We start from the raw sequence: 115,343 nt of genomic DNA, 5'->3' as shown, positions 1-115,343 counted from the left end.
GGTCCGGTGGGGGGACATCGGGGGATATCGTCAACCCCTTCTTCGTCTACTCCGAGGGTTATCCCGTCTTCACCGGCCTCTGTTCCCTCATCGCTGGGGGGTTGCTGGCCTTTCTCGGGCTGCTCACGCTACTGGCCAGGAGCAAGGCGCTGGGGGGCGTCGCCCTGCTCTTCGCCATCTTCGCCCTGGGCATGGCGGTCACCAACCTCACCACCATCCTGCGCACCGAGGGCATCACCCTGGGAGTCGGCATGTACCTCTTCCTGGTCTTCTCTTTCATGGGCCTGGTGGGGGGAGGGATGTCGCTCTCCGGCTGACCTCCCGTCAACCGGCCCACACCGGGACGTAAGAGGCGGAAGGGACGGCGGGAAGAGCGTCCCTGCATCGCGATGGCCGTTCACGCGTCGACAGATTCAGGATGCACGCAGCGACCCGTGCCGCAGCTTCTGTCGGTCCGGGAACGCGGGCCATGCTTTCTCGCTTCGCCCGGGCAGTGGGTTACCGCTATTCATGGCGGCACCTTCCAGGCAGCTCGCCATATCGCTCCGGCTCACTTCAAGGACATGCGGCGCGAGGCACAGAGGGGGAACGGCAACGTAGGGTGACGGCGCGGCGATGATGGGCGTCTGTGATGGCGGCACGTCGCGTGAGCACGTGCCTCCTTGCCGGGATCTACCTGCCCCTCATCATCTTCCTATTGTAATGTAAAGGGAACCGTCCTAAAATATTTACCGCTTGGGAAAGAAGCATGGGCGGCGAGAAGCCGCCGCGTGAAGAGCGGTTTCGACGTAGCATAGATTGTGGCCACGAAGGCTACGGCCTTCGTGGCCTTGTTTTTACCGGGTCACAGCCGCCCGAAGGGGGCGGCCTTGGGTGGAGGAGACGAGGGAGCGCGGACCATGATGACGGCGGTAAGCGACTTCTTCAACCAGAGGGCGGATACCTGGGACGACGAGAACGCCGTGGAGAGGAAGGCGGTGAGCGAACGCATCATCCGCGGCCTCGGGATCAGGCCGGGAAGCAGGGTGCTGGACGCGGGATGCGGCACCGGCCTCATCATACCCTGGTTGCTGGAGGCGGTTGGGGAGGCCGGGCACGTCACCGCCCTGGACATCGCGGAGCGCATGTTGGCCCTGGCGCGCGAGAAACACGCGGGCCCCAACCTGGAGTTCATACACGCCGACCTCGCGGACACCCCGTTCCTCGACTGTTCCTTCGACGAGGTGGTGTGCCACAACTGTTTTCCGCACGTGGCCGACAAGCGGGGTGCCGCCCAGGAGATGTTCCGCATCCTCAGGCCGGGGGGAAGGGCGACGGTATGCCACAACGAGAGCCGGGAGGAGGTCAATGCCCTGCACCGCTTCATCGGGGGCGAGGTGGGCCTGGACATGCTTCCCGGCATGGACGAGATGGAGGAGATGTTCTCTTGCGCCGGGTTCGTGGAGGTCCGCGTGCACGACGGCGAGGACATGTTCGTTCTGGTGGCGCGCAAACCCGGACCGAAAGGGCTTGACGGGGCCGGGGATAAGGCTTGAGGCCTTTACCGCGCCTCAGGGAAGCCGTTGCGCGGAGGTCCGCGGTCGGACCCCGAACGGGAGGAAAGGAAAGCGTACCGGTAACGGAGGTGAAACGAATGCCTAAGGTCTTGGTTTGTGGCCGCGGTGGAAGCGGTAAGAGCACCCTGGTGGCCCTCCTCGCGAGGGAGCTGGGCGAACGGGGGAAGGTGCTGGTGGTGGACGCGGACGAGTCCAACCTCGGCCTGGCCGGGATGCTGGGGGTGGAGCCGCCGGCGAACACCGTCATGGGCTACCTGGGCGGCAAGCGGGCGGTGGGCGAGAAGCTCATGGCCCGCCTGAGGGGGGAGGGTGACGAGGAACTGCGGCTCTTCGAGGAGAGCCTGGACCCGGCGGGCCTGCCCGCGGACGTCGCCGGCGGTAACGGCGTTCTGTCCATGGTGAGGATCGGTAAGATCGAGCACAGCATGGAGGGCTGCGCCTGTCCCATGGGCGTTGTGGCGCGCTCGTTCCTGAAGAGCATAGCCGCCGGGGACGGGGAATGGGTGCTGGTGGACACCGAGGCGGGCATCGAGCACTTCGGACGCGGCGTCCTGGAGGGAGCGGATTACGTCCTGGCGGTGGTCGATCCCTCGCGGGAGGCGGTTTCCCTCGCGGAGAAGGCATGCCGCCTCGCGGAGGAGGCAGGGAAACCGTGCGGGGTGGTACTCAGCAAGGTGGATGAAAGGGTAAGGCAGGTTCTGGTGGATAAGCTGGCCCAGGCGGGGCTGGCCGCCATCGCCGAGGTCCCCTATTCGGAGACAGTGGCGCGGGCGAACCTCGAGGGCGGACCCGTGGCGGATGAAAGGCTGGGCGAAGCCGTGCGCGGCGTCCTGGCGGCGGTGGAAGCCGGCCTCAGGCCCTGAACGCCGGGGGGAGCGGCGCGCGTGCGGGGGATGGAAACGGCGCCCGAGGCGTGGCCCACGCTTGCCGGCCCGCGAGGGCATGCCGCGCAAAACCCCCGTGTGGGCAGGTAAACGCGGCGCCCGTGGCGGAAAAACGCAAGCAAGGCAATGGAAGATGACGCGAAAGGAGAGGGCGGCATGAAGGGAGAGGCAAGGAAGTTGCTGAGAGGCACCATCACCCTGATCCTGCTTTCGGCGGTCCTTCTGGCGGCGCTGTCGCTCGCCGGCTGCGGCGGCAAGGGCGGGGGCGAGGCCTCCGGGCCGGGGAGCAGGATCATCACCGACCTCGCGGGGCGCGAGGTGGAGGTCACCGTGCCCGCGGAGAGGGTCACGGCCATCGGGCCCGGCGCTCTGCGGCTGGTCTGCTACGCGGGTGGCGCGGACAAGGTGGTGGGGATCGAGAACGTGGAGAAACAGTGGTCCACGGGGAGGCCGTACATCATGGCCCACCCCGAGCTGCTCAACCTGCCGGTGATCGGGCAGGGAGGCCCCGACTCCACCCCCGATCCGGAGATGCTGCTCAGCGTGGACCCGGACGTGATCTTCGTGGCCTACCTGGTGGATGCGGCCAAGGCCGACGAGCTGCAGTCGAAGACGGGCATCCCCGTGGTGGTGCTGAGCTACGGCCAGCTCGGCACCTTCGACCGGGAGATATACGATTCCATCTCCCTCATCGGGGAGATCATCGGCGAAGAAGAGAGGGCGGAGGAGGTCATCGCCTACATCAAGGGATGCCGGGACGACCTCGCAGGGCGCACCGCGGATATCCCGGCTGGCGAGAAGCCGAGGGTCTACGTGGGGGCCATAGGCATGAAGGGCACCCACGGCATCGAGAGCACCCAGGGCAACTTCCCGCCCCTGGCCTCCATCGGAGCCGTCAACGTGGTGGACGAGACGGGCAGCAAGGGAAGCGTGATGATCGACAAGGAAAAGCTCATAGCCTGGAACCCCGACATCATCTTCATAGACGAGTCGGGGCTGCAGATGGTGAGGGACGACTACGCGGGCAACCCGGGATTCTACAACTCCCTAAAGGCGGTGAAGGAAGGGAAGGTCTATGGTTACCTGCCCTATAACTACTACACCACCAACATCGACACCGCCATCGCCGACGCCTATTTCATGGGCAAGGCCGTGTTCCCGGAGGCCTTCGAGGATGTCGACCCGGAGGCGAAGGCCGACGAGATCTACGGGTTCCTGCTGGGCGAGGCCCTGTACCGGCGCATGGCGGCCGACTTCGGAGGCTTCAAGAAGATCGACCTGGGTTCGCTGTAGGCACGGGGTCGCGGGCGAAGCTCGCCCGGCAGGCATAGGGCATGCACGGGTAAGGTGAGGACAGGTGGACACGGCGGCCACGGGTTCCGCGGGGAGCGCGTACCGCGCCTACACGCGGCGCAGGGCGCTCTTCATCGCCGGCGTCGCATGCGCCACCCTTATACTGGGAATAATTTCCATGACCATCGGTTCCGCGGGCGTCACTCCCCTCGAGGTGCTGAAGGCGCTTTTCGGGCAGGCGGACCAGCGCACCACGCAGATCGTCATCCACATCAGGCTGGTGCGCGTCCTTGCGGCCGTGGTGGCCGGGATCGGTCTGGCGGTGGCGGGATGCGTCATGCAGGGGGTGCTCCTCAACCCCCTCGCCTCCGACTACACCCTGGGGGTCTCGCAGGGGGCGGCCTTCGGCGCCGCCCTGGCCATCGTGGCCATGGGGGCGGGAAGCGTGCAGAGCACGGGCGCCGACGCGGTTCTCATCAAGAACCCTTACCTGGTCACCGTGGCCGCCTTTGCCGGCGCCATCTCCGCCACCCTGGCCGTCCTCTTCCTGGCCAGGTACAAGGGGATCTCGCCCGAGGCCATGATCCTGGCGGGCATAGCCTTCGGCTCGCTCTTCTCCGCGGGGACGGTCATCACGCAGTACTTCGCCAACGACGTGCAGGTGGCGTCCATCGTCTTCTGGACCTTCGGCGACGTGGGAAGGGCCTCCTGGCAGGAACTGGCGATCATGACCGCGGTCACCCTTCCCGTCGCCGCCTTTTTCATCCTCAACCGCTGGAATTACAATACGCTCGAGAGCGGCGACGACACCGCCAGGAGCCTGGGGGTGAACGTGGGGCGCACGCGCATGGTGGGAATGTTCCTGGCCTCCCTGGTGACCGCGGTGGCGGTCTCCTTCCTGGGCATCATCGCCTTCGTGGGGCTGGTGAGCCCCCACCTCGTCCGGCGCGTGATCGGGGGCGATTACCGTTACCTGATCCCCGGCGCGTGCGCCATGGGGGCCTTCCTCCTTCTCGCCTCGGATACCCTGAGCAGGACCATCATCGCCCCGGTGGTGCTCCCGGTGGGAGCGATAACCTCCTTCATGGGCGCTCCCCTCTTCCTCTACCTGCTGGCCAAGGGATACAGGAGGGCGTGATGCTGACGGTCGACGGCATCGCTTTCAGTTACGGCACCAGGCCGGTGCTGGAGTCGGTCTCCATCGATGTCAAGAGGGGGGAGATCTGCTCCATCCTGGGGAACAACGGGGCAGGGAAAACCACCCTGCTCAAGTGCATCCTGGGCATCCTGCGGCCGCGCTCGGGCGTGGTGCTCCTGGCGGGGGAGGATACCTCCCGCCTGGCACGCATGGAGGTGGCGCGACGCATGGGCTACGTGGCCCAGAGGGACGGCGGCGGCCGCCGGCTCACCGTCTTCGACGCCGTGCTCATGGGCCGCAGGCCGCACATCGGCTGGGGCACGGGCGCCGGGGACCTGAAGGTGGTGGAGGAGGTGCTGGGCGCCCTCAACCTCGAGGACCTGGCCCTCCGCTACCTGGACGAGCTGAGCGGGGGGGAGCAACAGAAGGTGATGCTCGCCAGGGCCCTGGCACAGGAGCCCGGGATCCTGCTGCTGGACGAGCCCACGAGCAACCTGGACCTCAGGAACCAGTTCGAGGTGATGGAGACGCTGGGGAGGGTGGTGGCGGAGAGGGGCATCGCGGCCCTCATGGCCATCCACGACGTCAACCTCGCCCTGCGTTTCTCGCACAAGTTCATCCTTTTGAGAGGGGGTTCCGTCTTCGCCTGCGGTGGCCCGGAGATCATCGACGAGGAGAGCATGGAGAAGGTCTACGGCGTGAAGGTGGAGGTGGAGACACGGGGAGACACGAGGATGGTGGTACCGGTGAGCGCGTGCCGCCATGCCGGGGGAGACGTCGGAGGGAGAGGTGCAGGCGATGGAAAAAGGTGATAACGGTCCCGGTGAGCGCGGCGGGATGGAGCTCGTGGCCATAGGGGTGATAAGGTCGCCCTACCGCACCATGGACGAGGCGCCCTTCCAGGGACGCTTCTCCCGCGAGGAGGCGGAGCTGGAGATATACGAGGACTACGCGGACGGCCTCAAGGACGTGGAGGCTTCGCGTTACCTCATCCTGCTCTACTGGGGCCACCTCGCTGACCGCGGCGTTCTGCAGACGGTCACGCCCTGGGGGCCCGAGGTGCGCGGGGTGTTCGCCTGCCGTTCCCCCTCGCGTCCCAACCCGGTGGAGTTCTGCGTGGTGGAGCTGCTGCGGCGCGAGGGGAACCGCCTGGTGGTGCGGGGGCTGGACGCCGTGGACGGGAGCGCCATCGTCGACATCAAGCCCTACAGCGCGAAGATAGACTCCATCCCCGACGCAACCATCGGCTGGTTCGAGGAAGGGCGGGGGTAGCAGTCCCCGCGGTGCGAGGATAGAGCTCCCGATGCCGGGGCGAGAGCGTCCCGGGGAATGGGCGCGGGCTCGCCGCCTTTGCGGCCGGTGCGCGCGGGTCGCGTGCACGGAGCGTGATACAGAGGTGGAAGGAAATGGAATTGCAGCCCGATCAATTCAAGCTCATGCTCCCCTTGCCGGGGACGGTGATCACCACCGTGGACGGGCGGGGAGTGGCGAACGCCGAGCTCTACAGGTGCGTCATGCCCATCCCGAGGCTCCTGGACCTGGTGGCTGTGCACTCTTAGAGTGGCTCTAACGGGCGGTTTTATGCAATGGTCTTATATGCGCGCGCTCTTCATTCCTCGATGACCACGCGGATGTCGCCCTCCTTCTCGGTGACGCTGAAGACGGTGAGGCCGGCCTCGTAGCGGAAGAGCAGGCCCAGGCGCGCGTCCCCCACCCGCAGGTTCCGCAGGTGCACCCTCTCCAGCCAGCCCGGCAGGCATGGCTTGTTGACGTATACCGCCCCGCGGCGCGCGTCGGGGGAGATGCCCAGCATGGACTGGAGGATGAGGAAGACGCTCCCGGACGCCCAGGCCTGCGGGCTGCAGGCCACCGGGTAGGGCACCGGCTCGTCGAAGAGGGTGCGCCGGAAGCCGCAGAAGAGCTCCGGGAGGCGGAGGTTCTCCATGCGCATGCAGGCCCTGGAAAGCCCTTCCACCAGCTTCATGCAGGCCTCCTCCCCGCCGTAGCGCTTCATCCCCCGCAGGATGATGGCGTTGTCGTGGGGCCAGATGCTGCCGTTGTGGTAGCTCATGGGGTTGTAGTAATGCTCCTTCTCGCTCAGGGTGCGTATGCCCCATCCCGAGAACATGTCGCTCTCCATCAGCCGCCGTATCACCCTGCGCGCCCTCTCCAGGGAGGGCAGACCGGTGAAGAGGAGCTGGCCGGCGTTGGAGGACACCACGCGCACCGGCTGCTTCTCGCCGTCCAGGGCGAGGACGTAGATGCCGAGCTCCTCATCCCAGAAGAGCTCCTCCACCTTGCGCCTCACCTCCTCGGCCTCCGCCTGGAGGCGCTTCCCCTTTTCCTCCTCGCCGAGGTCGAGGTAGAGCTCCCCCATGCGCCGCTTGGCGTAGTAAACGTACCCCTGCGTCTCCACGGTGGCCACGGGCATGCAGGGCAGGCGCCCTCCCGGGAGGAGTATGGAATCCCCCGAGTCCTTCCAGTACTGGTTGGAAAGCCCCATGGAGCTGCGGCTGCTGTACTCCACCAGCCCGTCGCCGTCCTGGTCGCCGTACTCGTCGATCCAGCGCAGGGCGAGTTCCACGTTCTCCTCCAGGCGGCGGAAGGTCTCCAGGTCGCCGGTCCACTTCAGGTACTCGCTCACCAGGATGAGGAAGAGCGGGGTGGAATCCACCGACCCGTAGTAGGGGGTGTGGGGTATCTCGTTCATGCGGGCCATCTCCCCCTGGCGTATCTCGTGGATGATCTTCCCCGGCTCCTCGTCCCGCCAGTCGTTGACTTCCCTTCCCTGGAAGGCGGCCAGGAAGAAGAGGCTGTCCCGCGCCAGCTCCGGCTTGAGCATGAGGGTCTGGTAGCAGGCGATGAGGGCATCCCTCCCGAAGGGAGCGGAATACCAGGGCACGCCCCCCACCACGATGTCCCCGTAGCGCGTGCGGGTATGCAATGCGCGCAGGTCGCGCATGCTGCGCTGCACGATGAGGTTGAAGACGTTGTTGTCCGTCTCGATGCGGGCGGTGCCCTCCACCCATTCCTCGTAGGAGCGGCGCAGGGCCATCCTCGCCGCGAGGAACTTGGCGGGCGCCTTTTCTTCCCCCTCCTCCAGGGGGATGACGTGCATATCTATGAAATCCACCTCGCCCGCGGCTAGGAGGAAGGCGAAGACCACCTCCACCCCGGCCCTGCCCCCGCGCACCTCCGCGGGCTCGCGGGAGAAGAGGATGCGCGTGAGGCGGCGCAGGCGGTCGGTCCCCGTGTAGGAGAGGAGCACCTCCTTCTCCTGCACGCGGGGGCGGTGCACCCTCCCCCGCCGCGGGCGGCGCATGCCGCGCACCTCGAAGATGTCCGCGAAGTCGTTGGCCAGGCTGAGGCCCAGGTGCACGTGCACCGGCGCGGTGTGGTAGTTGCGCACGTATATCCTCTCCACGAGGCCGTCCTGGATGAGGCGGCTGCGCCGTATGCTGATGGCGTCCTGGGGGATGGAGAGTTCCTCGCCCGTCACGATGTCCGGGTTGGAGAGGTGGATGTTGGCCATGTATCCCCGTTCCACGGAGGAGGAGAGGAAGAGCGGCTGCATGCCCTCGATGCGCGTCTCCAGGGTGGAGAGGAAGCGGGTATCGCGGTAATAGAGGCCGAGCCCGGCGCGGTTGCCGTGGGCCATGTCCCCGTTCTCGTAGGTGAAGAGGAAGTACTCCCCCTCCTTGATGATCAGCGACTGGCGGGGGACCTCGCTCACGATGAAGGGGAGACCCCCGCCGCCCTCCAGGCAGAGCGCCTCCGTTCCTTTCGCCATATCGCACCCGACCTCGTCCCTCGGAACCGATGCCGCACCACGGTCGATGCCGTTTTACTTGTTTATACCCATAATACGGTCTCGATTGCACCTTTTCCGCCGCAAGACCCCTTTTCCGGGAACCGGCGAGGCACCTGCAGCGTCATGGTTTATACGAGCTCGAAAAGGGAAAACATTAAAGGATAGGACGGTCGCTTAATAACCGCGAAATCGACGCCGCCGCAGCGCCACGGGTGGGAGCCGCGCTCTTGCGGCAGCCGCGGCGGGGAAAAGCCGCTTGTCCCGCGGCACTTGATTTTCCCGTCAGAGGACGAACAACCCCCTTGGGGGTTAACGAATACGTTCAGAGGAGGTCTTGTTACATGCGCATAGCCATGATCGCGCCGGTGTGGATCCCGGTCCCGCCCGAGGGATACGGGGGGATAGAAAGGGTGCTCAAGCTCCTGGTGGACGAACTGGCGGAAAGGGGCGAGGAGGTGACCCTCTTCGCCGCCGGCCCTTCCAAGACCCGCGCCAGGCAGGTCATCTACCTGGACCCGGCGCCCACGGAGCACATGGGCGAGACCCTTTTCGACGCCTACCACGTGGGACAGGCCTACCGCTCCGTCGCCAAGGGCCCCTACGACCTGGTGCACGACCATTCCGGCTTCCTCGGCCCGGCCTTCGCGGGACTCATACCCCAGCCGGTGGTGCACACCCTGCACGGCCCCTTTACGCGGGACGTCCGCATGTTCTATACCGCCTTCCGCAACGACTGCTACTACGTGGCCATAAGCAGGCGGCAGCGGGAGGGGTGCCCCGACCTCAACTACCTGGGCGTGGTGCCCAACGCCGTGGACGTGGAGGAGCACCGTCCCTCGCCGGAAAAGGAGGACTACCTGGTCTGCGTGAGCCGCATCTGCGAGGCGAAGGGGACGGAGAACGCGGTACTCCTGGCCAGGCGCGCGGGTTGCCGCATAGTGCTCGCGGGCAAGATCGATCCGGGAACGGATCGCGCCTACTTCGAGCAGCGGGTACGCCCCCACCTCGACGGGGAGAGGGCGATCTACCTGGGAGAGGTGTCCCAGGAGGAGAAAGTGCGCCTGATCGCCCGCGCCCGCGCCTTCCTCTTCCCCATCCAGTGGGAGGAGCCCTTCGGGCTGGTGATGGCGGAGGCCCTGGCCTGCGGGACCCCGGTGCTCGCCACGCGCTGGGGGGCGGCGCCGGAGGTGGTGGAGCACGGCGTGACCGGCTTCCTGGCGGACACCCCCGAGGGACTGCAGGAGTACCTGGAACGCATCGACGAGATAGACCCCCGCGCCTGCCGCCGCGCGGCGGAGGAGCGCTTCAGCCCGCGGGCGATGGCCGAGAGTTATCTGGAAATCTATACCAGGGCGCTCGAGGCGCACCGCTCGCGCCTGCGGCCCACCCACGTGCGCCCCGCCTGAGCGGCGACCACGACGCGTGGGAACCGCCGGGGCCGGGAAATCCCCGAGCCCGCGGCGGCGGTCGTCGAGCCGCCTCGGGAGGCACGGCGGCGCTGCCGTTCTCTTCCCCGCCCTCAAACGGACTTGCGTTCCCACCCCCGGTGGAAAGAACGTGCGGCGCGGCGCGCACCGTCATTGCCTCGCGGGCGCCGACACCTGTACATTGACGGAAGGACGGGACACCGGGAAAGGCGGGCGGCATGCATTACGACGTCATTGTCATCGGGGCAGGCCCCGGGGGATGCATGGCAGCGCGGGAGCTCTCGGAGCGCGGCTTCAAGGTCCTCCTGGTGGAAAGGGAGGCCCTGCCCCGCGACAAGGCCTGCGGTGGTTTCCTCTCCGCGGAGGCCGCGCGCCTCATCGAGGATTCCTTCGGGCCCCTTCCCCGTGACTGCCTGGAGGGTCCCGCGCAGGTGCGGGGCGTGCGCCTTCTCTGCGAGGGCGGCGGCACTTACGACCTTCCCTTTTCCGGCGAAGCTCCTCCTCCGGGTGGGGGTCCTTTCCCGGGCGAAGGTCCTTCCCCGGGCGAGAACGCCACCAGCGGTGGGAACGCCTCCCCGGGCAAGGGTCGTTTCCCCGGCGAGGGGCTCGCTGTGAAGCGCTCTATCCTGGATGCTTTCCTCGCCGGGAAATGCGGGGCCGACGTCGCCGACGGTTGCGAGGTGGTCGACTTCGACCTGGGGCGCTTCCGCGTGGAGATGCTCCTCCGCAGGGGAGGGTCGGAGGAGAGGTTGGAAGCCACCTACCTTGTGGGGGCGGACGGCGCGGACAGCCTCTCACTGCGCCTGCTGAGGCCGGAGTTCCACCGCCTCTACGCGGCGCCGCACCTGGAGAGAGGGATGCTGGTGACGGGCGAGGGCGAGGCGGACTGGGACGAGGGCTGGATGGGCCTGGCGCTGACCAGGGAGGGCTCCGCGCCGGCCTCCTTTTTCGTCCGCGGCGGGCGCGTAGGGATGGCGGTGCATCTCCGCGGCGGACGGGGTTGGCGGGAGGAGCTCGAGGACCTGCAGGCTTTCCTCTCCCGCAGGGTCGGACTCGTCCTGCGCGGCGGTGTCGTGCGCTCCGCCGCCCTGCGCAACCGCATGGCCGCGGCGGGCCACTACAGCCTGGGTGCCGGATGCGCCCTGCTGGTCGGGGAGGCGGCTGGCCTCGTCGACCCCTGGGGCTTCGGCATCCGCCTGGCCCTGGAAAGCGGCCGCACGGCGGCGGCGGCCATCGCCGACAGCGCGGGCGAGAACATCACCCCCCACCTCAGGTACCGGTACCTCATGCAGCCGCTCCTGGAAAGGGAGATCGCGCAGCGCCGCCGCTTCGCGGGGAAGGTGGGGGAGCTCGACGTCTCCGCGCTGGCCTCGCCGCGCGGCCGCCGCGAAAGGAGAGACCGTCGCGCCCTGCGCCGCCGCCTGGCGTGAAGGGGGCACCCCGCGCGGACCTCCCGGTATGACCTCGCGCACATCACCGTCGCGTGCCCCGGTCGTCGCGTGCACGGGTGCGGGCGGGACGCAAGGGTGCGGGGCCGCCGGCGGCCGCCGTGCGCCTGCGCGGGGAACCGTCGTTCAGAGGAGGGGCCGGTTGACGTCGATCTCGATCACCTCGCCGGTCGTCGTCTTCACGGCGAAGACGATGCCCGTGGAATTATATTCCATGATGGTGGTCTGCTCGCCCTGGTGCATGGCGGTGCTCTGCCTCTGGGGAGTTCCGAACTCCTTGAGGACGTCGGCCTGGAGAGCCCCGATCCTCGCTCCCTTGGGCGTCTTCCCGGCGTAGGGATGGCGCAGGCATATGGATACCACGACGTCGAAATCGCCCAGCCCGTCGTCGCCGTCCGTATCCTCCAGGTAGAGGGTGAGCTTCCAGGGCCCGTAACCGCCGGTGTAGGCGGCATAGACCAGGCCCTCCGTGGTCGATCCCGAGGCGTCGGGGGGACCGTATATCCTCCTGGCGACGTGGAAGTCGTCCCCTATGTCGATGCCGGCCGCCGACCTTCCCGGAACGATGGGGTCTCCCTGGTGCGCGCCGAAAAGCCCTCCCTGCCCCTCGTCTTCCCCCTCCCCCTCCCGCACGGGCCGCAGGCCGCCGTAGGCGGTGACCATCACCGTCACCACCCCTTCCGAGGGCGAGACCAGGAACTCCACCCCCCTTTCCGCGTAGGAGTAGAGCAGGAGCTCCCCGCCGCCGGGCGCCGACGAGGAGGAGATGCTCCGGCACGCGCCGAATTCCCCTTCTATATCCTGCGCGGTGCTGCCGATGCCGACGCCGCCCGATGTCCTCCCGCGGTAGGGGCCGGATACCTCCACCGCGCCCACCTCGTCCTCGGGATCGAGGTACCCGTTCCCCTGGTCGTACAGGGTCACCACGAGGAGCCACGAGGCGGGGGCGTCGATGCCCCCTTCCTCGCCCGTGCGTCCGTAGTATGCATAGAGGTAGCCCCCGTCCCTGCGGTGCTCGTCCGGGTCGCCGTGGACCTCCTGCACGGCCGAGAAGGGGTCTCCTATGTCGATGTACGCCATGGAATAGCCGGGGACTATGGGGTCGCTCTGCCATGTGCGCCCGGGAGCGCCGTCCCCGCACGCGGCGCACGAAACGGCCACGAGGAATGCGAGGGCGGCCGCGGCGGCGAGAAGGCCCCGGCGGCCGCAGCCTGCACCCGTCGCTCCCCTGTACCGGCGCCGCGAGAGCCCCGACCCTGGTGACAATTCAGGTAACCCCCTCCGCGCCCCCGCCGCCCTTTGCATGGTAAAATATGGGAAGTGACAGAGCCTGCGCCAGCGCCTCCACGATGAGGAAGGCGGCGGCGCGGTTGTCCTGGGGGGACCCCGTGGTCCCCGAACGGAAAACCCTGCGCCTCCTGCCGTCGGAGAGTCTCAGGTAGACCCGCACGAAGTAGGAAAGGTCACGCCGCGGCCCGGGGTCCTCACCCGCCTCCCCCATGCGCCTCGCCTCCACCACCTCGACGCCCGCCACGTCCCCGCGCGTCATCTCCCGGCGCATGGGGATGAAATAACGGTAGGTTTCCCAGGTCAACGTCTTCCTCTCGGGGTCGATGACCAGGTAGGTGGGCGATGAGAACACGGCGAAGATGCTGTAGAAGAGCAGGGTGACCGCGCTTATCCCCGTGGCCAGCCTGGCCACGCCCGCGGTGGAGAGAACCGCGCAGGCCACGGCCGCGTAGAATATGAGGGCGTGGAGCGCCTCCCAGGCGCCTCCCCGCACCTCGAACTCGCGTTTTTCCGTCTGGTCAGTCATGACCGGGGCATCTCTCCGCGTCTCGTTCCCGCTCCTCGCGGCCGACCCGCGGGGGTCGCGTCCATGGAAGCGCTTACCGCGGGGCGTTGACCGCACGACCACAGAAGCATCATAGAAGCATTATAAAGCATGCGTCGGTCCGTCCCCGCCAGCACCCGCCCGAGCGGCGCGGCATCCGTGCGCGGAGCCTCGCCCTTCGGCCTATGCCGCACATGGCCGCGGGAACCGCCTGCCCCGCCTTGTGCTCACGCGGGCGCGCCGCCCCGGCTAGTCTTCCACCACCTTGTAGACCACGTCGTGCTCGCGGGCGTGCTCGCTCACCTTTATGCCGATGACGTCTCCCGCCTTCGCCTCCTGGACCTGCTGGTGCTCGATCTGCATGGAATCGACTTTCTGCGTCCAGTCCGAGGTGTGTCCCTTGATGTGAATGGTATCGCCGACCCTCAGCTCGTCCTCGAGCTCTATGGCGGCCACGCCCACCTTGCCGAAGTAGTGGGTGACCCTGCCGACCTGCTTTTCCATCTTTCACCTCCTCGCGCCCGTCGCCGTCTCTCCGCGGACCGCCGCCCCATAAGGCTTTCGCTGGGCCGCTCCGCCGTTCCTGCAACCCCTCGCGATCTGCTTGTTCCACGCCCCGGTCTCCCGCGCGCCTTTTCCCCCGGTCGCACCGCGCGATGCGCCGTCACGGTCGCAGCACGCGTGCCGCCGGGACATACGGACCAGGGCACGTCGCGAAACGGGGCATATAGATGAATACCCCTTTCACGCGCGGGACAAACAGGCGGTGGAGAGAGGCGGCCGGGGCGCGGGGAGTCTCTGGCGCGGCGTGGAACTGCTCGCAATAAGCGCGGAACGGCGGCCGGCGCGGAGCGCGGAGTAAGCGCGGAGCAGTGGATGCAAACGTGCGAAGGCCGTTATATAATATCCCTGGTTTTCGCGAGGAGGGCAGATGTCAGAGGACAGGGACTCCAAGAAAGCGGTCCTGCACCGACTTCATCGCATCGAAGGCCAGGTACGCGGTATCATCCGCATGGTGGAGGAAGGGAAAGACTGCGAAGAGGTCCTCAACCAGATCGCGGCCGTGCGCTCCGCCATGGAAAGCGTGGGAGTGCACATCATCACCCGCCGCATGAAGGAATGCCTACAGGGCGATGTAGCTTCTCCCTGTGACGAGGCGGTGGGAGAGGCCATCGACTCGTTCCTCCGCTTCACCCACTCCATGAGGACTTGAGCCGCGCCGCCCGCAAGCGCGGCGACGCCGCATGACGCCATTCAGGCCACACGAGGAAAGCGTCTCTCCATCCGCATGTGCCCTCAAAGGGCGCTTCCCACGAGGATTCCCGTGATGCCGGAACGACCGTGCGGGTACCATGATTCCCAGGATCCTTGGCGGCACGTGCATCTTCAGCGAAGGGACGCCCGCACGCCCTGCAGACCGCAACCTGCGACCCCTTTAGTACAGGGGGCCATCGCTCACCGTGGGGTCCCCGTCGTGAACGGCCCCTCGGGACGCAGCCCGCGACCCCGGAAGGCCGCAGGCGCATGGCGTTTCCCGCTACCTGGACTTCTTTGCGAGCTTGCGGCCCAGTTCCTCGAGGCGCGCCACGTCCTCGGGCGAGGCCTGCGGTCCCCTCCAGAGGCTGAGGGGGGCTCCCGCCTTCACCGCGACGCCGCGCAGCACGACTTTCGCCTTCTTCCTCCTCAAGAGGCGCCGCATGCGGCGCAGGGTGGTACGGCCTCGAAGCGCCGCGTAGGCCGTGAAGACGGTGGCCGACTTGCCCTTGAGGGCTTTCTTGTCCAGGCCCTTGATGAACTTCTTCACCACGCGCGCCGGCCGCGCGCCGCGCGTGGGGCTCCCCACCGCCAGAATGGAATATTCTGACATATCTTCCCCGCTGACCTCGGAAACGGCCTTCACGTCCGCGGTGACCCCCGCGGATCGCAGCCCCCTGGCCACGGCTTCCGCGGCCTCCGCGGTATGCCCGGTCTTGCTGTGATAGACGACCAGCGCTTTCCTCCTGCGTCTGAACATGATACCTCCTTATCCAGGCCCGGGCGGCTGATCTTGAGCCCGCCTTTCCTCGATCCATGCCGACATACGCAATATACCCACGGGGAAGGACGGAAAAACGCCGCCTTCGCATGAAGGCCGGCTTACCCCGACATATCGGGCGGACCCGCGCGCGTGGAACCGACCGAGCGCGTCATCGAGGTCGACCCGAGAGGTGCATGACCTCAAGCGTTTCCCCGCACGTGGCGGCGGGATCCGCCGCAACGCTCCCGGCACCCCTTGTCCCGGTAAGGTCACTGCTCCCGCAGGGGGAGGGAAAAGGCGAGCACGGCTCCCATCCCCTCCTCGTCCTCCACCCAGACCTTTCCGCCGTGCGCTTCAACGAAGGTGCGCACGATGTAGAGCCCCAGGCCCAACCCGCGCTCCATCCCCTCCGGCTTGTTCTGGGTGAACTTCTCGAAGAGGTGCTCGCGTCCCTCGCGCGGGATGCCGGGGCCCTGGTCCTTCACGCGCACCACCGCCATGGCGTCCTGCACGTCCCCGGTGACGACCACCCTGCCCCAGGGAGGGCTGTAGCGGAAGGCGTTGTCCAGCAGGTTGATGAGCACCTGCTTGATCTTGTCCCAGTCTGCCTCCAGCTCTATGCTGCGCTGCGAGGTGACCAGGTGCATGGGCCGGGAGCCCGGGGTCATGGCCATCTCCCTGGTGACGTCGTCCAGGAAGAGCACCAGGTCACCCCGGCGCCGGTCGAGGAAAACCTGCTCCGACTCGATGCGGCTCATGTCCAGGACGTTCTCCACCATGCGGTTGAGGCGTCCGCACTCGCGCAGCACGTGGTCGATGCAGGCGAGCTTGCGCTCCTCGCCCATCTTATCCCAGTGGTCCTTGAGGGCCGCGGCGTAGCTGTTGATCACCGTGAGCGGCGAGCGCAGCTCGTGACCGACGATGCCGACGAGCTCCGTCTTGAGCTGGTCCAGCTCGCGCAGCCTCCTGTTCGCCTCCTGCAGCAACAGGTTCCTCTCCCGCAGCTCCTTCTCCATCTCGCGCGACCCGGTGACGTCACGGGCGATGACCAGGGCCGCCTCTTTCTCGCTGTAGAGGCGGGTGCCGGTGAGGGATAGGATCACCGGCCTGCCGTCCGGCCTCTGAAGGGTGATGTCGTAGAACCTTATCTTCTCGCCCTGCAGGCCGCGGGCGAGTGCGTCGAAGGCCCTGGCGCGTTCCTCCTCGTCCAGGAAATCGAGGTATCCCTTCCCCAGCATCCGCTCCACCGGGAATCCGAGCACCTCCTTGGCCTCGGTGTTGATGGCCAGGATGTTTCCCTCGCGGTCCATGGTGAAGATGACGTCGTAGCTGTTGTCCATCATCTTGCGGAAGCGCGCTTCCGCCATCTCCAGCCGCCTCTCGCGCAGGCCGAGCTCCTCCAGGGCCTGCAGGCGCTCCTTCCGCTCGCGCAACAGGCCCGCCACCAGGATGTCGTAGGCGAAGCAGGCCTCGAAGGCCAACATGCCGTAGGTCTGGGGACGGAGCTCCCACAGGTCCCAGATGATGTCCACCACCTGGAGACATACCCCCAGGGTGATGAATATCGCCCCCAGCAGCATCAGCAGCAGGCGCCGGTCCTTCTCGCGGTTGAACTTCCAGGCCGTCAACCCCACGATGAGCCCACTGGAGAGAAAGAGGAACGCCGCAAAGGCGCCCTTCCAGGGATCCGACTTCCCCAGTACGTCCGTGAGCGCGGCGACCACGAAGACAAGCGAGGCGAGAAAAGCGCCGCGGTATATGAAGTCGTGCCTGCCCTTTTCCTCAAAGGCATACGCCACGAAGAAGTGTACCGCCAGGTAGATGGCAAGGGAGCCGGTGGCCCAGGAAAGCGAGTCAACCCAGGTCTCCTGCGTGAGCAGGGGATGGGCGAAGTCGAAGCCTTTCCAGACGGCAAGAAGGAGGCACAGCAGGCCGAAAAGGCGGCCGCGCCTGTCGCGCCAGTGGCCGGCGAGAACCAGGAACCCCAGCATGCCGGAGCCCACGATGGCCACGATCTCCGTGACGTTTACGGGGTTCAACTGCACCTGCACGGCGCCCGACGTCCTTTCCCGCGTGATCTCCGGCGGCCAGCGATCACGTGGATATAATCCCCATCATTACCATATTATTCTACCCGATAGGGCTCCTGCGGCGCAGCCCCTGCAGATTCTCCGGAGCGTGGGCGGCCCTGCACCTCTTTACCCGAGCGGCCCGCGGCGACGCAATCCCGTCCGGCCCCTTTCGGCCGGAATGCCGCCACGTGGAAACGTACGACGCCTTTCATTCCGGGCGCCGGTGAAACCATGGGCGTGTTCGCCGGCCGCCTCCCGCCCCTGCCGGCACCGGAGAAAACGGCGGCGTGAGCGGCTGCAAGAACGCCGTTCATAACTGGTTCGTGGAGGTGCCGTTCCCTTGGCACCCCACTTCAAGTAAAATATTTCCAGGCAAGGATTTCGCGTCCGGGCAAGCGACCAAGGAGGACGCCCATGCTCAGAAAATGCGCTTCCCTTTTCACGGCCGCGCTCCTGATCACCCTGCTCGCCCTCCCGGCGTCGGGCTGCGGCCGCCGGGAGTCCGCGAGGCCACCCTCGACCCTGGAGGTCCCCCAGCTGGACAGCGGGCCCATAAGCGGCATCCAGGAGGACGGCGTCTGGGTTTACAAGGGCATACCCTACGCCGCCCCGCCCGTGGGAGAGCTGCGCTGGAAGGAGCCGCAGCCGGTGCCGCCCTGGAAAGAGGTGCGCGCCTGCACGGAGTACGGACCGGCATGCCCGCAGGCGGAATGGCCCTACCAGGTCCAGAGCGACATCTTCCGCATAACGGACCAGGACGAGGACTGCCTCTACCTCAACGTGTGGACGCCGGCCGCGAGCCCGGACGACAGGCTGCCGGTGATGGTGTGGATCCACGGGGGAGGCTTCACCATAGGCTCGGGCTCGCAGGTCCTCTACGAGGGAAAGTACCTGGCCCGCAAGGGGGTGGTGGTGGTCACCATGAACTACCGCCTGGGGCCCTTCGGTTTCATGGCCCATCCCAGGCTGAGCGAGGAATCCCCCCACGGGGTCTCCGGCAACTACGGCCTGCTTGACCAGGTGCAGGCCCTGCGTTGGGTGCGGAACAACATCGCGGCCTTCGGGGGCGATCCCGGCAACGTGACCATATTCGGCGAGTCAGCCGGCGGCGCCAGCGTCTGCGCCCTCCTGGCCAGCCCGCTGGCCGAGGGGCTCTTCCACCGCGCCATCGCGGAAAGCGGCGCCTTCCTCTCCATGAGCACCGCCGCCGACCGCCGCGGCGAGACCCTCGAGGAAGCGGAGGAGTTGGGCGAGAAGGTCTCCCGCGAGCTGGGATGCGACCGCGAGGAGGACGAGCTGGCCGCGCTGCGTTCCAGGTCACCGGAGGAGCTCCTCGCGGCCTTCGACAAGGTGGCGCCTTACGCGCCGGGGAGACCCTCCATCGGGCCCGTGGCGGACGGATACGCGCTACCCGAGAGGCCGCAGGACATATTCGCGGCCGGAAAGCAGCACAAGATCCCCCTCCTCATCGGGACCAACGCCGACGAGGCCATGCTCTTCCTCGCCTCGCAGGACTTGAACGCCGGGCAATACGAGGGCCTTGTCAGGTACGCGTACGGGACGTACGCCGACGAGGTGACCGCGCTCTTCCCCGTGGATGGGGGCACGCCGAAAGAGGCTTTCAGCCGCCTCTTCACCGCCATGGGGTTCGCCGCTCCCTCGCGCTTCGCCGCCGAGAAGATGGCCGAGGCGGGCATGCCCGTGTTCGTCTACCTCTTCACCATGCGATCGAGCCAGCCGCGGACGGAGCACATGGGAGCCTACCACGGTTACGAGCTTCCCTTCGTCTTCGGCACCCTGGTGAGATACCTCCGCCCCGAGGACCAGGCCCTCTCCGAGGTGATGATGAACTACTGGACCCGTTTCGCCGCGAGCGGGGATCCCAACGGGGGGACGGAGCCCCCCTGGCCGCGGTTCTCGGCGGAGAACGACCTCTACCAGGAACTGGGCCCCACCGTCACCACCCGTTCCGGCTATTACCCGCAGGCCTACCGCCTCCTTCTCAAGATCAACTACGGAACATGAAACGGTCCCGGCAGACCACGGGCGGCCGCCAAACGACGGGTGAGCACGAGAACCGCGCGGACCGCTGATGCGCGGGGCAAGGAGCCGCGCCCTCAGACTATCCTTTCGCCGTGGGCGCGCACCTTTTCCCAGTCCACCTCCACCCCCAGCCCCGGCCCGTCGGGGACGGCCACGTAGCCTTCGGCGTCCACGGTGATGGGCTCCGCGAGCATGGCGTCCCTGCCTTCCGGCGTCCACCCCGGGGGGTCGTAGGGGAACTCGCAGTGGGTGCAGTTGGGGATGGCCCCCATGAGCTGCAGGTTGGCCGCCAGCCCCAGCCCGTTGGTCCAGGTGTGCGGGTTGTAGATGATGTGGGAGGCCTCGGCCATGCCCGCGATCTTGCGCCCCATGAGGATGCCCCCCGCGAAGGTCACGTCTGGCTGGATGATGTCGTAGCAGCCCCGGTTGATGAGCTCGCGGAAGTCGTCCAGGTCGTCGTTGAGCTCCCCGCCGCTTATGGGGATGGAGGTGGAGCGCCGCAGCAGGGCCAGCCCCTCGTAGTCCCGCATGCGCAGGGGCTCCTCCAGCCAGGCCACCCCGAGGTGTTCCAGCTCCCTCGCCACCTCGAGGGCCCGCTTGAGGTCCCACTTGGGGTAGGCGCCGAAGCCGTGGATGAGCCAGGCCTGGTTGGCGTCCACCATGATCTCCACGTCGTCCCCCACCGCCACGCGCACCGCCTCAACCACCGCCAGGTCGCGGCGCACGTCCTCGTCGCGGATGCGCAGCTTGATGGCCCGGAAGCCTTCCTCCACCAGCCGCACCGCGTCGTGCGCCCTCGTCTCGGGGTCGCGCAGCTCCCCCGTGGAGGCGTAGGCCTTCACGCGGTCGCGGGAACCCCCCAGCAGGCGGTATACGGGCTGGCCGGCGGCCCTGCCGATGATGTCCCAGAGGGCCACTTCCACGAACCAGGCCCGGAAGCCGATCACCTTGGCCGAGCGCAGGACCTGCACGAAATCCTCGACCCGGAAGGGGTCCCTTCCCACCAGGAAGAGCTTGATGAGCTCTGGAAAACCCTTCCATTCCCCGGCGAAGGCGACGCCCGCACAGGCGCCCTCGATACCCTCGTCGGTGAGCAGGCGGAGGATGACGGCGCTGTTGTCGTGGGAAGGCAGGCCCGGGATCCAACTGGGGTGGAAGGGCTCGCGCAGGGGAAAGCGGCACAGGTAACCCTCCACGTCCACGATCTTCATAAGGCATCCCTCCCCTAAAGGCTCTTCCGTTCCGGCCGCTGTCTGACGGCAGATGGTATTTTTTCCCTGTTCCGGCCGCAGTCTGACGGCAGATGGAAATTTTCCCCTTCAGGAAAATGATATCCCAACGCCAACAACCTTTCCACCCGCTGACGCGGATCCACCCGCCGACGCGGATCCCCTGCACCCGCTCCTGGCTCAGCGCGCCAGCGCGCCGGGCATGGACCACGGTTCCCGGATCGGGCATGCGAGGGATATCCCTTTTCCTGGACATCCCCTTTCCCCTTGTCGGATCTGCCAGGCCTGCCGGGACGGGATGGCGGTCTCTCGATCTTTTTCGACACGGAAAACGCCTGCCGCGACCATACGACATCCGCCGATGCGCCCGGTTTTTCTCCGTCGCGCGTTTTCTCCGCGAAACCCTTTGCCGTTTTCACGGCCTCGGCATTCTTCCCTTTGAACGCACGATATCCGTTCGCTACCGTACCTCTGCTTGACGCGTCCCGCTCCCCGCCACGCACCCGGCCGTCTCCCCGCCCTCTCCCGGACATGAACGCGCCCCGGTCCCGCGAGGCCCCGTGATGCTGTCAGCGGGCGCTGCTAGATTAATCACTGTGGCTGCCGCCGCGGCCCGTTCCCGCCTATGCATGCCCGTCCTTAAGGGGAGCGGCCGCGAGGCTCATCCGAGGTGCGCATCGCTGTAGAAGGCATCACGAGCGGGTGATCCCGTGAACGACTGGACCGGGGAATACTGCATCCTGAGGATTATAGCCGCCGGGCAGGACGGTCCGGAGGAAGGAAGCGCCCTCCCCGTGGAGGCGGCGGTGCTGCGCGTGCGCGGCGGCCGCGAGGCGTGGCGCGACTCCTGGCTCATCGACCCCGGCGTCCCGGTCCCCGTCTCGCTGCGCGAGCGCAGCGGCAGGAGCGAGGAAGAACACCGCCGCGGCATCTCCCCGCAGGAGGCGGCGATGCGCGTACGCGGACACATCGAGGGCCTCCCCGTCGTCGTCTACGGGAGAGAGAACTTGGAGGCGTCTTTTCCGGCCGACGGCGCGCCCGCGGCCGCCGCGGCCGGCCTGGCGGACGCGCGGCAGCTCGCCTGGCTCGCCCTCCCCTACCTGCGTGACCATTCCCTCGACGCGGTGGTCTCCTCCCTCCTGCAGGAGAGACTTCCCTGGAGGGCCCTGGAGGAGGCGCTTCTAATCCACCGTCTGCTCGCCGCCTGCCGCGAGGCCTGGATGGAGGGACACCCGAGGCTGCGGGCCGCCGTCCTCGCCTCCCTGCGGGTGGCCGGCAATCCCTGGTACTTTTTCCTTGCCGGGGAAGGTGCGGGGAAACGTGCCGGGGGGCGCACCCGGGCGGAACGGGACGCCCCGCCCCGCTTTCCCGACCTGGTCGAACTCCTCCCCGCCACGAGCGGCCCGGGAGACGCCCCTGGCCTCCCCGGCGCGCCGCGCGCCGCCACGGCGGCGGGCGACGCCGACACCGCCGCGCACCCCGTCCCCCCGGGCGAGCGCGCAACGGGGGGGACGCACGTCTCCCCCGAGGACGTCGAGCGCTTCCTCGCCCCCGGAGGCGCCCTTTCCCGGCACTACCCGTTCCACGAGACCCGCCCCCAGCAGGTGGCCATGGCCAGGGCCGTGGCCGAGGCCCTCAACGACTCCGCCTTCCTCGCCGTGGAGGCGGGCACGGGGGTGGGGAAGTCCCTTGCGTACCTGGTGCCCGGCGCGCTCTATGCCCGTGCCGCAGGCGTCCCCCTCGTGGTCTCCACCTATACCCGCAACCTCCAGGAGCAGCTCTTCCACCGCGACCTGCCCCTGCTCGCCCGCGCCATGGGTTCCCTCGACTTCTCCCTCCTCAAGGGAAGGAGCAACTACATCTGCCTGCGCAAGTGGTCCTCATGGTGCGATACGCTCTCCCGCGGGCAGCCCGTGCTCCCCCTCGCGGGGCTGGCTCCCGCCGAGGGGTACGCATTCCTCGTCTCCTGGATGGTGAGGTCCCCGAGCGGGGACCTGGAGGAGATATCCATGAGCCTCCGCCTTTGCCTCGCCGGCTTCCTGGAAGAGATTTCCTCCGATCCCGACGAGTGCCCCCGCGCGCGCTGTCCCCTGCGCGAGAGATGCAGGGTGGAGAGGGCGCGGCACCTGGCCGCCCGCAGCGACGTGGTGGTGGTCAACCACGCCCTTCTTCTCTCGCAGGCCGCAGCCGGCGAGCCGGCGTCCTCCACACCCGCGGTCCCCCCTCACCGCCACCTGGTCATCGACGAGGCGCACCACCTCGAGGACGTGGCCACCGACGCCTTCGGGGCCTCCTTCTCCCTTTCCTCGTGCCTGCACAACCTGGAAGAGGTATCTCCGGCAGGCCGCTTCCACGCGGCATGGAACGAACTTTCCCCGCATGAGCCCCTCCTCCGCGAACTGGAGGAGCCCGGCGGCGAGGCGCGGGAGCTCTCATGCCAGTTCATGGAATTCGCCACGCGCGACCTCCTACCCCTCCTCCCCGACGCGGGCGACCCGCCACGGGAGGGCGGCGAGCCGCAGCGCCGACGCCTCACCGCGAGCGAGTTCGCCCATCCCGACTGGGAGTCCCTGTGCGAGAGGGGCAGGGCGCTCGCGGCACGGTTGCAACGCATCGCCGACCGCCTGGCGGAGACCGCTGGGAAGGTCCCTCCCCGCTGCCGTGATGACGGGCAGGACGAGGTCACGCACGTGGTCCACCGGGCGGAGGCCCTGGCAAGGAAGCTGGAGCGCGAGGCGTCGGCCCTTCTCGTCTTCTTCCAGGACCCGCAGGACCCCGACTTTTCGCTGCACATCCGCTGGTTGGAGACCGCGGCGTCGCAAGTCCGCGGGGGGGCGCCTCCCGCCCTTTACCTGAAATGCGCTCCCGTGAACGTCGGCGGGGAGCTGGCATCGTTTTTCACCGACAACCTCTCCGCCGCGGTGCTGACCTCGGCCTCCCTGCGCGTGCCCGGGGAAAGGGACGGCTTCGCCTTCTTCCTGCGCCGCACGGGCCTGGACCAGGTCGAGGAGCGGGGGCGCGAGTTGCGCCTGCTCTCCCTCGATTCCCCCTTCGACTATGCCCGCCAGTCGCGGCTCTTCGCCGTCCCCGACATGCCCGACCCGGCTGCCGGACGTGCCTCCCCGGGGCGCTTCCGCGAGGTTCCCCACGAAGAACTGTGCGCCGCGATCGAGGAGGTCCTCGCGGCCACGGGAGGCAGGGCCCTGGTGCTCCTCACCTCCCACCGCCAGGTACGCCGCCTGCACTCCCTGCTGCGGCCCCGCCTGGAGAAGATGGGCATAAGCTGCCTGTGCCAGCGCAGGGACGTCCCCAATGCGCTCCTACTGGAAAGGTTCCGCGAGGACAGGGATTCCGTGCTGCTGGCCACGGAGGCCTTCTGGGAGGGGGTGGATGTGCCGGGTGAATCGCTTTCCGCGGTGATCATGGCGAAGCTCCCTTTCCGTCACCCGCAGGACCCCGTCACGGCGGGACGCGTGGATCACTACGAGCGCGCCTGCGGCGACGGCTGGAACGCCTATTACCTGCCCCTCGCGGTCACCCTCTTCCGGCAGGGTATCGGGAGGCTCATCCGCCGCTCCACCGACAGCGGCGTCGTGGTGCTGCTGGACCCGCGCTTCCTGACGCGGGGTTATTCCCGCAACTTCCGCGCGGCTCTGCCCCCGGGCATGCGCGTGGAGGTGGTGACGGCGCGCGAGCTGCGCGAGGCGGTCAGGGAGTTCTTCGCCGAAAACGCATGAAACGCGTGGCGCGGGGAGAACGCGGGGCCGGCAGGCTACGCGCACGGCGCCTCGTGTGCGCATGCCGCCTTCGCGTCCTTCGCCGGAGCGCGTAAGACGGCGTCAGATGTCCAGCAGGTCGAGGTACCAGCGCCCCCCCTCGCGCAGCAGGGGCACGCGCAGCGCCTCCCCCTCCGCGACCTCCACCTCGCGCCCCTCCCCGTCCAGGAACGAACCCCAGACGTGGACCACCGCCTTCTCCCCCTCCCGGTCCACCTGGTACACGGGGCGCGACACCCCGCTATAAGGGATGTCCCGGAGGAAGCCCGACAGCAGTATCGCGCCCAGGGTCTCGTCGTCGGCGTCCGGCATCTCCGCCCTCGCCTCCTGCACGAAGGAGGGGTCCACCAGGCGCAGGAAAGCCCCGCCCTCGCCAGCGAAGGCGCTCCGCAGGGCCCGCTCCGCCACCTGTTCTTCCTCGCTGAGCGCCCGGGAATCGCCTCCGCACCCGCACATCACCGACCCCACGAGCAGCGCCAGGAGCACCGCCACGGCGGCCACGAGCGGGCAAGGGATACCGGCTCCCCGGCGCGGATTCCTCCACGCACGGCTTGCTGTCCAGGGCTCCCGGGCGGGTTCCGCTTTCCCGCGACCTCTTCCACTCCTCCCGCCCCGTGCCTGGAGCATCCCCGTCCACCTCCTCGCAAACCCCGCATGGTGTGCGTCGCAGTCCCTCACGGCCGGCCCCCCGCCGTGACCTTACCCGCGTTCCCGCCCGCACCTCAGCTTATCCACACCGTCTCCTCGGATACCTTCTTCCAGGAACCGCCTTCCCGCCTCAATAGGTAGCGGACTCCCTTTCCGGCGAGCGGCCCGTACATCGATCCCACCTCCACCACAGCCTCGCCCTTCCCCTCGTCCAGCGAGAGGACGGTCACCGAGTGCTGCGCGTAGAGCCAGGTGCCCTTTCCCCCTTTTTCCTGGGTCCCGGTGAGGGAATCGTATTCTTCCCTGCCTATCTCCGTGAGCTGTCCCCCCTCCCACTTCCAGAAACGCTGGGCCAGGGCGTCGAAGGAAACGTCGCCGGCCCCCGTGGACCTGCGCAGCCAGGCGACGACGAATTCTCTCTCCCCTTCCCGGGGCACGAGTATGTCCTTGATGGTATAATCTACCAGTTGCTCTTCCGTTCCCCCCGCGGCCTCCTTGCCGCAGCCGGAGACGACAAGCGCGGCGCATGCCGCTAGGGCGAGCACGAGGGGGAGGACCCCGCTTCTTTTCCCGTGATCCATGTAACCCATTATAATCTTCCGCCGTGGACGCCCCAAGCGGCGCGGGCGGGCGGAAGGCGCCGGGGAAGGCCCCGGCCCGGCAACGGGATCCGCGCACGAGGCGCAGCTTCATCGCCAACACGGCATATCGAATGCGACGGAACCCGGGAAGGGCCTCGACATGATGCGCTTACCGCCGTCAATGATCGCATCTTTTTACGGCGCCGTTCGATGTCGCCGCGCGCAGGACGAGGATGCGCGCCCCGCAGGACCCGGCTTCCAAACGCCGCCGGGAGAGCAGGGCAAAGAGGAGGGGAGCCCGGGCTTACCTCCGGCTCCCCTCCCCGGGCGGCCTCGTTCCGGATCCTGCCGCCTCGGCCAGGACGCCGCCGGGGCGGTCGCTCCCGGCGACCGGGACGGCTCCCGCACCCCCGCGGCTTCCCCCGTCTCAGACGTCGCTCAGGCGGTTGGCCAGGTATTCGTCGTAAGCCGCAAGGTCCAGCAGACCGTGGCCGGAGAAGTTGAAGAAGATGCACTTGGACTCCCCGCTCTCGCGGCACTTCACGGCCTCGTCGATCACCGCCTTGATGGCGTGCGAGGTTTCGGGCGCCGGGATGATCCCCTCCGTGCGCGCGAAGGTCACCGCCGCCTCGAACACCTCCACCTGGTGGTAAGCCCGCGCCTCCATCACGCCTTCCTTGACCAGCAGGCTGATGATGGGCGCGTCGCCGTGGTAGCGCAGTCCCCCGGCATGGGACGGCGGCGGTATGAAATCGTGCCCCAGCGTGTACATGAGCAGCAGCGGCGTCATCTCGGCGATGTCGCCGAAGTCATACTCGAAACGGCCACCCGTCAGGGTGGGGCAGGAGGTGGGCTCCACGGCTATGAGCCGGATGTCCTTGCCCTGCAGCCTGTCCGTGACGAAGGGCAGGGCGGTGCCGCCGAAGTTGGAGCCGCCGCCCACGCAACCGATGACCATGTTGGGAAAATCTCCCACCAGGTCGAAGGCCTTCTTCGCCTCCAGCCCTATCACCGTCTGGTGGAGTAGAACGTGGTTGAGGACGCTGCCCAGGCTGTACTTGACGTCGTCGGCCTGCACCGCCAGCTCGATGGCCTCGGAGATGGCGATGCCCAGGCTGCCCGGAGTGTCGGGATTCTCTTCCAGTATCTTCCTGCCGGCCTCCGTCATCTTGCTCGGGCTCGGTTCCACCTTGGCGCCCCAGGTCTCCATGAGCACCCGGCGGTAGGGCTTCTGCTGGAAGCTGGAGCGCACCATGAAGACCTGCAGCTCCAGGCCGAAGAAATTGCAGCCCATGGCCAGGGCGCTTCCCCACTGGCCGGCCCCGGTCTCGGTGGTCAGCTTGCGCACGCCCTCCTTCTTGTTGTAGTAGGCCTGCGCCACCGCCGTGTTCGGCTTGTGGCTTCCCGCGGGGCTGACCCCCTCGTTCTTGTAGTAGATGCGCGCCGGCGTCTGCAGGTGCTTCTCCAGCCTCGTGGCGCGTATAAGGGGGGTGGGCCGCCAGATACGGTAGATGTCCAGCACCTCGCCGGGTATGTCGATGTAGCGCTCCGTGCTCACCTCCTGCTCTATGAGCCCCATGGGGAAGATGGGCGCCAGGTCGTCGGGCCCCACCGGCTCCCTGGTGGCGGGGTGCAGGGGGGGCTCCAGCGGCTTGGGCAGATCCGGCAGCACGTTGTACCAGGCTTCCGGTATCTCCTTCTCCCCCAGCTGGATGATCTTCGCTTGCTCCTCCATCTCTCCTCCTCTTAATCCTCCTTCTGGCTCCTACTCTTGGCCTTCGCCGTTCCCGTCTACTGGTTTTCCTTTGCGAGCCGTCATATGCCGTCCCTTCCCGCCCTGCCTCTTGCCATGCGCGCCATATATAAAAAGCCACGGAGTCTGCCTCTCCGTGGCTCTCGGTGCCTGTCAGCGGATCACCAGACGCAGGGTGGACGGGCACCGCCACGGCGGCTCCGCCACCACCAGGAGCATCCTCCCCTCGCCTCGTAGGAATCTTTTCCAGGCATCTCCGCTGCTCCCTTGCATGAAACGATGGAAAGATTATCGAACCTCCATCCCCGCTTGTCAAGGCAGGCAGCAGGCAGCGCAGGCCGGCCGGCGATCACTCCCCCGCACATCGCCTTTCCTGTCGCATCTCCTCTTTGCCGTGACGCCTCTCGATGTCGCCTTTCTCGCCACCCGTTGGCCACGTCGCCTCTTGCGGCGCCGCAACCATCGCCGCATCCATCGCCCAGCACCGCCGGGAGGACGATGATGGGGCCGAGGGACAGGTTCCTAACGGGAGGAATTCCCATGTTTCTTCCTCTTTGCATGCCCCGGGACAGCGACGGGTGGTAAACTCTTAGTGGTCGCCAGTGGTCGCGATCATGCCGTGGCCGCGCTGCGGCTTCCCGTACCGTGGGGCCGGCCGCTGCGGGCCAGCAAGGGCGGATTCCGTCCCGAGTGGGCGTTCCGCCGCGGCAGGCTGGCGCCTGGCTGAAGGAACGTCTCGCCAGGAGGTGGGGATTGGGCGGCGACAGATCGGAAGGCACCGCCGGAAGCATGCGGGACGTCTCGCGACGGCTCCTCGCCGCGGCGATCGCGAGGTTGCCGCGTGGCGAGCTGGCCGGCGACATCGAAACCCTCTTCAGCGAGCAGGGGACCCTGCGAGGCCCCGCCGGCCCGCGCGAGGCCCTGCGTATCCTCCTGGTGAAACCGGGCGTGCAGGCCCTCCTCCTCTACCGTTTCTACCGCTGGCTCCACCTGCGCGGCATGAGGCTGCTTCCGGAGTTCCTGGCGCGCGTCAACTTCTTCCTCACCGGGGCGGAGATAGACCCGGGAGCGGAGATAGGCCCGGGGTGCCACATCTGGCACACGGCGGGGGTGACCATCGGCCGGGGAGTGAAGATCGGCCGCGACGTGTGGATCCTGCATAACGTGACCCTGGGAGGCAGGGGCGGCTCTCCCTTCAACCCCGGGGAGGAGGGATATCCCCGCGTAGGTGACGGGGCCATCCTCTACACGGGCGTGACGGTGCTGGGGAACGTGGAGATAGGCGCGGGGGCGGTGATAGGCGCTCACTCCCTGGTGCTCGATTCGGTCCCCCCTGGCTGCCTTGCCTGCGGCGTGCCCGCCAGGGTGGTCAAGCGTCCGCGGCACTGAGCGCATGTACGGCGAACGGCGTGCAGCCCGTGGCGCCGCCGCGCCGCGCTATTTCCGCGCCTTTTCCCCGCGCTTCAACTCCTCCGTCAGGAGGTGCGCCCTGCGCTGGGGCTCCGGGAGACGGAAGCCGCGCAGGCAGGCGAGGACCGCCTCCACCGCGCTGGCAAGATCTACCATGTGTCCAACCGAAACGTAGAGCGGTTTCACGCCGGCGCGGGTCCTCAGCACCGCGCCCACCGTCCTCCCCTCGTGCAGCAGGGGCACCCAGTCGCCCACATCCCGCCCCGGCTCCCCGGCCTCCCCCAGCAGCCGCGACTTGGCGCAGCCGATGGTGGGGACCCCGGCCAGGACCCCCAGGTGGGAAGCCAGCCCGAACCCGCGCGGATGCGCTATCCCCTGGCCGTCCACGAGGATGAGGTCCGGGACGCTCTCCAGCTTCTCCAGGGCCGGCAGGAGCGCGGGGAGCTCGCGGAAGGAGAGAAGGCCTGGCACGTAGGGAAAGAGCACTTCCACGCGCGACGTGGCCGTCTCCAGCACCTCCAGGCGGGGATAGCTCATGAGCACCACCGCGCCCAGCGCCAGCCTTTTCTCGCGCAGGTAGGAGATGTCCGTCCCCGCCACCTTTTCCACTCGAGCGAGGTCCAGAGGCCGGTCGCTTATCACTTTCTCCCGCAGCCTCTGCTGCAAGCTCCTGGCCTCCGAGGTGCCGACATCCATCGGGTGGGAAAGGGCGAGCCTCATCTCAGGGCCTCCGTGCTGCCCGTCGCTCAAACGCCGCTCCACGCAGGGACGCCGACATCGCGCTACCCTCTATCCGCGTGACCGCGTGATGCTCGCAGGTAAAGGGACGGTGAAAGCCTCTCCGCGGCTCTCTTGCCCGTATCAGCCCTTGTTCCCGTGGCGGGGATTGGCGCGGATCACCTTCAGGGCATTGGTGACGGCCACGGTGACGTCCGCCTTGAACTGCGTTTCCAGCTCGTTTATCTTGGTGTAAACGTAGCCCTTGTCCGTCACCACGTACTTCGCCGGCAGGTGATTCAGGGCCAGCGCCTTGATGTCGAGCTTGCAGCGTTCGCACTTGCAGACATCGTCGCGCCGTGCCAGTATCTCCTCGATCGTGGAATCCACGACCTCCTCCATGTAATTCCTCAGGAGCACGGCAGCACCTCCTCGCTCGTATCATCGTCACTAACATACCACACAACCGCGGGGTCCCGCCCGCACGCCCCACCCACGCCCCACCTATTCTTTGAACGATCCGCGCAAGCGCGCCGGGATGTCGCATCGTCCCGGCAGGCGCTTTCCGGCTTGAAAGAGGCCGGGAGGTCACCCGGCCCTCCCGGCAAAACAAGCCAACCCGGCAGGAGGAAAGGGGCGATCCCCCGCATGTCCGACCCGGGTGATACGGTACCGCATGCCCCTCGCCTCGTGGCGGAGGCGGTGCTATAATTACCACTTGCGCGCGAGAAACGCTCCTGCTCCCGGGCGGTCCGGGGGCCGCAAAGACCACAGGAGGTGATGATGCGCGAGTACGAGCTCATGTACATCGTCCGGCCCAACCTGGAGCCCGAGCAATACGAGGCGCTGCAGGAAAGGGTCACCGGCCTCATCGCCCGCGATGGCGGGGAGGTGACCGGCCTCGACGTCTGGGGGAAAAGGAAACTCGCCTATCCCATCAAGCACGAGAGCGAAGGCCACTACGTCGTCCTCACCTTCAAGGGCGGCGAGGAGCTGGTGCAGGAACTGGGGCGCATCCTTTCCATCACCGACGAGTTCCTCCGCCACAAGATATTCCGCGTGGACCATCGCGGTTAGCCCCGCTCCCCGGCCGACTGGCTGTCACTGCCGCGTCCTACAATGAAGCTGTCAGTCGGAAAGAGCGACAAGGGAGGATGTCATGGCCGGTCTGAACAGCGTGGTGTTGATAGGCAACCTCACCCGGGATCCGGAACTCAGGTACACGCCGAGCGGCGTCCCGGTGTGCACCCTGCGCCTGGCGGTGAACCGCAACTTCACCAACCAGCAGGGGGAAGTGGAGACCGATTACTTCAACGTCATCGTATGGCGCAACCAGGCCGAGAAGTGCGCGGAGTACCTGAGCAAGGGGCGCCAGGTCGCCGTGACCGGAAGGCTCCAGAGCAGGAGCTGGGAGGGGGCGGACGGCCAGAAGAGGACCACCATCGAGATCGTGGCGGACCGCATCGTCTTTCTCGGGCGCCGCGACCGCGTCGAGGATATGGCAGGCGGCCTGCCGGATGTCGACCTCACGGAGGACGAGTTCTCGGCGGACCTCGAGCCCCGGGTGGAGGACGAGGTAGTCTACTGAAGACGCCGGCCTACCCGACCCCTCGCGCTGGAAACGGGCACGCGACGCGGGCTTCACGGCCCGCGGCGCCTGTCCGTAAACGGCTTCCCGGCGGCGCCGGCCGCACGGGGGCGAGGCACCCGGGCGCTTCCGGGCGGGACGCCGCGGGGAAGCCGGGGAAAGGCTTGCACGACGCACGGGAGAACGTAGAATAGCAACAGGAGGAGGTATGAGTTCAAACCAGAGCAAGAAGGCCGCGGCCAAGCAGGACAAGAAATCCCGCGAGGGTTACGCCCGCAAGCAGCGGAGGAAGGTGTGCTTCTTCTGCTCGGAAAAGATGGATTTCATCGATTACAAGGATACCAACCTTCTCAAGAAATTCCTTTCCGAGAAGGGGAAGATACGTCCCCGCAGGGTCACCGGTAACTGTGCCCGGCACCAGAAGAGATTGGCACTGGCCATCAAGAGCGCCCGGGAAATGGCCCTCATACCCTACACCTCCCGCCAGGGAGAGATAAAGTAGCGAAGCGGCGGGCGGTGCCGGACGGGTGATGTCCGTCCGGGGAAGAGACCACCGAGGCAGGGCCAGCCGGGTGAAGCCGCACGGATAGGGGCGCCCGGGCGAAAGGGTAGGTTCCGGCGGGATATCGCGCCGGGTAGGGCCCGCGGGGTGAAAAAGCTGAGACGGGCGGGTTCCGCGCGCGGGAGTGATGTTATACTTGACGCGACGGAGGTCTTGGAAAACGAGGAGTGCGCCTTGAAAGTTATCCTTACCGCGCAGGTGGAAGGGCTGGGAAACCGCGGCGAGATCATCGAGGTCAAGGACGGGTACGCCAACAACTACCTCATCCCCAGGGGTCTTGCCGTACGCTACAGCAAGGGGAAGGCCAGGGAGGCCGAGCAGCTGGCCAGGGAAAAGATGGCCCGCGCCGACCGCGAGTTGAAGAAAGCCGAGGAGGCCGCCCAGACCATCTCGGGCCACACCTTCGAGGTAGCCGCGAAGGCAGGTGAGGGGGGGAAGCTCTTCGGCACCATAACCTCGCGCGACGTGGCCGAGCTGGTCCACAGGGAGCTGGGACTGGAGATAGATCGCAAGAAGATCCATCTCGACGAGCACATCAAGACCCTGGGCTTTCACGAAGCCCGTTTGAAACTGCATCCCCAGGTGGAAGCGATCGTCCACCTCAAGGTGGTGCCGGAAGAGTAGATCGACCGGATGCGGACATGGTCCCGGGCGCTATGCGGGGCATGATGCGCTGAAGGATCGCGAGTCGAGACGGGGGGAGATGGGCATGAGCACGGTTATCCAGGCGTTTGACCGTCACGACCAGCTTCCGCCGCACAGCATAGAGGCCGAGCAGTCCGTGCTCGGGTCCATGTTGCTCTCCCAGGAGGCCATCCTGGAGATATCAGAGATCGTTGCGCCCGAGGACTTCTACAAGGAAGCCCATGCCATCATCTACCGGGCGGCCCTGCAGCTCTTCGCTTCCGGGGAACCCGTGGACCCGGTGACCCTCTCCGAATCCCTGCGCGCGCAGGGAAACCTGGAAAAGGTGGGGGATCGGCCCTACATAGTGAACCTCATGTCATCCGTCCCCACCCCGGCAAACGCGAGGTATTACGCCGAGGTGGTCTCAAAGCTGGCCACCTACCGACGCCTCATCGAGGCCGCGGGCAAGGTGGCCGCCGTGGGCTACCGGGCTCCCGAGGACATCATGGAGGCGCTGGACGAGGCCGAGGACATCATCTTCAACGTCGCGCAGCACCGCAGGAAGGACAACGTCAAGCTGATGAAGGAAGTCATGGAGGACACCTTCGAGGAGCTTGAAAGGATCGCCGAGGGCGGGGAGGACACGGGCATCTACACCGGCTTCACCGACCTCGACCGGCTGACCATGGGCCTGCAGCCCTCCGACCTCATCGTCATCGCCGCCCGCCCCTCCATGGGCAAGACCTCGCTGGCATTGAACATCGCCGACTACGTGGCGGTGGAGGAAGGCATCCCCGTGGCCATCTTCAGCCTGGAGATGAGCGCCCAGGAGGTGGCAAAGAGGTTGCTCTGCTCCAGGGCGCGCGTGAACAGCCAGAAACTCAAGTCCAGTTTCAAGGACGACGACGTCTGGGAACGCCTCTCGGAGGCGGCCGGCGACCTGGCGTCCGCCTCCATCTTCATCGACGACAGCGCCGACATCGGCATCATGGAACTGCGCTCCAAGCTGCGCCGCCTCAAGTCGCAACACGACATCGGGCTGGTCATCATAGACTACATACAGCTCATGAGCTCCGACCGGCGCATGGAGAACCGCGTGCAGGAGATCGCCGCCATCTCGCGGGGGCTGAAGGTGATCGGCAGGGACTTCAACATCCCCGTCATCGCCGTCTCCCAGCTCTCCCGCGAGCCCGAGAAGCACAACCGCGAACCCATCCTCTCGGACCTGAGGGAATCCGGGGCCATCGAGCAGGATGCCGACCTCATCATCTTCATCCACCGCAAGGAGGTCTACGACCCGGACAACGAGGAGCTGAAGGGGCGGGCGGACGTCAAGGTGGCCAAGCACCGCAACGGGCCCATCGGGCCCGTGCGACTCACCTTCCAGGCCCAGTACGCGCGCTTCCTCAATTACAGCCCGCGCAAGGGCGAATAACGGCCTCCGGGCACGGGCGCTGGGCTTCTTCAGCGCCGGGGGCCAGGGTCATCGAGCTAGCCGCTTCGACCGATTACGGGTCGCCGTGTGAGTCCGCTCGCAGCCAAACCTCCACCCGGTCCATGTCCAGCGGCAGCAGGCCGCCCTCCTCGAGCACCAGGGAAAGGGCCCCCTGCGGGCACCCCTCCACGCAGAGTTCGCAACCGTAGCACTTCTCGGGATGGTAACGGCGCTCCCCGCCCACGATCTCCACCGCCCCGAAGTGGCAACGCTGCACGCAGGTGCCGCACAGGTCGCACTTCGCCGTGTCGTGCCGCACGGTGTACCCGGACGGGGCGTACTGGGAAATGCCCTCTGCCCCCTTGATGCGCCCGACCAGGGCGGTGGCCCGCATGCTCACGCAGCAACGCGGGCAGCAGTTGCAGATGACACCCATGCTCCCACCCGTGGCTACCTTGAAGAAGGCCTGGTTGATGTGGCCATTGCGGCGGTATTCATCGATGATGGCCAGCGCCTCCTCCTTGCTTATCCTGCGCGCGTGGTACTTGCCGCAATGCTCCAGCCAGAAGTCCACCACGGGCCTTCCCACGGCGATGCACGAGGCCACCGGCCGGCAGGGATCGTCCATCTCCAGCTTGCACGGGCAGTCCATCACCGCCAGGTGGGTGGGTTCGCGCAGCACGATCTTGTTCGCGTAACGGAAGGGGATGATGCGCTTGGTGGTGTCCGGCCCCAGCTCCACCGACTCCTCCAGGTCGAGGATCTTGGTGACGTCCCCGCGGGAAAGCACCTTGGCGTGGTAGCGCTCGAAGATGAACTTCGGTACGTGCTTGGTGGCCTCGAAACGGGAGAAGAGAGCCACCACCGCCCTGGTGAGATAGAGCGCCGCCTTCACGTAGAGGTCGTAGAAGAGGAAATAGAAGTAGTTGTGCACGGCTCGGTCCAGCCTCCAACCGTGCAGCCGGAAGATTTTTTTCGTCGATTCCTTCATCTTCACCCTCCCTGCCGGTAGCCGTTGCCGGAACATGCGCGGACAACCATTACGATAAAGGAGGACGCGTTACGCTGTCCATCATGTGTCCGAAGCCAGGGGGCAGAGCAAGAAGCGGCTTTCGAGCAGACCCTCATGTTCTGACGAAAGCGCTTTTCGCATGTTTTCATCGAGGCAACGGCCGCTCTCGTGTATCTCTCCAGCAAGACCGTACCCGGGAAAGCCGTCCCCTCGTCCTCGCGCCGTAAAAGGGTGGTTCGCGCCGGCACCGCCGATGTCGCCGATGCGGAACGGTGCGAGCGACCCGAAGCGCTTCAAGGCGTGGACGCACAACGCGAAATAACCCGGCCCAGCCGGTACGTGCCGGCGGGCATCGCGTTGACCGCTCCCGGGACATCCTCACGGCGACCCCCGTCCCGCGGGCGCCGACTGCGCAAAGAATGGATGCCGTATCGTTTCGGTAGGCGCTTTCCGGTTTGAAAAAGGTTGAAGACCACCCTATCATCCTGCCAAAACCACTCAACAAGGAAGAAAGGGGTGATCTCCCAAATGTTCAACCTGACAACCGTGGTACCACGTCTGGTTTCCGAAGCGAAGGGCATCGAAGAGATCGAGGAGAAGATCGCAAGGCTCGTGTTTGAGCCGGGGCGGCGGATGCTCGAGGCGGTCTTTGCCTACCTGGATTGGAGGCTGGCGAAGCGGAGGGGCAAGGGACTGCGCATGGTGGGAGCAAGGGAGAGGGATGTGCTCACCCGCCTCGGGGTGGTGAGGGTGGGAAGAAGGTATACCGGGACGCGGAGGGAAGATGCCGCTTCCTCCTGGACGAGGCCCTGGGCTGGGATAAGGGGGGTATGGCCGTGACCCCCGCCATGGAGGCGCATCTCCGAGGCCATCGCCTACATCTCCTCCCTCTCCGCCTGGCTGCGCGACTGGAAGGACGTGCTTCCGCCGGGAGAAGAAGGCCGCTCCCCCGGGGCCATCGAGTCAAACGTGGACAAGCTCGCCTCAGACCGCTTCAAGAAGCGGGGCATGGGCCGGAGGCCACAGGGCGCCGATCACATGTGCCAGATCATCGAGCTCAGGGAGAACGGGGAGCTGGGCAATCTCATCTCCAGGAGAAGGAGGGCAGATGATGGGGCGGCCGAGGTGGCCGCGGCCTCATTCAGAGGGGAGGCGAGGAGGAACCCGGAGGCCTGGCTCAAGAAGAACATGCCGCTGCTCGAGGCGAGGAGCGGTGACCCCTGGGTGAAGGATGTCCTCAGGGTCTTAGCCGGCCATGAGAGGATGGCGTGTTGAGGTTTTGCCAGGATGGGGTGCCTACCTTTTCCGGACAGCAACCCTCTTAATTCGCGAGGTGCCAATTTGCACGCTTGGTTGTAGAATATTGTGAAGGCGAAGTGCATATGGGAAGCCGGACAGATCTCTTGATGTGTGTCGGCACGGAATTATAGGTTGACGATAGGACGCATGATTCATTCAGGAGGTTGGTCATGAAACTGCGCTCAAAGCCCAGTTATGCCAGGTTTTTCGTTATCCTTGTCTTTGTGTTGACCATATCTTTGCTGGAATTTCCGTGTTCTTTCCTGGCGGGCGACAACCGCGCCCAGGCCGCGTCCAGTACCATAAAGTATGCCGAGGCAGAGGCCGAATCCTCCACGCGCTCGACTTCTTACCAGGACAAGGCGGTCTTGACCTTCACTCCGGAAGTGCCGGGCTACTACCTCATCATCGGAACCGCGGAACTGAGAGGCAGCAGCTCCTCCTACAGCGTCCTGGCGCGTATGACCGTGGACGGCACGTCCTGCGCGGACTTTACTGGCGAACCGGATCAGACCAACATATACATCAACCACTTTGCTGCCCAGAAGGTCGTGAACCTCACCGCGGCCAGCCACACCATCAAACTGCAGTATCGGAGCGAGAGCGCGTTCGCCTATGCCTACGCCCGACGGGCTCGGATATTGGCGATCCCTGTGAGCAGTTTCGCGACCCAGGAGGCAGCGAGCACACAGACAATCAGCACTACCTACCCCAGCTACCAGGATATCGTCTCCAAGACGTTCAGCGTCGATGCCGCGGGGGATTACCTGCTCGTCTCCTCGGCCGAGTTCAACGCCCTGTCCTCCTCCCAGAGCATAAGGGTGAGAACCTTAATAGATGCGGTCAACCTGGGAGAGACCATATCAGAGGCGAAGGACACCACCGATTTCCTTGACCACTTCGTGATTTCGGTGAGCAACCTGAGCGCGGGTTCCCACACCTTGAAGATCCAAGCCTGCAATTCAGGGACGACCAAGCACAAAGCGCGCAATGCCCGGGTGACCGCAATCCCGCTTTCTACCAATGGGCTCTCTTGTCAGTACACGTCGGCGGAAGGCTATGTCACCAACGGAGGCGGAACACCCTACGATGCAGCCTCGCTGCAGTTCACGCCGCCGTCCCAGGACGACTACTACATCCTGGCCAGCGCGATTGTCGGAGGCGATGAGGCGAACGGGGCCGCCTACAACGGTTACTATGACCTTACCGCCGACGGCACCTCGGTCGGCTACGAGCAGAAGGGTTTCAAGGACGATACTGACAGGTTGTCCTTTGCCGTGGCGAAGAAGGTGAGCCTTTCTGCGTCCGCCCATACCTTTAAGTTGAGGGTGTGGAGCGGGGCCTCGGCCGTCCCGGATGCCGGCATGGACAATGCGCGCATCGTCGCCCTTTCACAGGCCCCGCCGCAGCCGGTCCCCGGCATCACCGGGTCCCTGGGCAAGAGCGAGGACGGGTGGTGCGGAGCCGTGCCCGTCTATGCCACCCTGAGCGCCTTGAAAGTTGCTGATTATCCCTATGCCAGGGCAAAGGTGACGACACCCGCCGCGCAGATCTTCTATGCGCCGATGAGCTGGAACGCCAGCGCCAGCCGTTTCGAGGGGGTGATCTACCCGGGGTCCAATTACGGTATTGGTTGCGCCGACCCAAATACCGGCACCTTCGCGGTAAGGGTGGAGCTGGACGACAGCCCGAGCTTCGCTTCCATCGACTACTATTCCGACACCGGCGGTTTCAGCACCTTCGTGACCAGGAGGAAGAGCTCCAAGGGGACTGGTTACGATTACACCGACTTCAACCCGGTTTGGAACGGAGACCATTGGGATTACTCCATAAGCGATCTGGTCATCCACGCGGCATCGGCCAAGAGCAACGTGGCCGTGGCCATACCCTTCCACCCCGTGACCTCGAGTGTCGGCAACTTTACCGTGAAATACGACGGGACCGCGGTCGCGCAAGGCACGGCCGCGTCGAATGGCGACTGCTGGTGGTGGGAACCCGCCCTCCATACCCTGTACCTGCAGAAGGCGTCCTTGTCGGCGACGGAGGTAGACGTCGACATCACTTTTGATTCCGACACCGACCTCTTCGCCACCCGCTACGACCGGGTCAACACCGCGGACATGGGAAACCGTGAGTTCTACAACGGCCTGATGATCTCCAACAGGTACTGGACCACCTTCGTCTACGGTGGGGGACACGAGCATGCCGGCATGCAGGCGGAGAGCCGGGCCCACGAGCCGGGCGCTCCCGATGTCTCCACCGACTGTATGGAGAGGACCGCGGTGCACGTCGACAACGTCGCCCGCAACGATGGTTCCGGGAGCTACGCCTACGACATCAAGTGGAAACAACAGGAATGGATGGACTATATCGCCAGTGAGGATAACGGTTCCATCGTGGTCACCGTTCATTCCGACGATACCGCCGGCACTGGATGGAAACAACAGCTGGATACGGGGATCGCCGCGACGAAGACGCATACCTTCTACGCGGGACGGCGCTACATCCGACAGGAACTCTCCTTCGTGAACAACGGTTCCTCCACCCATACCTACCCCCTGGTCTGGGGCCGGGAGCAATGGATCGGCTCTGACCGGGATACGAATGACGAGGGCCGCTACTGCGGGGACACCTCCGACCGGGCCGTCGAGTCAACGGTGGCCATGTCCACCCTGGCCGCACCCTGGATGGTCGCCTACGACCAAGGGGTATTCGCCGCCCAGGGCTTGATATTCCAGGCGGCCGTCCCCGCGAGGTACGGCTATTTCCTTTCGGCTCCCGCTCTTGCTCAAACATCCTACGAATGGGTTAACTACGGGACCGAGTACCGGCCGGACGACAACGACAGCGGCGCCTATGCCTCGAACATCTTCTTCGACAAGGTCTTCGAAGCGGTGGACCCTGGAGAAACGGTGACCTTCACCTTCTGGCAGTGGTTCTACGACACTACTTCGTGGGGCGATATCCAGACGGCGATCCAGGAAGATTCCGCGGCGCTGCACTGACCCCCAGTCAGATCAAATGCCGTCGCTTCCGCGGGATGCCGTATCGGTGATCCCGCTGCGCGGCGATGCTGCCTCAAGCGGCATCGAACACGTGCGGCACACGCCGAAGCGCTGGGAGGGGGATGCTAACCTGTCCCCAGCACAACAAACTCAGGGTGCATCTTCAATCTCAAGCCCCCGTTAACTTCCGGCGCCCGCAGGTTTTGGCCCCGATGTTTCTCGTGACTGCGGATTGGAGATCTGGCCCCATTAACCCAAGGTCAAGTTGCTGTAATTCTTTCGTAGGCAGGTCCGAGAAGGAAGAAGAGGAGAGGCCACTCAATTATTCATGGGTGAAAGCTAAACAATCAGGAGAAAGGAGGAAGCACGAGCTCAAGGTGGGCATCTCCTACGAGGGCTGGTCACAGGTCGGGGAGGACAAGTGGAGAACCCTGGGCAGGCGGACCTGCCTCTCCGCCACCGACGGAGCCACCTTCCTTTCCTGCTGGAGCGCCGATCTCGCCGCCGTCTACGAGCACTCCAGGGTAGGCGAGGTCATCCGGTCCTCGGACGGGTCCTCCTGGCTCAAGCAGGGCCCCGGACTCTTCGCCTGCACCCACGCCCGGCTGGACCGCTCCCACCTGGCAAGGTCGCTCACCGGGGCCCTCGGCTTTTCCCGCGAGGCCTTCCGCCTCTTCTCCCCGACCAAGGAGGGCAAGGCTTCCGAGGTCGTGGCCGCCCTCGAGGAACACCTGGAGAAAGCCGCCGACGAGGGGAAGAGGAGGCGCATCTCCGAGGCCATCGCCTGCATCTCCTCCCTCTCCGCCTGGCTGCGCGACTGGAAGGACGTGCTTCCGCCGGGAGAAGAAGGCCGCTCCCCCGGGGCCATCGAGTCAAACGTGGACAAGCTCGCCTCAGACCGCTTCAAGAAGCGGGGCATGGGCCGGAGGCCACAGGGCGCCGATCACATGTGCCAGATCATCGAGCTCAGGGAGAACGGGGAACTCGGATCCTACGTCACCGCAAGGAGGCAGGCAGACGAGAAGGCGGCCGTGGCGGCCATGGCTTCCCTCAGAGGGGAGGCGAGGAGGAACCCGGAGGCCTGGCTCAAGAAGAACATGCCGCTGCTCGAGGCGAGGAGCGGTGACCCCTGGGTGAAGGATGTCCTCAGGGTCTTAGCCGGCCATGAGAGGATTGCGTGTTGAGGTTTTGCCGGGATGGGGTGCCTACCTTTTCCGGACAGCAACCAAAGAATGGATTGGTTTGAGAATAACCGCCCGAGGGGATAAAGTTATAAATCGGGAAGGAGGCTGCTCCCGTAACGGGGCGAACGGTGCTCTACTTGCCCGCACCGCGGGCATGTCTCGCAGTAAGGTTCCCGCCAACAGGGCCGGCCGATGCTCGCAGCAGGGATGAATCCTAAGGGGAGGTGCTCTTGCTCCACCCGCTGAGACTCGCCCATCCGCTTAACCGTTGGACGCCCGCCCGTGCCGTCCCGTCGGCCTCTGCGAAACACTTGTCGGAAGTACCGAAAGGGAGGTGCGTATGAGCGGACTGGACCTGTTCCCCTATCCCCGGGGGCGCCTGCAGGAACCCGACCTCGACCTGGCGGCGGGGCTGCAGGGCCTGGTGGAAAAGGAGATCGTGGAAAAGCGGTTGGAACTCAAGGAGGACTACGAGGGGCTCCTCGGGCCGGCCTACGCCAGGCTGATGGCGGACATGGGGCTGCAGAGGATGTTCTGGCCGGAGGAACTGGGCGGGGACGGACACAGCGGGCCGGAGGCCGCCTTCACGGTGACGGCGGCGCTGGAGCAGGTCGGCAGGGCCGACGTCGGGCTGGCCTTCCTGGCCGCCCACAGCTTCGCCCTGCAGGCCTCGCTCGCCGCGGACGGCCACCGCAAGCAGGAGGCCTGCGACCGTTTCGCCCCCCTCTTCTGCGCAAACGGGTCCCCGGTCATCGTCTCCTTCCTCCTCCCCGCCTTCGGGGAAGAGGAGGATGCGCCCGCCTGGCATGGGAAAAGTTACCAGGTGAAGGCCACGCCCACGGCAACGGGGTGGAAGCTCTCCGGCAGGCGCGCGCGGCCCACCTGCTCCGGGGCCGACGCCGACCTCTTCGGGGCGTGGTGCGCGGTGGAGGGGGAAGAGCGGCCGGCCTTCATCCTCGTCCCCGGCGACGCGAAGGGTGTCTCGCGCGGGCCGGAATTCAAGAAGACCGGCCTCGCCGCCAGCCGCAACGCGGACCTCGACCTCGAGGGGGTGGAGCTCCCCGCCGGCAACTGCCTCTTCCGCGAGGAGGATGAGTACCGACACCTCCTATCCTGGTATTACCTGGGAGTGACGGCTTCCGCGGTCGGTGCGCTCCTCGCCTCCTACCGCATCCTCAGGGAGTGGGGCGATAACCGGGTGATCAAGGGCACCGGCAACATCTTCAAGGAAAACCCGCTCACCGGCGCCCTCATGGGGGAAATCGCCAAGGAGATCGCCGTGGACCGCCTCCTGGCCTACGACCTGGCGGAGATGCTGGCCGAGCCGGACACTTACGGGGACGCCGACTCCGAGGGCGTCTTCACCGCCGCCCTCATGATCGCCCACCAGGTCCTCGCCTCGGCGGAATACGCCATCCACCGCACCATGGAGCTCATGGCCTCCGCCGGCTACGCCAAGGAATGGCAGCTCGAGCGCTACTGGCGCGACGTGAAGACCCTGCAGTGCTACCTGGGCGCCTACGAGCTGGCCAAGCACGATTTCGCCCGCCGGTTCTACGGGGCCCGGACACTGTGAGGAGGTGACGCACGTGGGAAGCAACGACGCGAGGAGCATCGACGATTTCACCCGACCCCTGGAATACGTCTCGCCCATGGACGGCCTCCTGGGTTCCATCTTCCGCGACTGGGTGGAAAAGGACGTCATGCCCTACCGCCGCGAGTTCGACGAGGATTACCGTGACCACCACCTCATCCATCCCCCCTTCAGGAAGCTCCTGGGAGAGTACGGCCTGCAGCGCATGATCTTCCCGGAGGACCTCGGCGGCTGGGGCATGGGCCGGTCGCATTACATGTGCGTGGCCGCCTTCCGCATGTTCGAGGAGATAGCCCGCGCCGATTCCGGGATGGCCCTGGCCTTCGGCGCCCTTTTCTGGCCCTTCCTCTTCATAGCCCTGGAGCCGCACGAGAACCGCCGCCTCCTGGAGGAGTTCGCCCCCATGTTCTGCGAGACGACGGAGCCCGTCTTCGCGGCCCTGTGCATGACCGAGCCCCAGGGCGGCTCGGACATCGAGAACATCGAGATCGTGAGGGGAAGCACCATCAGGACCACCGCGGTGAGGGACGGGGACGAGTGGGTGATCAACGGTCACAAGCTGTGGCCTTCCAACACGGGCGGGCTGGCCAGGCTCATGGCCGTGGTCTGCACCACCAACCCGGGGTCCGACGACCCCCGGGACATCGCGGTGATCTTCGTGACCGACGACACGCCCGGGGTGACCCAGGGGCCGCCATACGAGAAGGCGGGCATGGCGGCGGACATGAACTCGGACGTGTGGTTCGAGAACGTGCGCGTGCCCCTCTGGTACCGCGCCTGCGGCCCCGGCGACGACGCCAAGTACTTCGGGGAGATCATGTCCACGGGGAACATGGGCATCATCGCCTGGATCTCCGGCGCCATGATGAACATCTACGAGAGGCTCACGGAGTTCGTGAACCGCAAGCGCTACCGCGGGCTGCCCCTGAAGGAAAACGATGCCGTGGCCGGGCTGCTGGCCGACTTCGCCGCCAACATCGAGGCCATAAGGATAGTGGGCTACCAGTGCGCCCGCATGTGCGACCGCCACGACCTCTACGGGCCGCTCTGGCACCCCGGGCTGGTGGCCAGGATGCGCGCCCAGCGCTACCTGGCCATGGACCGCTTTATCGAGGTCACCGGCAGGGTCATGAACCTCATGGAAGCCTACGGCGCGGACCGCGACTGGGACGTGGAGAAGCACTGGCGCGACCTGAAGATCCTGCAGCTGGTGGAGGGATCGAAGCAGCTCTGCCAGATAGAGGTGGCCCGCTGGTTCTACGAGTGCGAGACCCTCTGAGGTGGTGAAGATGAAAGCGGACATCGAGACGCGAGGCGAGGCGGAGAGCAGGGGCATCGTCGACGCCGCAGACCGCATCCTGCGGGAGCTCATCCGCACCCCCAAGTTCAAGGAGACCGTCATCATCCTCCTGAATTCCATAGACCCCCCGGCGGCCAGGAGGCTGGTGCGCACCCTCTTCTGGCAGGACCCCGGGCTGCTCATGTCCATCATGGGGTCCCTTCCCGCCATGGTGAACGTGGCGCTGGAAGCCATGGCCGAGAGCGCCGCCCAGATGAACGCCATGCCCCCTCCCCTGCTGAAGGACCTGCTGGGACGCATCGTGGCGGGTATAGACGGCGCCGCGGCGGGGGAAGCGGCCGGCGGGCTTTTAAAGATGCTCCTCTCCCTGGACCTCACGGACACGGAAAGCGGCCTGCGCAGGGGCCTCTCCTCCCTGGCGGGGGACTTCTCCGCCTCCTGCTCCCGCGCCCTCGAGGGCGGCGACCTCGCCGCGAGGCTCAGCGGGTGGATGGCGCGCACGGCGGAGCGGGCAAAGGACAGGAGCACCTCCACGCACGCCTTCATCCAGGCCTTCAGCAGGGCGCTTTCCGAGAACCCGGACTTCGCCCAGCACGTCATCAAGCCTTTGCTGGAAGCCCCCGCCAGGCCGGCCGCGCGCAAGACCGCCACGAAGGCGGGAGGCCGGGAGGGCGAAGCCCGGGCGGAGGAGGGCCGGGGCGGCGCGGCCAAAGCCGTGGAGGGCCGAGCCGGCGCGACCCGGGCGAAGAAGGGCCAAAGCGGCGCGGGCCGGGCGGAAAAGAAGTGAGGGGGGTGAGGCCATGAGCGACGACTTGGTTTACCCGGGCCTCGGAGAGCGCCTGCTCAGGGAGGTGATCGCCACCCCGGCGCTGAAGGAGGTCCTCCTCCTCCAGATGAAGGGCATCAGGCCGGAGGCGGCGTCCGGCCTGGTGAAGACCCTCCTCTGGGGAGACCCCGGCATCTCCATGAGCTTGTTCGGCGCTTTTCCCGACCTCGCCAACTGGCTGCTGGAGTTCATGCTCGAGTTGGGCCGCCAGCTCAACGGCCTGCCGGAACCGCTGCTCAAGGACATCCTGGGGCGCATCGGCGGGGGCATAGACCGCGAGCGGCTCGGCCGCTTTCCGGAGGTTTACGGGGCCCTCCTCCGACGCCTGGCCGTGGGCGAGGACAGCACCCCGGACGAGGTGAGGGAAGCGGCCGTCGCGGCCCTCAACCGCCTGCTCTCCGCCCTGGACCGGGCCACGGCGCGCCTGGAGGAAAACCGCGCGGAGATCGCCCACACCCTTTCCCTGGCCCGCAGGGAAATGGACACCGCCGCCCTGGCCCGCTCACTGCGGCGCGTAGCCGCGCTGGCCATCGCCGCGGCGCGTCCCCCGCGCGAAAAAAAGGAAGGGGCCGCGCGCAGGGCCGCGGCGGGCGTTGCGGCCGCGGTGGCCGCGCTCCTCCTGCTGCGCCTGGCGAAGAGGAAGGCGGCGGCGCTCAGGAAACGGTGAATGGAGAGGTGGATGGGGCCGTCGGTCCCCGGGAAAGCTTGACGGGAGGCAGGTCATGCAGGACACGTCCTCGTACGCGCAGATCCTCTACAAGGGCATGGCCTGCGCCCTGCTGGCCGATCGGCTGCGCAGGAAGGAGGTCCCCTCCCTGGGCCTGTGGTTCCTTTTCTGGTTCTTCGCCGCCTACGTGGCCATGCTGGCAATGGCCATACCCTGGAAAAAGAAGGCAGTAGATTGATGAGCCGCGGCCTGACGGGAAGCGCGGCCGAATCGCGGGGTCCCCGGCGCGCGGCCGCAGGTGTTCGCACGGCAGTGCACTCGACAGCGAGGTGATGGCGATGCATGCGGAGAACGAGAGCACCCGCCCGGAGGTGGAACGCATCCGGGAGAACTTCACGCGCCTCCTGCGGGACGTCAACGAGGGCGACCCGCGGGAGCTGGCGCAGGCCCTGGTCGGAGATGACGGCGATACTTCCCTGGCCGTCCTGGAGGCGCTCCCCAGGGTGCTGGAGGCGGCGGCGCGGGCGGTGAAGGCCCTCGCCGAACACCTCGAGAGCCTGCCCCCCGAGAGCGCTGCGCAGGCCGTCGACCGGGCCCTCTCCCGCCTTGACGGCGGGGCGATCGGCGAGGCGGTGAATTCCCTCTCCCGCCTCATGATCCGCCTTCACGAGCAGGACCCCGGGCTGCTCGCCCGGCGGCGCCTGGCCATCACCGCCGACGCCCTGCGGGCCGTGGACTTCGGCAAGCTGCGCAAGGCCTTGGTCTTCCGGGCGGAGGAAAACCTGGAGCTCCTGCGCGGCGAGGTGGAAGCGCTGGGGGACAACCCGGTGGCCCTGGTCAACCTCTTCAGCGTGGTGCCCCCCGTGATCAACCAGGCCCTCAAGGTCCTGCAGAAGCTCTTCGAGGTGCTCAACATGCCCGCGGAGGCCATGTCCTACGCGCTCTTCAACATCCTCGAGGACCTGGACTGGAAGGGCATCGCGGAGGTGATCAACGGGGCCGCCGGCGTGGCGGTGAACCTCCACCGCGGCAACCTCATCCTGGGGGAGGGGAGCCTCTATTCCGCGACTCCCTTCTCCCGCATGGGGAGCGAGCTCGTGGCGGGACTGCAGGGCCCGCTGCTCGCCGAGGCGGTGGCCGCCCTTGCGGAGGAAGGGGAAACCATGGTGGCCGCCCTCGTGGGCCAGGCCCTGAGGGACGAGGCCATGGCGGTCTCGCTGGCGGAGGCGGCGGTTTCCCTGGCGAACGCCCTCGCGCGCACCGCCGCCTCCCTCTTCGAGAGCCTGTGCTCGCTGCCGCCGGAGACCATGCGCGGCATGAAGGAGGCGCTGGCCCGGGGCCTGGATACCGAGGGGACGGCAAGGGCCGTCCATGCCTTCCTCGAGCTAGGCCGCAGGGCAGGGGAGGAGAGCCCGGGCCTCCTCTCGCGCATCGGCCGGGAGGTGGCGTCATCCCTGAGAGCCGAGCGTACCTCTCTCATCCCCTACCACAGCCTGGCGGACCGGGTTAACCGCGCCCTGCGGGCCTTCAACCGCCGCGCCGCCGCGGGCATGCCAGCGGGGTCGGCCGCCTCGGACTTCCTGGAACGCCTGGACCACGCGGAGCTCGACCGCGCCGCGGGGAACGCCGCGTCCCTCCTCGCGGGCGCGCTGGCCGCGCACCCGGAGCTCGCCGGCATCGCCCTCAGGGCCTTATCTACCATAATATACCAAACCATCAAGGGCTACCTCGCCGGGCGGTGGGCCCGTCTTCGCGGAAGGAGGTGAAGGGCGTGACAGGCGTACCCACGGCACCTATAACGGAACGAGAAGTATACGACGACTACGTCCGGGAATGGAAGGCAAGGGGCGGCCTGGTGCTCGGCTACGCCTGCGTGGCCACGCCGGTGGAGCTCATCGAGGCGGCGGGCATCCTTCCCTACCGCATCCGGGCCCTGGGCAACCCCCGCACCGACCTGGCCGACGGCGAGATGTCCCTCTTCAACTGCTCCTTCTGCCGCTCCTGCCTGCAGCTCGCCCTGGACGGCACCTACGATTTCCTGGACGGCATCATCGAGACCAACGGTTGCGACCACCTGCGGGCCATGTTCGAGAACTGGCAGCACTGCAAGGGGCTGCCCTTCTTCCATTACCTCAAGGTCCCGCACTTCTACCGCGACGACTCCCTGGCCTACTTCGAGGGCGAGCTGGAGCTGCTCCGGGACCACATCGCGTCCCATTTCGGCGCCGAGGCGAGCGAGGCATCCCTGCGGCAGGCGGTCGCCGATTGGAACCTGGTGCGGGAGAAGTGGAGGGAGCTCTGCGCCCTGAGGGAAGCGGAGCGTCCCAGGCTCTCGGGCAGCGAGGCGCTGGCCCTGGAGCTGGCGGGGTCCCGCATGACGGGAAGGGATTTCGCCCGCCTGCTCTCCGACTCCCTGGAGGAAAGGAGGAACGCGCCGGGGATGAAGCCGGCGGCCAGGCTCATGCTCTGCGGGCCGGCAACGGACGAGGTGGAGTGGCTGCGGGAGATGGAGGGCCTGGGTGCGGCGATCGTCTCCGACGCCCTCTGCTTCGGTTCCCGTGCCTTCCTGCAGCGGCAGGACGCGGACGGCGATCCCCTGCGTGCCCTTGCCTCCGGCTACCTCGGGAGCATCTTCTGCCCCCGCATGTACAAGGAATACGGAAAGCGGCGTGATTACATCGTGCAGACGGCCCAGCGGTCACGGGTTGACGGCGCCGTATACCTCTACAACAAGTTCTGCGACCTGCACGGCGTGGACTCCGTGCTGGTGCGCCGCGACCTCGAGCGCGCGGGCATCCCCGTCCTGGTGCTGGAAAAGGAGTACAGCGCCGCGTCGGACGTGGGGCGCACCAAGACGCGCGTGCAGGCCTTCCTGGAGAGGATCGGGGGTGGTGCGTGATGGAGAAGGGTTACGCGATGAGGTGGGGCGAGAACGGTTTCGAGCGCGCCGTGAGCATCCTGGAGATGGTCTACAAGTTCTCCGAGAACATCAGCGACGAGGACGTCGAGGGGGCGGCGAACTTCGTCTTCCCGGAGCTCAGGAACACCGTCCTGGGGCTGCTGGAGCTGCCCGCGAACCGCAACCTGGAGGTCTTCTTCTTCCAGAGGCTGCTCGAGCTCTTCTGGGAAGCGCAGCGGGCCCAGGCGGAGGGAAAGAAGCTCATCTTCATCCCCTTCACCTTCCCGCCCGAGCTCTTCTGGGCCTTCGATTCCCTCTTTCCCCTGTGCACGGAGATAGTCTCCGGGGCCATCGTCAACATCTGCTACGGGCAGGGGGAGCGCTTCTGGGACTACGCGTTGAGCCTGGGGCTTCCCGACTCCCTCTGCTCCGGCAACACCATCGGCATCGCCTCGCTCCTGGCCGGCCCCGGGCTGAAGCCCGACGCCATCGTCTACAACACGCCCGGGAGCTGCAACCCCAACGCCAAGATACACGCCTTCGCCGCCGACTACCTGGGGGTCCCCCAGTTCATCCTGGAAAAGCCGGTGGACGAATCCCCGCGCGGCCGCGAGCAGTACTTCCAGTACCTCATGCGGTTCGTCCGCGAGATCGAGGAGTGGAGCGGGGAGGAGCTCAAGGAGGAGCGCCTGCGCGAGGTGATGGAGAGGTCTTACCGCGCCGTGGAGCTCTACAACGAGTACTGGGAGCTCAAGAAAGCGCGCCCCTGCCCCGTCCCCAACATCTTCGGCATGACCCTCCTGGTGCTGCGCAGCCAGATGTGGGGACGCGAGGACGCGGTACAGGTCCTGCAGCGTATGGTAGATATTTCCAAGGAAAGGATGCGCAAGGGTGAGTATACCGCCCCGGAGGAGCTGGCGCGCGTGTACATCAGCTATATCTACTGGCTGTTCGACTTCCACGGTTACTTCACCTGGATGGAGAAGAGGGGGATATCCATCCTGGGCGACATACTCGCCATCCATTATTTCCCTCCCATGGACTACTCATCCAAGGAGAGCATGTTACGGACCTATGCGGACATCGCCTTCGACTATCCCATGACGCGGCAGATGGGAGGGGAATCCATCTCCCTGCGCTGGGTGGACGACATCTGCTACGCCGTGCAGGACCTGGGGGCGGACGCCTGCATCTTCGGGGGCGTGCACGCCTGCAAGCATACCCTGGGAACCGTCTCCTTCTTCCGACGCGAGATGATGAAGCGGTTGGGCGTCCCCACCCTGGTGCTCACCGGCGACGTCTTCGACAAGCGGCAGACGCCCATGGAGATATTCCAGCGCGAGGTGGAGACCTTCCTCGACCAGGTCATAGCGAGAAAAAAGCCCGCGCGCAGGCGAGCGCACCGGCCGGGCCCTGCATAGGGCCCGGCACGGGCGGCACGGGCCCGGCGGCAAACCCGCGCACGGCGTCATCGCGCGTCTCCGCAGCGTAATTGCAAGCGAAACGAAGCGTTCCCCCCTGGCCCTCGTATCCCTCCTCCAGCTCCCCGCAGGAGGGGCAAGCCCGGGGTTCTTTTTCCGGGATCACCCTTGCCGCGGTGCCGCACCGCCCGTGCCGGGCGCCCCACCCCCTTCCGGTGTGGCCACCGCCTTTTTCGAAATCCCTCCTTCCCGGTGGTAGGAGTAGCGTGGAGTCGGCCGGAATGGGATTAGGGGGGCGCTTTCCCGATTCGGCGCCTCAACACGGAAAGAATGACGGGTTTCCCGCAAGCGCTGGGGTTGCGGGGTTCGCATGCCTCGATTCGGCCCTTCGGCCGAACACCGGGGGTTTGATCCCATCCGGCCATCACCGATTTTCGACCCAAGGCCGAAGGGTTATCCCGGTCCCTGCTTATTGATGGCCGCAATGATGCAGCGTGATGGTGATGAACATCTCCCGTTAAACCGCGGCCTCCCCACCACCATCATCGCTTTCGTCACTCTGTGACATGGAGTTTTCCAAACGAATTCCGCAACTGCGGCCATGCTTTCCAGGCATTTCTGTCGAGCATGGAGTGATCGTCACGGATCCGGCAGCCCTGGCCCTTCAACCGGATATCGAAGATGCGACCCCAACCGCCCCCGGTACTGTGATAAAGTAATAGCCATGAAAGGGTACCTGGGAGTTGACGTGGGTTCGGTGAGCACCAACCTGGTGCTCCTGGACGAAAGCGGCGAAGTAGCGGCCTCCGTGTACCTGCGCACCATGGGACAGCCCATCCGCGCCGTGCAGGAGGGCATGCGCGAGCTGGGCGCGCAGCTTCCCGGCGACGTGGAGGTGATGGGTGCGGGGACCACGGGAAGCGCCCGCCACCTGAGCGGCATCATCGTGGGGGCGGACATCGTCAAGAACGAGATCACCGCCCACGCCGTGGCCGCCCTGCACGTCGTGCCGGAAGTGCGCACGGTGCTGGAGATCGGGGGCCAGGACTCCAAGATCATCATCCTCCAGGACGGCATCGTGGTCGACTTCGCCATGAACACGGTGTGCGCCGCCGGCACGGGCTCCTTCCTGGACCACCAGGCGGCGCGCCTGGCCATCCCCATCGAGGATTTCGGTTCCTACGCCTTGCGGGCGGAGACGGGCGTACAGATCGCCGGTCGCTGCTCCGTCTTCGCCGAATCGGACATGATCCACAAGCAGCAGGTGGGGCACCCCATCGAGAACATCATCTTCGGGCTGTGCGAGGCGCTGGTTCGCAACTACCTGAACAACCTCGCCAAGGGCAAGAGCATCGAGCCTCCGGTGGTCTTTCAGGGCGGCGTGGCGGCCAACGTGGGCATGAAGCGCGCCTTCGAGGAGGCGCTCAAGATGGAGGTGGTGGTCCCCGAGCATTACAACGTCATGGGGGCCATCGGGGCCGCCCTGCTCGCCAAGGAGCTGAACCCGCCCGTCTCCAACTTCAAGGGCTTCCGGGTCACCGATATCGACTACCGCACCTCCAGCTTCAACTGCAAGGGATGCTCCAACAACTGCGAGATCGTGAAGATCATGGTGGAGGGGGACACCCTGGCCCGCTGGGGCGGCCGCTGCGGCAAGTGGGAACTGGACCTGCCGGGGGCGAAGACGGCGGGTGCCGCCGCTCGCTGACGCGGAAACGCTCAGCCTTCGCTCTCGCGCAGGATGATGCGGTGGTCGAGGAGCTCCACCTCGCCGATGCGCGCGGAGACCAGCTTCTGCTCGCCGAAGACGTCCACCAGGAGCAGCTTTCCCTCCTCGGGCCGCACCTCCACCACGTCGTCCATGATCTTTTCCAGCTGCCCGCCCCTGTCCATAAAGACCGCGGCCTCACACATCTCCGCTCACCTCCTCGCACATCCTCCTTACCAGCTCCACCGCCTGCTCGATAAGCTTGGGGAGCGGCTCGTCGCCGGTGCCCATGATGTCTATCCGGGGGTGGGTCAGGGGCAGGAGCACCTTGCGACCACGGGCGGAGGCGATGGCCGTGGCCATCTCCGGCGTCAGCTCCCCCATCATGGAGTTGGGGATGAGGATGGAAAGGCTTCCCATGATGACGTCCGCCTCCCCGATGCAGACGCGCACGGCGTTCTCTCCCGTGGCCCCCCGGTTGGCGCGCGCCTTCATCATGTTCCCGGTGGCGATGGCGTTGGCGCCCAGGGCGATGATCTCCGTGTCCTCCGGGAGGTTGCGCCGCAGTTCCAGGACGAGCTGGTGGCCTATGGACCCCCCCATGCCGTCTACCACGGCTATTTTCATGTCCGCTTCCTCCTTGCGACCATACCTTGAGGCCGGCCCCGGGATCCCTACAGCCAGCCCTGGAATTCGTCCACGAAGGCCTTCTTGGGCCGCGCGCCGACAAGCCGCTTAACGGGCTCGCCCTTCTCGAAGAGGATCATGGTGGGGATGGACTGGATCTGGTAATCGCGCGCCGTCGCCATGGCCTCGTCCACGTTGAGCTTGCACACCTTGATCCTGCCCTCCCATTCCTCCGCCGCATCCTCCAGGATGGGGGCCATCATCTGGCAGGGGCCGCACCAGGGCGCCCAGAAGTCCACCAGGGTGGGCAGCTCGCTCTTGAGGACCTCCTGCTCGAAGTTGCCGTCATTCAACTCGACGACTTTACCGGCCACCGGTCACACCTCCTCCGGGTATCGTCTCCCGCCTGTCACGCGTTTCTTCTTTCCGTTCCGATTATCCGCGCATGTTCCGCTTTTCCCGCATCGCACACTTCCTCGTACCACCGTCCTCTTTCCCGTTCCTCGCCATCGCGCCGCTTGCTCGTCCTTCCCCTTTCCCTTGACCAGTTCCCCCGTGCGCTCTCCTTCCCGCCCCGGAAACCGGTCCCGTTCCGCCCGGCATACCATATATTACCATGGAGGTCAGATGTACGCCGTTCCCATGAGGCTTTCCACGTGGAACTGGGCGTTGAGGGCAGCCCTCACCCCGTCTCCCACCGCGGCCGCCACCTGCCACACCGCCCCGGCGCGCACGTCACCCGCGGCGAACACCCCCCGCACGCTGGTCTGCAGGGAGGCGTCGGCGAGGATGAACCCCCTGTCGTCGAGCTCCACGAAACCGCGCACCTCCTCGGTGTTGGGAAGGTTGCCCACGTAGAGGAAGACCCCGTCCACCGCCAGCTCCTCCTCGCCGCCCCCCTCCACGTCGGCGAGGAGCAGTCCTTCCACGCGCTCCTTCCCCCTGATCTCCTTTACCACTTTCTTCCATGCAAAGTCCATCCTGGGATGCGACAGCGCCCTCTCCTGGAGTATTTTTCCCGCCCGCAGGCGGTCCCTCCTGTGCACGATGATCACCTTGCGGGCGAAGCGCGTGAGAAAGAGGGCTTCCTCCACGGCGGAATTGCCGCCGCCCACCACCGCCACCACCCCGTCCTTGAAGAAGGCCCCGTCGCAGGTGGCGCAGTAGGAGACGCCGCGCCCGTGAAATTCCTCCTCCCCCGGGACGCCCAGCTTCGCCGGCCGCATGCCCGTGGCCAGGATGACGGCATGGGCGCGCAGCTCCCCTTCCTCGGTCTCCAGCACCTTTACCTCCCCCTCCTCCCTCGCTCCCACCAGGGGATTGAAGGGGTTGATGCGCAGCCCGAATCCTTCCGCCTGGCGGCGCATGCGGTCCACCAGCTCGAAGCCGGATATTCCCTCCGGGAAGCCGGGGTAGTTCTCGATGCGCTCGGTGAGGGCTGGCGCCCCTCCAGGTGACTGTTTCTCCACCAGCAAGGCATTCATGCGGGCGCGCGCCAGGTAGATGCCGGCGGTCAACCCCGCCGGGCCGCCACCTACGATGACCACGTCCAGCGTCTCCTCGCGTTCCCTTTTCGCCTCTTCCATCTGCGCTCCCGTCTCCTGCCCCTATCACCGTCGCCGCACAACGCCGCACGAGGCATTATCTCTTCATTATCTCTTCGTTTTTTCGATTATAAACCACCCCCGGCCTCCGTGCCTGTCCTGGATCATCCGTCGTCTCGCCCGCCTCGTGCCGTGCGGCACGTTCGCGCCCCGGAATCACGACAACATCCGGGGCGCGACCCCGTGATGTAGCGGAAGGCAACGCCTGTGGCCCGGCCCCGCGGCATCGGTCCCGTGGTCTTGCTACAGCAACAGGGACTCCACCGCATCCTCGAGGTCCCGCAACGTGCGGCATACCCTTACCTCGCGGCAGTAGGGGGCGTACGCGCCTATGACGCTGTCCCCGGTGTCCCAGAAGGACCCGGTTTCCGGGTTCAGCCAGATGATGCCCTTGCAGCGGTCCCGCATCTTCTCCAGCGCCCAGGTGCACGGGTCGTTGTAGTTGTTGCGGGCGTCCCCTATGACCAGTATGTACGTGCGGTAGCCCACGTCCTGAAGGTACCGTTCGCAGAACTGGCGGAAGACGCCGCCGAAGTCGCTGCGGGCATGGTAAGCGATGCCCGCCTCCGTGAGCGCCCTCTTCACCCCCTTGGAAATATCTTCCTCTCGGAAGAAATCGGTGACCTCTCCCAGCTCGTCCACGAATACGAAGCTGCGCACCTTGGCCAGGCAGTCCTGGATGGTGTAGACGAACTGCAGCATGAACTGGGAGACGCGCGCCACGGAAGAGGAGATGTCGCAGAGCACCATGAGTTCCACCTTCTCTATCCTCTTGCTCCTCATGACCAGGCGGAAGGGGACCCCTCCGTGCTGCATGTTGCCGCGCAGCGTCGCCCGGACGTCCAGTTTGCCCCGCCGCATCCTCGTCTCTCGCAGGGAGATCCTGTTGCGCAGCCTGCGGGCCAGGACGTCCACCGCCCTCCGCATCTGCTGCATCTCGTGCTCGTCCAGTCCTGACAGCGGCCTGCCCACCAGGCGCTCCATCCTCTCGGGTATGGGAACGCGGTCCGCGTTGCGCGCCTGCTCCCTCTCCACGTAACGGCGCACCTGCCCCCGGAACGCTTCGCGGTTGGCCCGAAATGCCTCCCGCAGGCGCTCCAGCTCCTCCTCCCCCCATCCCTCCTCCCTCATGCGCGCCAGCAGCAGCGCGAGCTCCTCTTCCATCCCCTGCCAGTCGAAAACATCGTTTATGCGCCGCGTGTACATCCCCACCTGCATGCGCGTCACCAGCTGGGAGGTACCGACCCCGCCCGCGGCCGCGCTTATGAAAGGCTCCCATTCGCTTGCCCTGCCGCCGAGCAGGAGGAGCAGCAGGGGGCTCACTTCGCCTTTCCCCGCCATCTCCCGCGCCGCGCGCTCCAGGGAAGCGAGGAGCCCGTCGTCGGGGACCACGTTCCCGCCGGCGCTCTCCAGGCCGAGGAAATAGAGGGGGAAGAGCTCCTCGAAGTGCACCGCATCCTTGTCGTTTTTTACCAGGGTAGCCTTGAGCGCGGCCTTGAAGGCCGCGGCGTCTTCCAGCCCCACCGCCTCCGCGGCCCCCAGGGCATCGATGCTTTCCGCCGTGGATACCGGCACGCCGCGTCCGCGCAGGCCCCTCACGAATTCCAGGACGCGCTCCTCCACGCCCTCACCCTTTCACGCCTCTTCCTCCCGCGCAGGGGAAGGCAGGGCAACACGGGCGGTCCCTTCCGGTGCGGCTCCCCGCCTTCCGCCCGTCCCCGTTCATGCCTCCACCAGCTCGTGCAGGTTCTCCCTCGCCTTGCCTATGTCTTTCTCGTACTTGAGGACGATGTTCAGGGTCTGCCGCACCAGCTCCTGGTCCAGCCTCTGGGCGTTGAGCACCACCAGGGCGCGGGCCCAGTCCAGGGTTTCGCTGATGCCCGGCGCCTTCTTGAGGTCGAGCCCGCGCAGGCGGTGTACCGCCTTCACCACCTGCTCCGCCAGGCGTTCGCCGATGCCGGGGACCTTCAGTCGCACTATCTCCAGCTCCTGCTCCCGCGAGGGGAAATCGATGAAGAGGTGCAGGCAGCGCCTCTTGAGGGCGTCGCTCAGCTCCCGGGCGTTGTTGCTCGTGAGCACGACCATGGGGATATGCCTGGCCCGCAGGGTGCCCAGCTCCGGTATGCTCACCTGGAAGTCGGAGAGGATCTCCAGGAGGAAGGCCTCGAATTCCGGGTCGGACTTGTCCACCTCGTCTATGAGCAACAGGGCCGGTTTCTCCGACAGGATGGCCCGCAGCAGGGGCCGGGGCACGATGAACTTCCGGGAGAAGAAGACCTCGTCCTGCCTCGCGACCCTCTCCACCGCCTCCGCCAGCCCGCGGGCTCCCGCCAGCTCCTCGGCGAGCACGTCCTTGAGGATCTGGGTGTACAGCAGCTGCTTGGAGTACTCCCACTCGTAGAGGGACTTGGCCTCGTCCAGGCCCTCGTAGCACTGCAGGCGTATGAACTCGCGGTCCAGGGCGGCCGCCGTCACCTTGCCCAGGTCCGTCTTGCCCACCCCCGCCGGCCCTTCCACCAGGACGGGCTTGCCCAACCGCTCCGCGAGGAAGACCACGGTGGCGATCTCCTCGCTGCAGATGTACTTCTGCTCCGCCAGCCTGGCGCGAACCTCTTTGACGCTCTGGAACATGTTCTCGCCTTCTCTCTGCCTTCTCTCTGCCTTCTCTCTGCTTCTACCCGCCTTCTCTCCCGCTATCTCTACCCGCCTTCCGTCGATCGCCGCTTATCGCGGGGCGCTTCTCGCCTTGCCCTTCACCCACCCCTCGTTCCGTCATATCCCGTACATCCCCGCCAGCTCCCGGTACAGCCTCTCGCCTATCTCCAGCCCACGCGCGATGAAGTCCGGTCCGTACTCCCTGCCCGTGGGTGTGCGGAAAGTATCCGCTATGCGCCTTATCCCTTCCATCCTGGGAAGGAAGTTGCGCAGCAGGACCTCCAGGGGGATGCGGAACGGCGCCGCCATCGACCACAGGGTCTCGGTGAAGTTGTCCGGTCCCCACCTGAACTTATCGGCATCGTAAAGCGCGTCGGAGAGCACCTGCAGCGAGGGGTCCTCCAGGGGCATGGCCGGCTTGAAGGCCTCGTGGTTGCGGATGGCCTGCGTGATGGCCTTCCTCTCTCCGTCCCTCACGTCGAAGCCCCGCAGGATCATCTCCGCCTCCTCCGCCCCCTTCAGCGCGTGCTCCGGCTCGTCCCTGCGGATGTCGTGCAGGAGGCCCGCCAGGTGGACGAGGAGGAGGGTGCGCTCTCTATCCTCCCTTTCTCCCTCCCCGCCGACCTCGCTCTCGATGAGCACCAGGGCGCCCGCGTCCACGGCCACCTTGAGAACGTGCGCCATCCCGTGCCCCAGGCGCTCCCCCCTCTCCTCGACCAGTTCACGCACGGACATGCACAGAGGATGGCCCTCGAGCGCGGCCCGCGAGGCCTCCACCGCCTCCTCCTTTTCCAGGTAGAAACGCGGGGGGTCGACCTCCGAGGCTATGCGCAGCGAGATCGCCCTCGCCGCGAGATATTCTTCCGAGAGCAACTTGCGGCCTTTCCTCCGTATCCGCGCGTCCGCGCCACCGGCCTGCGCCGCGACCGGACCGCGTTTTCCCGACCATGTTTCCCGGCCACGCAAACATGGAACGCGCGCCGGTTCGCTTTCCACGTCAATTGTAACCCAAGCGGGCGGCATGCAGGCTGACGCAAGGCCCTCCTGGTGGGCGCGGCCCGGTGCTCCCGCCGGCGGGCGTGACGGCGCGCACGACGATGCCTGCGGAAAGACAACGTGGGTTTCTCGCGGGTCCCGCGTTCCCGTCGGGAGGAGAGGCGGCATGCACGGAGTGGCACCATGCGAGCGGTGAGTCATTCCGGCCGCGCGTCCCCGGGCTTCATGCGAGACGACCTTCTCTTGAGAGCGGCGATGGGAACGTCCAGGAAGGCCACGTTCGCCGCCAATATCCAGAAAGTGACCGCGGCCATGCCCCAAGCGCCCCATCCGACCGCCAGCGCCCCTATCGTCAGGCCGCACGCGGCAAGGGCGATGAGGGCGGCGAGAAGCGCCGACTTCCGCCGCAGGCGCTTTAGCCTGGCAGAAGCTTCCAGGTGATGCAGGAGAAGCTCGCGCGGCTCCTCCTTTTTCCTCAGGTAACGGGAGAGGATGACCAGGAGGGAGGCGTCGGGGATGTTCCCCGCCAGCTGCATGACGGCCCCGACCATGGTCACGTTGATCAGCGTGACCATTCCCAGGATCATCACCCAGGCCGCCATGCCGCCTCCAGGTCTTCCATGCAAGACCGCTTCCCGGTCGTCCGCATCGGTATCCGCTCCCTGCTCTCCGCGCCTTGTCCGCGGCGCCCCGCCGCAATAACTGCATTATACGACGTGCCCGCAACGTGCTATCCACCCCGGCCGTACGCGCGTGCCCCCGCCTCTCCGGGAGGGTAAAATCATTAAGGGGGGAATGGAGTTAAGGGTGGAACGGAGGAACGGGAGCAGGCCATGCTGGACGAATACTTCGCCATCCTGAACGGGGAGAGGCCGGCCCGCCACTGGGTGGCGTCGCGCGTGGAGATCTCCGTCCCCTCCGGCGCCCCGGGCATTGTCCCACCCGTTCCCGCCGGCACCGCCACTCCCGGCACCGTACCTTCCGGCGCCCCGGGCCCTGAAGCCCTGGAGGGCATGAGCGACGAAGGGCTCTGGGGGCTGCACGACGAGGCCATGGAGCGCTTCCGCCTGGCATGGCGGGAAGGAAAGGAGCCACCGCCTCCAAGCGGTACTTCCCTGCTCGAGCTCAAGGCACTCCTGGCGCGCCGCATGCTCGCGGCATGCCGCATGTGCGAGCGCCGCTGCGGCGTCGACCGCACGCGGGGAGAACGGGGTTACTGCGGGGTGGGCGACGTCTCTCGCGTGGCTTCCGTTTTCCTCCATTTCGGGGAGGAACCCGAGCTGGTCCCGTCGCACACCATCTTTTTCGCCGGCTGCACCTTCCGCTGCGCTTACTGCCAGAACTGGGATATCGCCATGGACGCCCGCGGCGGCAGCCCCGCCGATCCGCTCCTTCTCGCGGCCGGTCTGCGGGAGGGCATGCGGCAGGGGTCCCGCAACGCGAACTTCGTGGGCGGCAACCCCGACCCCAACCTGCACACCATCCTGGACACCATCATCGCCCTGGGCGAAGACGGCAGGGGCCTGCCCATGATCTGGAACTCCAACATGTATACCTCGCTGGAGGCCATGCGCCTCCTGGAGGGAGTGATGGATGTCTACCTGGCGGACTTCCGCTACGGCAACGACGATTGCGCCTCCCGCTACTCGGACGTGGAGGATTACTTCCGCGTGGTGAGCCGCAACTTCCTCCTCGCGCGCGAAAACGGCGAGGTCATGCTGAGGCAGTTGCTGCTGCCGGGGCACCTGCACTGCTGCACCGCAAGGATCATGGAATGGGTGGCGGAGAACATGCCGGGCGTGTATTTCAACCTCATGTTCCAGTACCGCCCCGAATACCGCGCCGCCCTCTTCCCGGAGATAGACCGCAGGCCGAGCGGGGAGGAGAAGCGCGGGGCCATGGAGATCGCGGCGCGCCTGGGCATCGCCCTCTCCTGACAGGGCGGCGACAGATAAGGCGGCGACATCGCGCGGGGGCCGGGTGGCGGCGATCACGAGAAGGGCGCCGCCCGGTCAGGCACTCCGCTGCTTGCGCCCCCGCTTCAGCTCCCCGCATCATCGCCCGGGGTGCAGCTGCCGGCTCAGGGACCGGGCAACACGGTGACGATGGGATAGGGTATCCTAACCCCTTCCTCCTCCAGCCTCCTCTTGACCGCGGCGACGGCCCTCGACCTGGCCTCCAGGAGGCTGGTGCGCTCGGGGTCGATCCAGAAATAGACGCGCAGGTTGATCGCGCTCTCCCCCATCCCCTCCACCACCACCAGGGGAGCGGGTTCCGCCAGCGCCCCCTCCACGTCCCCCAGGGCCTCCGCGGCCGACCGCGCCGCCCTCTCGGGATCGGCGTCGAAGGAGACGCCCACCTGGAAATCCAGCCTGCGGCGCCGGTTCACGGTGGCGTTGATGACCACCCCGGAGAAGAGGGAGCGGTTGGGGACGAACACCTTCCTGCCGTCGAACATGCGTATCACGGTGTCCCGCACGCGCACGTCCTCCACCACGCCCTCCACGTCCCCGAAGCGCACCGTGTCCCCGATGATGAAGGGGCGCTGCAGTATGATGGTAATCCCCGCCAGAAAATTCTCGATGACGTCCTTGAGGGCGAAACCCAGGCCCACGCTCACCAGCCCCATGGAGGCCACCAGCGCGCCCGGGTTCACTCCCATCACGCCCAGCGCGACCAGGAAGCCAAGGGTCATCACGGCGATGAAAACCAACCGCGAGACCACCTGCGCGGCATGGCCGGAAACCTTCAGCCTGGCGACGGAGCGTCCCACCAGGAACCTTCCCGCGCGCGCCAGGAGGTAGAAAAAGGCGAGGACGACCACCCCGACGGCGAGGGAGGGCAGGCGGTCGATAAATCCCTCCCAGAACCTACGGAAGGCGTCAACCACGATGTTGGCGGTCAGCAACTCAGGGCTTCACCTCCTGCGAGGCGCCCTCGCCCTCGTCCTTGCCCTCGTCCTTGCCCTTCGTGCCTGGTTGCGTGCCGCCGGTATTCTGCGGCGTCACGCCGGGATAGAGCTCCTGAAGCCACTTCCTCATGTTCTCCGGCAGGTGCTCTTCAACCCATTGCTGGTCCGGAAAGCCGTCGCGCACGAACGCATATACGTTTTCTCCCCCCGTTCCCACGAGCTCCTGGAGGGAGTTTCTCAGCCCGTCCTGGGCGCGCGTGAAATCGGTGCTGTTCTCCCTTATGGTCGTCTCGCTGGTGCGCACCACCACCCATACCTCTTCGGCGCCCTTCAATGCCCTGGCGGCCGTGAAAGATCGCCGGTAGCCCGGCAGGAGGATGGCCACGATGATGATGGCCACGATGATCACCGTGACCACGTTGACGACCAGGGCCGCCACAAGACTCACCTTGCGGCGCTTTTTCTCCACCCTTGGCCTTCCCGCGCGCGGCGGCATGCCTTCCGGCGCCTGCGAAGTCACGTCTTCCTGCGGTGCAAGCGGTCCAGGCGGACCGCCCGTCTCATCATGGTTCATGTTCATCACCTCCGTCTGTCAATCATTCTATATGCGCCGGCGGCCTTCCTTTTCCCGCGTCGTCCCCCTTCTTAAGGATAACCTCAGGGGCATTCCGCGCAGAAGAGGACGCGCCTTCCGGAGACGGGGCTGCGCCTTAATGAAACGGTCGCCCATCGCACCGGGCGGGAGCACGACGTCACCGGGGAAACCCGTTCCGGTACCCGACCCGACCGCACAGACCGATGTTCGGCAAGGGGTCCGCTTTCTTCTCCCGGATCCTATGATTTCTTAACCTTTCCTTAACAGAACCCGTTTAACCTATTGCCAGGGAAAGCGGGTAATATTAACAGTTGAGGGAAGGGAGGGGAACCCGTAAGCGAGCCGTCCCGTCATTTTTGATCGGGTTACTCGCGGAGGGGGCGAGGCGCCCCCCACGCACAGGCTGCCCAGGCCTGCGGGCCATAGCGAAACACACCGGGAGGAAGCGTCTCGGACCGAAGCGGCAGCCTCCGGATTCGGGGATTTGTTCGCCATCGGCGAGAACAGAAGAGGTGATGAGAATGACGGAAAACATGGGGATACCGCAGCAGCCACCATCCGTGCCTCCGCCCCCGCCGCCGGTGCCGCCGGGCCCGCCCCCCGCATCGGGCGGGCCGCGAAACGGCGGGCGCCGGAGGAACATCCTGGCGTCGGTCGCCGTTTCCCTCGTGGTCGCGGTGGCCGTGGTCTTCCTCCTGCCCCTCATCCTCGGGAGCAACCCCGTGGACGTTCTGCGCGGCAAGGGGACCACGACAACGCAGGTGCAGGAGATAAAGACGGTGGAGGAGCGCGTGGTCAAGGCGGGGCAGGAAGCCGTGGTCGAGGTGGCCCAGAAAATACTCCCCTCCGTTGTCAACATAGAGGTGCAGTACGGGGGCCTGCAGGGCGGCGTGGGCTCGGGGTTCATCTACCGCTCGGACGGCTACATAGTCACCAACAACCACGTGGTGGAGGACGCCAGCAGGTTGAAGGTCTCCCTGCGCGACGGGTCCACCTACGATGCAAGGATAGTCGGAACGGATCCCGACAGCGACCTCGCGGTCATCAGGATAGACGCCTCCGACCTGCCGGCCGCTCCGCTGGGGACCTCCTCCGACCTGGTGGTCGGCGAGCTGGCGGTGGCGGTGGGCAGCCCGGAGGGCTTTGAGGGCAGCGTCACCTCTGGGATCATCAGCGCCCTCAACCGCAACATCTACATCGGCAACACGCCCCTGCTCGACGTCATCCAGACCGACGCCGCCATCAACCCCGGCAATTCCGGAGGCCCCCTGTGCAACAGCGCGGGACAGGTGATCGGCATCAACACTGCCATATATTCCCAGACCACGAGCGGCGGCTATGACGGGCTGGGCTTCGCCATCGCCATCGATAACGCCAGGCCCGTGATCGAGCAACTGATCGAAAAGGGGCACGCCACCCATCCCTGGCTGGGCTTCATGGGCAGCACCCTGGACCCGGACACCGCCAGGGTGTACGACCTGCCCGTGGACAGGGGCGCCATCGTGCGCCGCGTCATCGCCAACGGCCCCGCGGAGAAGGCGGGTCTGCGGGCAGGCGACATCATCGTGGCCATAGACGGCGCGGCGGTGGACTCCATGGACCAGGTGATGCTGGAGGTGCGCAAGCACCAGGTGGGAGACGAGATCACCGTCGACTTCTACCGCGGCAGGGAGAGGAAGCAGGTCAGGGCGGTTCTGGAGGAGAAGCCATCATCGCTCTGAGATCTTTGAGATGACCTGGAGATGGCCCGGAGCGGGGCTTTCGGAAGCACGGTCTCAGGGCCCCAACACCCCCTGAGCGGAAGCGCCAGCCCGCAAGCGGCTGGCGCTTCACGCTTTCCGGGAACAGCTTAGCTCCGGCCTGCTCGGCCGCCCGCCCTCTCCTCGTGACGACTTTTTCGGGGCTCGATAGCTCCCCGCGCATGTTTCCCGCCACCCCCGGTCGTGCTCGCTCCCCTCTTGCCCCTTCCGCCCGGACCCCCTCGCGTCACCGCCTTCTAACGCCCTCTCTTTTCTGCGGTGTCCTGCGGCACCTTCTTCCCTACTGAGGCCCCCGCTCTCATGCGCCTTCATATTTTCTTAATATTTACCGCTTATCATGAGCTAAGCCCGGCGGCGTCCGGGGCGGGGAAGCCGCGTCGAGGGGGAGCGGTGAGGAAGGACAGGATACTCATCGTCGACGACGAGAAGGACATCGTGAGTTTCGTGCGGGCCTACCTGGAGAGGGAGGGCTACCCCACCCTTGTGGCCTACGACGGCGAGACGGCTCTGCGCCTCTGGCGCGAACACCGGCCGGACCTGGTGGTCCTGGACATCCTCATGCCCATGCTGGACGGCTACGCCTTCTGCCGCGAGGTGAGGAAGCTCTCCCGCGTGCCCATCATCATCCTCTCGGCCAGGGCGGAGGAGGAGGACAGGGTGCGCGGCCTGGAGCTGGGGGCGGACGACTATGTCATCAAGCCCTTCAGCCCCCGCGAACTCGTGGCCAGGATAAGGGCCGTCCTGCGGCGCAGCAGGGCGGAGCGGGAAGCCCTGCTGTGCGTCGGCCCGCTGGTCATCGACAGGAGGAATCACCTGGTTACCGCGTGCGAGCGGGAGGTGGTCCTGACCCCCACGGAATTCGCCATCCTGGCCGCCCTGGCGGCAGCTCCCGGGAACGTCCTCTCCCGCGAAAAGATCCTTCACGAGGTCCAGGGAGATCTTTACGGGGGTTATGACAGGAACGTGGACACGCATGTGAAGAATATCAGGAGGAAACTGAAAGATGCGGCGGGGGAGTGGGGATTCATCGAAACGGTCTACGGGGTCGGCTACCGCCTCCAGGCCAGGCGGAAGGCTTGACCTGCGGCTGGAGCTCTTCCTGGCCATCCTCGGGGTCACCCTGGCGTGCATAATCTTCTTCGCCTTTCTCTCGCACTTCCTGGTGCGGAGGGAGTTCAGGCGGGCCTTCCAGGACGAGGAAACCACCGTCTCTCCGCCGCCTCCATGGGGCGGGGGAGCGGAGCCTCCCCGCCCGCCCGAGCACCGGCTGCGCTACATCGACCTAGGCTACATCATCACCGGCGTGCTGGGATCCTTACTCGCCCTTCTCCTGAGCTATTACCTGTCCAACCGCATCTCCAGGCCGCTCTCGCAGCTCACGGAGGCTACCCAGCAAATCGCCGCCGGGGCTTACGGAAGAGAGGTGAAGGTATCCGGTTACCAGGAAGTGGAAAGGCTGGCGGCCGCTTTCAACGCCCTCTCGCAGAACCTTTCCCGCAACGAGACCCTGAGGAAGAACATGATCGCCGATATATCCCACGAGCTGAGGACCCCCCTTGCGGCGCAGCGCGGCTACCTGGAGGCGCTGGAGGACGGGGTCATCCCCTTCGACCGGGAGTCGCTCGAGGTCCTCGCCCGGAACAACCTCCTGCTCTCCCGCCTGGTGGAGGACCTGCGCCAGCTGGCCCTCGTGGATGCCGGGCAACTCGAGCTGCACCCTCAAGCCCTGGACATCGGAAAAGCCCTCCAGGAAACGGTCGCCGGCTTCGAGCACTATATCCAGGAAAAGGACGTCCGCGTGGGCTTCGTGCTCTCCCATGATCTTCCAAGGGTGAGGGCGGACCCCGAGAGGCTTTCACAGGTGGTCGGGAACCTGATCCAGAACGCGCTCGCGTACTCCCCGCGCGGCGGGAGCATCCTGCTGGAAGCGCGCCGGGAAGGCGAGGAGGTCGTGGTCTCGGTGAGCGACCGGGGTCCCGGCATCGAGAAGGAAGAGCTGCCGCTGATCTTTGAGCGTTTCCACCGCACCGACCGCTCCCGCGCGCGGGAATCGGGGGGCAGCGGTCTGGGGTTGAGTATAGCCAGGAGCCTGGTGGAGGCGCACGGAGGGCGCATATGGGCGGAGAGCGAGCCCGGGAAGGGCACCAGGATCTCCTTCACCCTCCCCCCGGCATGAACGCCGCCCGACCCCAGATGCGTCCGGTGATCAGATAGCGGAAATCCCGGGAAAAATGTATTAAGCGGCGTAAGGTTTTACGCGCATCACAAGGATAAAAGCCGAAAGGGGTGACGCGGGAGCGAGCGTCCCGTGCTGGTGCTGAAGGCCTGACTTTCAACCATTAGTACCAGGCTTCGTTCATATCCTTCTTGGCAAGACCGAGGGAGAGGGCTTTCCCCTCCTTATTTCTTATTAATGGCTGCAATTTAAATGCGCCGTAGTCGAGATGGGCTTTTCCTGTTGAGTTGAGGTATCTCGATCACGCTCATCGCGTTCATTGCGCAGCGACACGTAGGTTTTCCTCCGGCCTGGAACCGCGACGCCATGTTCTCGCCAGACTCCGGGGCCTTCCCCAACCAGAACGAATGCCGTGCGTTACTCGCTGCAGCCCGGTCCCCTTCGTGGGCCACTTACATTCATCAACCTTTACAGATTCTCCGGTTTTCCCCCATAAAACCTTAACCATCACCCGCTAAGGTTGTCTCGTGTCCGGAAAGATTCTGGAAAGGAGACGGGATAAGATGACGACGGTGAAGGGGAATGCCGTAAGAGTGCTTGTCCTGCTGTCCGTTTTTCTCTCCCTGTCCATCGGCGTGGTTGCCTGCGGCGCCGGGGATGCGCGAGACGCGGGCATCGAGACCTCCAGGAAGCTGCCCCCGGGGATGACGGAAGAAGAGTTGGAAGCGAGCGACTCGTCGCCGGCCACCACCGCCGGGACCATGTCCGGCGAAGGCGCTTCCGGCTACACCGCTTCCGGGAACACCACGGGGGACAATCCTTCAACCGGCGGTAGCGCCACCGATACGGACACTAACTCCACCGCCGTGACCTCGACCGCCAAATCGGTCACCCTCTCGGGTACGGGCTTCAGCGCGGACTTCACCGTGGTGGCGGCCAAGAGACAGGACAACAACAGATTGGTCTCATCGTCCGGCCAGAGGGAAGTGAGCGGCGATTTCCTGGAGATCGAGCTGGCCATCAAGAACAGCGGAGATTCCCTACTTGATCTATCCCGCTTTTCCTTCCGCCTGTGGAGCCCCTACATCACGGCCTCCGCTTACGACGATTACTACGGGAACGTCACCACCTACGGCGGCTACGTGGCCAGGAACATCGTCTCGGCCGCCCTGCTCGATTACGCAAGCCTGCAAAAGGTCGCCTATACCCTGCGCGTGGGCGAGGAGGTCGGGGACGTCTTCCTCTTCTACGACCTCAACCCCTTGAGCGTTTCCGCCAATCAGGGCTTCACCAAGGAAGGCGCCAACCTCATCATCTACGACACGGAAACCGGCAACAAGGTGGAGGTCAACCTGGCCGGGTTCGCGGACTGAGGGATCGCGGGGACCTCGGGGCCGGCAGGCCTGGGAGGCACGGCCGGAGGACGGTTGAGAGGCGGTTGCGGGAGGCCCGCATGAAGGACGGGGCGGATCCATGCGCGGGGGTCCGGGAAAGAGTGCGGCGCCCGGGAGGCGGCCGCGGTTGGATTCGGAAGCGCCTGGAAACGGCCTCAGGGCTTCAGAGGCCGCGGAAGGAACGCGGAAGGAGCATAACATGATGGGAGCGATCAATAGAGGTTTGCGCAGTTTCGTCCGCCATCCCCTGAGCAACCTTGTAGTTGTGCTGCTCATCTTCGTCTGCCTTACCTTTTCCCTCTCCATGCTGGCGGTGAAGCTTTCCGCCGACGCGCAGGTGGAGGAGGTGAAGAGCGGCGTCGGTAACTACGCCGAATTGCGGGTGAGCTCCGAATACCAGATGAAGCTCTTCTCCGAACAGAGAGAACAGGATCCCGCCAGGCGCCAGGCGGAGGCGCGCAAGATGTCCGGGGAGGAGCTCCTAGCGGAGCGCACCAGCACCCTGGTGCCCGAGGAAATGGTCGACGGCTTTTCCCTGCTGCCTGAGATAATAAGCTTCGACAAGGTGCTGGAAACGCGCGTCTCCCTGGAGGGCATCACCGGCAGCGAGCTGGAGACCATGCTCTCGCTGCGGCAAGGGATGCCCGGTTCGTCGTCCTCTTCCGCAAGCGCCGACATGTTCCAGTTCGAGGGCAACACCAACGGCGCCTCGGCGTCCGACTTCCTGTTGGGCAACAAGGCGCTGGCGGAGGGCTCCTTCTATACCTACCAGGATCATCTCAACGCCAATCCCGTGGTGCTGGTGGAGCGGACCCTCGCCGAGGAGAACGGCCTCTCGGTGGGCGACACCATCACCGCCGCTATCACCGGCGCCGAGGGAAGGGGCTCCGAGATGGAGCTGGAGATAATCGGCATCTACGAGACGGTGGAGGCGGAAGCGCGGGGCGCCGCGCAGAATCCCCAGGCCTTCAACCCCGCCGGCAACAAGTTCTTCGCCCCTCTCTCCGTGGTCCAGGAGCTCAACGGGACGCCCGGCTACGTGGAGCTCGGCTATTACTACCTGGACAGCGCAGACAGCAGCGCCGCGGTGCAGGCTGCCTTCCAGGAAATGGTAGTAGAGGGTCTGGAGAACGGCGACAAGTACGAGCTTGCCACGGACTACTCCGACTTCGAGTCCATCTCGGACCCCCTGCAGAAAACGGGCAAGGCCTCAACCATCGGGCTGGCGGGAGCCCTGGGCGCCTGCGCGCTCATCATCATCCTGGCCATGGCCATCATCGTGGGGGGCCGCACCAGGGAGCTGGGGGTGCTCAAGGCCATCGGCGCCACCGACCGCCAGGTACTCGTGCAGTACGCGGCGGAGGTGCTGTGCCTGTGCCTGGTGGCCATCGTCCTGGCCGCGGGCGCCTCCGCTTTCATATCCCAGCGCATGGGTAACTGGCTGCTCCAGGGTAACGCGGCCGCCACGGAGCAGACCACGTTCCCCGGCGGCGCCGATACGCCCCCCATGCGGGGCATATCCGGAAACCTCTACAAGGAGGGAGGGAGGTTCTCCTTCGCTTCCGGCAACCGACAGGGCGTGGAGCTGGACGTCATCTACCGGGGGAGCATGCTTGTCTATGGGATCCTCATCCTCCTGGGAATCAGCCTTCTTGGGATGAGCGTTCCCGTTATCTGGATATCCCGGCTGCGTCCGGCGCGGGTCTTGACCATGGAGTGAGTCGTAAGGCGTGTTCGGCCCCGGCTCCCTGCACACCACGAGACGGGAGGGATGGAAGATGCACGACCTCTTGGAGGTAAAAAACGTCAGCAAGGCCTATCGCGCGAAGTCGGGCGAGGTGAAGGCGGTCGACGACGTGGACCTCCTTGCCCGCCGCGGCGAGGTCACGGTCATCGTGGGGCCGTCCGGCTCCGGAAAGACCACCCTGCTCCACCTCATCGGCTCGCTGGAGCGGCCGGACGCGGGGGAGATAAACGTCTTCGGCGAGAACATCTGCCGGCCGGACGCCGACCTCATCCATTACCGGCGCAGGCGGGTAGGGTTCGTCTTCCAGATGTTCAACCTCGTCTCCTCCCTCACGGCCCTGGAAAACGTCACCCTTCCCATGGACCTCGAGGGCGTGCCCGCGGCGGAGCAGCGCAGGCGGGCGGAGGAGCTCCTGGAAAGGATGGGCATCGACCACCGCCTGCAGGGGGCCAGGACCAACCGCATGAGCGGAGGCGAAAAGCAGCGCGTTGCCATCGCGCGGGCCCTGGCCAACGACCCCGACGTGATCCTTGCCGACGAGCCCACGGGAAACCTGGATTCCACCACGGGGAAGGTGGTGGTGGACATCCTGGCGGAGCTGGCGCGCAGGGACGGCAAGTGCGTGATCATCGTCACCCACGACGAGGACATCCTGCGGGCGGCGGACTGGGCTTATCATATGCGGGACGGGCGGCTCACGGGCCTGGAAATGGAAGGATAAACGGACACGGGATCATGCCGGGTCCGCCGTGCGTCAAATGTGGATGAAACACGGCCTAGGCCGCGCGGGGAAGGAAGGTGAAGCGTATGGACATCGAGAAGAACGGAGCAGCGCCGGCAGGAGAAGAGCGGCCTTCCGCGGAGATGCAACCTTCAACCACGGCGGGCGGGGAAGCCGGAACCGGGGGCGAGAAGGCGGAAACGCAGCCGCCGGCCACGAGGGAAGAGGAGGCGGCTGCGGCGGGCACGCGGCCCATGCAGCCAGCATCGTCTCCCGACGCCACCCCGCCCGCAAGTTCCGCGAGCTGGTTCGGCCGGCACAGGTTGTGGGCGGGCATCGCCATGGGGGTCCTGGCGGTCCTCCTTCTCGGCGGGATGTTCGCCATCGGCTACGCTGTGGGTAGGCAGGGAGACGACCGCCCCGAGGTGCGGTTGCCGCGGCAGGAAAGTCCCTGGAGGGAGATGCGTGCCTGCCCGCCCGAGACGCCGTTGCAGAAATTCCGGGAAGAAAGGCTCGACAGGCTGGAAACGCTGATGGCCTGCCGCGGGGAGCTCGCGGAGTTCCTCGCCGGCGAGCTGGGGGTTACGGTGGATGTCCTGGAGGAAGAGCTGGGCAACGGAAAGACCGTGGCCGAGCTGGCCGAGGATAAAGGGGTCTCCGTGGACGGGCTCGTATCCTCGCTCGCCGGCAAGATCGAGGAGATCGCCGACCGCCTCGTGGCGGAAGGCGAGCTCACCTCCGTGCAGGCCGAGCGCATAAAGTCCGTGGCCCCGGAGCTGGCATCGCTCCTGGTCCGCGACGGGCCCCGCTTTTTCGCGCCCCGCCCCGGGCGCAGGGCGCGCTTTTGACGCGTGTAAAGCGCGTAAAACCGTTCTCCCCCCGCACCCCCCGAGCGAACCGGCCTCCCGGCCGGGAGGCCGGTTCGTCTTCCCCCTCGACGGCACCATCAACGGATGCGACCATAATGCGACGTGACCTTGATGGATCTCCCCTTCACCCACCACGGCGCGGGCAAGGTTATCTCCGGGATGCAATCATGATGCAACGCGATCGTGATGGATCTCCCCTGTCGAGCTGCGGCATCTCCATGACCGCCATTGCGTTTATTACTCGGCGTCATGTAAAACGGGCGCGGCCGTGCATCGCCCCTGCCGCATGGATAACATGGACAAACCGGCATGTTCCGCGTATTGGGTACGCGGGAGTCCACCATCGAGCCATGCCGCCTCCCTCGCGAAGCGGGACGGCTGCGACCCCTTGAGACGCACCTCCCTTTCCCCGGAAAAAGAGATGGCGGCGAAGGCGCCAGCGACCCGGCGATGATGTTTTCGGTTAAAATAGACGTGCGCGCAGCGCGGCCGAAAGCCGGCTTTCCCGCGAATGCTGTATGGCATATATTGCCATTACCGGCCGAGCCCCTCGGAGGCGCGGGAGGGCTTCCGTGCCCCGGGCAGCGTACGCAAAGCGTTCCCGGTGCGGCCGGCGCGGCCACCCCCGGACATCCCGGGACGCACCCGGGAAGGAGAGGCTTTCTTTCCCGGGGAAGCCCTTGTGGGAAACGGTTACGGATGGAGGGCGCCGTGGGTGAAGGGCGCAGGGTAAAGGCGAGGCATTGAGGAGGGCCGTTGATCGTCAAGGAATTGCGTGAACTCATCGAGCGGGCGCTCGCCGAGGCCGCAAGCGCCGGGGAGATCCCGCCCGCGGAGGGGGTGGATTTCGTCCTCGAGAGGCCCCGGCACAAGGCGCACGGGGACTGGGCCACCAACGTCGCCCTGGTGCTGGCCAGCAGGGCGGGCCACAGCCCGCGCGACGTGGCCGAGGCCCTGTCGCGACGCCTGGAGGCGATGTCGCGTGCCGGCGGGACGGGGGAGGGGGGCTCGGCAGGCGCACGCGTGTTGAGCGCGGTGGAGGTCGCAGGCCCCGGTTTCATCAACTTCTCCCTGGACCGCGACCGCGTGCTCGCGGAGCTGGTGCGCGTGGCCGGCGAGGGGGAGGGCTACGGTCGCTGGGAGCTGGGCGGGGGAAAGCGGGTGCTGGTGGAGTTCGTCTCCGCCAATCCCGTGGGGCCCCTGCACGTGGGGCACGGGCGCTGGGCGGCGCTGGGAGACGTTCTCTGCAACCTGCTGGAAGCGGTGGGCTTCGACGTGGACCGCGAGTTCTACCTCAACGATCACGGCACACAGATGGAGGTCTTCGCCGCCTCGGTGGAGGCCCGCTACCTCGAGCTGGTCGGCCGCGAGGTGGGGTTCCCCGAGGAGGGCTACCACGGCTCCTACATCAAGGATATCGCCCGCGCCCTCATCGAGGAGGACGGGGGCCGCCTGGCGGACGCGCCCCCGGAGGAACGGAGGCGTGAGCTGGGGGAGAGGGCCTACCGCCTCGCCCTCGCCCACATCCGGGAATCCCTGGACGCCTTCGGCGTGCACTTCGACACCTGGTTCAGCGAACGCGAGCTGCACCGCAGCGGGAGCGTGCAAAGGGAGATAAGGAAATTACTGGAAGAGGGACTGGCCTACGAGAAGGACGGCGCCGTGTGGATGGCCACCTCCCGCTTCGGAGACGACAAGGACCGGGTGCTGGTGCGCAGAAACGGCGCTCCCACCTACTTCGCCGCCGACATCGCCTACCACCTGGACAAGCTCGCGCGGGGATACGGGCACCTCATCAACATCTGGGGGGCGGACCACCACGGCTACGTGCGCCGCATGCAGGCCGCCATGGAGGCCAAGGGCCGTCCCGGTGTCCTGGAGGTCATTCTGGGCCAGCTGGTGAACCTCAAGCGCGGCGGCGAACCGGTGCGCATGTCCAAGCGCACGGGAGAGATGGTCACCTTCGACGAGCTGGTGGCCGAGGTGGGAAGGGACGCCGCCCGCTACCTCTTCCTCACCCGCAGCCAGGACACGGCGCTCGACTTCGACATCCAGCTCGCGGTGGAGGAGAGCATGGAAAACCCCGTCTACTACGTGCAGTACGCGCACGCGCGCATCTGCAGCATCCTGCGCTACGGCCTGGGGCGGGGACTCGAGCTGAGCGAGGAGATCCCGGACCCGGAAACCCTGCGCCTGCTCGGCGCCGAGGAGGAGATGGACCTGGCACTGAAGCTCTTCGAGTTCGAGGAGCTGGTGCGCGACGCCGCCCTGGACCGCGCGCCACACCGCCTGACCCGTTACCTGGAAGAGCTCGCCGCCGCCTTCCACCTCTTCTACAACCGCCACCGCGTCATCAGCGACGACGCCGGCCTCACCGCCGCCCGCCTTTTCCTGGTCCGCTGCACCCTGCAGGTGCTGCGCAACGGCCTGGCGTTGCTGGGCGTCTCCGCCCCCGAGAGCATGTGAGGGCCTCCCTGCCCGCTACCCGCGCAGCGCCGGCTTTCCCGGACACAGGCGTGGCGACGTGATCCACGGGAAAACGCGACAAAGCTTGTCGCCGATCCGGCTTTTCCTCTTGTGTGCGCGACGCCGTTATGCCCTGTCTCAACCCCCTACCGCAGCCTCTGAAGCATCCAGCTAACGGCCTTGTCCATGGCCACTTCGTCGAGCCTGAGCCTGTGCCCCCCGCCCGGGACGATGAAAAGCTCCTTGGGTTCCCGCGCCGCCTCGTAGAGGAGCCGCGCCTCCGTGACGGGCACCGTGTCGTCGTCGTCCCCGTGCACGATGAGCAGCGGCGTGGGGGATATCCTCGCCACAACCTCCACGGGACGGCATTCGTGCATCTCCCGGTAATACTCCTCCTCCGAAGCGGGATAACGCGGGTCGCGTATGATCCCGATCTCGCGCGCGTGCGCTATGAAACCCCCGATCCCCTCGCGGGTGATGAGATGAGAGAAATCAGCGGGCGCGGAAATGGCCGCCAGGGCGCGCAACCCGCCCGTGCGGGCCGCACAGACGATGCTCACCGCCCCTCCCCCGCTGAACCCCATCATGGCGATGCTGCGGGGATCGCACGCCCGGAAGGCATCTTCCGCCCCCCGCGCCGCGTCCAGCACCGCTTCCAGGTCCCGCATCCAGCCCGGCAGGGAAAAATCGCCCCCCGATTCCCCCGTTCCCCGGAAGTTGAAGATGCAGGCCGCGACCCCTTCCCGGTTGAACCTCTCCGCGAGGGCCTCGTAGCCGGGGTCGCCCTCCGTGGGCGCCCCGCTTGGTATGCCGTGGCAAAGGATGACCAGGGGCGCCTGGCCCTTCCCGTCCGGCGCGATCACTTCCCCCCGTATGGCTACCCCGCTCGCATGCAGGGTGAACTCAACCGTCGCCACCTTTAAGCCTCCTCCCCGCATCATCCGGCGATGCGCATATCATTATAACCTCCGGATACAAACGGGGGCCTGAAACGGGGGCTTGGCCCCATCCATGCCTGAGGCCCCGGGCCGGAAGAAGGACTGCTCTATACCCAACCGGACACGGACCGGCCCCCATCACCGGCTCATGTCCATCCGGTGAAGAAGGGGGCGCGGCGCGAGAGGTAGAGAATGAGGGGCATGAGGTCCCGCCCCGAGATCTGCCCCATCCCTCCCGCGGCTGCGCTCACCTCGTCGAAAGCGCTGATGCCGTCGCGCCTCACCGTGACGCCGTGGAAGAGAACCGGCACGGGGTCGCCGCCGTGTATGACGCGGGGGTCACGCGTGGTTGGCGTGGAATGATCGGAGGTGACGACGGCCAGCAGCTCGGGATCGTCGAAGAGGCGCGGGAACGACGCCAGGGCGCGGTCGAAACCCTCGATCGCGTCTACCTTAGCCTCGGGGTCGCCCGTGTGGGCGGCCTCGTCGGCGTGCTTGCTGTGCACGAACACGAACTCGCTTCCCCCTGCCAGCAGGCCTTCCGCCGCCGCGAGCTTTGCGGCGAGGTCCTCCTCCGCGCCCTCCTCCCCCGTCTTCGCCACCCGCATCCCCAGCAGCCTTCCCATGCCCTCGAAGCAGGGGGTGGAGACCACGGCGGCCGCATCCATGCCGTGCCTCTCCCTGAACCCCTCCACCGCCGCCGCGCGCGAGGGCCACTTCATGATCAGTCCCATATCGCCCCGGCCCGCCTCCTCGCGGGCGAGGGCCTCTTCCGCCGCCGCCATGAAGCCGCCCAGTGCCCGCAGGGTGAAGGCCGCGGAATCGTCTTCGTCGCCGTCTTCCGCGGCCTGCAGGGTCGCGATGGGATGGTGGTGGAGGAAGGGGTCCGTGGACATGAGGCGGGGGGAGCCGCCGCTCACAACCGCGATGAACTCTATTCCTCCCACGTAGTGCAGCCCGATGGCGGGAGCGGCCATGGCGCGCAACCTCTCCGCCCACGCCGCGCAGATGTCCGCGACCGGCAGGCCGCTTCCGTCCCGCACGAAGAGCCCGTTCCCCCTCCTCTCCACCGGGACCAGGTTGAGCATGAAGAGTGCGTCCCCTTCCTCGCAGGGGATTCCCGCCGCCAGCGCGTGAAGGTAGGTCCTCCCGGGGAATTCCTCCGGGCGGTAGCCGAACATGCTCCAGTGCGCCACCTCGCTTGAGGGGCATATCCCCGGTGCCACGGGGTACATGAGGGCGCAGCACCCTTCCCCCGCAAGGAGGTCGAGGGCAGGGGTGGAGGCTGCCTGCAGGGGGGTCCGCCACGAGAGCTCCCGGTGGGAGACGTCGGCCATGCCGTCCAGGACGATGAAGAGTACCCTCATGCGCTATTCTCCAATGTTTTCCAGAACCGCGACGACGGCCGCTCGGTAGTCCACCGGCGCGCCCTTCCTCAACTCCGCGAGTATGCGCTTGGTCACCGGAACCAGGTATTCCGCGAGGTAGGCGCGCACGCCCTCATCGTCCACCTGCGCCCCTCCCCTCCTGTCGAGGTAATTGCCCGCAAGGGCGCAGGAAGGCTGATCGCGCCCCTCCTCCCACTCGCCCACCAGGGCTTTCATGCCCTCCTCGTCGTCGAGCTCCAGCAGGGGCAGCTCCAGCCGCACCCCGAATTCCTCCAGCACCTCGCGGTAGGCCGTCACGGCGGCGCGCGTCTGGTTTACCTTGATCCGGCCCCCGTGCTCCAGCCTCTCCCCCGCCACCAGCCGGTCCACTCCCGCGCTCCAGCAGAGGGGGACGCGCAGCGCGTGCAGGTACATGTGGCACCCGATGCATATATGCCAGGGGCCGTAGCGGCGGGAGAGGATGGAGTTGACCCTCCCGATGACGGCGTTCCACCAGCGGGGCGAGCCGACGACGACGGGTTCTTCCACCCTGATCCCCTCCGCGGCGAGAAGGCGCCGCATGCGCTCCACGTTGGCGAACAGGGAGCCGAGGTCGTCGAATTCCGTCCCCGTATAGGCTATGGCGGGCAGCAGCCGGCTCAAACCCTCCGCGCGGGCCAGCACCAGCGCCGCCGCTACGCTGTCCCTGCCCGCCACCTCCACCACCGCCTCGCAAGCGCCGCGCTCGGCCCCGACCCGCGGCGGCAGCACCTCGTCCGGCCGGAAAAAGAGCGCCTCGCTCCGCTCCCTCATCGTGTTCCCCCTCCTACTGTACCGCCGCTTCCGCCGTTCCCCCCGGATCTCTCGCCCGTTCACCCGGGACCTCTCGCCCACGACGCTTCTTCGCCTTACGCATCCCTCCGCATGCCCGCAGCACGATGCCCGGAGGCAGGCGGCCGCTGCCCCCAGCCGCCTTCCCCTCCACCGTCTTCCCCCCTATTCTAACCCGCCGGCCCCCTCCCACGGCGACGAACGCCCGCCTGTCCTCCGCGCCCGGCGTTATCCCCCTCCCGCCGCCGGGTCCTTCCACCCTGCAGACCCTTCTCCGTACAGGAACACGAGACCGCGACGGCGCGCGTGACATCCGTCGTTGTGTATTAACATCCCCCCCTGTAATCTCGATATAGAAAGTGTGTTCAGGAAAAAGACTCCTGGTAAGAGGTTTCCGGACAAGAGAAGGGAAGGGTGACGCTTGCTGGAACCGCAACACGTCGAGGGAAGGGAAGGGCCGGCGCGGGCCCTGGTGGATAACATCTGCCGGGTGATACGGGGAAAGGACGAGCAGGTCGCGCTGGCGGTGATCGCCCTCCTGAGCGGGGGCCACCTCCTGGTCGAAGACGTGCCCGGCGTGGGCAAGACCATGCTGGCGCGTTCCCTCGCCCTCTCCATCAACGGCACCTACCGCCGCATCCAGTTCACGCCCGACCTGCTTCCCTCCGACGTGACGGGGACCACGGTCTTCGACCAGAGGTCGTCGGATTTCGAGTTCAAGCCCGGACCCATCTTCGCCAACGTGGTGCTGGCGGACGAGATAAACCGCGCCACCCCCCGCACCCAGTCCAGCCTGCTGGAGGCCATGGACGAGGGGCAGGTGACCGCGGACGGGGCCACATATCCCCTCCCGAGGCCCTTCTTCGTCATCGCCACCCAGAACCCGGTTGAATACCACGGCACCTATCCCCTGCCGGAGGGACAGCTCGACCGCTTCTGCATGAGCATCACCCTCGGCTACCCCTCGCGGGAGACGGAGCAGGAGGTGGTGGCGGCCCAGCTCAGGGACCACCCCGTGAGCTCGCTGGAACCCGTGCTCGTCGCCGCGGACATCCCCGAGCTGCAGCGTGCCGCCAGGGCGGTGAAGGTCCATCCCGACGTCCTCTCGTACGCGGTGAGCCTGGTGCGGGCGACCCGCGAGGAAGAGGGCCTCTTCCTCGGCGCGAGCCCGCGCGGGTCCATCTTCCTCGTCCGCACCTCCCAGGCCAGGGCGTTCCTCTCCGGCCGCGACTTCGTGACCCCCGACGACATCAAGGCCATGGCCGTTCCCGTGCTCTCACACCGCGTCATCCCCTCCTCGCGCTCCCGCAGGCTCGACGATGCGCGCTCCCTGGTCATGAAGGTCATGGAGAGCATCCCCGTCCCGGTGCTCTAGGGGGTTGCCTTGCTGGCTTTGCGTACCGTCGCGGCTCTCGCCCTCGCCTTTTCCATGATCCTCATCGGCATCAACTCGCAGTCCGGCTGGTTGTTCTGGCTTGCCGGCCTCTGTATCGCCGCCGTCGCGGTCTCATGGGTGGATTCCCTGGCGGAGGTCAGAAGGCTGGAGGTCGAGCGCCTGGTGAAAGAAGAGGCGGTGGAGGGGGAAACGGTCGAGATAACCCTGCGCGTCCGCAACCGCGGCCGCTTCTCCCGCAACCTCCTGCTGCTCGTGGACGAAGACCCGTCTCTTGTGGCCGCGTCCAGGGGTTTCCGTCCCGGGCGCCTGCGCCGCGGTTTCCGCTGGCCCTCCGAAAGCCCGCCACATGAGCGCGCGGAGCAAGCCGGTCCCTCGTGCGGCAGGGTCGCGCTCTTCCTGCCCCGGGTGGAGGCCGGGCAGGCGGCGTCCCTCTCCTACCGCCGCGGGGGGCTGCGCAGGGGCGAGTATCGTGACTGGCCCGTGTACATATACTCCGAGGGGATCCTGGGGCTGGCGAAACACCAGGCAAGACTCGCGGTCGCCTCCCGCCTGACCGTGCTCCCTTCCCACGTGGAACTGCAACGCCTCCCGCTGCTCGACTCGCTGCCGCGTGCGGCGTGGTCCACGGCCAGCCTTTCCTCCAGGGGCAGCGGCATGGATTTCTACGGCGTGAGGGAATTCCAGGCGGGCGACCCCCTGCGCCACGTGCACTGGAAGTCCACCGCGCGCCGGGGCGAGCTGGTGGTCAGGGAGTTCGAAGAGGAAACGAGCATGCCCGTCCTCGTCCTCATCGACAACCGCCAGATCACGGGCAAGAAGATGCGGGAGGATCCCCCCCTGGACATACAGGCGCGCCTTGCCGCCAGCATCGCCTGCTACGCGCAGCTGCGCGGACACCCGGTCACCCTTGCGGCTTACGAGGGACGGGAGCTCCTGCTCCACGAGCCCCAGGGGCTGCCCGGCGCCCTGCGCTGGCTGGCGTCCCTGCAGCCGACCTGCGCCCTGCCTCCGCGGGAGCAGGTACAGGGCCTGCGCTTTCTTCTCACGGGAGGTTGCACGCTCTTCCGGCTGGTGTTCGCGGGGGGCGCGGGGTGGGAGCCCGCCACCGACGACCCCTCGCTCCCGTGCCGCACCCTCCCGGTCATCGTGGCCCCCGCCGCCGAAGGCGAGGGGAGTCCCATGCGCGGGAGGGATGGGACGGGCGGGGCCCTACCGCAGGGTATCCCGGACGGCCACGGGCAGGGCAGGCGGGGGTTCGCGCTCTATCGCGAGGGAGATGACATAGCGCAATGCCTGGAAAGCTCCTTTCCCGCCTGAAGGACCTCGTAGCCCCGCGCGACGTGGACGATTCGCGGGGGTTCCGCATCGCAGTATGGGCTTCCGTGTCGGTCTCCGTCCTTGCTCTCGCCTGGCAGGGGGTGATAAATCCCTCGCTCGTCGTGCCCTGCCTCGCCCTCATAGCCCTGGGGTTCCTGGTCAGCTGGTGGCGCCGTTACAATCACAACATCCCCATCAAGGCGCTGATCGCCCTGCTGGTGCTGGCCGCCTGCGCCTCCTTCCTGCGCCAGTCCTACCTGCAGCCCTATGACCTCCGCATCCCCCTGGCGGAGTTGTTCCTCTGGGTGCAGGTGCTGCACAGCTTCGACCTTCCGCGCCGCCGCGACCTCCTCTATTCCCTGGTGAGCTCCTTCATCCTCCTGGCGCTGGCCGGCTCCTATTCCGTCACCACCGCCTTCGCCTGGATAGTCCTGATCTGGTTGCTCTGCGCCGTCCCCGCCCTGTACCATGCCCAGAGGTCGCGCCTCATCTCCCTCTCCGCCGGCACGGGGAGGGCGGCCGTCGCCCGGGGCACCTACCGCAGGGTCTCTGCGACGCTTTCCGCCCTCCTGGTGGCGGTAACGGTGGCGAGCCTCGCCTTCGGCGCCTTCCTGCCGCGCTTTTCCGTGACCTACCTGCGCTCGCTGCCCTTCTCGCTGCGGCGCTCCGTCTTCTCGCCGCAGGGTTACAGCCTTTCCAACCCGGGCTATCCCGACCTGCCCTCCCGCCCGCCCCGCGATCCCCTCGAGGTCAACCCCGAGGCCTACTTCGGCTTCGGTCCCTTCCTGGATCTCCGCTCGCGAGGGGTGATGTCGGACCTGCCGGTCATGAAGGTGCGGGCCAGCGACCCCGCCTACTGGAGCGGGCTGGTCTTCCGCCGGTACAACGGCTTTGCGTGGGAGCTGCCCCAGGGGGAGCCGGAAAGGCTGTACACGCCGGAGCAGCCCTTCACCATCACCATGACGGAGGGGCAATCGCACCTGGCGACGAAAAACCTGGTGCAGACCTACTACCTCGAGAGCGAGCAGCCCAACGTCATCTTCGCGGCTTACCGTCCAGCCCTGCTCTATTACCCCTCCGACTACATCTACCGGGACGAGTCCGGCCTGAAAAGCCCCTTCACCCTGTCCCAGGGGCTGGTTTACAGCGCGGTCTCGTACTGCATCGAGTACAGCGACGATGAACTCCTGCCCATGGCGGGAAGGGTGCGCGAGGGGGAGATGGCCCCCTACCTCGAGCTGCCCGAGCTGCCGGAACGCGTGCGGCGGCTTGCCGAGGAGATCGCGCCCCGCGAAGGCAACGTGCTGGTAAAGGCCCGGGCCATCGAGGACTACCTGGCGCGCAACTACGAATATTCCCTGGACGTGCCCCCCCTGCCCCCGGGGAAGGACGCGGTGGACTTTTTCCTCTTCGAGACCCGGCGCGGGTACTGCGAGCACTTCGCCACCGCCTACGCCGTCCTCTGCCGCCTGGCGGGGGTCCCCTCCCGCGTGGTGACAGGCTACTCCACGGGTGAATACAATCCCTTCACCGGCCTCTACGAGGTGAGCCTGGACGACGCGCACGCGTGGGCCGAGATCTATCTGCCGGGCGTGGGCTGGGTGGCCAGGGAGCCGACGCCCGGTTTCGCGCTGCCCGACTACCGGCAGTCATATGGAATATTCTGGATATTCAGGGACCTCTTCTCGTGGCTCGGCCGCGGCATCGCCTCCCTTTTCCCTCCCTCCCTGCGGGCTTTCTTCAAATCCGCCTTCTCCGCCCTCGCCTCCGGGGTGAAGGGCCTGTTTTCCGGCCTCGCCTATTCTTCGCGCGAGGCGCCCTGGCTCCCGGCTACCTTCTTCCTCCTGCTCGTCGCCGCCGCCTTCGCGGTTCGCGCGCGAGCGCGCCGCCGCAGCGCGCACGCACTTGCCCTTGCCGGCGACCCCATCGCGGCCATGGAGGCGTTCCTGCGCTCCCTGGAGCCCCTGGGGATCGCGCGCGTGCCCCAGCAGACGCTGTGGGAGTACCGGGAGCGCGTCGCTTCCGCGCTCCCCGGGATAAGCCTCGAGGAGGAATTCCGCCTCTTTGAAAGGGCGCGCTACGGCGGGGGCCGGCTGGATCCAGCGGAGCTCTCCTTCCTGAAGCGCGGTTTGGCCCGCGCCGTCGAGGAAGCCGGCCTACTCCACGGAAAGGGCGGGTTCCGGAAGGCGCGCGATAGGTGTAGCCCGGCGCAGGCGCGGGGCACCGATGCGCGCTGAACCAGGGGGCGGCGACAGGAGGTGCGCGTGGGCGAGGAGCCCGGCGGCCAGGCGGCGCTCCCGCGAGAACGGATGACGCGGGCCGCCTGTCGTCGCCCCGCATCATCCTGTCGTCACCACGCATTATCATGAGTGCGAAGGGTGAGAAGCGATTCCCGCGAAGGCCGGGCCTGCATGCGGCAAGAGGCGGGGGAACCTGCTCCTGTCAGCGTCGTCCCGGGGCAGCGGAGGAAAAAGCCGCCTGGGAAAGAAGATAAAGGCAGGATAGCGAACAGGGAGGCCTTGCATCCCGGGCGGCGGGAACCCGCAAACGAGAAGTCATACCGGCGACGGTGACGGCACGCGAAAGGGAGGACGAGATGCCCAAGCAGCTGGTGAGCGAGCTGGAGCCGGGAGAGGAGGTAAAGAGCGTCTTCGTGGTGGCGCGCAAGGAGTTGCGCAAGACGAAGGCGGGAGCCCCCTACCTGGCCCTCGAGCTGGCGGACAAGAGCGGGAAGATAGACGCGAGGGTCTGGGAGAACGCGCTGCGCTACAAGGACGCTTTCGGCGAGCAGGATTACATCGCGGTGAGCGGGAGGGTGGAGAAGTACCGCGAGCAGCTGCAGGTGGTGGTGAATTCGCTGCGGCGCTGCTCCGACGAGGAGGTGGACGTCTCGGACTTCCTCCGGGTGGTTCAGACGGACCGCGCCGCGCTGGAAGGCGAGCTGCGGCAGGCCGCCGAGGAGGTGCGGAACCTGCACCTGAAAAGCCTGCTCCTCGCCTTCTTGAACGACCCCGAGTTCATGCGCCTCTTCACCGCGGCTCCCGCTGCCAAGAATTACCATCACCCGTATATCGGGGGGCTCCTGGAGCACACGGCGAGCACGGTGCGCATCTGCCGGCTGCTCGCCGACCTCTACCCGGACATAGACCGCGATCTCCTGGTGGCGGCGGCCATGCTCCACGACATCGGCAAGGTGCAGGAGCTCGCCTACGAGCGGACCATCGACTACACGGACGCCGGGAGGTTCCTGGGTCACCTGATGCTCTCGGACCAGATGTTGCGGGAAAGGATAGCCGACGTGCCCTCCTTCCCTCCCGACCTCGCCCTGCGCCTGCGCCACGCGGTGCTCAGCCATCACGGAGAGCTGGAGTGGGGGTCGCCCAAGCGCCCGAAGACCCTAGAGGCCATCGTGCTGCACCACGTGGACAACCTGGACGCCAAGGTGAACAGCTTCCGGGAGATCGTGGAGCGCTCCCTCGACAGCGAGTCCCCGTGGACGGACGTGAAGAACCTCTTCAAGCGGCCCCTCTACGTGCCGCGGCCCCTCAGCGGGGAGATGGAGCTGGACCTGGAGGAGGAGTTGCCCCGCTGAGGCCCCGCACGCCGGGACCAGGACCGGCCCCACACGGCCCGGCGCACGGGAACGCGCCGACCCCGCCCGTGTCATTCAACCGCGCCGCCCGGTATTTACATTTCGCCGCGAACCATTCCGCCGTTAACCGCGCTCCACGATCACGTCGGGGGCACGGGGAGTCAAGAGGAAACCGGGAGCTCGCCCCGCTCCCGGTCTTTTCTGGTGGGCCTAACTGGATTCGAACCAGTGACCTCACGCTTATCAGGCGTGCGCTCTAACCTACTGAGCTATAGGCCCCTGCAAGGGTAAATTATAACCTCGCCTCAACCGCGGCACAAGAAACCCGCCCCGCCGGCCTCGTGCCCGCCTTTTCCGCGTGTCGGGCCCTTCCGCGGCCTCCTCCGCGGGGGGCCGTCCCGCCTCCTGCCGCACGGTCGTTCCGCAGCAAGCGCTCCCCGGCCCTCGAATCTTCTCGACACGAAGGGTGCCCGCCGAGGCGACGCCACGCCCTTCTCGCGAGCCCATCCGCTTTTCGGCCGATCTGTTTCTCGTTTCGCTCTCGCGCAGCCGAGCTCGCGCGGATCTCCCGTGCGCGGACAACCGTCCCGCCTTCTCCCTCGCCCCCGGCGCATTACCCTTCAGTTGTCGCCACCCCGTTCAAGAAATCCCCGGGGGCTCGTTCGCGCATGCCCCTTATGCACATTTTCCACAATATTTTGTGAAAAACTCCGCCTCTACCTACTACATGTTGTATTTATCAGGTCTGCGCCTGCAGGCCCTCGGGAAGCCGGAAGTTTTCCGGCGACACCGACCCCACCCCGCGATATTCCCAGTCAATCCTCCTCACGATGCCATCCCGCGAGCGGACCTCGAAGGCGCTGGGCAGATTGCCCGGGCCGTCCAGGCGGATGCGAATGGACCTGCCGTCTGGAGCGTCCATGCTAAAACCGTCCTCGCCCCAGTACCTGTCCACTTCGAAATAGGGCTTCGTCACCACGTGCGGCATGAACCCGGCGCGCCTTGCCGCCTCGTCGTAGGATATCTCCTTGTAGGTCTTCGTGTGGAAGTTGACCAGCCAGCCCTTCCCGCTCCCGGCGTCGTAAATGACCATGGTCGGCGTTCCCTCGATTATGACGCGGAAGGAGCCGTTGTCGTAGGCCCCCACCCCGAGCACCTCCCCTCCCTCGCTCCCCTTCACCCGGTAGCTGCCCTCCAGCGTGGCCCTCTCCCCTTCCCGCATCAGCCGCGCGGGGTCGGCCGCCTCTCCCGTTCCGCCGCACCCCGTGAGCCCCAGGACCAACCAGGCGGCGCAGGCCGCCGTCAGCCCGAGGCCCGCCGTTCGTCGCCGACGCTCGCGCTCGCGTCCCTGCCCTCGCTCGTTCCAGCGTCCGCGCCCGGACCCGCATGCCTTCTCCGCCGTACCGCGGCCTTCTTCCTCGCCCCTCGCCGCCTGCCGCCTCTTCCGCCATCCCCACCCGGCAGCCGGGGCGCCGCCGCGAGGAAGGTGCCGCGAGCCGTTGACCTCCTCCATGCCGTCAGCCTTTCATCACGGCCACGGGTCGCATGCGGGCCACCCGCCGGGAGAGGCCGGCCCCCTCGCATATCTGCACTACGGCCTGTACATCCTTGTAGGCCTCCGGGGCCTCTTCGGCGAGCCCCGCCGGGTGAGAGCACCTGACCATGATCCCCATGCTCTCAAGGCGTTTCCTGAGATCCTCCCCCCTTATGCTCTTCTTCGCCGCCTTCCTGCTCATCGTCCTTCCGGCTCCGTGGCAGGTCGAACCGAAGCTCTTGCGCAGCGCCTCCTCCGTTCCCACCAGCACGAAGGAGTGGCTGCCCATGTCCCCGGGGATGATTACCGGCTGGCCGGTTTCCGCGAACCTCTCCGCCACCTCCGGCCTGCTCCCGGGGAAGGCCCGCGTTGCCCCCTTGCGATGCACCATGAGGGGTACGGTCTTCCCCTCGACCAGGTGTTCCTCCCGCTTCGCCAGGTTGTGCGACACGTCGTACAGCACCTCCATGCCCAGCTTTCTCGCCCCCGCCCTGAAGACCTTCTCGAAGCATTCCCTTATCCAGTGGGTTATGGCCTCCCTGTTGCACATGGCGAAGTTGGCGGCGCAGGCCATGGCCGCAAGGTAGTCCGCCCCTTCCCGCGACTGCACGGGTGCGCATACCAGCTGGCGGTCCGGTAAGTCATAACCATATTCTGGCAGGCGGGCGTTCATCACCTCGATGTAATCGGTGCATACCTGGTGTCCCAGCCCCCGCGACCCGGAATGCACCATGATGACCAGCTGCCCCTCGAAGAGGCCCAGCTTCTCCGCCGGAGGCACCACCTGCTCGACCACCTGCAGCTCCAGGAAGTGGTTGCCCGATCCGAGCGTTCCCACCTGGTCCCTGCCGCGCGCGAAGGCCCTCTCGCTCACCTTTGCCGGGTCCGCCCCCTCGTAGCAGCCCCCTTCCTCCATGGCCTCCAGGTCCTCCTCCCAGCCTATGCCCCTCGCGACGAGCTCCCTGGCCCCGCGGGCCATGAGCGCCTCCATCTCCCTCCTCTCCATGCGCAGCCTGCCCCTGGTGCCCAGGCCCTTGGGTACGCTGGCGTTGAGAAGGTCCAGCAGCTGCGCCATTTTTCCCTTCGCCTCCTCGTGCGCAAGGGACGTCTTTATAAGCCTCACGCCGCACGATATGTCGTAGCCCACGCCTCCCGGCGAGATCACGCCGCCCTCCGCCATGGTGGCCGCCACCCCGCCGATGGGAAAGCCGTATCCCCAGTGGATATCGGGCATGGCCAGGGACGCCCGCACTATCCCCGGCAGGCAGGCGACGTTGACCACCTGCTGAAGGGCGTTGTCCGCGTCCGCTTTCTCCATGAGTTCGCGGTCGCCGAAAACGATGCCCGGGACGCGCATGCCCTCCTGCGCGTCGGTCGAGATCCGCCAGGTATATTTTTCCACTTCCTCCGCGAAGCCCAGCAGGCTCATCCGCTATCACCTCGCAGGCATGTCCCGCAGGCAGGCCTTCCTTTCCCGGCGCCTGCCGCGCCGCGAGCGGCCGTGCCTTCCCTCAGCATACCCTCGGGTCACACATCGAATATGACCTGGGCCTCCCAGCGGCCCTCCCGCTCCGCCAGCTCCAGCATGTGGTAGGTGGGGGCCTTGACCTCGCCGGAGACCTTGTGCCTGGCGGCATCCAACGGTTCGCCCAGCCCCCAGCCCCTCACCTCCTGCCGGGAGATATCCTCCACCTCGAAATCGCGGAAGGCCCAGCCCTCCGTCTCCACCAGGTATATTATCTCGGAGAGCCACGCGACGAGCAGCGCCTTCTCGTCGTCGGCCCGTGCCTCTATCCTCACCCTCCGCGACCCCTCCACCGCCTCCGGGTCGTACATGAGAGACACCATCCCCAGCGCGCACTGCTCGAAGACCTCCGCACGGGAAAGGCCGCGAGCCCTGATGCCCACGTCCGCGGTATGTTCGATGAACTCAAACCCTTTCAGGCTCTTCACCTTCCCGGGGTTCTTCGTCGTCCCGGGGCGACTGCGCGATCCCCTCCCGCGACGCGAGGTGGGCGATGGAGGCGACGCGGTCCTCGCCCTTGAGGCTCATTATCTTCACTCCCTGGGTGACGCGCCCCATGCGAGAGATATCGTCAATGGGCACCCTGATGACCACGCCGTCCACGGATATGGCCATGAGCTCCTGGTTTTCCCTGACCACCCTCGCCCCCGCGATGCGGCCCTTCGCGGCGCCAGCCGCCATGGTCCTCACCCCCTTGCCGCCGCGCCGCCTGCGGGGATACCTCGATATGGCCGTCCTCTTGCCATAGCCCAGCTCGGTGATGATGAAGAGGTCGGCGTCCTCCGCTGCGATCCCCATGGCGATGAGCTCGTCCTCCGGAGAAAGCCTTATCCCTCTCACGCCCCGGGTGTCCCTTCCCATGGGGCGGCAATCGGTCTCCGGAAAGCGCAACGCCTGTCCCTCCCGGGTGACCAGGATGAGGTCGCTCTTGCCGTCCGTGAGGCGCGTGTCTATCACCTCGTCCCCTTCCTGCAGGTCGATGGCGATGAGCCCGTCCCTGCGCGGCGAGTCGTACAGGCGGAAGGGCGTTTTCTTGATCATGCCCCTCGCCGTCGCCATGACCAGGAAGCTGTCCTCTGGGTAGTCGCGCGTGGCGATCACGGAACATATCTTCTCTCCCGGCCCAAGGGGGAGGAGGTTCACAAGCGCCTGGCCCCGCGAGGTGCGCGAGCCCTCCGGAAGCTCGTACACCTTCAGGCGGTACGACCTCCCGCGGTTGGAGAAGAAGTGGATATAGTGGTGAGTGGAGGCCACGAAGAGGTGCTCGACGAAGTCGCCCTCCTTGAGGTTCATGCCCGCCACGCCCTTGCCCCCTCTGCGCTGCGTGCGGTAGGTGGTGATGGGCAGCCTCTTGGCGTAGCCGGAATGGGTTATGGTCACCACCACCTCCTCGTCGGCGATGAGGTCCTCGATCTCCAGGTCCTCGTAGTCGGGCACTATCTCGGTGCGGCGCGGGTCCCCGTACTTCTTCTTTATCTCCCGCAGCTCCTCCACGATGATGCCCCGGAGCTTGCTCTCGTCGGCGAGGATCTCCTTCAGCCGGGCGATCTCCTTCTTCAACTCCTTGTGCTCTTCCTTCACCTTCTCCCTCTCGAGGCCGGTGAGCCTCTGCAGCCGCATGTCCAGTATGGCCTGCGCCTGTTCCTCGCTCAGCTTGAACCGCTTCATTAGGCCGTCGCGGGCATCCGGAACGGTGCGTGATCTCTTGATGAGTTCTATCACCTCTTCCAGGTTGGCCAGCGCGACCAGGAGGCCCTCGAGGATGTGCGCCCGCTTCTCCGCCCTGTCCAGCTCGAAGCGCGTCCTCCTTGTCACCACCTCCAGCTGGTGCTCCACGTACCCGGCCAGCATCTCCTTGAGGTTGAGCACGCGCGGAACGCCCCCCACCAGGGCGAGCATGATGATGCCGAAGGACTCCTGGAGTTGCGTGTGCTTGTACAGCTGGTTCAACACCACCTGCGGCTGGCTTTCCCTGCGCAGCTCTATCACCAGCCTCATGCCCGAGCGGTCGCTCTCGTCCCTCAGGTCGGCGATGCCACCGATCTTCTTGCTGCGCACCAGCTCCGCTATCCTCTCCGTGAGCCTCGCCTTGTTCACCTGGTAGGGTATCTCGGTCACCACGATATTGCTGCGCCCCGACTTGGTCTGCTCCACGTGCGCCCTGCCCCTCACCCTTATCACGCCGCGACCGCTCTCGTAGGCCTCCCTTATGCCCTCCAGGCCCATGACCATGCCGCCGGTGGGAAAGTCCGGCCCCTTGATGTGCTTCATGAGGTCCTTCGTCTCCGCCTCCGGGTTCTCTATGAGCGCTATGGTCGCGTCTATCACCTCGCCCAGGTTATGGGGAGGGATGTTGGTGGACATCCCCACCGCTATCCCTGACGAGCCGTTGGCCAGGAGGTTCGGGAAGCGCGAGGGCAGGACCACGGGCTCCTGCAGCGAACCGTCGTAGTTGGGGGTGAAGTCCACCGTCTCCTTGTCTATGTCGCGCAGCATCTCCATGCTGATGGGCGACAGCCTGGCCTCGGTGTAGCGCATCGCCGCCGGGCTGTCGCCGTCCACCGATCCGAAGTTGCCGTGCCCGTCCACCAGCTCGTAGCGGCACGAGAAGTCCTGCGCCATGCGCACCAGGGTGTCGTAGATGGCCGCGTCGCCGTGGGGATGGTACTTTCCCATCACGTCGCCCACCACCCTCGCCGACTTGCGGTAAGGCCGGTTGGGCGTGAGGTTCTGCTCGAACATGCCGTAGAGTATGCGCCTGTGCACTGGCTTGAGGCCGTCTCTCACGTCCGGGAGCGCCCTGCCCACGATCACGCTCATGGCGTAATCCATGTAGGAGCGCCTCATCTCCTCCTCGATCTCCACGGGCTTTATCTTTCCGGCGAGCGCTTGCACCATTCTCTCTTCCTCCCAAGGATCAGGATCGTCGCAGTGTGCTCAATCGCTCGATGCGCGGTGGCTTCGCGTCATATGTCCAGGAAGCGGACGTTCCTGGCATGTTTCTGGATGAACCGCCGTCGCGCCTCCACGTCGTCACCCATGAGGGTGTTGAAAATCTCGTCGGCGATTATCGCGTCCTCCAGGGTTACCTGCATCAGTACGCGCTTCTCGGGGTTCATGGTCGTCTCCCAGAGCTGCTCCGCGTTCATCTCGCCCAGGCCCTTGTACCTCTGGATCTCGTACTTCCTGCCGTCGAAGCGCGACAGGAGCTCTTCCATCTCCGCGTCGCTGTAGGCGTAGTAGTCGGTCTTGTCGCAATGCACGCGGTAGAGGGGCGGCTGGGCGATGTACACGTACCCCGCCTCTATCATCTCCTGCATGTAGCGGAAGAAAAAGGTGAGGATGAGGGTGCGGATGTGGGCGCCGTCGACGTCGGCGTCGGTCATGATTATGGCCTTGTGGTAGCGCGCCCTGGAGATATCGAACTCCTCCCCGATGCCCGTGCCCGCCGCCGAGATGATGGCCTGTATCTCGCTGTTGTTCAGGATCTTGTGCAGGCGCGCCTTCTCCACGTTCAATATCTTTCCCTTCAACGGCAGTATGGCCTGGAAGCGCCTGTCCCGGGCCTGCTTCGCCGACCCGCCTGCCGAGTCCCCCTCCACCAGGTATATCTCGCAGAGAGAGGGGTCCCTCATGGAGCAGTCGGCGAGCTTTCCCGGCAGCGACGTGCTCTCCAGCAGGCCCTTGCGGCGCGTCAGCTCCCTGGCGTTCCTGGCGGCTATGCGCGCCTTGGACGCCCCTATGACCTTCGTGAGGATGGCCCGGGCCTCGCTGGGGTGTTCCTCGAACCACTCCGCGAGCTTCGTGTTCACCGTGGACTCCACGAACCCCTTGATGTCCGTGTTGCCCAACTTCGTCTTCGTCTGCCCCTCGAACTGCGGCTCGCGCAGTTTAACGCTGACGATCGCTGCCAGCCCCTCCCTCACGTCCTCCCCGATGAGGTTCTGGTCCTTTTCCTTCAGGAAGCCCTTCTTGCGCCCGTAATCGTTGATGACCCTGGTCAGGGCGGCCTTGAAGCCGGCCAGGTGGGACCCGCCCTCGTGGGTGTTGATGTTGTTGGCGAAGGTGTAGATGTTCTCCACGTACCCCTTATTGTACTGGAGGGCGATCTCGACCTGGGCGTCCTCCTGCTCGGCGCACATGTATATTATCCTGCCGTGTAGCGGGTCCTTGTTGGCGTTGATGTGCTTGATGAAGTCGATGACGCCGCCCTCGTACCTGTAAACCACCTCCTCGGGCGGCTCCTTTCTTTCGTCCTTGATCTCTATCCTGAGGCCCCGGTTGAGGAAGGCCATCTCCCTCATCCTCTGGGCGATGGTGTCGAAATCGAACTCCACCGTCTCGAAGATGTCCGGGTCGGGGGCGAAACTGATGATGGTGCCGGTGCGGTTGGTCTCGCCCACCACCCTTAGCTCGCTAACGGGTGTCCCCTTCTCGTATCTCTGCTGGTATACCTTTCCCTCCCTTCCCACCTCCAGCACCAGCCACTTGGAGAGGGCGTTGACCACGGAGACCCCCACCCCGTGCAGTCCGCCCGAAACCTTGTAAACCTTGCCCCCGAACTTTCCGCCCGCGTGCAGCGTGGTCAGCACCACCTCCGCCGCCGGCCTCTTCTGCTTCTCCATGATGCCCACGGGTATGCCGCGGCCGTCATCCACGACGGTTATGCTGTTGTCCCCGTGGATGGTTATCCAGATGTTCTTGCAGTAACCCGCCAGGCACTCGTCGATGCTGTTATCCACCACCTCGTATACCAGGTGGTGGAGACCCCGCGGGCCCGTGGATCCTATGTACATGCTGGGGCGCCTCTTTACCGCCTCCAGCCCCTCGAGAACGGCTATCGATTTCTCGTCGTAGCTCTCGGTCCTTTCCGTCGCTCCCTCCATTTCTCCTCCGTTTGCCTGTTTCCACATGCTTTATCACGCGCTAAATCCGGCCCCGAACGGCCCTTTCTCCCCGCCTTTTAGCCCGTAACAGCGGATGTTTTTCCGCTTTTTATTATATCACCAGCAGACGCCGGATGTTGTGGCGTTGTTCCCTCTTCACATGACCTTAATCTTTACTTTACGTTTACCTTTATTATGATCTCCCTGATCTCCACCCCCGTTTTCCTGGTTATTTCCTCCCTTACCGTCTCGCTCGCGTAACCGAATTCCTGCGCCCACACGTGGGACTCCACCCTCACGTACAGCCTGCCCTCCTCCAGCCTGTAGGGTTCGGCGTAGGACGGACAGGCGGATAGGGATGCCCACGCTCCTTTGATCGCCGCGAGCTCCTCCGCGGCACCCATGCCCGCCCCTCTCAGAATTTCCCTGACGAGTTCCCCTATCTCCCGCAACCTCGTACAACCCCTTTACATATTCCAGCATTGCCGGCCGTGCATCCGGCCTCCCCGCGTGCCCCTGCCCCAGGCTTCGGCCACCCCGTCTCCCTCCTGTCATTTTATCCCCGCCCGGGGACAGGTCCCCCTCCCCTTCCCTCGTCCCTCTTCTCCTTCAAGCCGACCCCCAGCCCCAGAAGCCCTGCATAGTCCTACAGGTATATCCTCTCCGACACGGCGTCCGCGGCCACATCGTCCGTCGACGTGACTATCACCTGTCCCCAGCCCTCGAGCAGCGTCAGCAGCGCCTCTCGGTTTCTCGCGTCCAGCTCGGAGAAGCAGTCGTCGAGGAGCAGGACCGGTCTCCTTCCGCTGTATTCCTCGATGATGTCCGCCTGCGCCAATCTCAGGAGGAGCGACAGAATCTTCTGCTCCCCCTGCGAGCACCTGCTCCTGGCACTCTCCCCGTTGTACGTAAAGAACAGCTCGTCCCTGTGCGGCCCCAGGAGGGTCATCCCCCTCCTGATCTCGGCTTCCTCGAGCATGCGCAGCTTCTCCTCGTTTCCGCCGACCCCTTTTTCCTCCCCGCCGTGCTCTCCCCCCGTCGTGAGCATATTGCTGTAGTACCTGGTTCTTATCTCACCTACTCCCCACCCGGACGCGAAAATTTTCATCGCCCGCGTCGCCCTCTCCGCCATCCCCATTCTTTCCCTGGTTATCTCCTCTCCTCTTTCCAACAACAGGGTGTTCCAGTGTCTTATCCTCTCCCTTCCCCATACCTCTCTTCTTACCATCCTTATGGCCTCGTTGCGCTGCTTCAGTATCCTTGCGTATTCCCTGCTCAGCTCCCGGTAACCCTTCTTTACCAGCCCCACCGTCTCGTCGAGATACCTCCTCCTTTCCTCCGGCCCCCCTTTTACCAGGTAGATGTCGTCAGGCATGTACGCTACCGCGTCGAAACCCCGCGCTTCTCTCCGCCTCACCTCTCCTTCCCTTTCGACCCGTGTCTCTCCCCTCTCCTCACCACCCTCCCCTACCCACCCTCTCACCAGCGCACTCTCCTCTCCCGTCCTCACCACTTCCTTCAGATCCGCCGTGCGCGGGGATCTTCCCTCCAACAATACAAAAACGGCCTCCAGCAGGTTCGTCTTGCCGGTGCCGTTCTCCCCGATTATGAGATTTATCCCGGGTTTTAACTCTACCTGTTTTTCGGGATAGTTCCTGAAGTTTTCAAGATATATCCTTCTTATCAATTCCTATATCCTTACGGGCATTATTATGTATGTGAAATCGTCCTTTTCCTTCCCTTTTATCACTCCCGGCTTCAGCGGTTCCGTCACACCTATCATCACTTCCTCGTCCTCCACCGAGATCAGGCCGTCCTCCACGAACTTGCTGTTAAAGGCTATCACCATCGGTTCCCCGTTATAATCGACCTTCAGGGTTTCCTTTCCCTCTCCTACCTCCCTCGACTCCCCCATCACCGTGAGCTCCTCGCCCTCGATACTGAACCTGACCACCGCGTTCACGAGCGATATCCTCTTTACGGCCCCTACCATTTCCTCCTTCCCGACTATGACCCTTTTTTCTACCCCCTCCGGTATAAACTGCTCGTATTTGGGGAACTTCCCCTCTATTAACCGTATCGTGTAGTCCACTCCACCGCCGCTCAACCTTACCTGCCCCTTGTTATCGTTCCTGTAGAGGCTCACCTTCTCTTCCCCACCTATTATCCTTGTAAAATTAAGGAGAGCGTTGCTCGGTATTATGTATGCGTCTTCCTCGAGTATCTCGAACCCGTCGCTTATCGCGTCAATCGCGAGCCTGTAGCTGTCCGTGCTCACCATCTTTATCCTCCCGGCACCCAATTCCACGAGGATACCCGTGAGGGTCGGCCTCTTCTCGTCCTTCGAAGCCGCTCTCGCCACCCTCTGCACCGACTTCATGAGTGCGGAAGCCTCTATTCCCCTTGCCACCTCGTAGTCCACCTCGGGAGTCGCCGGGAACTCGTCCGCCGGGAGCGTGAACAACTTAAAAAATGCACTGCTTCCCTCCAGCACCGCCTCGTTTCCCACAGTGTAGAAGGACAGTTTTTCGTCCCTCATGTCCCTCAATATCTCCATGAACAGCTTGTGATTCACCACACAGGTCCCTTCTTCCTCAACCTGCGCCGCACAGGTCGTCGTGGTTGATGACTCCAGATCGTTGGAGTTGAGAACAAGGGATCCAGGAACGGACGTTATCTTGAGGCCCGACAGTATGGGCATCATACCCCTTGTGCTTACGGAATACTGCAGCGTCTGGACGGCCTTTACCAGGTCATCACGAAGGGCGTTGAATCTCATCTTTATACCTCCTGACTAAAGTCTATCAGCATCACTTTTATTGACTTTCTGAAGATGATGGATGATATATAAAATAAATCTCTTCATAGTCATCATATGACCTGTCGATAATGTTGAAATCGTGTAAAAGAAGGGATAGAAGGCGGATATATTGGATAAATAAACTGTTTATAAGAGTGCTTTTTATGAACAAAGGAACGGATAAAATTGTCGTTTTTCTAAAGAGTGTGTTCATGGTCATTTTTTTTCTACAACCCTTCAACGGCATCTACGGGACTTTTTGTGGATAACCGTGTTTTAAACGGTTGGTTATCTTCTGAACCATTTGATAGATATCACGCTTCTCCTTGATAAGAGCACGTATCTTCTCCACGGAATGGATGGCGGTGGAGTGGTGGCGGCCCCCCAGCGCGTTGCTTATGACGGGAAGGGAGGCATCCGTAAGCTCACGGCAGAGATACATGCACACCTGCCTTGCGGTGACCAGGTTGCGTGAGCGGCTGGAGCTGGTGAGCTGTTCGACGGATATATTGAAACAATCCGCTGTCTCCCTGATTATCTCGTCTATGGTGATCGTCCTCGCCTCCTGTTCGGGGAGGATGACTCGAAGAACCTCTACGGCTTGGGAGAGGCTTACGGGCTCCTTGGTGAGGCTCGCATGCGCCACCACCCTTATGAGTGCACCCTCCAGCTCGCGGATATTGGAATCAAAACGCGAGGCTATGTACTCGATGACCTCGTAAGGCACCTCTCTCCTGTCAAGGGCCGCTTTCTTCTGGAGAATGGCGATGCGCGTTTCGAGATCCGGAGGCTGGATGTCGGTGATGAGCCCCCAGCCAAAACGGGATTTCAACCTGTCCTCGAGGGTGGGGATTTCATTGGGCGTGCGGTCGCTGCTCAGAACGATTTGTTTGTTGTTGTTATAGAGGTCGTTGAAGGTGTGAAAGAACTCCTCCTGGATGCGCTCTTTTTTGGCCAGGATCTGGATATCGTCAAGTAGAAGGACGTCACAGGAACGGTAGGTCTTCTGAAAGGAGGGAAAGCTGTTCTCGCGAACGGCCTCGATGTAGTCGTTTACGAACTTTTCGGTCGGCACGTACTGAACTTTTAAGTTAGGGTAGAGCTTTCTGGTGTAGTGCCCGATAGCGTGCAGCAGGTGTGTTTTGCCGAGCCCCACACCCCCGTAGATGAAGAGAGGGTTGAAACAGGTGGGGTTTTCCGATACGGAAAGGGCAGCCGCGTGGGCGAACCTGTTACTTGGACCTATGATGAAGGTCTCGAAAGTGAACCTCGGGCTGAGGTCCTCTGGAGAGCTGTCCTCATCGAGGATGTTCACGTCAAGGTAGACGGGCTTTCGGCCGCTCCCCTTTCGCCTGTCCTTGAACGTTAGCCTGACGTCGGTTATGCCGTCCCCGCTCTCTGCAACAACCTCTCGTATAAGGTTAAGAAAGCGTTTTTCCACCCACTCCTTTGTGAATACGTTATTGGTGTAGAGGACGAGGGCGTTTCCGTCCACGTGGTCAAAATGCACGTTTTTAAGCCACATAGAGAAGGAGTCGGGAAAGCGGTCGAGGATGATCTTCTTATATTTATCCCATAAAGAACCGTCTTTTGAGGTCATCTGATCATCCCCCGAGGCAGGTCTCACGGTCGTTCTCCGGGGGTATTCTATTACAGCCCTTGAAGCCCCCGCAAGTGGGTTTCGGCACTTTCTTGATGGAATTTTCTGCTATATGGCAAAGTGTGCGAAAGCCCAGCATAAAAGCGCTATCGAAAAGTTTTCCACAGGATTTTGCACAGCTGTTGAAAAGCGAATTCCTCGCGATCCAACCTCTTTTTCAGCAATGCGATCGCTCTTAAATATCAACAAGCGCGACCATCACAATAATGCACGTTATAGGCCACCCCGGGCATATCGATAACGGGAAGCATAGCGCTTTCCGGCATGATGCCGTATGCCAGACGCGGCGGCGTCGGGATGATCGCTGGGACGAGGTTGGGGGCGCAGCGCGAACGGACGAGCGAGGTTGAAGTGTTTAAGAGAAAGAAAGCGGCGGGAAAGCGAAGACGTACGAAAAAAACAACAGGACCACCTGGGGAGCAAGACGGGAGAGGAGAAAGAAAAGAGAGGGAAGGGGAAGGGGTGGGTTTCCTTGACACCCATAGGGGCCGCAGATATAATTTTCCTGCTTTTTTGGAGGTAAGGAGATGAAAAGAACATATCAGCCAAATACCAGAAAAAGGAAAAAGAACCACGGGTTCCGCAGGAGGATGAGCACGCGCGCCGGCCGGGCCATCCTGAAGAGGAGGAGGCTGAAGGGCAGAAGGCGCCTGAGCGCTTGATACCGCATGGAAACCCTGAAGAAGAGCCGCCAGTTCAAGAAGGTGTTGCAGGGCGGAAGCAGGGAAAAACTGGAAACAATAGTCGTCTGCAGGCTTCCCCAAAAGGAAGGGATTACCAGGATAGGAATAACCGTTTCCAGGAAAGCGGGCAGGAGCGTTGAGCGGAACAGGATAAGGAGAAGGGTGAAGGAGGCGCTGAGAAGAAACGCCTCCTTTTTGCCTGAGAGCGAGGATATAGTGATAATAGCGGGAAGGAGATGCCTCGAGGCCGACTTCAAAAGCATAGAGGAAGACATAAGAAGGCTGGGAAAGTGAGAAAAGCAAAGAACAAGGAAAAAAGCGCGATAGGCGCAAGGATAGTGGTGGGAATGATCAAGGCTTACAGGGCCCTGATATCGAGTTGGACGCCGCCGAGATGCCGCTTTTACCCCTCGTGTTCGCAGTACATGATACAGGCGGTCGAGAGATTCGGTGCGGTAAGGGGAGTGTCAATGGGAGTACGCAGAATATGCCGCTGCCACCCCTGGAACGACGGAGGCTATGACCCTCTACCGGAGGGATAGAGATACGATGAATGCGTTCGGCGATATATGGAACGGAATTGTTGCGGGGCTCAACTTCCTGCTGCAGGCGTTCTACAAGTTTTCCGGAAGCTACGGCATAGCCATAATCCTTCTGACCCTCCTTATAAAGATGGTGTTGCTGCCACTCACCATCAGGCAGACCAGGTCTATGATAGCCATGCAGAAGATCCAGCCCGAGATCAGGAAGCTGCAGGAGAAGTACAAGGACGACAAGGAAAAGCTCTCCCAGGAGATGATGAAATTCTACAAGGAGAACAAGGTGAACCCCCTGGGGGGCTGCCTTCCTCTTTTACTGCAGATGCCGGTTTTCTTCGCCCTGTTCACCGTTTTGAGGAAGTACCTCATGACACCGCCGGCGATAATCGTTGGCAACACGTTCGCGATATTCAAGAACCTGCCCGGTTTTGGACAGGGAGCAACGGCGGCCTACGCCGCGCTTCCCATAACGAAAAGCGCAGGCTTCCTGTGGTTGGGAAACCTGGCGGACACAACGCGCACAGCCGACCCCACCTTCGTGCTCATCATATTGCTGGCGGCGTCGACCTGGTACTCGCAGAAGCAGGTGATGAGTGACCCGCGGCAGAAGAACATGCTCATAATCATGCCCTTGATAACCGCGTTTATAGGGATAAGCCTTCCGGCGGGCGTGGTGCTTTACTGGCTGACCACCAATATTCTGCAGATATTACAGCAGTTGGGGATGGAGTTGTACGACAAGAGGTTTAAAAAAGAAGAGAAGGCGCCCATTGCGGCCAAGGCGGAGTCCGCGGGAAAAAAGGCGGTGGCGGGTGGGGCAAAACCCGGCATGAAAGCAAAAGCCGGGGAAGGCAAGGCCGCGGTTGCCGGGAAAAAGCCCGCGGGCCCGCAGGGAAAAAAGGCGACGCAACCGGCGGGAAGAAAAGCGGAGCCGGCCGGTAAGAAGGGCGCCGGTACGACTCCTGCCAGGGGAAAGGGCGCCGGCGGAGGAACTCCGCCCAAGCCAACACGGGGACAAGCGCCCCCCAAGAAGAAAAAACCAAAGGGACCGCCGCCACACAAGAAGCGCTGACTTTAAGGCGGCTCTTGCGCGGGCGGCCGAGGTAATAAGGGGAGGAAGCATGGAGGCCATCGAGAGATCTGTTACCCCGAAGAGCGTGGTGGTGGACATCGTCAACATGATGAACTTGAGAACACGCGTGACGTCCTGGGAAGACGAGGAAGAAATCCACGTGGATGTGTGGGGAGACGGGCTCGGTATACTGATCGGGAAGGGCGGGGCGACGCTGCAGGCCCTGCAGGACCTGGTGACCGTGATAATACGGAGAAATTGCGGGGAGGAGAGAAGAATAACCATCGACGTGGAGAGGTATCGCGAGCGTAGAAGGCAGAAGCTGCGGGAATATGCGGAAAGGATGGCCGAAAAGGCGGTTACCACAGGAAGGCCCGTCAGGCTGGACCCCATGAGCTCAAGGGAAAGAAAAATAATACACGACGCACTTAAAGACATTCCCGGAGTCGAGAGCAAGAGCGAGGGAGAAGAGCCCCAGAGAAGGGTGATCATCTCGCCCGCGTGAGGCGGAGACGGAGAGCCGCAGCGGTACGTTTCACGTGAAACACGACCAAGCCGCGCAAAGGCTAAAGCGTTACTTCAGGTTAAGACCCCTGCCATTATGACCCGTTCAAGCACAATTGGCGGAAATGCCGATGTTCTGTTTCACGTGAAACATGTATGGACATGGCAAGTGAACGGGCAGCCAGGCAAAAACCCGGCGACGCCGGAGCTCGAAAACCAAACCCCAGATAAGCGCGTACAAGCGCGATAAGCGTGCGCCGCCTGGAACATGCGGGCGCATGAAAAGGTCAAGGAGATACGCGAGAGCCCGTGAAAACCCGCATATTAGAGGTTAATTCGTAGGGAAAGGAATGAAAGATCTTGAAGCAGTCTTCACGCAGGCAAAGGGTATGGGAAATGGGGGCAACGGGGCGTTGAGAGCAGGAGCAGGACCGGGGCCTTCAGCCATGAAAGGAAAAAGCCGGGCGGAATAGAAATAAATAGAAAATATAATATAGCAAAAACAGCTTGACATGGGTTAAATTGTCATACACAGGGATTGTCGTGGGCTTTGGCCGGGCGAAAATCTCGCAAACACGCCCGGGCAGTTCGTTTGCAGGGCAAAAGGGAGCCCTGGAGCGAAAATCTTGGCGGTGATGGCGGCCGGGAGCGCTTTGATGCAGGAAGAACGCAACAGGATTGCGGAAGTGCTGGCATACTCGCTTGATAGGGCGGCGAAAAGGATGGGCCTCTCTTTCGGGGAGGAACAGAAGGAGAAGGCGGCACTTTACCTGAGGGAGCTGGTGCGCTGGAACAGGGCATACAACCTGGTGGGCAGGAAGCTGGGGCCCGAGGAGCTGGTGGGGCTCTTCGTGGACGCGATAACGCCCCTTGCCGTAAAGGGGTTACTCGGCGGCTCGCAAGAGGTTCTGGACATCGGTGCCGGCGCGGGAATGCCCGGGGTTCCGCTCTACATCATGGGGGGGCCGTTCCCCCTGACGCTGATGGAGGCACAGAGGAAAAAGGTGACGTTTCTCAGGCATATATGCAAAACGCTCGCGCTGGAAGGGGCGCAGGTCTATGCGGGGCGGCTGGAGGAGGCAAGGCGCGTTGAGGATATGCAGAACGCTTTCGACCTGGTGCTTGCGAGGGCGGTGATGGAGCCGTTACGCCTGTGCCGCATGGCGAGGCCCCTCCTTGCCGAGGGGGGTATCGCCCTTCTTTACCTAGGGAAGAAGGACATGGAGACGGTCAGGAAGAAATCGGCCGTGCCGGGAATTGATGGCTGGCGCATGGAGGCCGTGAGGTCCACGCAGAGGATCGTGCAGAAGGACCTGTACCTCGTTTTGCTGAGAAAGAGCGACAATGGCAAGGCCTGGGGCTGCGGGAAGATATCCTGAGCGAAACGCGACATCGATGGCGGAGCACAGGAATGCCGCATGCCGCCGTCGGGCTCCAGGAGAAGGCAGGCGGTGAGGGTATGAGCAAAGCGCGAGGTGAGAAAATTGTGGGGTGATGAGCAGAAGCTTGAGAACGGGGGCCCACGCCCCGCGAAGGTGATGGCAATAGCAAACCAGAAAGGCGGGGTGGGCAAGAGCACAACCGCCATTAACCTCGGAGCCTACCTGGCGATCGAGGGGAAAAGGGTGCTCGTCGTCGACCTGGACCCCCAGAGCAACGCCACCAGCGGCCTCGGGATCGGCCCCTACACGGATGGCCAGCAGATCTACGACGTACTGGTCAACGAGGTGCCCATCAAGGAGATCATCATCCCGACCTCTACGAAGGGCCTGGATATAGCGCCCTCATCCTTGCGACTGGCCGGTGCGGAGGTAGAGCTGGTATCCATGCTTTCCAGGGAAAGCAGACTGAGAAAGAGCCTTGAGCAGGTGAGGGGCGAATACGACATCATCCTTATAGACTGCCCGCCCTCCCTGGGCCTGCTCACCGTTAATGCCTTGGCGGCCGCCGATGAGGTCATCATCCCCATACAGTGCGAGTATTACGCGCTCGAGGGGTTGGTGCTGCTGCTGCGGACCATCGAAAAGATAAAGGTCTACCTTAACTCTGAACTACGCATCGGGGGGATACTCCTCACCATGCACGACGCGCGCACCAACATCTCCCGCCAGGTGATGGAGGAGGTTCGCAGGCAGTATCCCAGGGAGACCTTCCAGACGGTCATCCCGAGGAACGTAAGGCTTAGCGAGGCGCCCAGCTACGGCAAGCCCATAGCCGAGTACGACCCACATTCGAGGGGTGCGGAGGCGTACCACGAGTTGGCGAAGGAAGTGATATCCCATGACTAAGAGAGGCCTTGGAAAGGGATTGAATGCGTTGATCACCTCCAGCGTGTCCGCGGAGCAGGCGCGCCAGGAGATGATACCAGTGGACAGCATTTCCCCCAACCCCCTGCAACCCAGGAAGAAGTTCAAGGAAGAGAGCCTGGAAGAGCTGGCCGAATCCCTGAAGGAACACGGGGTGGTGCAGCCGGTGATCGTGCGGCCCTCGGGAACGGGCTACGAGTTGCTGGTGGGAGAGCGCAGGTGGAGAGCCGCCCAGATGGCGGGCATAAAGGCCATCCCGGCGGTCATACGGGAGGCCGAGGCCTCACAATGCCTGGAGGTGGCGCTGGTGGAGAACCTCCACCGGGACGACCTCAACGGCATCGAGGAAGCAACAGCCTATCGGCAGCTGATGGAGGACTTCGGCCTTACGCAAGAGGAGATATCGCAAAAGGTGGGCAAAAGCAGGTCGGCGGTGGCGAACGCGCTTCGCTTGCTTCAACTTCCAGTTGAGGTTCAGGCATCCATAGTAGCCGAAGAGATCTCGCCCGGGCACGCCCGCGCACTCCTCGCGCTGCAAGGAGATCCTTACCAGTCGGTGCTCCTGCAGCGCATAGTGGACGAGGGTCTGTCGGTAAGGCAGACGGAGGAGATAGTCCGCAGGCGCCTGGAGGGAGCAGGCGACAGGGAGAAGGCAAAGGAAAAGCCGAGGGCGCTGGAGGAGTACGCCGAGATCATCGCGGCCGGCCTGAAAGCGAAGGTCAAGGTCCTGCAGGGGAAGAGAAAAGGGAAGATCGTCATAGAGTTCAAGGGAGAGAAAGACCTGCGGCGCATCCTGGAGGAGATGGGGATAGCGGCGGCGGGTCCCGGTTCCTGAGGGCGCGACCGAGGCTCCAGGGCAGCAGGGATGCTTCAGGAATATTTTTCCAGAGCGAGCCGCACCAGCCTGCCTACCAGGTCGCGGAAGCTCAGGCCCGCGGCCTCCGCGGCCATGGGCAGAAGGCTGGACTCCGTCATGCCGGGGCTTATGTTCAACTCCAGGACCTGGGGAACCCCCTCCCCATCCACGATGATGTCCACACGCGATACGTTCTGGCACTCCAGGGCCCGGTGGGCGCGCAGGGCCGCGTCCACGACCCTTCCGGCGACCTCCCCGTCGAGCCTGGCGGGGCAGAAATAGTCGGTGGCGCCCAGCGTGTAGCGCGAGTCGAAATCGAAGAAGCCGCTGCGGGGAACGATCTCCACGACGGGAAGCACCTCCAGCTCCTCGTTTCCGAGGATGCTCACGGCCACCTCGGTACCGCTCACGTAACGCTCGAGGAGCACGCGGTCGTCGTAGTGAAGCGCCGAGCGCACGGCCTCCGGCAGCCCTTCCTCCTCGTGGACCACACGCACCCCCAGGGCGGAGCCCTGCGCCACCGGCTTGACCACCAGCGGAAAGCCCAGCTTCGTGGCTATGAGGGGAAGGGCGTGCAGTGAGCCCATTTCCCGGAAAGCCGCTTCGCTGAGCACAAAGAAAGGCGGGGTGGGGACTCCGTGGCGCCGGAAGATCTCCTTGCTCAGCGCCTTGTTGAAGCCCACGGCGCTGGAATAGACTCCGGGCCCCGTGTAGGGGATGTCCATGATCTCCAACAACTCCTGCACCGTGCCGTCCTCGCCGAACTTGCCGTGCAGGGAGATGTAGACGAGGTCGAGCCCGGCGTCCTTCAGGCTCGGGACGAGGGTCTCGTCCACGTCGTACTCGATGACCTCATGCCCCAGCTCCCGCAGGGCATGCGAGACCCTCCTCCCCGAGCGAAGGGAGATGTCTCTCTCCAGGGACCTGCCCCCCATAAGGATACCGATACGCATGGCGTTCAACCCCCTATTCCTCATCGCCGGCGCCGCCATCGGCGGATTTTTTGCGCAGGCCGAGGGACTCGGCCAGCGCCACCTCTCTCTTCACGACCTTGGCCAGCCGCCTCACGCCCTCCCAGAGCACGTCCGGCTCCGCGTAGCTGAAATTGAGGCGCATGCAGTTTTCTCCGCCCTTGTACGGGAAGAAACCGCTGCCGGGAACGTATGCCACCTTGGCGTCGATGGCGGAGGCGAGCATCTCGGAAGTGTTGATGTAATCGGGAAGGGTCGCCCAGACGAAGAGCCCACCCTGCGGGCGCGTCCAGCTGCACAGCTCTCCCAGGAACTCCTCCAGGGCGGAGAGAAGCGTGTTCCTCCGCTCCCGGTATATCTCCACCAGCTGCCGGAGCTGTCCTCGCCAGTCCTCCTCCGCGAAGTAGAGGTGGGCGATCCTCTGGGTGAACGAGGAGGTGCAGAGGTCGGCCGACTGCTTGGCCAGCAGAAGCTTTTCCAGGATAGGGTGGGGGGCGGCCACCCACCCTATCCTCATGCCGGCGGAGAATATCTTGGAGAGCGTGCCGAGGTATACCACCCTTCCCTCGTCGAGGCTGCGCAGGGTGGGCTCGGGATCGCCCTCGAAGCGCAGCATGCCGTAGGGGTTGTCCTCCACCACCAGGCAGTCGAACTCCTCCGCCGTCTCGAGGAGCGCGTAACGGCGCTCGCGGCTCATGGTGATGCCTGCCGGATTCTGGAAATTAGGCACGGTGTAGATGAACTTCACCCGCTCTCCCCTTTCCGCCAGCGCGCGCAGGGTTTCCCGCAGCCCGCCGAGGTCCATGCCCTTCTCGTCCATGGGGATGGCGTGTATCTCGGGCTGGTAGCTGAGGAAGCTCTGCAGGGCGCCCACGTAGCTCGGCGCCTCCGTCACGATGTGGTCGCCGGGGTTGAGGAATATCTTGGAAATTATTTCCAACCCCTGCTGGGCGCCGTTGGTGACGATGATGTCCTCGGGAAGGCAGGGAGTTCCCTCCTCGCGCATCACCTCCGCGAGGCTGTGCTTCAGGGGCGCATACCCGTCCGTGGGCCCGTATTGCAGCGCGGAGGCGCAGTCCTCCTCGATGACCCTTCTCACCAGGCGCATCACCACCCGGGGATCGAAGGCCTGCGTGTAGGGGAGGCCCCCGGCGAGCGAGATGATGTCGGGGCGGGCCGTGACCTCGAGGAGGTCCCGGATCTCCGATGAGAGCATGCTGGAGGTCCGGTGAGCGTACTTCTCGCCGAAAGGATCGAGCACGTACTTCGGGGACATCCCTCAACACCTCTCTTGCCGACGGGCCCGCGGCGCGAGGGCCGCCAACGCTTGAGATGTAGTATACCAGCAGGGAGGAGTGGTTGCAGGTGGGCGGGCTTCCGCGGCGCGAGCCCGGATACCGGGGCAGGAACAAACGCGCGCCGCCCGTGCCGGAGGGCTGGGCGCCGGGCCGGCAGCCTCGCGGCGGATGTCCCGCGACGGGAGGGAATGGCGCGGCCGGCAAGGGCCCGGTATGCGGGCGGGCTCGGGGGCGGCCGCGGGAAGGAAGAGCGAGCACGTACGCGCTTGCGGGAGGGACCAAGGATGCGGGAAGGGCGGGAAAGGGCAGGGGAGATGGCGGCAAGGAGCGGGAAGCCGAGGGGAAGCGGGATGGCGGGCGGAAAAAGGGGGGAGGGCGCCGAAGGGATCGCCCGCCAGATCAAGGTGGGCCTGCGGCAAGTCGATAAATCCCTTTGACGGGATGCTCAACGGCGCACCTGCCCCGCGGCGGAAGGGAAGAGGCGCGGGCAGGCGCAAGGACGGCGCGAGGCGAGGACGACGATGGCGGGTTGCCGGGGAGAAGCGATAGGAAGTGAACGCGAGGAGCAGGGGCTCGAGCTGCTGCTGCGACACCTCAACCAGCAGATCGGACTCGATCTGAAACAGTACAAACCCAACTACCTGAAAAGGCGCATAGGGGTACGCATGCGGGCGACCGGGTGTTCGGATTACCTGGAGTACCGCCAGCTCCTGCGGCAGGATCCCGGCGAGGCCAGGAGGCTCATCAACGACCTCACCATCAACGTGACGGAGTTCTTCCGCGACCAGGACGTGTTCGAGGCGCTGAGGTCGCACGTCATCCCGGAGATAATGCGGCACAAGAGGGAGCAGCGCATATACAGCCTGCGGGCATGGAGCGCCGGTTGTGCGACGGGGGAAGAGCCGTACTCCCTAGCCATCCTGTTTTTAGAAGAAATTGGTAAGACAAAGAGAGAGGAACCGTGGACGGTCCGCATAACCGCGTCCGACCTCGACGACAAGGCGCTGATGAAGGCAAAGCTGGGCATCTACGAGGAGATAAGGTTGCTCCCGGGCATCAGGGCGGAAGACCATTTCCTGCCGCTCGCGAGCGGGTACATGGTGCGCGAGGAGGTGAAGCGTCCGGTGCGCTTTCTCCTCCTGGACCTGGTGAAGCCCCCGCCCCTGCGCCAGCTCGACCTCATCCTCTGTCGCAACGTGCTGATCTACTTCGAGAAGGAAAAGCAGGCGGCGATACTGGAGATCTTCCGCAGGTGCCTGAGGCCCGGGGGCTTTCTCGTGCTGGGAAAGAGCGAGGCCATAGTTAGATCGGAGGACAGCGGCTTCGTGCCCTACCGGAGAAGGGAAAGGGTGTATATGCGGCAATAGGGCAGCGAGCGGTGTGTCGAGGGCGGCAGGGCGCCGGGCATACCGGCCCCGGCCGCGGAGGCACGCGGCGGGAGCGGCCCACGGGAAGGAAGAAGTGCTGGATGAATATAAAACTATAACGGAACGATGCCGAAAAAGGCCATAGCGGCATTTTTCCGGGACCGCGGACCGTGGTATCGGCCGGGAGGGCGCAGGCCGGTGCCGCGGCCGCTCGCGAATCGATCCTGAGAGCTTGGAGGGAAAAGCATGGAAAAGACCGCCGATAAGAGCGGAACGTCGCGCTTTGGCATGAGCACGCGCGGGGCGGCGCTGGCCTGCGCCGTCGCCTTCATGGCGGTGTCCCTGGCGTTCTGCGTCGCGGGGATCGCCGTTTTCGCATCGGGAGCCTCGCGCGCGGACAGGGCGGCCGAGGCGGCGGAGACGGGAGAGGCGCGGGAAGAGATCGCGTCCGTGGGCGATATCCTGGAGGGGGCGCTGCCGTTCGCCGTGGTCGTGCTGGTGCTGGAGGCGGTCCTGGGGGCGGCGGCGGCGGTGTTCGTGTACCGCTGGCTTGCGGGGACGGTAAAGGAGATCACCTGGCAGGTACAGCAGGTGGCGGGAGGGGACGGGGACCTCACGCGCAAGATCGTGGTACGGGACCGGCATACCTTCGGGGAGCTCGCGGATTCCATCAACACCATGATAGCGGCCCTGCGCGGCTCGGTGGCGGAGATCGGGAGGATAGCGGGCGAGCTGAGCAACAGCGCCGAGCAGGTTTCCGCTGTGATCCAGCAGATGAACGCATCGAGCCAGGATATATCGAGCACCATCGCCCACATCGCCAAGGGAGGGGAGGAGCAGGCCCGCAGGGTGCTCGAGACCTCGCATTCCATGGAAGTCATGAACGTCTCCATCCAGGAGATGGCGGAGAAGGCGGGGCTTTCCAACCAGGCGGCCAACGAGGCCATCGAGATAGCGCAGAAGGGGGCCGAGGCGGCGGTGGAAACGGCGGGGGCCATGGAGGTCATCCGCAAGGCCGCGGAGTCCGTGGTGGAGGCCAGCGCAGGCCTGGAGGAGAGGTTCATGCAGATCGGCATCATCGTGGACGTGATCACCAGCGTGGCCGACCAGACCAACCTCCTGGCCCTCAACGCGGCCATCGAGGCCGCCAGGGCGGGAGAGCAGGGGCGGGGCTTCGCCGTCGTCGCCGAGGAGGTGAGGAGCCTGGCGGAGAACTCCCGCAAGTCGGCCGAGCAGATCTCCAACCTCATCCGCGAGATCGAGTCGGGAGTCAACAAGATGAGGGGCAGCATCGACGCGGCGATCGAGCAGGTGAGGGGCGGCACGGAGGTCGTGGAAAGGGCGGGAAGGGCGCTGAGGGAGATCGCGGTATCCATCGAGACCACGTCGCGCTACGCCAGCGAGATCGCGGAGATCACCAAGAGGCAGGTGGCGGAGAACGAGGAGGCCCTCAAGGCCATCACCGAGATCGCGAGCATCGCCGACGAGACCGCCGCGTCCTCGGAGGAGGCCTCGGCGACGGTGGAGGAGCAGACGGCGTCCATGCAGGAGATGGCGGCCGCGGCGGCGGAGCTCGCCGCCATGGCGGAGAAGCTCAACCAGCTCGTGGGCGGCTTCAAGGTGTGAGAGGCGCAAGGAAAGGTGCGTGAAGTGGAGCCCCTGGAAAAAGAGGTCAACAGGAAGACGGCATCCATCATCGTCAGGTTCATGACCATCACGGCGGCGATCGTCTTCCCCCTCGGGCTGGCGGGAAGCGTGGGCATCGCCTACGCCGGCGACAGGCTCTCCTGGTCGCCGGCGCTGGTCGGGCTGCTCTTCGGCTTCGTCGTCGTGTCCGTGGTCCTCGGTGTGGCGGCGACCCTGGTGCTGTACATATACATGCTACCCGTGCGCAACCTGAACATCGTCCTGGAAAGGCTGCGCCAGAAGGACTTCACCGCGCACGCCGACGAGAGGCGCGCGGGCATACTGCGCAATTTCGCGGAGGCCATGAACGCACTGGCTGATTCCATGCGCGCCATGATCAGGGAGCAGGCGGAAACGGCCGACCAGCTGACCACGGCCAGCGAGACCATGTCCAGCGTCTCCCGGGAGACGACCATGACCTCGCAGGAAACGGCGAACACGGTGGCCCAGCTGGCGCGCGGGGCCGAGGAACAGGTCAACGCCATCATGCAGGCCCAGGGCACCGTGAGCGAGATCGTGGACGAGATCTCCCGGGTGGCGGAGAGCTCGCAGGAGGCAAGCAGGTTCAGCGCCCAGGCGCAGGACACGGTGCAGAAGGGAGTGCTGGCGGTCCACCGCGCGGCGGACAAGATGCAGCAGATCAAGCAGACCGTGGACGCCTCGGCGAGGGCGGTGAGGGAGCTGGAAGAGCACTCCACACAGATAGGGCTCATCGTGGACGTCATCACCTCCATCGCGGACCAGACCAACCTCCTGGCCCTCAACGCGGCCATCGAGGCCGCCAGGGCCGGGGAACAGGGGCGGGGATTCGCGGTGGTGGCCGGCGAGGTGCGCAACCTGGCGGAGGGATCCGCGAAGGCCGCCTCACAGATCGCGAACCTGGTGCGGGAGATCCAGAGGGGCATCGACAGGACCATCGAGGGCATGGAGGGCGGAACGCTGGTGGCGGACGAGGGAAACATGGTGGTGGGGGAAGCGCGGGTCATGCTGGAGGAGATAGACGAGGTCTCGAGGGGCATCGCCAGCCAGGTCTCCTCCATCTACGAGGCGACGCAGCAGGTTTTCGAGAAGAGCGGCAAGGTGGTGGAGGCCATGAACTCCATCGCAGGCATCGCGGAGGAGTCGGCGGCCTCCACGCAGGAGGTCTCCGCCTCCATCCAGGAGCAGACCGCGGCCATGCAGGAGGTGACGGCGGCGGCCCAGGAACTGGAGGAGATCGCCAACCGCCTGCGCGCCATGCAGCGTGAATTCAGGACGTGAGGGGAACGCGCGTTGAGGGGGGTGGTGGCGTGATATATAGTTGGTGTGAGGACCGCTCACCCGCTGCAGGAAGGTGACGTCGAAGGGGGACGGTGCCCATGGTCGAGGAAACAAGGGCGGCGGAGGAGCTCCAGCTGGTGGTCTTCAGCCTGGGGCGGGAGGAGTTTGCCGTGGAGGTCACCCAGGTGCGCGAGATAATGCGCATGGAGGAGATCACCCGCATGCCCAAGAGTCCCCATTTCGTGGAGGGGATAATAAACCTGCGCGGGCAGATAATCGCCGTCATCGACCTGGCCAAGCGCCTGAACATCGAGGCGCAGGAGCGCAGCGGGGATACCCGCATCATCGTCGTGGAGGCGGGGGACGTGAAGGTGGGGATGATCGTGGACTCCGTTTCGGAGGTTCTGCGGGTGGATGCCGACGCGCTGGAGCCCAGCCCCACCCTGGCGGCGGACGTGTCGGCCGCCTTTCTGACGGGCGTCATAAAGCACGACAACCGGCTGATAATCCTCCTCGACCTCACCAAGGTCCTGTCCCTGGAGGAAATGGCCGGGCTCGGGTTTTAAGGTGCCGACAGCTTTTAGGGAGCCGGTGGGAAAATACGATATATATAGATATGAGAGGAGGGAAAGGAGGAAGGGATGGCGCCGACCGTGCTGATCGTCGATGACGCCCTGTTTATGCGCATGATGATCAGGGACATCCTGTCCAAGGACGGTTTTGAGGTGATCGGCGAGGCCGAAAACGGCGTGGAGGCCGTGGAGCGGTATAAGGAGATGAGGCCGGACCTCGTGACCATGGACATCGTCATGCCCGAGATGGACGGCATCGAGGCGGTCAAGCAGATCATGAAGATAGACCCCAACGCCAAGATCCTTATGTGCAGCGCCATGGGGCAACAGCCGCTGGTGGTCGAGGCACTTGAGGCAGGCGCGAAAGACTTCATCATCAAGCCCTTCCAGCCATCGAAGGTCATCGAGGCGGTAGAGAAGGCGCTCAAGAGCTGAGACGTTTCTCCCCGCAGGGGGAGGAGGTGAGTCGTTTGCCCCAGAAGATAAGGGTTCTGATCGTCGATGACTCCGCTCTGGTGCGCAAGCTCTTGAGGGACGTGATAACCGCCGACCCGGAGATGGAGGTGGTGGGGACCGCTTCCAACGGCATAGAGGCCATCCGCGCGGTGCGCGAGCTGGAGCCCGACGTCGTCACCATGGATATCCACATGCCGGAGATGGACGGACTGACGGCGCTGGAGTACATCATGCGCAAGCATCCCCTCCCGGTGGTGATGCTCAGTGCCTTGGTGCAGAAGGGGGCCTCGCCGACGCTCAAGGCCCTGGAGCTGGGGGCGGTGGACTTCATCGCCAAGCCGAGCCATTATCCCTCGGCGGTGAAGGAGGTGCGCGACGAGGTCGCCATGAAGATAAAGACCGCCTTCCAGGCCATGGACCACGTGCGCAGGGGTTACGGCAAGAGGAAGGCGGGCAGGAAGCTCGAGGTGGGCAAGAGGGCGCGCGAGGGGGAGAAGCTGGTGGTGATCGGGGCTTCCGCCGGGGGGCCCAAGGCGCTCTCCGAGATCATGCCCATGTTCCCGAAGGAAACGCCGGCGGCCATCGTCATCGTGCAGCACATGCCCGGGGTCTTCACGCGTTCCTTCGCGAGCAGGCTGAACAGTATCTCGTCGTTGCCGGTGAAGGAGGCGGAGGAGGGAGACGAGGTGCGCGCGGGGACGGTGCTGGTGGCCCCCGGAGGGAACGATCTCATCATAGGCCTGGGCGACGGGGGGCCGGCGCGCGTGGAGCTCATGGAGTCCATGAACCGGGGAGGAGCCACGCCCCGCATCGACACCACCATGATCACCGCGGCGGAGACCTTCGGAGAGGACGCGATAGGGGTGATCATGACCGGGATGGGGTCCGACGGAGCCAAGGGTATGGAAAGGATAAAGAAAGGCAAGGGAAGCACCATAGCCCAGGACGAGGACAGCTGCCTGGTCTTCGGCATGCCCAAGGTGGCGATAGAGAGGGGTTGCGTGGACTGGGTGATGCCGCTGGAGAAGATACCGGGCAAGATCCTGGAGCTGCTGTGACCTTGCCGCCGTGACGGTCCGGGGGTGCTCGCGGCATGGACATGGACATATCTCAATACAAGGAACTCTTCATAAACGAGGCCCAGGAACACCTGGAAGCCTTGAACCAGTCCATGGTCGACCTGGAGAAGGATCCCGGGAACCCTGACGTCCTCACGGAGATATTCCGCTCCGCCCATACCCTGAAGGGCATGTCGGCGACCATGGGGTTCGATCAGCTCACCGAGTTGACCCACGAGATGGAGAACGTCCTCGACGGGCTGCGGAGCGGCGACATCGAGGTGAGCACGGAGATCGTGGACCTACTCTTCGGCTGCTTCGACATGCTGGGGGCCATGGTCAACGCCATAGCCGAGGAAAGCGGGGAGGTCATCGACTCCCAGCCGGTGATAAGCGCGTTGCGGGAGGTATACGGGGGCGCCAGGCCATCGTTCACGGGGAGCGAGGCGGCGGCGAGGCGCAGGGTTAAAAAGGAGGCGGAGGAGAGGGCGGAAGAAGGGCCCGTGGAGCCCGTGGAGGCCGGGGCGCCCGTTGCTGCAGCGGAGGGGAAGGCCAGGGAAGCGAGGAGGATGCGCTTCCGGGTGACCCTGGACAAGGACTGCGTGCTCAAGTCGGTGCGCGTTTTTATGATCTTCAAGAAACTGTCCCGCATGGGGAGGATCACCGGCTCGAGGCCTTCCATGGAGGACCTGGAGGACGAGAAGTTCGAGCGCTCCTTCGAGATAAGCCTGGACACGGCACAGGATGAGGAAGACATACGACGGGCCCTCCTGAGCATAGCAGAGGTTTACCAGGTGGAAGCCCTCGCGCCGGAGGGAGAAAGGGAGGCGGAGAGGGAAGAGGCCCCGGAGACGGTCGCCCCCAGAGAGGCGGCGACGAGGGAGGCGCCCCCCGAGCCGCTCGGCGCGACACAGCCGACCGTACGCACCCAGAGCGTGAGAGTCAACATCTCGCGACTGGACAACCTCATGAACCTCATCGGCGAGCTGGTCATCAACCGCACCCGCCTGCAGGAGATCGCCTCGTCCTACAACATACCGGAGCTCAAGGAGGCCCTCGCCCAGACGGCGAGGCTCACGGCGGAACTGCAGGACGAGGTGATGAAGACGCGCATGGTGCCCGTGGAGCACATCTTCAACCGCTTCCCGCGCATGGTGCGCGACCTGGCCAAGAACCGCGGCAAGGAGGTCGATTTCTCCATGGAGGGGAGGGACATAGAGCTCGACCGCACCATCCTGGACGAGATCAGCGACCCCCTCATGCACCTCCTGCGCAACGCCGTGGACCACGGCATCGACCCGCCCGAGGAGCGCGAGGCGAGGGGGAAGCCCAGGCGCGGCAGCATACGGCTCGCGGCGCGGCGCGACCGCAACTACGTCTCCATCGAGGTCTCCGACGACGGGCAGGGAGTGGACCTGGACAGGGTCTTCGAGGCAGCCCTGGAGGCCGGCCTGGTATCGGCGGAGGAGCGCCTCTCGTTCGGCGAGGATGAGGCCCTGCGCCTACTCTCCACGCCGGGATTTACCACCGCCAGGGAGGTCAGCGGCGTTTCCGGCCGGGGGGTGGGCCTGGACGTGGTGAGGAACAAGGTGGAGTCGCTGGGCGGCATGCTCATCATGCAGACGACCAGGGGCGAGGGCACCACCTTCGCGCTGAAGCTGCCCCTGACCCTGGCCATCATCCAGGCCCTGCTGGTAAAGGTGCAGGGGGAGGTCTACGCCATACCGCTGGGGATGGTGGCCGAGACGGCGGTGATATCGGCGCACGACGTGAAGTACGTCTCCAACCAGGAGGTCATCTTCCTGCGGGACGAGACCCTTCCCCTGGTGCGCCTCTCCCGCTGCCTGGGCCTGGCGGAGACGAACGGGAAGGGGGCCTTCCCGGTGGTGGTGGTGGAGGTCTCGCCACGCAGCGTGGCCATCGCCGTGGACGAGCTGATGGGACAGCAGGAGATCGTCATCACCAGCCTGGACAAGTTCCTGAAGGGGATAAAGGGGTTCGGCGGAGCCACCATCCTGGGAACGGGGGAGGTCGCGCTTATACTCGACATACCGACTCTGATATCCTGATGAAGAATCCTGATGAAGAACGGGAACGGCGTACGCGGAAAGGAGGAATCATGGCGGAGAGGAAGGGCCTCACCCCGCTGCAGCTCGATGCACTGAGGGAGGTGGGCAACATAGGTTCCGGCAACGCCGCCGTGGCCCTTTCCACCATGGTGGACAAGAAGGTGATGCTGAGCGTCCCGCGGGCCTCGCTGGTTCCCCTGGTGAGGGTTTCGGAGCTGGTGGGGGGAGCGGAGACGCCCGTGGTGGGCATCTACCTGCACATAAGCGGAGACGCGTCGGGCAGCATGCTCCTTCTCCTCGAGGAAGGGAGCGCGCGGGAGCTCGCACAACTCATGGTCACCGGTGCGGAGGGAGGCGACCTCTCCACGGTAGCCCAGTCCGCCCTGCAGGAGACGGGGAGCATCCTGGCAGGGTCTTACCTGAACGCCCTTTCCCAGATGACCGGCATCCTGCTCAAGCCGTCCGTGCCCGGCTTCGCCATGGACATGGCGGGCGCGATCATCGATTTCATACTGGTGGAGATAAGCCAGTCAGAGGATTACGTGCTGGTCATCGAGACGGAGTTCGACATCATGCAGCACAAGATCCGGGGCCACCTGATCCTTTTCCCCGATCTCGGGTCCCTGGACATAATACTGGGAAGGCTTGGAGTGAGCGCTTAGTGGGAGAGGAAACGGTAAACGTCGGGGTGGCCGAGTATTACGTCACACACAACCCACACGTGCTGGCCAGCTACGGGCTTGGGAGTTGCGTGGGCGTGGCCATCTACGACGAGAGGAGGAAGATAGGAGGCATGGCCCACATCATGCTGCCCGACTCCAAGGCCATCAGCAAGCCCGGGGGGCCGGGCCGTTACGCGGACACGGCCGTTCGGGCCGTGGTCGAGGAGATGGAAAAACTCGGGTCCAGGCGCCGCGACATGCGCGCCAAGATGGCCGGGGGAGCATGCATGTTCACCATCCCCGGCGCCACCAACCCCAAGAACGTACCGGGCCCCGCCCTGGGGATGCAGATAGGCGAGAGGAACATCAAGGCGGCCAAGCGGGCGTTGCGGGATCTCGGGATACCGCTGGTGGCGGAGGACACCGGCGGCACCTACGGGAGGACCATGCGTTTCCACATAAGCGACGGTAAGGTCACCATCAGCTCGATAAAGCACGGGGTGAAGGAACTGTGATGAAGGAGTCCCGCGGCGAAGGCATAGACGTTTCCCCGGAAGCCATAGCCACCCTTGCTGCCCAGGCGGCGACGGGGGTGGAGGGGGTGGCGGCAACCTACCGCAAGCCGGTGGAGAGCATCACCTCGCGCATGAAGAGGGAGTTCGTGCACAAGGGCGTGAGGGTCGAGCGCGAGGGAGAGTCCTGCCGGCTGACCCTTTACCTGAAGGTGGAATACGGGGTCAACCTTCCCGCCATGGCCCGCGAGGTGAAGGGCAGGGTGAAGGAGTACGTGGAGGGATTGACGGATATCCGGGTGGATGAGGTGGAGGTGGTCATCGAGGATATCGAGCCTCCGCCGGCATGACGGGCGCCCGCCGGCATCACCCGCCCGCCGCCCCCGCGGCCTCGCTTCTCCGCGCCGTCACCATGCGAGCTTCCCTGCGCAGTTCCGGTGGAGCCGCGACACGTCGCGTGATGCCGGCATGACGGATGCCGGCAGGACGCCTCAGGCGCCGCCTTCCTCCTCCAGGGGGGTGAAGTAGGCAAGAACGGCTCGGGCGATGGCGTCGCAGAGCACGGCGGGGGGCTCCTCGTCCGGCGGCCACTCCATGATCACGCAGGGCATGCGCGTTTCGCGCAGGAGGGGATAGTTCCTGCCCTCCGGGGCTGCCCCCTCCGCCCCGGTCAACCTCGCCACCTCCTCGCGGAGCAGCTCCGCGAGCCGCTTTCCGCGTCGCGAGGAATAGTGCCTGCCGCCGAAGTAATAGTAGCGCGCCTCCGCCTGATCGCCGGGGCGCAGGGAGAGGACGACGTCCGCCCCCTTTTCGTTGGCCAGGCGGGCGCGCTGGCTCTCACCGACGGCGCCGGAGCAGCCCCCGGTGATGATGGGGACAAGCCCCTGGGCCGACAGCTCCTCGCCCGCGCGGCGCATGATGTCCTCGCATTGCGCGTGGCCCGCGGCAGCGTCGAGGACCACGCCGCGACCCTCCTTCCCCCTTTCCTGGCGATCGCGCAGGGCCTCGTGCACCTCGGCGACGCTGACCTCCTTCATGGCGTGGCGCAGGCGTTGCAGGCAGGATATGGTGGAGGACCCGGCGATGCCGTCCACGGGCAGGCCCATGTTGTGCTGGAAGGCGCGGAGGGCGCGGTCGGTATCCGCGCCGAAGATGCCGTCCTCGCGGCCCGCGTCGAAGCCCAGGCGGTTCAGGTACTCCTGGAGCTCCCTCACGTCGTCCCCCCGGAAGGGAGGGACGCGCAGGTAGAGGAACCTGTCTCCCAGGCGGAAAGAGGCCTCGACGAGCTCGTGCCAGGTGGCCTCGTCCACGCAGCCGTCGACGCGCAGCCCGCGCCCGGCCTGGAACTCCCTCACCGCCTGCTCCGTGTACGCGCCGAAGACGGAATCCCGCAGCTCCGCCTCGAAGCCGGGGGGCGAAAAGCCGAGGTCGTGCAGCCTCTTCTGGATGTCGGCTACTGCCGGGCCGCGATCTCCTCGCGCGATGGTACGCAAGGATCACTCCTCCTTGTGCACGGGCAGGGTGAACTTGAAGGAGGACCCCCTGCCCGGCTCGCTCTCCACCCATATGCGGCCGCCGTGGCTTTCCACGATGCCCTTGGATATGACGAGGCCCAGCCCCAGGCCGCCGGCGGAGCGGGTGGAGTCCGTCTCCACCTGGTAAAACATGGTAAACAATCTTTCCTGCTCGCGCGGGGGGATGCCGGGGCCGTTGTCCCTCACCTCTATCTCCACCATGTCCGGTTCCCCGGCGAGGCGGGCGAAGACCTCGATGGTTCCCCCGGGAGGCGTGAACTTGATGGCGTTCCCTATGAGGTTTTCGAGCACCTGGTGGACGCGCCACACGTCCACGCTCACGGGGGGCAGGCCTTCCGCGACGGCGGAAGCGAGCTCCAGCCCCTTTTCCGCGGCGCGGCTCTTGTATTCGGACACGGCGTTGACGACCAGCTCGTCTACGGGGGCGGGCCATTTCTTCCCCACCAGGCGCCCCTCCTCCATGCGCGTGATGTCCAGGAGGTCGTTAATTATCTTGGTCATCTGGTCGGCGCGGGCGTTCATGATCTTGATCTTGTCCATCTGGAGCGGGGCGAGCTCGCCCAGCTCGCCGTACTGGAAGGCGTCCGCGTAACCCTTGATGATGGAGAGCGGGGTGCGCAGCTCGTGGGAGGCTATGGCGATGAAGTCCGATTTCATCTTGTCGAGGACGGAGAGCTCCTCGTAGGCCTTTTCCAGGTCCTGGTGGGTGCGCTCCACCATCGCCTCCAGCCTCCTCCTCTCGCTCAGGTCATGCGCTATCCCCACGATGCCCACGAAGCTGCCGCCCCGGAAGAGGGGCGCGGAGCTTATCTGCACGGGAAGGGGGCTCCCGTCCGAGCGGCGCAGGAAGGTCTCGAAGAATACCTTCTCGCCGCGGCGGCGCCTTTCCAGCATGCGCTCGACCTTCTCGTATTCCTCCGGCATGACGATGTCCCGCGGCGTCTTGCGCATGAGCTCGTCGGGGAAGCTCATGCCCAGCATGTCCAGGAAGGCCTGGTTGCAGAAGGTGAACCTGCCCTCTGCGTCCATGGCGTAGAAGCCGTCGTTGAGGCTCTCGATGAGCAAGTTGAGATAGTCGGTGGTCTCGGCGAGGCGGCGCTCCAGCCTCACGTATTCCGTGACGTCCTCGAAGAGGAGCAGGGCCTCCCGCATGTTGCCCGCATCGTCGGTCAGGGGGTGCAGGCGCACGCGGTGGAAATGGTCCTCGCCGTCCACGACCTGGTGCACGCGCGGCTGCTCGAAGGAGCGGCCCTCCACCAGGACGCGGCGCAGGATGTGCTTCCAGTCGGCCCGGAATTCCTGGGGCATGATGTCCAGTGCCGGCAGGCCGGGAAGGCAAGAGTCCTGGAGCCCGCACGCATCCCCCAGCCAGTCCAGCATGGGACGGTTGCAGCGCAGGAGGCGGAAGTTGCGGTCCAGCACGGCTATCTTCACCGGCACGCTCTCGAAGAGGCCCGCCTCGCGCTCCGAGGCCTCCATGAGGGAGGCCCTCTCCTCGGCTTCCGCCGTGATGTCCTGGATGGTCACCAGGAAACGCTCCCCCTCCCCCTGGGCCTCGTCCGCCTTCCTTATCCAGACGCGGCACACCCCGGAGCGGTCCTCCAGGTGATACTGCTCGAAGGGGCGCTCGAGGCGCCCTCCCTCCGCCGCGGCCCTTTGCAGCTGCAGCGTCCAGCCCGCGAAGAACGGCGGCAGGAAGGCCTCGTCCAGCATGGTTCCCGCCAGGGGGGACCTCTGCCTGCCCAGGGTACCGGGAAGCTCCTCCGCCGGGGGGTTGGCGGCGATGATGCGCCCCTCGCCGTCCACGAGCAGGGAGGGGTGCGGCAGCATGGCGAGGAGGCGCACATGGCGTCGCTCCAGGGAAGGGCGCGGTGCCGCGGGTGGTTGCATGCCGGAGGTCGCGGCGGCGAGCACCGTGCAGAGGAAGGCAAGGGCGGCGAGGGCGGTTGACGCAGCGCGCCACGAAGCGGCCCCGGCCACCAGGGCCAACAGCGCGAAGAGGGCGGCGGCGGTGAGTGAAAGGGCGAAGAGGCGTCCCCTAACGGCGGCCTTCACTTCGCTCACCGCCTTTCCCGCGGAACCCCATCAGCTCGCCCCAGACCCAGTACCAGTATTTCACGGTGGCCACCAGCGCGAAGGTCATGGCGACGGCCATGGGCGCGAAGGTGGCGAGGACCTTCACGAGCAGGTTGACCTGCGGCTCCGCTTCCGGCAGCCCCGAGGCCCCGGTCAGCAGCAGGACCGCGACGGCGGGTAGCGGGAGAAGGAGAAAGGCGAGGGAGGCCAGGTAGAGGCGGTGATACGGGGGGGTTTCGAGCGCGTGCCCCAGCCTCCTGCTCAGCACCATGAGCAGCAGGAGCATCATCCCCACCGAGAAGGGGCCGACGGCGAACATGGCGGAGGAGAGGTAAGTCATCTTCCCAGCATCAGGCGATAGACCCGGTAGACCACCACCAGCAGCGCCAGCCCGGCAAGGGCCGGCAATATCGCGTACCAGGGGGCGATGAAGGACGAGTCGCCCAGGGAATAGAAGAGCGTGCCGGCGCCCATGAAGACGAAGAAGACGGCAAGCAGCGGCGCGTATGTGCGCCCGCCGAACCTCTGCTCCGCCAGGCGGCAGATGCCGAAGAAGTAGGCCAGGAGCATGGCCGTGGCCGAGGCGTTGTAGAGCCAGAAGAAGAGGGACAAGGTCTTCCACCATGCGTAGGACGTCACCGCTCCCCTTTCTCTCAGCCTACTGACGACGCAACGCCTCAGGAGGGGCCCGCGCTTCTGCTTCGCTCGTCGAGGATGCGTTTCACCTCGG

General features: G+C 65.3%; 105 protein-coding genes and 1 tRNA gene (2 of these 106 cut by a window edge). 63 read left to right on the top strand and 43 right to left on the bottom strand.

Translation table 11 applies throughout. The annotated features are described in order from the left end of the window. The 8 genes from H5T73_03920 to H5T73_03885 form a co-directional block, all read left to right on the top strand. Positions 1-317 carry the 3' end of a zinc ribbon domain-containing protein gene (locus H5T73_03920; protein ID MBC7246913.1) on the top strand. Its footprint begins 436 nt before the window's first position, so the window shows 317 of its 753 coding nt (coding positions 437-753); the start codon falls outside the window, past its left edge; its stop codon occupies positions 315-317. A 582-nt stretch (positions 318-899) separates the two neighbouring features. Further along, positions 900-1,535, top strand: coding sequence for a methyltransferase domain-containing protein (locus tag H5T73_03915; GenBank protein MBC7246912.1), 636 nt, complete (start codon positions 900-902; stop codon positions 1,533-1,535). 98 nt (positions 1,536-1,633) lie between these two features. Next, on the top strand, positions 1,634-2,419 hold the full coding sequence (locus H5T73_03910; GenBank protein MBC7246911.1) for a nitrogenase reductase: 786 nt from the start codon (positions 1,634-1,636) through the stop codon (positions 2,417-2,419). Positions 2,420-2,596: 177 nt separating this feature from the next. Then, complete coding sequence (locus tag H5T73_03905; protein ID MBC7246910.1) at positions 2,597-3,733, top strand: iron ABC transporter substrate-binding protein; 1,137 nt, start codon at positions 2,597-2,599, stop codon at positions 3,731-3,733. A 178-nt stretch (positions 3,734-3,911) separates the two neighbouring features. Continuing rightward, positions 3,912-4,871, top strand: coding sequence for an iron ABC transporter permease (locus H5T73_03900; protein MBC7246909.1), 960 nt, complete (start codon positions 3,912-3,914; stop codon positions 4,869-4,871). Then, positions 4,868-5,683 (top strand): ABC transporter ATP-binding protein, encoded by an 816-nt coding sequence (locus H5T73_03895; GenBank protein MBC7246908.1) that lies wholly within the window; start codon positions 4,868-4,870, stop codon positions 5,681-5,683. The genes H5T73_03900 and H5T73_03895 overlap by 4 nt, the downstream gene beginning before the upstream one ends. 25 nt (positions 5,684-5,708) lie before the next feature. Continuing rightward, positions 5,709-6,143, top strand: a complete 435-nt coding sequence (gene tsaA, locus H5T73_03890; GenBank protein ID MBC7246907.1) for a tRNA (N6-threonylcarbamoyladenosine(37)-N6)-methyltransferase TrmO — start codon at positions 5,709-5,711, stop codon at positions 6,141-6,143. A 134-nt stretch (positions 6,144-6,277) separates the two neighbouring features. Next, positions 6,278-6,430 carry a hypothetical protein gene (locus tag H5T73_03885; protein MBC7246906.1) on the top strand — a complete coding sequence of 51 codons (153 nt, stop codon included), beginning with the start codon at positions 6,278-6,280 and terminating at the stop codon, positions 6,428-6,430. Positions 6,431-6,480: 50 nt separating this feature from the next. Here the strand turns inward: H5T73_03885 and H5T73_03880 are convergent, their stop codons facing one another. After that, positions 6,481-8,661: an amylo-alpha-1,6-glucosidase gene (locus tag H5T73_03880; GenBank protein ID MBC7246905.1), complete on the bottom strand. Its 2,181-nt coding sequence runs from the start codon at positions 8,659-8,661 to the stop codon at positions 6,481-6,483. 362 nt (positions 8,662-9,023) lie between these two features. Here H5T73_03880 and H5T73_03875 point away from each other — a divergent pair, with 362 nt between their 5' ends. Beyond that, positions 9,024-10,088, top strand: coding sequence for a glycosyltransferase family 4 protein (locus H5T73_03875; GenBank protein ID MBC7246904.1), 1,065 nt, complete (start codon positions 9,024-9,026; stop codon positions 10,086-10,088). A 239-nt stretch (positions 10,089-10,327) separates the two neighbouring features. Further along, a complete protein-coding gene (locus H5T73_03870; GenBank protein MBC7246903.1) occupies positions 10,328-11,539 on the top strand; it encodes an NAD(P)/FAD-dependent oxidoreductase in 1,212 nt (403 codons plus the stop codon). A 144-nt stretch (positions 11,540-11,683) separates the two neighbouring features. Here the strand turns inward: H5T73_03870 and H5T73_03865 are convergent, their stop codons facing one another. From H5T73_03865 to H5T73_03855, 3 genes are all read right to left on the bottom strand, one after another. Then, positions 11,684-12,637 carry a hypothetical protein gene (locus H5T73_03865; GenBank protein MBC7246902.1) on the bottom strand — a complete coding sequence of 318 codons (954 nt, stop codon included), beginning with the start codon at positions 12,635-12,637 and terminating at the stop codon, positions 11,684-11,686. A gap of 187 nt (positions 12,638-12,824) precedes the next feature. Further along, a complete protein-coding gene (locus tag H5T73_03860) occupies positions 12,825-13,373 on the bottom strand; it encodes a hypothetical protein (GenBank protein MBC7246901.1) in 549 nt (182 codons plus the stop codon). Between the two features lie 267 nt (positions 13,374-13,640). Further along, entirely contained in the window at positions 13,641-13,895 is a 255-nt protein-coding gene (locus H5T73_03855) for a hypothetical protein (GenBank protein ID MBC7246900.1), read from the bottom strand. A gap of 427 nt (positions 13,896-14,322) precedes the next feature. Here H5T73_03855 and H5T73_03850 point away from each other — a divergent pair, with 427 nt between their 5' ends. Then, positions 14,323-14,604: a metal-sensitive transcriptional regulator gene (locus H5T73_03850; GenBank protein MBC7246899.1), complete on the top strand. Its 282-nt coding sequence runs from the start codon at positions 14,323-14,325 to the stop codon at positions 14,602-14,604. 324 nt (positions 14,605-14,928) lie between these two features. On the opposite strand, the gene H5T73_03845 is transcribed toward H5T73_03850, so the two are convergent. Together H5T73_03845 and H5T73_03840 are read right to left on the bottom strand one after the other, a co-directional pair. After that, positions 14,929-15,405, bottom strand: a complete 477-nt coding sequence (locus H5T73_03845) for a flavodoxin domain-containing protein (protein ID MBC7246898.1) — start codon at positions 15,403-15,405, stop codon at positions 14,929-14,931. A 272-nt stretch (positions 15,406-15,677) separates the two neighbouring features. Continuing rightward, on the bottom strand, positions 15,678-17,459 hold the full coding sequence (locus tag H5T73_03840) for a PAS domain S-box protein (protein MBC7246897.1): 1,782 nt from the start codon (positions 17,457-17,459) through the stop codon (positions 15,678-15,680). A 435-nt stretch (positions 17,460-17,894) separates the two neighbouring features. Here H5T73_03840 and H5T73_03835 point away from each other — a divergent pair, with 435 nt between their 5' ends. After that, positions 17,895-19,505: a carboxylesterase family protein gene (locus H5T73_03835; GenBank protein MBC7246896.1), complete on the top strand. Its 1,611-nt coding sequence runs from the start codon at positions 17,895-17,897 to the stop codon at positions 19,503-19,505. A gap of 92 nt (positions 19,506-19,597) precedes the next feature. Here the strand turns inward: H5T73_03835 and H5T73_03830 are convergent, their stop codons facing one another. Then, positions 19,598-20,734, bottom strand: a complete 1,137-nt coding sequence (locus tag H5T73_03830) for a mandelate racemase/muconate lactonizing enzyme family protein (GenBank protein MBC7246895.1) — start codon at positions 20,732-20,734, stop codon at positions 19,598-19,600. A 728-nt stretch (positions 20,735-21,462) separates the two neighbouring features. On the opposite strand from H5T73_03830, the gene H5T73_03825 reads away from it, so the two are divergent. Then, a complete protein-coding gene (locus H5T73_03825; GenBank protein MBC7246894.1) occupies positions 21,463-24,489 on the top strand; it encodes a hypothetical protein in 3,027 nt (1,008 codons plus the stop codon). 102 nt (positions 24,490-24,591) lie between these two features. On the opposite strand, the gene H5T73_03820 is transcribed toward H5T73_03825, so the two are convergent. From H5T73_03820 to H5T73_03810, 3 genes are all read right to left on the bottom strand, one after another. Then, positions 24,592-25,029: a hypothetical protein gene (locus tag H5T73_03820; GenBank protein MBC7246893.1), complete on the bottom strand. Its 438-nt coding sequence runs from the start codon at positions 25,027-25,029 to the stop codon at positions 24,592-24,594. A gap of 221 nt (positions 25,030-25,250) precedes the next feature. After that, positions 25,251-25,766 carry a hypothetical protein gene (locus H5T73_03815; GenBank protein ID MBC7246892.1) on the bottom strand — a complete coding sequence of 172 codons (516 nt, stop codon included), beginning with the start codon at positions 25,764-25,766 and terminating at the stop codon, positions 25,251-25,253. Positions 25,767-26,184: 418 nt separating this feature from the next. Next, positions 26,185-27,492, bottom strand: coding sequence for a TrpB-like pyridoxal phosphate-dependent enzyme (locus tag H5T73_03810; GenBank protein MBC7246891.1), 1,308 nt, complete (start codon positions 27,490-27,492; stop codon positions 26,185-26,187). A 771-nt stretch (positions 27,493-28,263) separates the two neighbouring features. Here H5T73_03810 and H5T73_03805 point away from each other — a divergent pair. Continuing rightward, on the top strand, positions 28,264-28,899 hold the full coding sequence (locus H5T73_03805) for a serine acetyltransferase (protein MBC7246890.1): 636 nt from the start codon (positions 28,264-28,266) through the stop codon (positions 28,897-28,899). Positions 28,900-28,947: 48 nt separating this feature from the next. Here H5T73_03805 and nfi read toward each other — a convergent pair whose 3' ends face one another. Then, complete coding sequence (gene nfi / locus H5T73_03800; GenBank protein ID MBC7246889.1) at positions 28,948-29,640, bottom strand: deoxyribonuclease V; 693 nt, start codon at positions 29,638-29,640, stop codon at positions 28,948-28,950. Positions 29,641-29,781: 141 nt separating this feature from the next. Then, on the bottom strand, positions 29,782-30,039 hold the full coding sequence (locus tag H5T73_03795; protein MBC7246888.1) for a late competence development ComFB family protein: 258 nt from the start codon (positions 30,037-30,039) through the stop codon (positions 29,782-29,784). Between the two features lie 381 nt (positions 30,040-30,420). Here H5T73_03795 and H5T73_03790 point away from each other — a divergent pair, with 381 nt between their 5' ends. From H5T73_03790 to dnaB, 5 genes are all read left to right on the top strand, one after another. After that, positions 30,421-30,714, top strand: coding sequence for a 30S ribosomal protein S6 (locus H5T73_03790; protein MBC7246887.1), 294 nt, complete (start codon positions 30,421-30,423; stop codon positions 30,712-30,714). A gap of 82 nt (positions 30,715-30,796) precedes the next feature. Next, complete coding sequence (ssb, locus tag H5T73_03785) at positions 30,797-31,225, top strand: single-stranded DNA-binding protein (protein ID MBC7246886.1); 429 nt, start codon at positions 30,797-30,799, stop codon at positions 31,223-31,225. A 208-nt stretch (positions 31,226-31,433) separates the two neighbouring features. Continuing rightward, positions 31,434-31,727, top strand: coding sequence for a 30S ribosomal protein S18 (locus H5T73_03780; protein ID MBC7246885.1), 294 nt, complete (start codon positions 31,434-31,436; stop codon positions 31,725-31,727). A gap of 234 nt (positions 31,728-31,961) precedes the next feature. Next, positions 31,962-32,411 (top strand): 50S ribosomal protein L9, encoded by a 450-nt coding sequence (gene rplI, locus H5T73_03775; GenBank protein MBC7246884.1) that lies wholly within the window; start codon positions 31,962-31,964, stop codon positions 32,409-32,411. A gap of 85 nt (positions 32,412-32,496) precedes the next feature. Then, on the top strand, positions 32,497-33,849 hold the full coding sequence (gene dnaB, locus H5T73_03770) for a replicative DNA helicase (protein ID MBC7246883.1): 1,353 nt from the start codon (positions 32,497-32,499) through the stop codon (positions 33,847-33,849). A 73-nt stretch (positions 33,850-33,922) separates the two neighbouring features. On the opposite strand, the gene H5T73_03765 is transcribed toward dnaB, so the two are convergent. Next, entirely contained in the window at positions 33,923-34,840 is a 918-nt protein-coding gene (locus tag H5T73_03765) for a 4Fe-4S binding protein (GenBank protein MBC7246882.1), read from the bottom strand. Positions 34,841-35,389: 549 nt separating this feature from the next. Between H5T73_03765 and H5T73_03760 the strand changes: the two genes are divergently transcribed. The 13 genes from H5T73_03760 (at position 35,390) to H5T73_03700 (ending at position 50,764) form a co-directional block, all read left to right on the top strand. Continuing rightward, on the top strand, positions 35,390-35,701 hold the full coding sequence (locus tag H5T73_03760) for a hypothetical protein (GenBank protein ID MBC7246881.1): 312 nt from the start codon (positions 35,390-35,392) through the stop codon (positions 35,699-35,701). A 129-nt stretch (positions 35,702-35,830) separates the two neighbouring features. After that, the gene (locus tag H5T73_03755; protein ID MBC7246880.1) at positions 35,831-36,136 is read left to right on the top strand and encodes a hypothetical protein; all 306 of its coding nucleotides are present in this window, start codon (positions 35,831-35,833) and stop codon (positions 36,134-36,136) included. 251 nt (positions 36,137-36,387) lie between these two features. Next, the gene (locus H5T73_03750; protein MBC7246879.1) at positions 36,388-39,165 is read left to right on the top strand and encodes a hypothetical protein; all 2,778 of its coding nucleotides are present in this window, start codon (positions 36,388-36,390) and stop codon (positions 39,163-39,165) included. Positions 39,166-39,497: 332 nt separating this feature from the next. Beyond that, a complete protein-coding gene (locus H5T73_03745; protein MBC7246878.1) occupies positions 39,498-40,349 on the top strand; it encodes a UPF0236 family protein in 852 nt (283 codons plus the stop codon). Between the two features lie 340 nt (positions 40,350-40,689). Continuing rightward, positions 40,690-41,925, top strand: coding sequence for an acyl-CoA/acyl-ACP dehydrogenase (locus H5T73_03740; GenBank protein MBC7246877.1), 1,236 nt, complete (start codon positions 40,690-40,692; stop codon positions 41,923-41,925). Positions 41,926-41,938: 13 nt separating this feature from the next. Next, on the top strand, positions 41,939-43,222 hold the full coding sequence (locus tag H5T73_03735; protein MBC7246876.1) for an acyl-CoA/acyl-ACP dehydrogenase: 1,284 nt from the start codon (positions 41,939-41,941) through the stop codon (positions 43,220-43,222). Positions 43,223-43,232: 10 nt separating this feature from the next. After that, complete coding sequence (locus tag H5T73_03730) at positions 43,233-44,030, top strand: hypothetical protein (protein MBC7246875.1); 798 nt, start codon at positions 43,233-43,235, stop codon at positions 44,028-44,030. Between the two features lie 13 nt (positions 44,031-44,043). Next, positions 44,044-44,736 (top strand): hypothetical protein, encoded by a 693-nt coding sequence (locus H5T73_03725; protein MBC7246874.1) that lies wholly within the window; start codon positions 44,044-44,046, stop codon positions 44,734-44,736. 55 nt (positions 44,737-44,791) lie between these two features. Then, on the top strand, positions 44,792-44,974 hold the full coding sequence (locus H5T73_03720) for a hypothetical protein (protein MBC7246873.1): 183 nt from the start codon (positions 44,792-44,794) through the stop codon (positions 44,972-44,974). A 94-nt stretch (positions 44,975-45,068) separates the two neighbouring features. Next, positions 45,069-46,502, top strand: coding sequence for a hypothetical protein (locus H5T73_03715; protein ID MBC7246872.1), 1,434 nt, complete (start codon positions 45,069-45,071; stop codon positions 46,500-46,502). Continuing rightward, a complete protein-coding gene (locus H5T73_03710; protein ID MBC7246871.1) occupies positions 46,499-47,635 on the top strand; it encodes a 2-hydroxyacyl-CoA dehydratase in 1,137 nt (378 codons plus the stop codon). The genes H5T73_03715 and H5T73_03710 overlap by 4 nt, the downstream gene beginning before the upstream one ends. After that, complete coding sequence (locus H5T73_03705; GenBank protein ID MBC7246870.1) at positions 47,635-49,056, top strand: 2-hydroxyacyl-CoA dehydratase; 1,422 nt, start codon at positions 47,635-47,637, stop codon at positions 49,054-49,056. The genes H5T73_03710 and H5T73_03705 overlap by 1 nt, the downstream gene beginning before the upstream one ends. Positions 49,057-49,780: 724 nt before the next feature. After that, positions 49,781-50,764: a 2-hydroxyglutaryl-CoA dehydratase gene (locus H5T73_03700; GenBank protein ID MBC7246869.1), complete on the top strand. Its 984-nt coding sequence runs from the start codon at positions 49,781-49,783 to the stop codon at positions 50,762-50,764. Between the two features lie 11 nt (positions 50,765-50,775). On the opposite strand, the gene H5T73_03695 is transcribed toward H5T73_03700, so the two are convergent. From H5T73_03695 to H5T73_03660, 8 genes are all read right to left on the bottom strand, one after another. Further along, positions 50,776-50,970: a CooT family nickel-binding protein gene (locus tag H5T73_03695; GenBank protein ID MBC7246868.1), complete on the bottom strand. Its 195-nt coding sequence runs from the start codon at positions 50,968-50,970 to the stop codon at positions 50,776-50,778. Beyond that, entirely contained in the window at positions 50,963-51,391 is a 429-nt protein-coding gene (locus tag H5T73_03690; protein MBC7246867.1) for a DUF3842 family protein, read from the bottom strand. The genes H5T73_03695 and H5T73_03690 overlap by 8 nt, the downstream gene beginning before the upstream one ends. 47 nt (positions 51,392-51,438) lie before the next feature. Beyond that, complete coding sequence (gene trxA / locus H5T73_03685) at positions 51,439-51,765, bottom strand: thioredoxin (protein MBC7246866.1); 327 nt, start codon at positions 51,763-51,765, stop codon at positions 51,439-51,441. A gap of 249 nt (positions 51,766-52,014) precedes the next feature. Continuing rightward, positions 52,015-52,977, bottom strand: coding sequence for a thioredoxin-disulfide reductase (gene trxB, locus H5T73_03680; GenBank protein MBC7246865.1), 963 nt, complete (start codon positions 52,975-52,977; stop codon positions 52,015-52,017). A 261-nt stretch (positions 52,978-53,238) separates the two neighbouring features. Next, positions 53,239-54,618 carry a VWA domain-containing protein gene (locus tag H5T73_03675; protein MBC7246864.1) on the bottom strand — a complete coding sequence of 460 codons (1,380 nt, stop codon included), beginning with the start codon at positions 54,616-54,618 and terminating at the stop codon, positions 53,239-53,241. 99 nt (positions 54,619-54,717) lie between these two features. Beyond that, the gene (locus H5T73_03670; protein ID MBC7246863.1) at positions 54,718-55,626 is read right to left on the bottom strand and encodes a MoxR family ATPase; all 909 of its coding nucleotides are present in this window, start codon (positions 55,624-55,626) and stop codon (positions 54,718-54,720) included. A 141-nt stretch (positions 55,627-55,767) separates the two neighbouring features. Next, positions 55,768-56,523, bottom strand: coding sequence for an HD domain-containing protein (locus H5T73_03665; GenBank protein MBC7246862.1), 756 nt, complete (start codon positions 56,521-56,523; stop codon positions 55,768-55,770). Positions 56,524-56,843: 320 nt separating this feature from the next. Next, a complete protein-coding gene (locus tag H5T73_03660; protein ID MBC7246861.1) occupies positions 56,844-57,248 on the bottom strand; it encodes a hypothetical protein in 405 nt (134 codons plus the stop codon). A 231-nt stretch (positions 57,249-57,479) separates the two neighbouring features. On the opposite strand from H5T73_03660, the gene H5T73_03655 reads away from it, so the two are divergent. Beyond that, positions 57,480-58,583: a radical SAM protein gene (locus tag H5T73_03655; protein MBC7246860.1), complete on the top strand. Its 1,104-nt coding sequence runs from the start codon at positions 57,480-57,482 to the stop codon at positions 58,581-58,583. A 143-nt stretch (positions 58,584-58,726) separates the two neighbouring features. Here the strand turns inward: H5T73_03655 and H5T73_03650 are convergent, their stop codons facing one another. Further along, positions 58,727-59,554: a mechanosensitive ion channel family protein gene (locus tag H5T73_03650; protein ID MBC7246859.1), complete on the bottom strand. Its 828-nt coding sequence runs from the start codon at positions 59,552-59,554 to the stop codon at positions 58,727-58,729. A 1-nt stretch (position 59,555) separates the two neighbouring features. Further along, a complete protein-coding gene (locus tag H5T73_03645; GenBank protein ID MBC7246858.1) occupies positions 59,556-60,026 on the bottom strand; it encodes a hypothetical protein in 471 nt (156 codons plus the stop codon). A gap of 641 nt (positions 60,027-60,667) precedes the next feature. Between H5T73_03645 and H5T73_03640 the strand changes: the two genes are divergently transcribed. The 8 genes from H5T73_03640 (at position 60,668) to H5T73_03605 (ending at position 71,285) form a co-directional block, all read left to right on the top strand. Then, on the top strand, positions 60,668-61,873 hold the full coding sequence (locus H5T73_03640; GenBank protein ID MBC7246857.1) for a trypsin-like peptidase domain-containing protein: 1,206 nt from the start codon (positions 60,668-60,670) through the stop codon (positions 61,871-61,873). Between the two features lie 339 nt (positions 61,874-62,212). After that, positions 62,213-62,992: a response regulator transcription factor gene (locus tag H5T73_03635; GenBank protein MBC7246856.1), complete on the top strand. Its 780-nt coding sequence runs from the start codon at positions 62,213-62,215 to the stop codon at positions 62,990-62,992. Beyond that, positions 62,916-64,088, top strand: a complete 1,173-nt coding sequence (locus H5T73_03630; protein ID MBC7246855.1) for a HAMP domain-containing protein — start codon at positions 62,916-62,918, stop codon at positions 64,086-64,088. Before H5T73_03635 ends, H5T73_03630 begins: the two co-directional genes overlap by 77 nt. A gap of 563 nt (positions 64,089-64,651) precedes the next feature. Next, positions 64,652-65,461 (top strand): hypothetical protein, encoded by an 810-nt coding sequence (locus tag H5T73_03625; protein MBC7246854.1) that lies wholly within the window; start codon positions 64,652-64,654, stop codon positions 65,459-65,461. 220 nt (positions 65,462-65,681) lie between these two features. Next, positions 65,682-67,202: an ABC transporter permease gene (locus H5T73_03620; protein MBC7246853.1), complete on the top strand. Its 1,521-nt coding sequence runs from the start codon at positions 65,682-65,684 to the stop codon at positions 67,200-67,202. A 58-nt stretch (positions 67,203-67,260) separates the two neighbouring features. Next, entirely contained in the window at positions 67,261-67,950 is a 690-nt protein-coding gene (locus tag H5T73_03615; GenBank protein ID MBC7246852.1) for an ABC transporter ATP-binding protein, read from the top strand. A gap of 86 nt (positions 67,951-68,036) precedes the next feature. Continuing rightward, positions 68,037-68,798 (top strand): hypothetical protein, encoded by a 762-nt coding sequence (locus H5T73_03610; protein MBC7246851.1) that lies wholly within the window; start codon positions 68,037-68,039, stop codon positions 68,796-68,798. A 777-nt stretch (positions 68,799-69,575) separates the two neighbouring features. Continuing rightward, positions 69,576-71,285, top strand: a complete 1,710-nt coding sequence (locus tag H5T73_03605; protein MBC7246850.1) for an arginine--tRNA ligase — start codon at positions 69,576-69,578, stop codon at positions 71,283-71,285. 146 nt (positions 71,286-71,431) lie between these two features. On the opposite strand, the gene H5T73_03600 is transcribed toward H5T73_03605, so the two are convergent. The 3 genes from H5T73_03600 to H5T73_03590 form a co-directional block, all read right to left on the bottom strand. Further along, positions 71,432-72,202 carry an alpha/beta fold hydrolase gene (locus tag H5T73_03600; protein MBC7246849.1) on the bottom strand — a complete coding sequence of 257 codons (771 nt, stop codon included), beginning with the start codon at positions 72,200-72,202 and terminating at the stop codon, positions 71,432-71,434. Positions 72,203-72,369: 167 nt separating this feature from the next. Then, complete coding sequence (locus tag H5T73_03595) at positions 72,370-73,590, bottom strand: hypothetical protein (protein MBC7246848.1); 1,221 nt, start codon at positions 73,588-73,590, stop codon at positions 72,370-72,372. 3 nt (positions 73,591-73,593) lie between these two features. Beyond that, positions 73,594-74,403 (bottom strand): hypothetical protein, encoded by an 810-nt coding sequence (locus tag H5T73_03590; protein ID MBC7246847.1) that lies wholly within the window; start codon positions 74,401-74,403, stop codon positions 73,594-73,596. Between the two features lie 442 nt (positions 74,404-74,845). On the opposite strand from H5T73_03590, the gene H5T73_03585 reads away from it, so the two are divergent. From H5T73_03585 to H5T73_03570, 4 genes are all read left to right on the top strand, one after another. Next, complete coding sequence (locus tag H5T73_03585; GenBank protein MBC7246846.1) at positions 74,846-75,796, top strand: MoxR family ATPase; 951 nt, start codon at positions 74,846-74,848, stop codon at positions 75,794-75,796. 9 nt (positions 75,797-75,805) lie between these two features. Then, positions 75,806-77,134, top strand: a complete 1,329-nt coding sequence (locus H5T73_03580) for a DUF58 domain-containing protein (GenBank protein ID MBC7246845.1) — start codon at positions 75,806-75,808, stop codon at positions 77,132-77,134. Next, entirely contained in the window at positions 77,107-79,371 is a 2,265-nt protein-coding gene (locus H5T73_03575; GenBank protein MBC7246844.1) for a transglutaminase domain-containing protein, read from the top strand. Before H5T73_03580 ends, H5T73_03575 begins: the two co-directional genes overlap by 28 nt. A gap of 332 nt (positions 79,372-79,703) precedes the next feature. Beyond that, on the top strand, positions 79,704-80,726 hold the full coding sequence (locus H5T73_03570; GenBank protein ID MBC7246843.1) for an HD domain-containing protein: 1,023 nt from the start codon (positions 79,704-79,706) through the stop codon (positions 80,724-80,726). Between the two features lie 202 nt (positions 80,727-80,928). Here the strand turns inward: H5T73_03570 and H5T73_03565 are convergent. From H5T73_03565 to dnaA, 10 genes are all read right to left on the bottom strand, one after another. After that, a tRNA-Ile gene (locus tag H5T73_03565) sits at positions 80,929-81,005 on the bottom strand. A gap of 460 nt (positions 81,006-81,465) precedes the next feature. After that, on the bottom strand, positions 81,466-82,239 hold the full coding sequence (locus H5T73_03560; GenBank protein ID MBC7246842.1) for a hypothetical protein: 774 nt from the start codon (positions 82,237-82,239) through the stop codon (positions 81,466-81,468). A 4-nt stretch (positions 82,240-82,243) separates the two neighbouring features. After that, entirely contained in the window at positions 82,244-83,689 is a 1,446-nt protein-coding gene (locus tag H5T73_03555; GenBank protein MBC7246841.1) for an RtcB family protein, read from the bottom strand. Between the two features lie 98 nt (positions 83,690-83,787). Further along, positions 83,788-84,213, bottom strand: coding sequence for an archease (locus tag H5T73_03550; GenBank protein ID MBC7246840.1), 426 nt, complete (start codon positions 84,211-84,213; stop codon positions 83,788-83,790). Next, positions 84,191-86,683, bottom strand: coding sequence for a DNA gyrase subunit A (gyrA, locus tag H5T73_03545; protein MBC7246839.1), 2,493 nt, complete (start codon positions 86,681-86,683; stop codon positions 84,191-84,193). Before gyrA ends, H5T73_03550 begins: the two co-directional genes overlap by 23 nt. 68 nt (positions 86,684-86,751) lie before the next feature. Continuing rightward, a complete protein-coding gene (gene gyrB, locus H5T73_03540) occupies positions 86,752-88,671 on the bottom strand; it encodes a DNA topoisomerase (ATP-hydrolyzing) subunit B (protein ID MBC7246838.1) in 1,920 nt (639 codons plus the stop codon). A 173-nt stretch (positions 88,672-88,844) separates the two neighbouring features. Further along, positions 88,845-89,123 carry a DUF721 domain-containing protein gene (locus H5T73_03535; GenBank protein MBC7246837.1) on the bottom strand — a complete coding sequence of 93 codons (279 nt, stop codon included), beginning with the start codon at positions 89,121-89,123 and terminating at the stop codon, positions 88,845-88,847. A 194-nt stretch (positions 89,124-89,317) separates the two neighbouring features. After that, positions 89,318-90,358: a DNA replication/repair protein RecF gene (locus H5T73_03530; GenBank protein MBC7246836.1), complete on the bottom strand. Its 1,041-nt coding sequence runs from the start codon at positions 90,356-90,358 to the stop codon at positions 89,318-89,320. 3 nt (positions 90,359-90,361) lie between these two features. Next, complete coding sequence (gene dnaN / locus H5T73_03525) at positions 90,362-91,450, bottom strand: DNA polymerase III subunit beta (GenBank protein ID MBC7246835.1); 1,089 nt, start codon at positions 91,448-91,450, stop codon at positions 90,362-90,364. Between the two features lie 268 nt (positions 91,451-91,718). Beyond that, complete coding sequence (gene dnaA / locus H5T73_03520; GenBank protein MBC7246834.1) at positions 91,719-93,071, bottom strand: chromosomal replication initiator protein DnaA; 1,353 nt, start codon at positions 93,069-93,071, stop codon at positions 91,719-91,721. A gap of 587 nt (positions 93,072-93,658) precedes the next feature. Between dnaA and rpmH the strand changes: the two genes are divergently transcribed. The 8 genes from rpmH (at position 93,659) to H5T73_03480 (ending at position 99,070) form a co-directional block, all read left to right on the top strand. Continuing rightward, positions 93,659-93,793, top strand: coding sequence for a 50S ribosomal protein L34 (rpmH, locus tag H5T73_03515; GenBank protein ID MBC7246833.1), 135 nt, complete (start codon positions 93,659-93,661; stop codon positions 93,791-93,793). A 6-nt stretch (positions 93,794-93,799) separates the two neighbouring features. After that, positions 93,800-94,108 carry a ribonuclease P protein component gene (gene rnpA / locus H5T73_03510; protein MBC7246832.1) on the top strand — a complete coding sequence of 103 codons (309 nt, stop codon included), beginning with the start codon at positions 93,800-93,802 and terminating at the stop codon, positions 94,106-94,108. Next, a complete protein-coding gene (yidD, locus tag H5T73_03505; GenBank protein ID MBC7246831.1) occupies positions 94,051-94,356 on the top strand; it encodes a membrane protein insertion efficiency factor YidD in 306 nt (101 codons plus the stop codon). The genes rnpA and yidD overlap by 58 nt, the downstream gene beginning before the upstream one ends. 7 nt (positions 94,357-94,363) lie before the next feature. Continuing rightward, positions 94,364-95,425, top strand: a complete 1,062-nt coding sequence (gene yidC / locus H5T73_03500; protein MBC7246830.1) for a membrane protein insertase YidC — start codon at positions 94,364-94,366, stop codon at positions 95,423-95,425. A gap of 49 nt (positions 95,426-95,474) precedes the next feature. Beyond that, complete coding sequence (locus tag H5T73_03495) at positions 95,475-95,930, top strand: KH domain-containing protein (protein MBC7246829.1); 456 nt, start codon at positions 95,475-95,477, stop codon at positions 95,928-95,930. A 655-nt stretch (positions 95,931-96,585) separates the two neighbouring features. Next, complete coding sequence (gene rsmG / locus H5T73_03490; GenBank protein MBC7246828.1) at positions 96,586-97,308, top strand: 16S rRNA (guanine(527)-N(7))-methyltransferase RsmG; 723 nt, start codon at positions 96,586-96,588, stop codon at positions 97,306-97,308. A 159-nt stretch (positions 97,309-97,467) separates the two neighbouring features. Next, on the top strand, positions 97,468-98,217 hold the full coding sequence (locus H5T73_03485; protein ID MBC7246827.1) for a ParA family protein: 750 nt from the start codon (positions 97,468-97,470) through the stop codon (positions 98,215-98,217). Continuing rightward, positions 98,210-99,070, top strand: coding sequence for a ParB/RepB/Spo0J family partition protein (locus H5T73_03480; GenBank protein MBC7246826.1), 861 nt, complete (start codon positions 98,210-98,212; stop codon positions 99,068-99,070). Before H5T73_03485 ends, H5T73_03480 begins: the two co-directional genes overlap by 8 nt. Before the next feature lie 35 nt (positions 99,071-99,105). Here the strand turns inward: H5T73_03480 and H5T73_03475 are convergent, their stop codons facing one another. Together H5T73_03475 and H5T73_03470 are read right to left on the bottom strand one after the other, a co-directional pair. After that, positions 99,106-100,044 (bottom strand): D-alanine--D-alanine ligase, encoded by a 939-nt coding sequence (locus H5T73_03475; GenBank protein ID MBC7246825.1) that lies wholly within the window; start codon positions 100,042-100,044, stop codon positions 99,106-99,108. 13 nt (positions 100,045-100,057) lie between these two features. Beyond that, the gene (locus H5T73_03470; protein MBC7246824.1) at positions 100,058-101,338 is read right to left on the bottom strand and encodes a PLP-dependent aminotransferase family protein; all 1,281 of its coding nucleotides are present in this window, start codon (positions 101,336-101,338) and stop codon (positions 100,058-100,060) included. Positions 101,339-101,881: 543 nt separating this feature from the next. Here H5T73_03470 and H5T73_03465 point away from each other — a divergent pair. The 10 genes from H5T73_03465 (at position 101,882) to H5T73_03420 (ending at position 111,352) form a co-directional block, all read left to right on the top strand. Then, on the top strand, positions 101,882-102,727 hold the full coding sequence (locus tag H5T73_03465) for a protein-glutamate O-methyltransferase CheR (GenBank protein MBC7246823.1): 846 nt from the start codon (positions 101,882-101,884) through the stop codon (positions 102,725-102,727). Positions 102,728-102,973: 246 nt separating this feature from the next. Continuing rightward, on the top strand, positions 102,974-104,353 hold the full coding sequence (locus H5T73_03460) for a methyl-accepting chemotaxis protein (GenBank protein ID MBC7246822.1): 1,380 nt from the start codon (positions 102,974-102,976) through the stop codon (positions 104,351-104,353). Between the two features lie 15 nt (positions 104,354-104,368). Further along, complete coding sequence (locus H5T73_03455) at positions 104,369-105,673, top strand: methyl-accepting chemotaxis protein (protein ID MBC7246821.1); 1,305 nt, start codon at positions 104,369-104,371, stop codon at positions 105,671-105,673. A 98-nt stretch (positions 105,674-105,771) separates the two neighbouring features. After that, entirely contained in the window at positions 105,772-106,239 is a 468-nt protein-coding gene (locus H5T73_03450) for a chemotaxis protein CheW (protein MBC7246820.1), read from the top strand. A gap of 75 nt (positions 106,240-106,314) precedes the next feature. Next, positions 106,315-106,680: a response regulator gene (locus H5T73_03445; protein MBC7246819.1), complete on the top strand. Its 366-nt coding sequence runs from the start codon at positions 106,315-106,317 to the stop codon at positions 106,678-106,680. A 26-nt stretch (positions 106,681-106,706) separates the two neighbouring features. Beyond that, complete coding sequence (locus H5T73_03440; GenBank protein MBC7246818.1) at positions 106,707-107,759, top strand: chemotaxis response regulator protein-glutamate methylesterase; 1,053 nt, start codon at positions 106,707-106,709, stop codon at positions 107,757-107,759. 35 nt (positions 107,760-107,794) lie between these two features. Beyond that, a complete protein-coding gene (locus H5T73_03435) occupies positions 107,795-109,828 on the top strand; it encodes a chemotaxis protein CheA (protein MBC7246817.1) in 2,034 nt (677 codons plus the stop codon). Between the two features lie 50 nt (positions 109,829-109,878). Next, complete coding sequence (locus H5T73_03430) at positions 109,879-110,490, top strand: chemotaxis protein CheC (GenBank protein MBC7246816.1); 612 nt, start codon at positions 109,879-109,881, stop codon at positions 110,488-110,490. After that, entirely contained in the window at positions 110,490-111,005 is a 516-nt protein-coding gene (locus H5T73_03425) for a chemotaxis protein CheD (protein MBC7246815.1), read from the top strand. Before H5T73_03430 ends, H5T73_03425 begins: the two co-directional genes overlap by 1 nt. Further along, positions 111,005-111,352, top strand: a complete 348-nt coding sequence (locus H5T73_03420; protein MBC7246814.1) for an Asp23/Gls24 family envelope stress response protein — start codon at positions 111,005-111,007, stop codon at positions 111,350-111,352. Before H5T73_03425 ends, H5T73_03420 begins: the two co-directional genes overlap by 1 nt. A 141-nt stretch (positions 111,353-111,493) precedes the next feature. Here H5T73_03420 and H5T73_03415 read toward each other — a convergent pair whose 3' ends face one another. The 5 genes in view from H5T73_03415 to H5T73_03395 are tightly spaced (at most 38 nt apart) and all read right to left on the bottom strand, a layout consistent with a single transcriptional unit that may run on beyond the window. Next, positions 111,494-112,495, bottom strand: coding sequence for a peptidoglycan-binding protein (locus H5T73_03415; protein MBC7246813.1), 1,002 nt, complete (start codon positions 112,493-112,495; stop codon positions 111,494-111,496). 3 nt (positions 112,496-112,498) lie between these two features. Next, positions 112,499-114,601, bottom strand: a complete 2,103-nt coding sequence (locus H5T73_03410) for a PAS domain-containing protein (GenBank protein ID MBC7246812.1) — start codon at positions 114,599-114,601, stop codon at positions 112,499-112,501. Further along, a complete protein-coding gene (locus tag H5T73_03405) occupies positions 114,576-114,953 on the bottom strand; it encodes a hypothetical protein (GenBank protein MBC7246811.1) in 378 nt (125 codons plus the stop codon). Before H5T73_03405 ends, H5T73_03410 begins: the two co-directional genes overlap by 26 nt. Further along, positions 114,950-115,252, bottom strand: coding sequence for a hypothetical protein (locus H5T73_03400; protein ID MBC7246810.1), 303 nt, complete (start codon positions 115,250-115,252; stop codon positions 114,950-114,952). Before H5T73_03400 ends, H5T73_03405 begins: the two co-directional genes overlap by 4 nt. A gap of 38 nt (positions 115,253-115,290) precedes the next feature. Further along, positions 115,291-115,343, bottom strand: partial view of a response regulator gene (locus tag H5T73_03395; GenBank protein MBC7246809.1) — the 3' portion only. 343 nt of this gene lie beyond the right edge of the window; only the last 53 of its 396 coding nucleotides appear in the window; its start codon lies beyond the right edge, outside the window — the gene reads right to left on this strand; the stop codon is at positions 115,291-115,293.

This window comes from Actinomycetota bacterium, assembly GCA_014360655.1.
GTDB lineage: Bacteria > Actinomycetota > Geothermincolia > Geothermincolales > RBG-13-55-18 > JACIXC01.
The sequence above is the reverse complement of the archived record's forward strand: the minus strand, read 5'-3'. Positions and strand labels throughout refer to the sequence as shown.

Excerpts from the sequence above, each read along its gene's own strand:
- H5T73_03915 (MBC7246912.1), top strand. The coding sequence starts at position 900 with ATGATGACGGCGGTAAGCGACTTCTTCAACCAGAGGGCGGATACCTGG.
- H5T73_03910 (MBC7246911.1), top strand. The coding sequence starts at position 1,634 with ATGCCTAAGGTCTTGGTTTGTGGCCGCGGTGGAAGCGGTAAGAGCACC.
- H5T73_03905 (MBC7246910.1), top strand. The coding sequence starts at position 2,597 with ATGAAGGGAGAGGCAAGGAAGTTGCTGAGAGGCACCATCACCCTGATC.
- H5T73_03900 (MBC7246909.1), top strand. The coding sequence starts at position 3,912 with ATGACCATCGGTTCCGCGGGCGTCACTCCCCTCGAGGTGCTGAAGGCG.
- tsaA (MBC7246907.1), top strand. The coding sequence starts at position 5,709 with ATGGAGCTCGTGGCCATAGGGGTGATAAGGTCGCCCTACCGCACCATG.
- H5T73_03885 (MBC7246906.1), top strand. The coding sequence starts at position 6,278 with ATGGAATTGCAGCCCGATCAATTCAAGCTCATGCTCCCCTTGCCGGGG.
- H5T73_03880 (MBC7246905.1), bottom strand. The coding sequence starts at position 8,661 with ATGGCGAAAGGAACGGAGGCGCTCTGCCTGGAGGGCGGCGGGGGTCTC.
- H5T73_03875 (MBC7246904.1), top strand. The coding sequence starts at position 9,024 with ATGCGCATAGCCATGATCGCGCCGGTGTGGATCCCGGTCCCGCCCGAG.
- H5T73_03870 (MBC7246903.1), top strand. The coding sequence starts at position 10,328 with ATGCATTACGACGTCATTGTCATCGGGGCAGGCCCCGGGGGATGCATG.
- H5T73_03865 (MBC7246902.1), bottom strand. The coding sequence starts at position 12,637 with ATGGCGTACATCGACATAGGAGACCCCTTCTCGGCCGTGCAGGAGGTC.
- H5T73_03860 (MBC7246901.1), bottom strand. The coding sequence starts at position 13,373 with ATGACTGACCAGACGGAAAAACGCGAGTTCGAGGTGCGGGGAGGCGCC.
- H5T73_03855 (MBC7246900.1), bottom strand. The coding sequence starts at position 13,895 with ATGGAAAAGCAGGTCGGCAGGGTCACCCACTACTTCGGCAAGGTGGGC.
- H5T73_03850 (MBC7246899.1), top strand. The coding sequence starts at position 14,323 with ATGTCAGAGGACAGGGACTCCAAGAAAGCGGTCCTGCACCGACTTCAT.
- H5T73_03845 (MBC7246898.1), bottom strand. The coding sequence starts at position 15,405 with ATGTTCAGACGCAGGAGGAAAGCGCTGGTCGTCTATCACAGCAAGACC.
- H5T73_03835 (MBC7246896.1), top strand. The coding sequence starts at position 17,895 with ATGCTCAGAAAATGCGCTTCCCTTTTCACGGCCGCGCTCCTGATCACC.
- H5T73_03830 (MBC7246895.1), bottom strand. The coding sequence starts at position 20,734 with ATGAAGATCGTGGACGTGGAGGGTTACCTGTGCCGCTTTCCCCTGCGC.
- H5T73_03815 (MBC7246892.1), bottom strand. The coding sequence starts at position 25,766 with ATGGGTTACATGGATCACGGGAAAAGAAGCGGGGTCCTCCCCCTCGTG.
- H5T73_03810 (MBC7246891.1), bottom strand. The coding sequence starts at position 27,492 with ATGGAGGAGCAAGCGAAGATCATCCAGCTGGGGGAGAAGGAGATACCG.
- nfi (MBC7246889.1), bottom strand. The coding sequence starts at position 29,640 with ATGAGGCTCGCCCTTTCCCACCCGATGGATGTCGGCACCTCGGAGGCC.
- H5T73_03795 (MBC7246888.1), bottom strand. The coding sequence starts at position 30,039 with ATGGAGGAGGTCGTGGATTCCACGATCGAGGAGATACTGGCACGGCGC.
- H5T73_03790 (MBC7246887.1), top strand. The coding sequence starts at position 30,421 with ATGCGCGAGTACGAGCTCATGTACATCGTCCGGCCCAACCTGGAGCCC.
- ssb (MBC7246886.1), top strand. The coding sequence starts at position 30,797 with ATGGCCGGTCTGAACAGCGTGGTGTTGATAGGCAACCTCACCCGGGAT.
- H5T73_03780 (MBC7246885.1), top strand. The coding sequence starts at position 31,434 with ATGAGTTCAAACCAGAGCAAGAAGGCCGCGGCCAAGCAGGACAAGAAA.
- dnaB (MBC7246883.1), top strand. The coding sequence starts at position 32,497 with ATGAGCACGGTTATCCAGGCGTTTGACCGTCACGACCAGCTTCCGCCG.
- H5T73_03765 (MBC7246882.1), bottom strand. The coding sequence starts at position 34,840 with ATGAAGGAATCGACGAAAAAAATCTTCCGGCTGCACGGTTGGAGGCTG.
- H5T73_03760 (MBC7246881.1), top strand. The coding sequence starts at position 35,390 with ATGTTCAACCTGACAACCGTGGTACCACGTCTGGTTTCCGAAGCGAAG.
- H5T73_03740 (MBC7246877.1), top strand. The coding sequence starts at position 40,690 with ATGAGCGGACTGGACCTGTTCCCCTATCCCCGGGGGCGCCTGCAGGAA.
- H5T73_03730 (MBC7246875.1), top strand. The coding sequence starts at position 43,233 with ATGAAAGCGGACATCGAGACGCGAGGCGAGGCGGAGAGCAGGGGCATC.
- H5T73_03725 (MBC7246874.1), top strand. The coding sequence starts at position 44,044 with ATGAGCGACGACTTGGTTTACCCGGGCCTCGGAGAGCGCCTGCTCAGG.
- H5T73_03720 (MBC7246873.1), top strand. The coding sequence starts at position 44,792 with ATGCAGGACACGTCCTCGTACGCGCAGATCCTCTACAAGGGCATGGCC.
- H5T73_03715 (MBC7246872.1), top strand. The coding sequence starts at position 45,069 with ATGGCGATGCATGCGGAGAACGAGAGCACCCGCCCGGAGGTGGAACGC.
- H5T73_03705 (MBC7246870.1), top strand. The coding sequence starts at position 47,635 with ATGGAGAAGGGTTACGCGATGAGGTGGGGCGAGAACGGTTTCGAGCGC.
- H5T73_03700 (MBC7246869.1), top strand. The coding sequence starts at position 49,781 with ATGAAAGGGTACCTGGGAGTTGACGTGGGTTCGGTGAGCACCAACCTG.
- H5T73_03695 (MBC7246868.1), bottom strand. The coding sequence starts at position 50,970 with ATGTGTGAGGCCGCGGTCTTTATGGACAGGGGCGGGCAGCTGGAAAAG.
- H5T73_03690 (MBC7246867.1), bottom strand. The coding sequence starts at position 51,391 with ATGAAAATAGCCGTGGTAGACGGCATGGGGGGGTCCATAGGCCACCAG.
- trxB (MBC7246865.1), bottom strand. The coding sequence starts at position 52,977 with ATGGAAGAGGCGAAAAGGGAACGCGAGGAGACGCTGGACGTGGTCATC.
- H5T73_03670 (MBC7246863.1), bottom strand. The coding sequence starts at position 55,626 with ATGTTCCAGAGCGTCAAAGAGGTTCGCGCCAGGCTGGCGGAGCAGAAG.
- H5T73_03660 (MBC7246861.1), bottom strand. The coding sequence starts at position 57,248 with ATGGCGGCCTGGGTGATGATCCTGGGAATGGTCACGCTGATCAACGTG.
- H5T73_03655 (MBC7246860.1), top strand. The coding sequence starts at position 57,480 with ATGCTGGACGAATACTTCGCCATCCTGAACGGGGAGAGGCCGGCCCGC.
- H5T73_03640 (MBC7246857.1), top strand. The coding sequence starts at position 60,668 with ATGAGAATGACGGAAAACATGGGGATACCGCAGCAGCCACCATCCGTG.
- H5T73_03635 (MBC7246856.1), top strand. The coding sequence starts at position 62,213 with ATGCGCCTTCATATTTTCTTAATATTTACCGCTTATCATGAGCTAAGC.
- H5T73_03630 (MBC7246855.1), top strand. The coding sequence starts at position 62,916 with ATGCGGCGGGGGAGTGGGGATTCATCGAAACGGTCTACGGGGTCGGCT.
- H5T73_03625 (MBC7246854.1), top strand. The coding sequence starts at position 64,652 with ATGACGACGGTGAAGGGGAATGCCGTAAGAGTGCTTGTCCTGCTGTCC.
- H5T73_03620 (MBC7246853.1), top strand. The coding sequence starts at position 65,682 with ATGATGGGAGCGATCAATAGAGGTTTGCGCAGTTTCGTCCGCCATCCC.
- H5T73_03615 (MBC7246852.1), top strand. The coding sequence starts at position 67,261 with ATGCACGACCTCTTGGAGGTAAAAAACGTCAGCAAGGCCTATCGCGCG.
- H5T73_03610 (MBC7246851.1), top strand. The coding sequence starts at position 68,037 with ATGGACATCGAGAAGAACGGAGCAGCGCCGGCAGGAGAAGAGCGGCCT.
- H5T73_03595 (MBC7246848.1), bottom strand. The coding sequence starts at position 73,590 with ATGAGGGTACTCTTCATCGTCCTGGACGGCATGGCCGACGTCTCCCAC.
- H5T73_03590 (MBC7246847.1), bottom strand. The coding sequence starts at position 74,403 with ATGAGGGAGCGGAGCGAGGCGCTCTTTTTCCGGCCGGACGAGGTGCTG.
- H5T73_03575 (MBC7246844.1), top strand. The coding sequence starts at position 77,107 with ATGCCTGGAAAGCTCCTTTCCCGCCTGAAGGACCTCGTAGCCCCGCGC.
- H5T73_03560 (MBC7246842.1), bottom strand. The coding sequence starts at position 82,239 with ATGGAGGAGGTCAACGGCTCGCGGCACCTTCCTCGCGGCGGCGCCCCG.
- H5T73_03555 (MBC7246841.1), bottom strand. The coding sequence starts at position 83,689 with ATGAGCCTGCTGGGCTTCGCGGAGGAAGTGGAAAAATATACCTGGCGG.
- gyrA (MBC7246839.1), bottom strand. The coding sequence starts at position 86,683 with ATGGTGCAAGCGCTCGCCGGAAAGATAAAGCCCGTGGAGATCGAGGAG.
- gyrB (MBC7246838.1), bottom strand. The coding sequence starts at position 88,671 with ATGGAGGGAGCGACGGAAAGGACCGAGAGCTACGACGAGAAATCGATA.
- dnaN (MBC7246835.1), bottom strand. The coding sequence starts at position 91,450 with ATGAGATTCAACGCCCTTCGTGATGACCTGGTAAAGGCCGTCCAGACG.
- dnaA (MBC7246834.1), bottom strand. The coding sequence starts at position 93,071 with ATGACCTCAAAAGACGGTTCTTTATGGGATAAATATAAGAAGATCATC.
- rpmH (MBC7246833.1), top strand. The coding sequence starts at position 93,659 with ATGAAAAGAACATATCAGCCAAATACCAGAAAAAGGAAAAAGAACCAC.
- rnpA (MBC7246832.1), top strand. The coding sequence starts at position 93,800 with ATGGAAACCCTGAAGAAGAGCCGCCAGTTCAAGAAGGTGTTGCAGGGC.
- yidD (MBC7246831.1), top strand. The coding sequence starts at position 94,051 with ATGCCTCGAGGCCGACTTCAAAAGCATAGAGGAAGACATAAGAAGGCT.
- yidC (MBC7246830.1), top strand. The coding sequence starts at position 94,364 with ATGAATGCGTTCGGCGATATATGGAACGGAATTGTTGCGGGGCTCAAC.
- H5T73_03495 (MBC7246829.1), top strand. The coding sequence starts at position 95,475 with ATGGAGGCCATCGAGAGATCTGTTACCCCGAAGAGCGTGGTGGTGGAC.
- rsmG (MBC7246828.1), top strand. The coding sequence starts at position 96,586 with ATGCAGGAAGAACGCAACAGGATTGCGGAAGTGCTGGCATACTCGCTT.
- H5T73_03485 (MBC7246827.1), top strand. The coding sequence starts at position 97,468 with ATGGCAATAGCAAACCAGAAAGGCGGGGTGGGCAAGAGCACAACCGCC.
- H5T73_03480 (MBC7246826.1), top strand. The coding sequence starts at position 98,210 with ATGACTAAGAGAGGCCTTGGAAAGGGATTGAATGCGTTGATCACCTCC.
- H5T73_03475 (MBC7246825.1), bottom strand. The coding sequence starts at position 100,044 with ATGCGTATCGGTATCCTTATGGGGGGCAGGTCCCTGGAGAGAGACATC.
- H5T73_03470 (MBC7246824.1), bottom strand. The coding sequence starts at position 101,338 with ATGTCCCCGAAGTACGTGCTCGATCCTTTCGGCGAGAAGTACGCTCAC.
- H5T73_03465 (MBC7246823.1), top strand. The coding sequence starts at position 101,882 with ATGGCGGGTTGCCGGGGAGAAGCGATAGGAAGTGAACGCGAGGAGCAG.
- H5T73_03460 (MBC7246822.1), top strand. The coding sequence starts at position 102,974 with ATGGAAAAGACCGCCGATAAGAGCGGAACGTCGCGCTTTGGCATGAGC.
- H5T73_03450 (MBC7246820.1), top strand. The coding sequence starts at position 105,772 with ATGGTCGAGGAAACAAGGGCGGCGGAGGAGCTCCAGCTGGTGGTCTTC.
- H5T73_03445 (MBC7246819.1), top strand. The coding sequence starts at position 106,315 with ATGGCGCCGACCGTGCTGATCGTCGATGACGCCCTGTTTATGCGCATG.
- H5T73_03435 (MBC7246817.1), top strand. The coding sequence starts at position 107,795 with ATGGACATGGACATATCTCAATACAAGGAACTCTTCATAAACGAGGCC.
- H5T73_03430 (MBC7246816.1), top strand. The coding sequence starts at position 109,879 with ATGGCGGAGAGGAAGGGCCTCACCCCGCTGCAGCTCGATGCACTGAGG.
- H5T73_03420 (MBC7246814.1), top strand. The coding sequence starts at position 111,005 with ATGAAGGAGTCCCGCGGCGAAGGCATAGACGTTTCCCCGGAAGCCATA.
- H5T73_03405 (MBC7246811.1), bottom strand. The coding sequence starts at position 114,953 with ATGACTTACCTCTCCTCCGCCATGTTCGCCGTCGGCCCCTTCTCGGTG.